126 protein-coding genes, 1 tRNA gene and 1 pseudogene (1 of these 128 only partly in view) are annotated in these 108,570 nt (G+C 60.6%); 84 read left to right on the top strand and 44 right to left on the bottom strand.

Annotated elements, in window-relative coordinates; translation table 11 throughout:
• Both RE432_RS15450 and RE432_RS15445 read left to right on the top strand, forming a co-directional pair.
• Positions 1–379: the 3' portion of a hypothetical protein gene (locus tag RE432_RS15450; RefSeq protein WP_310934400.1), read on the top strand. The gene continues 14 nt to the left of window position 1, outside the view; only the last 379 of its 393 coding nucleotides appear in the window; its start codon lies beyond the left edge, outside the window; it ends in the stop codon at positions 377–379.
• Between the two features lie 109 nt (positions 380–488).
• Positions 489–1,781 carry an aspartate carbamoyltransferase gene (locus RE432_RS15445; protein WP_310934399.1) on the top strand — a complete coding sequence of 431 codons (1,293 nt, stop codon included), beginning with the start codon at positions 489–491 and terminating at the stop codon, positions 1,779–1,781.
• A 70-nt stretch (positions 1,782–1,851) separates the two neighbouring features.
• On the opposite strand, the gene RE432_RS15440 is transcribed toward RE432_RS15445, so the two are convergent.
• From RE432_RS15440 to RE432_RS15425, 4 genes are all read right to left on the bottom strand, one after another.
• Complete coding sequence (locus RE432_RS15440) at positions 1,852–2,751, bottom strand: recombination-associated protein RdgC (RefSeq protein WP_310934398.1); 900 nt, start codon at positions 2,749–2,751, stop codon at positions 1,852–1,854.
• Between the two features lie 315 nt (positions 2,752–3,066).
• Positions 3,067–4,692, bottom strand: coding sequence for an MFS transporter (locus RE432_RS15435; RefSeq protein ID WP_310935194.1), 1,626 nt, complete (start codon positions 4,690–4,692; stop codon positions 3,067–3,069).
• A 204-nt stretch (positions 4,693–4,896) separates the two neighbouring features.
• Entirely contained in the window at positions 4,897–6,414 is a 1,518-nt protein-coding gene (locus RE432_RS15430) for a sensor histidine kinase N-terminal domain-containing protein (RefSeq protein WP_310934397.1), read from the bottom strand.
• 16 nt (positions 6,415–6,430) lie between these two features.
• Positions 6,431–7,120: a response regulator transcription factor gene (locus tag RE432_RS15425; RefSeq protein ID WP_310934396.1), complete on the bottom strand. Its 690-nt coding sequence runs from the start codon at positions 7,118–7,120 to the stop codon at positions 6,431–6,433.
• Positions 7,121–7,388: 268 nt separating this feature from the next.
• Here RE432_RS15425 and recA point away from each other — a divergent pair, with 268 nt between their 5' ends.
• Entirely contained in the window at positions 7,389–8,459 is a 1,071-nt protein-coding gene (gene recA / locus RE432_RS15420) for a recombinase RecA (protein ID WP_310934394.1), read from the top strand.
• 20 nt (positions 8,460–8,479) lie between these two features.
• A complete protein-coding gene (gene recX, locus RE432_RS15415; protein ID WP_310934393.1) occupies positions 8,480–9,001 on the top strand; it encodes a recombination regulator RecX in 522 nt (173 codons plus the stop codon).
• A gap of 126 nt (positions 9,002–9,127) precedes the next feature.
• On the opposite strand, the gene RE432_RS15410 is transcribed toward recX, so the two are convergent.
• On the bottom strand, positions 9,128–10,045 hold the full coding sequence (locus RE432_RS15410; protein WP_310934392.1) for a LysR substrate-binding domain-containing protein: 918 nt from the start codon (positions 10,043–10,045) through the stop codon (positions 9,128–9,130).
• Between the two features lie 133 nt (positions 10,046–10,178).
• Between RE432_RS15410 and metE the strand changes: the two genes are divergently transcribed.
• The 26 genes from metE (at position 10,179) to phnP (ending at position 33,176) form a co-directional block, all read left to right on the top strand.
• Positions 10,179–12,473, top strand: a complete 2,295-nt coding sequence (metE, locus tag RE432_RS15405) for a 5-methyltetrahydropteroyltriglutamate--homocysteine S-methyltransferase (protein ID WP_310934391.1) — start codon at positions 10,179–10,181, stop codon at positions 12,471–12,473.
• A 30-nt stretch (positions 12,474–12,503) separates the two neighbouring features.
• Positions 12,504–13,076 (top strand): DUF2889 domain-containing protein, encoded by a 573-nt coding sequence (locus RE432_RS15400; RefSeq protein ID WP_310934390.1) that lies wholly within the window; start codon positions 12,504–12,506, stop codon positions 13,074–13,076.
• Between the two features lie 83 nt (positions 13,077–13,159).
• Positions 13,160–14,320 carry an ADP-forming succinate--CoA ligase subunit beta gene (sucC, locus tag RE432_RS15395; RefSeq protein ID WP_310934389.1) on the top strand — a complete coding sequence of 387 codons (1,161 nt, stop codon included), beginning with the start codon at positions 13,160–13,162 and terminating at the stop codon, positions 14,318–14,320.
• A 22-nt stretch (positions 14,321–14,342) separates the two neighbouring features.
• Entirely contained in the window at positions 14,343–15,224 is an 882-nt protein-coding gene (sucD, locus tag RE432_RS15390; protein WP_310934388.1) for a succinate--CoA ligase subunit alpha, read from the top strand.
• A 200-nt stretch (positions 15,225–15,424) separates the two neighbouring features.
• Positions 15,425–16,138, top strand: coding sequence for a TerC family protein (locus RE432_RS15385; protein WP_310934387.1), 714 nt, complete (start codon positions 15,425–15,427; stop codon positions 16,136–16,138).
• Positions 16,135–16,260, top strand: a complete 126-nt coding sequence (locus RE432_RS15380) for a hypothetical protein (protein ID WP_310934386.1) — start codon at positions 16,135–16,137, stop codon at positions 16,258–16,260. Before RE432_RS15385 ends, RE432_RS15380 begins: the two co-directional genes overlap by 4 nt.
• A 7-nt stretch (positions 16,261–16,267) precedes the next feature.
• Positions 16,268–17,215 carry a hydroxymethylbilane synthase gene (gene hemC / locus RE432_RS15375; RefSeq protein WP_310934385.1) on the top strand — a complete coding sequence of 316 codons (948 nt, stop codon included), beginning with the start codon at positions 16,268–16,270 and terminating at the stop codon, positions 17,213–17,215.
• Positions 17,216–17,227: 12 nt separating this feature from the next.
• On the top strand, positions 17,228–18,055 hold the full coding sequence (locus tag RE432_RS15370; RefSeq protein ID WP_310934384.1) for a uroporphyrinogen-III synthase: 828 nt from the start codon (positions 17,228–17,230) through the stop codon (positions 18,053–18,055).
• Between the two features lie 15 nt (positions 18,056–18,070).
• Complete coding sequence (locus RE432_RS15365; protein ID WP_310934383.1) at positions 18,071–19,486, top strand: uroporphyrinogen-III C-methyltransferase; 1,416 nt, start codon at positions 18,071–18,073, stop codon at positions 19,484–19,486.
• An 11-nt stretch (positions 19,487–19,497) separates the two neighbouring features.
• Complete coding sequence (locus RE432_RS15360; RefSeq protein WP_310934382.1) at positions 19,498–21,015, top strand: heme biosynthesis HemY N-terminal domain-containing protein; 1,518 nt, start codon at positions 19,498–19,500, stop codon at positions 21,013–21,015.
• Between the two features lie 36 nt (positions 21,016–21,051).
• Positions 21,052–21,588 carry an inorganic diphosphatase gene (ppa, locus tag RE432_RS15355; protein ID WP_310934381.1) on the top strand — a complete coding sequence of 179 codons (537 nt, stop codon included), beginning with the start codon at positions 21,052–21,054 and terminating at the stop codon, positions 21,586–21,588.
• Positions 21,589–22,293, top strand: coding sequence for a fumarylacetoacetate hydrolase family protein (locus RE432_RS15350; protein ID WP_310934380.1), 705 nt, complete (start codon positions 21,589–21,591; stop codon positions 22,291–22,293).
• A gap of 35 nt (positions 22,294–22,328) precedes the next feature.
• Positions 22,329–22,460, top strand: a complete 132-nt coding sequence (locus tag RE432_RS15345; RefSeq protein ID WP_310934379.1) for an entericidin A/B family lipoprotein — start codon at positions 22,329–22,331, stop codon at positions 22,458–22,460.
• Between the two features lie 230 nt (positions 22,461–22,690).
• Positions 22,691–23,524: a phosphonate ABC transporter ATP-binding protein gene (phnC, locus tag RE432_RS15340; protein ID WP_310934377.1), complete on the top strand. Its 834-nt coding sequence runs from the start codon at positions 22,691–22,693 to the stop codon at positions 23,522–23,524.
• A 76-nt stretch (positions 23,525–23,600) separates the two neighbouring features.
• Complete coding sequence (gene phnD, locus RE432_RS15335; protein WP_310934375.1) at positions 23,601–24,605, top strand: phosphonate ABC transporter substrate-binding protein; 1,005 nt, start codon at positions 23,601–23,603, stop codon at positions 24,603–24,605.
• A gap of 3 nt (positions 24,606–24,608) precedes the next feature.
• Positions 24,609–25,403, top strand: a complete 795-nt coding sequence (phnE, locus tag RE432_RS15330; protein WP_310934374.1) for a phosphonate ABC transporter, permease protein PhnE — start codon at positions 24,609–24,611, stop codon at positions 25,401–25,403.
• A gap of 39 nt (positions 25,404–25,442) precedes the next feature.
• Entirely contained in the window at positions 25,443–26,165 is a 723-nt protein-coding gene (gene phnF, locus RE432_RS15325) for a phosphonate metabolism transcriptional regulator PhnF (RefSeq protein WP_310934373.1), read from the top strand.
• Positions 26,155–26,625, top strand: a complete 471-nt coding sequence (phnG, locus tag RE432_RS15320; protein WP_310934371.1) for a phosphonate C-P lyase system protein PhnG — start codon at positions 26,155–26,157, stop codon at positions 26,623–26,625. The genes phnF and phnG overlap by 11 nt, the downstream gene beginning before the upstream one ends.
• Positions 26,622–27,218, top strand: a complete 597-nt coding sequence (phnH, locus tag RE432_RS15315; RefSeq protein ID WP_310934370.1) for a phosphonate C-P lyase system protein PhnH — start codon at positions 26,622–26,624, stop codon at positions 27,216–27,218. Before phnG ends, phnH begins: the two co-directional genes overlap by 4 nt.
• Positions 27,219–28,316 carry a carbon-phosphorus lyase complex subunit PhnI gene (locus RE432_RS15310; RefSeq protein WP_310934369.1) on the top strand — a complete coding sequence of 366 codons (1,098 nt, stop codon included), beginning with the start codon at positions 27,219–27,221 and terminating at the stop codon, positions 28,314–28,316.
• Complete coding sequence (locus tag RE432_RS15305; protein WP_310934368.1) at positions 28,313–29,200, top strand: alpha-D-ribose 1-methylphosphonate 5-phosphate C-P-lyase PhnJ; 888 nt, start codon at positions 28,313–28,315, stop codon at positions 29,198–29,200. Before RE432_RS15310 ends, RE432_RS15305 begins: the two co-directional genes overlap by 4 nt.
• Positions 29,197–29,967, top strand: a complete 771-nt coding sequence (phnK, locus tag RE432_RS15300; protein WP_310934367.1) for a phosphonate C-P lyase system protein PhnK — start codon at positions 29,197–29,199, stop codon at positions 29,965–29,967. Before RE432_RS15305 ends, phnK begins: the two co-directional genes overlap by 4 nt.
• 9 nt (positions 29,968–29,976) lie before the next feature.
• The gene (gene phnL, locus RE432_RS15295) at positions 29,977–30,684 is read left to right on the top strand and encodes a phosphonate C-P lyase system protein PhnL (protein WP_310934365.1); all 708 of its coding nucleotides are present in this window, start codon (positions 29,977–29,979) and stop codon (positions 30,682–30,684) included.
• Positions 30,674–31,819, top strand: coding sequence for an alpha-D-ribose 1-methylphosphonate 5-triphosphate diphosphatase (locus RE432_RS15290; RefSeq protein WP_310934364.1), 1,146 nt, complete (start codon positions 30,674–30,676; stop codon positions 31,817–31,819). Before phnL ends, RE432_RS15290 begins: the two co-directional genes overlap by 11 nt.
• The gene (phnN, locus tag RE432_RS15285; protein WP_310934363.1) at positions 31,819–32,400 is read left to right on the top strand and encodes a phosphonate metabolism protein/1,5-bisphosphokinase (PRPP-forming) PhnN; all 582 of its coding nucleotides are present in this window, start codon (positions 31,819–31,821) and stop codon (positions 32,398–32,400) included. Before RE432_RS15290 ends, phnN begins: the two co-directional genes overlap by 1 nt.
• On the top strand, positions 32,391–33,176 hold the full coding sequence (gene phnP, locus RE432_RS15280) for a phosphonate metabolism protein PhnP (protein ID WP_310934362.1): 786 nt from the start codon (positions 32,391–32,393) through the stop codon (positions 33,174–33,176). Before phnN ends, phnP begins: the two co-directional genes overlap by 10 nt.
• Here the strand turns inward: phnP and RE432_RS15275 are convergent.
• A complete protein-coding gene (locus tag RE432_RS15275) occupies positions 33,168–33,836 on the bottom strand; it encodes an O-methyltransferase (RefSeq protein ID WP_310934361.1) in 669 nt (222 codons plus the stop codon). The two genes, phnP and RE432_RS15275, sit on opposite strands and share 9 nt — an antisense overlap.
• A gap of 147 nt (positions 33,837–33,983) precedes the next feature.
• On the opposite strand from RE432_RS15275, the gene RE432_RS15270 reads away from it, so the two are divergent.
• The 10 genes and pseudogenes from RE432_RS15270 to RE432_RS19635 form a co-directional block, all read left to right on the top strand.
• Positions 33,984–34,214 (top strand): hypothetical protein, encoded by a 231-nt coding sequence (locus RE432_RS15270; protein WP_310935193.1) that lies wholly within the window; start codon positions 33,984–33,986, stop codon positions 34,212–34,214.
• A complete protein-coding gene (locus RE432_RS15265; protein WP_310934360.1) occupies positions 34,211–35,545 on the top strand; it encodes a hypothetical protein in 1,335 nt (444 codons plus the stop codon). The genes RE432_RS15270 and RE432_RS15265 overlap by 4 nt, the downstream gene beginning before the upstream one ends.
• Entirely contained in the window at positions 35,542–36,342 is an 801-nt protein-coding gene (locus tag RE432_RS15260; RefSeq protein ID WP_310934359.1) for a hypothetical protein, read from the top strand. Before RE432_RS15265 ends, RE432_RS15260 begins: the two co-directional genes overlap by 4 nt.
• A gap of 26 nt (positions 36,343–36,368) precedes the next feature.
• A complete protein-coding gene (locus RE432_RS15255) occupies positions 36,369–37,070 on the top strand; it encodes a hypothetical protein (RefSeq protein WP_310934358.1) in 702 nt (233 codons plus the stop codon).
• A gap of 49 nt (positions 37,071–37,119) precedes the next feature.
• Positions 37,120–38,082: a Flp pilus assembly protein CpaB gene (gene cpaB, locus RE432_RS15250; RefSeq protein ID WP_310934357.1), complete on the top strand. Its 963-nt coding sequence runs from the start codon at positions 37,120–37,122 to the stop codon at positions 38,080–38,082.
• A complete protein-coding gene (locus RE432_RS15245) occupies positions 38,079–39,506 on the top strand; it encodes a pilus assembly protein N-terminal domain-containing protein (RefSeq protein WP_310934356.1) in 1,428 nt (475 codons plus the stop codon). The genes cpaB and RE432_RS15245 overlap by 4 nt, the downstream gene beginning before the upstream one ends.
• 4 nt (positions 39,507–39,510) lie before the next feature.
• On the top strand, positions 39,511–41,274 hold the full coding sequence (locus RE432_RS15240) for an ATPase, T2SS/T4P/T4SS family (RefSeq protein WP_310934355.1): 1,764 nt from the start codon (positions 39,511–39,513) through the stop codon (positions 41,272–41,274).
• 34 nt (positions 41,275–41,308) lie between these two features.
• Positions 41,309–42,157 (top strand): type II secretion system F family protein, encoded by an 849-nt coding sequence (locus RE432_RS15235; protein WP_310934354.1) that lies wholly within the window; start codon positions 41,309–41,311, stop codon positions 42,155–42,157.
• Between the two features lie 8 nt (positions 42,158–42,165).
• Entirely contained in the window at positions 42,166–43,041 is an 876-nt protein-coding gene (locus RE432_RS15230; RefSeq protein ID WP_310934353.1) for a type II secretion system F family protein, read from the top strand.
• A gap of 5 nt (positions 43,042–43,046) precedes the next feature.
• Positions 43,047–43,319 (top strand): annotated as a pseudogene (locus tag RE432_RS19635) (DUF192 domain-containing protein); the annotation flags it as partial.
• A 27-nt stretch (positions 43,320–43,346) separates the two neighbouring features.
• On the opposite strand, the gene RE432_RS15225 reads toward RE432_RS19635, so the two are convergent.
• The 4 genes from RE432_RS15225 to RE432_RS15210 all read right to left on the bottom strand — a co-directional run bounded on the left by RE432_RS15225 (position 43,347) and on the right by RE432_RS15210 (position 47,831).
• Positions 43,347–44,120, bottom strand: coding sequence for a BPSS1780 family membrane protein (locus tag RE432_RS15225; protein WP_310934352.1), 774 nt, complete (start codon positions 44,118–44,120; stop codon positions 43,347–43,349).
• A 15-nt stretch (positions 44,121–44,135) separates the two neighbouring features.
• Positions 44,136–45,101 carry a homoserine kinase gene (locus tag RE432_RS15220; RefSeq protein ID WP_310934351.1) on the bottom strand — a complete coding sequence of 322 codons (966 nt, stop codon included), beginning with the start codon at positions 45,099–45,101 and terminating at the stop codon, positions 44,136–44,138.
• A gap of 117 nt (positions 45,102–45,218) precedes the next feature.
• On the bottom strand, positions 45,219–46,427 hold the full coding sequence (locus RE432_RS15215) for an ABC transporter substrate-binding protein (protein ID WP_310934350.1): 1,209 nt from the start codon (positions 46,425–46,427) through the stop codon (positions 45,219–45,221).
• Positions 46,428–46,535: 108 nt separating this feature from the next.
• On the bottom strand, positions 46,536–47,831 hold the full coding sequence (locus tag RE432_RS15210; protein ID WP_310934349.1) for a hydroxymethylglutaryl-CoA reductase, degradative: 1,296 nt from the start codon (positions 47,829–47,831) through the stop codon (positions 46,536–46,538).
• A gap of 124 nt (positions 47,832–47,955) precedes the next feature.
• Between RE432_RS15210 and RE432_RS15205 the strand changes: the two genes are divergently transcribed.
• The gene (locus tag RE432_RS15205; protein WP_310934348.1) at positions 47,956–49,950 is read left to right on the top strand and encodes a GAF domain-containing protein; all 1,995 of its coding nucleotides are present in this window, start codon (positions 47,956–47,958) and stop codon (positions 49,948–49,950) included.
• 62 nt (positions 49,951–50,012) lie between these two features.
• Positions 50,013–51,017, top strand: coding sequence for a tRNA dihydrouridine(20/20a) synthase DusA (dusA, locus tag RE432_RS15200; RefSeq protein ID WP_310934347.1), 1,005 nt, complete (start codon positions 50,013–50,015; stop codon positions 51,015–51,017).
• Here dusA and RE432_RS15195 read toward each other — a convergent pair.
• Together RE432_RS15195 and RE432_RS15190 are read right to left on the bottom strand one after the other, a co-directional pair.
• A complete protein-coding gene (locus RE432_RS15195; RefSeq protein WP_310934345.1) occupies positions 51,011–51,472 on the bottom strand; it encodes a CBS domain-containing protein in 462 nt (153 codons plus the stop codon). The two genes, dusA and RE432_RS15195, sit on opposite strands and share 7 nt — an antisense overlap.
• Entirely contained in the window at positions 51,456–52,730 is a 1,275-nt protein-coding gene (locus RE432_RS15190; protein WP_409079889.1) for a YihY family inner membrane protein, read from the bottom strand. Before RE432_RS15190 ends, RE432_RS15195 begins: the two co-directional genes overlap by 17 nt.
• A 207-nt stretch (positions 52,731–52,937) precedes the next feature.
• On the opposite strand from RE432_RS15190, the gene RE432_RS15185 reads away from it, so the two are divergent.
• From RE432_RS15185 to RE432_RS15120, 14 genes are all read left to right on the top strand, one after another.
• Positions 52,938–53,330, top strand: a complete 393-nt coding sequence (locus RE432_RS15185) for a DUF2069 domain-containing protein (protein ID WP_310934343.1) — start codon at positions 52,938–52,940, stop codon at positions 53,328–53,330.
• The gene (locus RE432_RS15180; RefSeq protein WP_310934340.1) at positions 53,330–54,808 is read left to right on the top strand and encodes a protein adenylyltransferase SelO family protein; all 1,479 of its coding nucleotides are present in this window, start codon (positions 53,330–53,332) and stop codon (positions 54,806–54,808) included. The genes RE432_RS15185 and RE432_RS15180 overlap by 1 nt, the downstream gene beginning before the upstream one ends.
• A gap of 80 nt (positions 54,809–54,888) precedes the next feature.
• A complete protein-coding gene (gene aroC, locus RE432_RS15175; protein WP_310934339.1) occupies positions 54,889–55,947 on the top strand; it encodes a chorismate synthase in 1,059 nt (352 codons plus the stop codon).
• Between the two features lie 52 nt (positions 55,948–55,999).
• Positions 56,000–56,821, top strand: coding sequence for a M48 family metallopeptidase (locus tag RE432_RS15170; RefSeq protein WP_310935192.1), 822 nt, complete (start codon positions 56,000–56,002; stop codon positions 56,819–56,821).
• Positions 56,822–57,005: 184 nt separating this feature from the next.
• Positions 57,006–58,409, top strand: coding sequence for a 3-isopropylmalate dehydratase large subunit (gene leuC / locus RE432_RS15165; protein ID WP_310934338.1), 1,404 nt, complete (start codon positions 57,006–57,008; stop codon positions 58,407–58,409).
• 9 nt (positions 58,410–58,418) lie between these two features.
• Complete coding sequence (gene leuD / locus RE432_RS15160; protein ID WP_310934336.1) at positions 58,419–59,069, top strand: 3-isopropylmalate dehydratase small subunit; 651 nt, start codon at positions 58,419–58,421, stop codon at positions 59,067–59,069.
• Positions 59,070–59,077: 8 nt separating this feature from the next.
• Complete coding sequence (leuB, locus tag RE432_RS15155; protein ID WP_310934335.1) at positions 59,078–60,154, top strand: 3-isopropylmalate dehydrogenase; 1,077 nt, start codon at positions 59,078–59,080, stop codon at positions 60,152–60,154.
• 43 nt (positions 60,155–60,197) lie between these two features.
• Positions 60,198–61,328, top strand: coding sequence for an aspartate-semialdehyde dehydrogenase (asd, locus tag RE432_RS15150; protein WP_310934334.1), 1,131 nt, complete (start codon positions 60,198–60,200; stop codon positions 61,326–61,328).
• A gap of 2 nt (positions 61,329–61,330) precedes the next feature.
• Positions 61,331–63,292, top strand: coding sequence for a FimV/HubP family polar landmark protein (locus RE432_RS15145; protein ID WP_310934333.1), 1,962 nt, complete (start codon positions 61,331–61,333; stop codon positions 63,290–63,292).
• Between the two features lie 5 nt (positions 63,293–63,297).
• Positions 63,298–64,110, top strand: coding sequence for a tRNA pseudouridine(38-40) synthase TruA (gene truA / locus RE432_RS15140; RefSeq protein ID WP_310934332.1), 813 nt, complete (start codon positions 63,298–63,300; stop codon positions 64,108–64,110).
• 161 nt (positions 64,111–64,271) lie between these two features.
• Positions 64,272–64,901 carry a TRAP transporter small permease subunit gene (locus RE432_RS15135; protein ID WP_310934331.1) on the top strand — a complete coding sequence of 210 codons (630 nt, stop codon included), beginning with the start codon at positions 64,272–64,274 and terminating at the stop codon, positions 64,899–64,901.
• A 2-nt stretch (positions 64,902–64,903) separates the two neighbouring features.
• Entirely contained in the window at positions 64,904–66,625 is a 1,722-nt protein-coding gene (locus RE432_RS15130; RefSeq protein WP_310934330.1) for a TRAP transporter large permease subunit, read from the top strand.
• A 6-nt stretch (positions 66,626–66,631) separates the two neighbouring features.
• Entirely contained in the window at positions 66,632–67,303 is a 672-nt protein-coding gene (locus RE432_RS15125) for a phosphoribosylanthranilate isomerase (RefSeq protein WP_310934329.1), read from the top strand.
• A gap of 56 nt (positions 67,304–67,359) precedes the next feature.
• Positions 67,360–67,794 carry a GNAT family N-acetyltransferase gene (locus RE432_RS15120; RefSeq protein ID WP_310934328.1) on the top strand — a complete coding sequence of 145 codons (435 nt, stop codon included), beginning with the start codon at positions 67,360–67,362 and terminating at the stop codon, positions 67,792–67,794.
• Between the two features lie 201 nt (positions 67,795–67,995).
• On the opposite strand, the gene RE432_RS15115 is transcribed toward RE432_RS15120, so the two are convergent.
• From RE432_RS15115 to RE432_RS14980, 28 genes are all read right to left on the bottom strand, one after another.
• A complete protein-coding gene (locus tag RE432_RS15115; RefSeq protein ID WP_310934327.1) occupies positions 67,996–68,232 on the bottom strand; it encodes an AlpA family phage regulatory protein in 237 nt (78 codons plus the stop codon).
• Positions 68,233–68,322: 90 nt separating this feature from the next.
• On the bottom strand, positions 68,323–68,772 hold the full coding sequence (locus RE432_RS15110) for a hypothetical protein (RefSeq protein ID WP_310934326.1): 450 nt from the start codon (positions 68,770–68,772) through the stop codon (positions 68,323–68,325).
• The gene (locus RE432_RS15105) at positions 68,772–69,041 is read right to left on the bottom strand and encodes a hypothetical protein (protein ID WP_310934324.1); all 270 of its coding nucleotides are present in this window, start codon (positions 69,039–69,041) and stop codon (positions 68,772–68,774) included. Before RE432_RS15105 ends, RE432_RS15110 begins: the two co-directional genes overlap by 1 nt.
• On the bottom strand, positions 69,038–69,247 hold the full coding sequence (locus tag RE432_RS15100; RefSeq protein ID WP_310934322.1) for a hypothetical protein: 210 nt from the start codon (positions 69,245–69,247) through the stop codon (positions 69,038–69,040). The genes RE432_RS15105 and RE432_RS15100 overlap by 4 nt, the downstream gene beginning before the upstream one ends.
• Positions 69,248–69,271: 24 nt before the next feature.
• Entirely contained in the window at positions 69,272–69,664 is a 393-nt protein-coding gene (locus RE432_RS15095; RefSeq protein ID WP_310934320.1) for a hypothetical protein, read from the bottom strand.
• The gene (locus RE432_RS15090) at positions 69,665–70,963 is read right to left on the bottom strand and encodes a hypothetical protein (RefSeq protein WP_310934318.1); all 1,299 of its coding nucleotides are present in this window, start codon (positions 70,961–70,963) and stop codon (positions 69,665–69,667) included.
• The gene (locus RE432_RS15085; protein ID WP_310934316.1) at positions 70,926–71,258 is read right to left on the bottom strand and encodes a hypothetical protein; all 333 of its coding nucleotides are present in this window, start codon (positions 71,256–71,258) and stop codon (positions 70,926–70,928) included. Before RE432_RS15085 ends, RE432_RS15090 begins: the two co-directional genes overlap by 38 nt.
• Entirely contained in the window at positions 71,245–71,430 is a 186-nt protein-coding gene (locus tag RE432_RS15080; RefSeq protein WP_310934315.1) for a hypothetical protein, read from the bottom strand. Before RE432_RS15080 ends, RE432_RS15085 begins: the two co-directional genes overlap by 14 nt.
• Positions 71,427–71,663 (bottom strand): hypothetical protein, encoded by a 237-nt coding sequence (locus RE432_RS15075; RefSeq protein WP_310934314.1) that lies wholly within the window; start codon positions 71,661–71,663, stop codon positions 71,427–71,429. Before RE432_RS15075 ends, RE432_RS15080 begins: the two co-directional genes overlap by 4 nt.
• On the bottom strand, positions 71,660–72,247 hold the full coding sequence (locus RE432_RS15070; protein ID WP_310934313.1) for a hypothetical protein: 588 nt from the start codon (positions 72,245–72,247) through the stop codon (positions 71,660–71,662). The genes RE432_RS15075 and RE432_RS15070 overlap by 4 nt, the downstream gene beginning before the upstream one ends.
• A 70-nt stretch (positions 72,248–72,317) precedes the next feature.
• The gene (locus RE432_RS15065) at positions 72,318–72,788 is read right to left on the bottom strand and encodes a hypothetical protein (RefSeq protein ID WP_310934312.1); all 471 of its coding nucleotides are present in this window, start codon (positions 72,786–72,788) and stop codon (positions 72,318–72,320) included.
• Positions 72,789–72,858: 70 nt separating this feature from the next.
• The gene (locus tag RE432_RS15060) at positions 72,859–75,420 is read right to left on the bottom strand and encodes a DNA methyltransferase (protein ID WP_310934311.1); all 2,562 of its coding nucleotides are present in this window, start codon (positions 75,418–75,420) and stop codon (positions 72,859–72,861) included.
• A 35-nt stretch (positions 75,421–75,455) separates the two neighbouring features.
• Positions 75,456–75,938 (bottom strand): hypothetical protein, encoded by a 483-nt coding sequence (locus RE432_RS15055; protein WP_310934310.1) that lies wholly within the window; start codon positions 75,936–75,938, stop codon positions 75,456–75,458.
• Entirely contained in the window at positions 75,935–77,884 is a 1,950-nt protein-coding gene (locus RE432_RS15050; RefSeq protein ID WP_310934309.1) for a DNA cytosine methyltransferase, read from the bottom strand. The genes RE432_RS15055 and RE432_RS15050 overlap by 4 nt, the downstream gene beginning before the upstream one ends.
• The gene (locus RE432_RS15045; RefSeq protein WP_310934307.1) at positions 77,884–78,345 is read right to left on the bottom strand and encodes a zinc-finger-containing protein; all 462 of its coding nucleotides are present in this window, start codon (positions 78,343–78,345) and stop codon (positions 77,884–77,886) included. Before RE432_RS15045 ends, RE432_RS15050 begins: the two co-directional genes overlap by 1 nt.
• The gene (locus RE432_RS15040) at positions 78,338–78,796 is read right to left on the bottom strand and encodes a hypothetical protein (RefSeq protein ID WP_310934306.1); all 459 of its coding nucleotides are present in this window, start codon (positions 78,794–78,796) and stop codon (positions 78,338–78,340) included. Before RE432_RS15040 ends, RE432_RS15045 begins: the two co-directional genes overlap by 8 nt.
• On the bottom strand, positions 78,793–79,419 hold the full coding sequence (locus RE432_RS15035; RefSeq protein WP_310934305.1) for a 3'-5' exonuclease: 627 nt from the start codon (positions 79,417–79,419) through the stop codon (positions 78,793–78,795). Before RE432_RS15035 ends, RE432_RS15040 begins: the two co-directional genes overlap by 4 nt.
• 3 nt (positions 79,420–79,422) lie before the next feature.
• A complete protein-coding gene (locus RE432_RS15030) occupies positions 79,423–79,956 on the bottom strand; it encodes a hypothetical protein (RefSeq protein WP_310934304.1) in 534 nt (177 codons plus the stop codon).
• Positions 79,957–80,055: 99 nt separating this feature from the next.
• On the bottom strand, positions 80,056–80,406 hold the full coding sequence (locus RE432_RS15025; RefSeq protein ID WP_310934303.1) for a hypothetical protein: 351 nt from the start codon (positions 80,404–80,406) through the stop codon (positions 80,056–80,058).
• 8 nt (positions 80,407–80,414) lie between these two features.
• Positions 80,415–80,918: a hypothetical protein gene (locus RE432_RS15020; RefSeq protein WP_310934302.1), complete on the bottom strand. Its 504-nt coding sequence runs from the start codon at positions 80,916–80,918 to the stop codon at positions 80,415–80,417.
• An 11-nt stretch (positions 80,919–80,929) separates the two neighbouring features.
• Positions 80,930–82,702, bottom strand: coding sequence for an AAA family ATPase (locus tag RE432_RS15015; RefSeq protein WP_310934300.1), 1,773 nt, complete (start codon positions 82,700–82,702; stop codon positions 80,930–80,932).
• Positions 82,699–82,980, bottom strand: coding sequence for a hypothetical protein (locus RE432_RS15010; RefSeq protein WP_310934299.1), 282 nt, complete (start codon positions 82,978–82,980; stop codon positions 82,699–82,701). Before RE432_RS15010 ends, RE432_RS15015 begins: the two co-directional genes overlap by 4 nt.
• Before the next feature lie 3 nt (positions 82,981–82,983).
• Positions 82,984–84,273 carry a recombinase RecT gene (locus RE432_RS15005; protein ID WP_310934297.1) on the bottom strand — a complete coding sequence of 430 codons (1,290 nt, stop codon included), beginning with the start codon at positions 84,271–84,273 and terminating at the stop codon, positions 82,984–82,986.
• A 2-nt stretch (positions 84,274–84,275) separates the two neighbouring features.
• Positions 84,276–85,232, bottom strand: a complete 957-nt coding sequence (locus RE432_RS15000) for a YqaJ viral recombinase family protein (RefSeq protein WP_310934296.1) — start codon at positions 85,230–85,232, stop codon at positions 84,276–84,278.
• Entirely contained in the window at positions 85,229–85,561 is a 333-nt protein-coding gene (locus RE432_RS14995) for a hypothetical protein (protein ID WP_310934294.1), read from the bottom strand. The genes RE432_RS15000 and RE432_RS14995 overlap by 4 nt, the downstream gene beginning before the upstream one ends.
• Positions 85,562–85,563: 2 nt before the next feature.
• Complete coding sequence (locus RE432_RS14990) at positions 85,564–85,800, bottom strand: hypothetical protein (protein ID WP_310934293.1); 237 nt, start codon at positions 85,798–85,800, stop codon at positions 85,564–85,566.
• Between the two features lie 102 nt (positions 85,801–85,902).
• Complete coding sequence (locus tag RE432_RS14985; protein WP_310934292.1) at positions 85,903–86,142, bottom strand: hypothetical protein; 240 nt, start codon at positions 86,140–86,142, stop codon at positions 85,903–85,905.
• Between the two features lie 26 nt (positions 86,143–86,168).
• On the bottom strand, positions 86,169–86,561 hold the full coding sequence (locus RE432_RS14980) for a hypothetical protein (protein ID WP_310934291.1): 393 nt from the start codon (positions 86,559–86,561) through the stop codon (positions 86,169–86,171).
• Positions 86,562–87,454: 893 nt separating this feature from the next.
• Here RE432_RS14980 and RE432_RS14975 point away from each other — a divergent pair.
• Positions 87,455–87,802, top strand: coding sequence for a Gp49 family protein (locus RE432_RS14975; protein ID WP_310934289.1), 348 nt, complete (start codon positions 87,455–87,457; stop codon positions 87,800–87,802).
• 100 nt (positions 87,803–87,902) lie between these two features.
• On the opposite strand, the gene RE432_RS14970 is transcribed toward RE432_RS14975, so the two are convergent.
• From RE432_RS14970 to RE432_RS14960, 3 genes are read right to left on the bottom strand one after another with little or no spacing between them, the layout of a single operon-like run.
• A complete protein-coding gene (locus RE432_RS14970; RefSeq protein WP_310934288.1) occupies positions 87,903–88,223 on the bottom strand; it encodes a hypothetical protein in 321 nt (106 codons plus the stop codon).
• Positions 88,224–88,239: 16 nt separating this feature from the next.
• The gene (locus RE432_RS14965; protein ID WP_310934287.1) at positions 88,240–88,539 is read right to left on the bottom strand and encodes a hypothetical protein; all 300 of its coding nucleotides are present in this window, start codon (positions 88,537–88,539) and stop codon (positions 88,240–88,242) included.
• Between the two features lie 58 nt (positions 88,540–88,597).
• Positions 88,598–89,038 (bottom strand): helix-turn-helix transcriptional regulator, encoded by a 441-nt coding sequence (locus tag RE432_RS14960; RefSeq protein WP_310934286.1) that lies wholly within the window; start codon positions 89,036–89,038, stop codon positions 88,598–88,600.
• A 64-nt stretch (positions 89,039–89,102) separates the two neighbouring features.
• Here RE432_RS14960 and RE432_RS14955 point away from each other — a divergent pair, with 64 nt between their 5' ends.
• Positions 89,103–89,363, top strand: a complete 261-nt coding sequence (locus tag RE432_RS14955; RefSeq protein ID WP_310934285.1) for a helix-turn-helix domain-containing protein — start codon at positions 89,103–89,105, stop codon at positions 89,361–89,363.
• Between the two features lie 67 nt (positions 89,364–89,430).
• On the opposite strand, the gene RE432_RS14950 is transcribed toward RE432_RS14955, so the two are convergent.
• The gene (locus tag RE432_RS14950) at positions 89,431–89,559 is read right to left on the bottom strand and encodes a hypothetical protein (RefSeq protein ID WP_310934284.1); all 129 of its coding nucleotides are present in this window, start codon (positions 89,557–89,559) and stop codon (positions 89,431–89,433) included.
• Positions 89,560–89,685: 126 nt separating this feature from the next.
• Here RE432_RS14950 and RE432_RS14945 point away from each other — a divergent pair, with 126 nt between their 5' ends.
• From RE432_RS14945 to RE432_RS14820, 26 genes are all read left to right on the top strand, one after another.
• The gene (locus RE432_RS14945) at positions 89,686–89,904 is read left to right on the top strand and encodes a hypothetical protein (RefSeq protein ID WP_310934283.1); all 219 of its coding nucleotides are present in this window, start codon (positions 89,686–89,688) and stop codon (positions 89,902–89,904) included.
• Positions 89,905–89,906: 2 nt separating this feature from the next.
• A complete protein-coding gene (locus RE432_RS14940) occupies positions 89,907–90,323 on the top strand; it encodes a recombination protein NinB (RefSeq protein WP_310934282.1) in 417 nt (138 codons plus the stop codon).
• Positions 90,320–90,688: a Ref family recombination enhancement nuclease gene (locus RE432_RS14935; protein WP_310934281.1), complete on the top strand. Its 369-nt coding sequence runs from the start codon at positions 90,320–90,322 to the stop codon at positions 90,686–90,688. Before RE432_RS14940 ends, RE432_RS14935 begins: the two co-directional genes overlap by 4 nt.
• Positions 90,685–91,113 (top strand): hypothetical protein, encoded by a 429-nt coding sequence (locus RE432_RS14930; protein ID WP_310934280.1) that lies wholly within the window; start codon positions 90,685–90,687, stop codon positions 91,111–91,113. The genes RE432_RS14935 and RE432_RS14930 overlap by 4 nt, the downstream gene beginning before the upstream one ends.
• Positions 91,110–91,277 (top strand): hypothetical protein, encoded by a 168-nt coding sequence (locus RE432_RS14925; RefSeq protein WP_310934278.1) that lies wholly within the window; start codon positions 91,110–91,112, stop codon positions 91,275–91,277. Before RE432_RS14930 ends, RE432_RS14925 begins: the two co-directional genes overlap by 4 nt.
• A 104-nt stretch (positions 91,278–91,381) precedes the next feature.
• Positions 91,382–92,059 carry a hypothetical protein gene (locus tag RE432_RS14920; RefSeq protein WP_310934277.1) on the top strand — a complete coding sequence of 226 codons (678 nt, stop codon included), beginning with the start codon at positions 91,382–91,384 and terminating at the stop codon, positions 92,057–92,059.
• Positions 92,056–92,397: a hypothetical protein gene (locus RE432_RS14915; protein WP_310934276.1), complete on the top strand. Its 342-nt coding sequence runs from the start codon at positions 92,056–92,058 to the stop codon at positions 92,395–92,397. Before RE432_RS14920 ends, RE432_RS14915 begins: the two co-directional genes overlap by 4 nt.
• Positions 92,394–93,350, top strand: a complete 957-nt coding sequence (locus tag RE432_RS14910; protein WP_310934275.1) for an AAA family ATPase — start codon at positions 92,394–92,396, stop codon at positions 93,348–93,350. Before RE432_RS14915 ends, RE432_RS14910 begins: the two co-directional genes overlap by 4 nt.
• Entirely contained in the window at positions 93,347–94,021 is a 675-nt protein-coding gene (locus RE432_RS14905; protein WP_310934274.1) for a hypothetical protein, read from the top strand. The genes RE432_RS14910 and RE432_RS14905 overlap by 4 nt, the downstream gene beginning before the upstream one ends.
• A 440-nt stretch (positions 94,022–94,461) precedes the next feature.
• A complete protein-coding gene (locus RE432_RS14900; protein WP_310934272.1) occupies positions 94,462–95,058 on the top strand; it encodes a hypothetical protein in 597 nt (198 codons plus the stop codon).
• Between the two features lie 58 nt (positions 95,059–95,116).
• Positions 95,117–95,710: a hypothetical protein gene (locus RE432_RS14895; RefSeq protein ID WP_310934270.1), complete on the top strand. Its 594-nt coding sequence runs from the start codon at positions 95,117–95,119 to the stop codon at positions 95,708–95,710.
• A gap of 364 nt (positions 95,711–96,074) precedes the next feature.
• A tRNA-Met gene (locus tag RE432_RS14890) sits at positions 96,075–96,147 on the top strand.
• A 167-nt stretch (positions 96,148–96,314) separates the two neighbouring features.
• Positions 96,315–96,563, top strand: a complete 249-nt coding sequence (locus tag RE432_RS14885; RefSeq protein WP_310934269.1) for a hypothetical protein — start codon at positions 96,315–96,317, stop codon at positions 96,561–96,563.
• A gap of 14 nt (positions 96,564–96,577) precedes the next feature.
• Positions 96,578–97,204 (top strand): terminase small subunit, encoded by a 627-nt coding sequence (locus RE432_RS14880; protein WP_310934268.1) that lies wholly within the window; start codon positions 96,578–96,580, stop codon positions 97,202–97,204.
• An 11-nt stretch (positions 97,205–97,215) separates the two neighbouring features.
• Positions 97,216–98,637 (top strand): terminase large subunit domain-containing protein, encoded by a 1,422-nt coding sequence (locus RE432_RS14875; RefSeq protein WP_310934267.1) that lies wholly within the window; start codon positions 97,216–97,218, stop codon positions 98,635–98,637.
• Positions 98,638–100,848 carry a hypothetical protein gene (locus RE432_RS14870; protein ID WP_310934266.1) on the top strand — a complete coding sequence of 737 codons (2,211 nt, stop codon included), beginning with the start codon at positions 98,638–98,640 and terminating at the stop codon, positions 100,846–100,848.
• Positions 100,849–100,958: 110 nt separating this feature from the next.
• Positions 100,959–102,008 carry a hypothetical protein gene (locus RE432_RS14865; protein ID WP_310934265.1) on the top strand — a complete coding sequence of 350 codons (1,050 nt, stop codon included), beginning with the start codon at positions 100,959–100,961 and terminating at the stop codon, positions 102,006–102,008.
• A gap of 24 nt (positions 102,009–102,032) precedes the next feature.
• The gene (locus tag RE432_RS14860) at positions 102,033–103,331 is read left to right on the top strand and encodes a N4-gp56 family major capsid protein (protein WP_310934264.1); all 1,299 of its coding nucleotides are present in this window, start codon (positions 102,033–102,035) and stop codon (positions 103,329–103,331) included.
• A 60-nt stretch (positions 103,332–103,391) separates the two neighbouring features.
• The gene (locus RE432_RS14855) at positions 103,392–103,811 is read left to right on the top strand and encodes a hypothetical protein (RefSeq protein WP_310934263.1); all 420 of its coding nucleotides are present in this window, start codon (positions 103,392–103,394) and stop codon (positions 103,809–103,811) included.
• Positions 103,812–103,893: 82 nt separating this feature from the next.
• Positions 103,894–104,346 carry a hypothetical protein gene (locus RE432_RS14850; RefSeq protein ID WP_310934262.1) on the top strand — a complete coding sequence of 151 codons (453 nt, stop codon included), beginning with the start codon at positions 103,894–103,896 and terminating at the stop codon, positions 104,344–104,346.
• Positions 104,347–105,000, top strand: coding sequence for a hypothetical protein (locus RE432_RS14845; RefSeq protein ID WP_310934260.1), 654 nt, complete (start codon positions 104,347–104,349; stop codon positions 104,998–105,000). It begins immediately after the preceding gene.
• A complete protein-coding gene (locus tag RE432_RS14840) occupies positions 104,997–105,632 on the top strand; it encodes a DUF6682 family protein (protein WP_310934259.1) in 636 nt (211 codons plus the stop codon). Before RE432_RS14845 ends, RE432_RS14840 begins: the two co-directional genes overlap by 4 nt.
• A gap of 4 nt (positions 105,633–105,636) precedes the next feature.
• Positions 105,637–106,035: a hypothetical protein gene (locus tag RE432_RS14835; protein ID WP_310934258.1), complete on the top strand. Its 399-nt coding sequence runs from the start codon at positions 105,637–105,639 to the stop codon at positions 106,033–106,035.
• Positions 106,028–106,582: a hypothetical protein gene (locus tag RE432_RS14830; protein ID WP_310934257.1), complete on the top strand. Its 555-nt coding sequence runs from the start codon at positions 106,028–106,030 to the stop codon at positions 106,580–106,582. The genes RE432_RS14835 and RE432_RS14830 overlap by 8 nt, the downstream gene beginning before the upstream one ends.
• A gap of 12 nt (positions 106,583–106,594) precedes the next feature.
• Complete coding sequence (locus RE432_RS14825) at positions 106,595–107,044, top strand: hypothetical protein (protein WP_310934256.1); 450 nt, start codon at positions 106,595–106,597, stop codon at positions 107,042–107,044.
• A gap of 2 nt (positions 107,045–107,046) precedes the next feature.
• On the top strand, positions 107,047–107,721 hold the full coding sequence (locus tag RE432_RS14820; protein ID WP_310934255.1) for a hypothetical protein: 675 nt from the start codon (positions 107,047–107,049) through the stop codon (positions 107,719–107,721).
• Positions 107,722–108,570 lie beyond the last annotated feature (849 nt).

The following is a 108,570-nucleotide window of genomic DNA, read 5'->3' as shown; positions in this document are numbered from 1 at the left end:
TGCGGAATATGGTGCGTTCCTGGCGCTGGCCAGGATGTTTGTGCTGGGATTCAAGTTTCTGGCATGGTTGAATGGCTTGGGCGTGCTCCTGGTCCTGTCCTGCTCCGTCGGTATTATTGAATTCGGCCTTGCGCCCCAGTGGCTGCGTTTGCCGCTGGCGGCCTTTCTGGCCGGCCTGGCTCTTTGCGCCTTGGGCCTGCTGTGGTCCTGTCCGGCTCAAAGCAGTCTGCTTGATCAGGTGTCATCCGGACGGCTGATCCGGCGTATGCATTGGCTGCCGCTGTTTGCCACGATCCTGGCGTATAGCTTGAGCTTGATCGCTTTTGCGCTCGGGTGCTGGTTTACGCAAACGCTGGCCAGCTTTACCTATCTTGAATAGCCAAGCGTGGCGGATGTTGTATTTTGACGGCAATGACAGAAACTGCTCGTCAATTGTATTGAGTGAAAATAAAATATACGCTTTGCGTATATAACAAGGGTTTTTCCTCATGACTGTCTCGCAACAGGTGTTTCTTCGCGATGCCATGCGCCGGCTGAATCTGACGCGTGATGTATTTGCCGGCCGGATCGGCGTCAAGCGCCGTGCGCTGGACACATGGCTCTTGCCGGAAGGGTCGCAGGAATTCAGGGCCATGCCTGAAGTGGTCAATCGCTTCGTGACGGAAATCGTCGAAAACGAGGCTTTGCTGCAAAAATATGCGCAAAGCGCACAGACCGGGCCGCTACGCAACCGTATCGCGGCCGAAGGCAAGCACCAGTTGTTGTCGGTCGATCAGTTCACGCGCGAATCGGTCGAAGAGTTCTTCCGGATCGCCGATCAGATGCAGCCGATTGCAAGGCGCCAGAAAGTATCGCGCGTACTCGAAGGCGCGGTGCTGGGCAACCTGTTTTTCGAAGCCAGTACCCGTACGCGCGTCAGCTTCGGCGCGGCTTTTTGCCGGCTGGGCGGTTCCGTATGCGATACCACGGGCTTTACGTTCTCGTCCATGGCCAAGGGCGAATCCATCTATGACACCAGCCGGGTCATGAGCGGTTATGTCGATGCCATGGTCATTCGCCATCCCGAAAAAGGGTCTGTGGCGGAGTTTGCCCGCGCAACCAATATTCCGGTGGTGAACGGCGGCGACGGCCCCGGCGAGCACCCCAGTCAGGCGCTGCTGGACCTGTACACCATTCTGACCGAATTCTCGCGTCTGGGAAAACTGCTTGATGGCGCGCATATCGCCTTGGTCGGAGACCTGAAATACGGGCGCACCGTGCATTCGCTGATCAAGCTGCTGTCCCTGTACCGCGGCTTGAAGTTCACCCTGATTTCACCGCGCGGGCTGGAAATGCCTGACTATGTGCTGGAGCAGGCCGGCGCGCGGGGCCACGTCATCGAGCAGACCCACTCGCTGGAGCAGGGCTTGCCAGGCGCCGATGTCATCTATGCCACACGTGTCCAGAAAGAGCGTTTCGCCGCCGAAGAACTCGAAGGCTATACGCCGGACTTCCAGGTGAACAAGGCGATTGTCGACCAGTGCTGCGGGCCCGACGTGATTGTCATGCACCCGCTGCCGCGCGACAGCCGCGAGGGCGCCAATGACCTGAGCGTCGATCTGAATCATGATTCGCGCCTGGCGATCTTCCGCCAGACTGACAATGGCATCCCGGTTCGCATGGCCATTTTTGCCGTGCTGCTGGGTGTGGAAGGGCTGGTGCAGCACTCCCTGCGCGATGTCACCTGGAGCCCGCCGTCCCACATCGGCCCCGACGATAGCGTATTCCACGGAATGGATTGATACGCCTTGGGGCATGGGCCCAAGCGCCCGTGCCCCGAGGCCCTGGCGCTTGGGCGGCGGGGCCTTGGGCCTATGACTGCTTTTCGCCGCCCAATGCCTCGACCAGGCCGGCGATCAGGCGCGACAGCTCGCCCGTCATCAGGGTGAAGTCCGAATCGAACTGCTCGGCCTCGTTGTGCGCCGCGCTGTCCTGGCCTTCTTTCAGGACATCCAGCGGATTGACCCGCTTGATGTCCAGCCCTTCGGTCAGCACGAACGAAACCCGGTCATTCCAGGTCATGGCCAGCCGGGTGCACTGCTTGCCGGCCTGCACATGCTTGCGCACATCGTCGATCTCGACGCTTTGGCGCACGTAGCGCACTGCGGCGCCGCTATCGCTGGTGGAACGCAGCTCGGTATCCTGGTCCAGGGTAAAACCGGACGGCGGCTCGTCGCTGACCAACCAGTTCGTCATGGCCGAGGCCGGCGATTGCTCGACATAAAGTGGAGAGACCGGCAAAGCTTCCATGGCTTTGGCCAGCATGCCCAGGACCTCGTCGCTTTTGGCGGCGGCCGCCGCATCGATCACCAGCCAGTGATTTTGGGTGTCGATCCAGACCCGGGTGTCCCGATAAACGCTGAATGCCTTGGGCAGCAGCTCGTCGGTGACCTGCTCTTTGATTTCCTTCATTTGCTTGCGGCCCGGCTTGAAGCCTTGCTGTTCTTCAATGTCCTGCGCCTTGGCCTTGGCAACCTGGTTGATCACCGTGGTGGGTAGGAGCTTTTTGTCGGCGCGCAGAGTGATCAGGTACTGGCCGTTCTGCGTGTAGACCAAGCCGCTGTCCTCGCGCGGGGCGATCCATCCCAGGCTTTGCATGTCCGTGCTGCCGCCGGGCCGGAAGGCCTGTTTCTCGAGCGCGGCTTCCAGTGTGTCGGCGGTACATGACCACGAGGGGGCAAGGCGAAATATCCTGAGATTCTTGAACCACATATGCAGATGTCTTCTTGAGTTGTCGATGCGACCCAGTTTGCCCGGCAGGCCGGACGTGATCGCAAAAAATGAATGAGCGCTGATTGTAAGCCCATTTGCGCAGCGCAAAAAAATGGCCCGAGTGCCGTAGCGCCGGGCCATCAGAGACACACTGCATTGCGCTAAAAAGGCTCGCGGGGGGCGCAATGCAGGTGATAAAAAGAGCAGCCGTACCGCCAAGCCGGGGGATCAGACGCTTGACGACAGGAAACACAAGCTCTTTCTATTCAGGGAGTGTACCGATCCAGCCTGACGTTAGCCTGAAACCGCCGGCGATCAGGCGTTGATGTCATTGTCTTTGCTTTCCTTGACGAACAGGACGCCGACCACCAGCGTAATGGACGCGATGATGATGGGGTACCACAGGCCATCGTAAATATTGCCGGTTGCGGCGACGACGGCAAAGGCCACCGGCGGCAGGAAGCCTCCGAACCAGCCATTGCCGATATGGTAGGGCAGGCTCATGGAGGTGTAGCGGATGCGGGTGGGGAACATTTCGACCAGCATGGCGGCAATCGGGCCATACACCATGGTGACCATGATGACCAGGAAGGTCAGCAGCAGGACGACCATGATGTAGTTGATTTCCGACGGGTCGGCCTTGGCCGGATAGCCATGGCTGCGTATGGCATCCGTCAGGGATTTTTTCAGTTCCTGCGACCGGGCGGCAAAATCGGCCTTGCTCAAGGCCTGGCCCTCGAATGATGCGAATTCGTCGTTGCCGATGCGTGCCTTGGCCAGGCTGCCGGCGGGCGCCGCCTGATTGGTGTAGTTGACGGCATTGCTGGCCATAAAGGCCTTGAGGATGTCGCAGGAGCTTTTGAACGACGATACGCCCACCGGATTGAACTGGAAGGAGCAGGTCGCGGGGTCGGCGATGATGGTGACGGGTGCGGAAGCCTGGGCTCTTTCCAGCGACGGATTGGCAAAATGCGTCAGGCCCTTGAAGACGGGAAAGTAGGCAACAATGGCGATCAGACAGCCGGCCATGATGATGGGCTTGCGTCCGATGCGGTCCGACAGGGCGCCGAACACCACAAAAAACGGGGTGCCCAGCAGCAAGCCCAGCGCCAGCAGGATATTGGCGGTATTGGGCTCTATGGCCAGGGTTTTGGTCAAGAAGAACAAGGCATAGAATTGGCCGGTGTACCAGATGACCGCCTGGCCGGCGGCCAGGCCGAACAGGGCCAGCAGCACGATCTTCAGGTTGCTCCATTTTCCGAAGGAGTCCTTGATGGGCGATTTGGAGCCGGTGCCGTCCGCCTTGATCTTCCGGAAGGCGGGCGACTCGTTCAGCCGCATGCGTATCCATACGGAAATACCCAGCAAAACGGCGGAGATAAGAAAGGGTATGCGCCAGCCCCAGTCCAGAAAGGCCTCTTCGCCCAGCGACTTCCGTATGCCCAGGACGACCAGCAAGGACAGAAACAGCCCCATGGTGGCGGTAGTCTGTATCCAACTGGTGTAGAAGCCGCGCCGGTTCTGGGGCGCGTGTTCGGCCACGTAGGTCGCGGCGCCGCCGTATTCCCCGCCCAGCGCAAGCCCTTGCAGCATGCGCAGGCCGATCAGAATGACCGGCGCGGCCAGGCCGATCGACGCGTAAGAGGGCAGTACGCCGACCAGGAAGGTAGACATCCCCATGATGAGGATGGTGATCAGAAAAGTGTACTTGCGCCCGACCAGATCCCCCAGGCGGCCGAAGACCAGGGCGCCGAACGGACGTACGGCAAAGCCGGCGGCAAAGGCCAGGAGGGCGAAAATGAAACCGGCGGTGGGGTTGACGCCCGAAAAGAAGTGCAGGGCAATGACGGCCGCCAGCGAGCCATACAGATAAAAGTCATACCACTCGAACACGGTCCCCAGCGATGATGCAAAAATGACCCGTCTTTCCTCCGGGGTCATGGGCCGGTTCGTCGACGCCGGGGCGCCAATAGACGCGGCGCCGGGCTCAACGACCGTTGTCGTGCTATGCATAGTGTCTCCGTGTCGGATTTGTTCTGTTTTTTTGGCTGGCTTATGGCGCCGGTTTTTTTGACATTAAGGGATCTGGCTGACACCAAGCTGACAAAAAGCCTGAATGTGTTGCGGAAATTGCCACAGCACGCCCTAAATGGCTGCCGCAGGGGCGGGCTTGATGCGGTTGAACGTCACGCGTATGCAGGTACCGCCCCGGATGCCGTTGCGGTGCCCCGTCGGCATGAAAGCGACGCTGCCGTGGTGATGCTCGGCGATCTCCTTGACAATGGACAGGCCCAGTCCGCTGCCATCCTCCTGGCTGCCCAGCACGCGGAAAAACCGGTCGAAGACGCGATCGCGGTCTTCCGCTGAAATGCCCGGTCCGGAGTCTTCGACCTCAAGATAGGCCGACAGCGGGTCCCCGCCGGCCCTTACAGTCACCCATCCTGACGAAGCGCTGTACAGCACCGCGTTCTCGATCAGATTGTTCAAGAGCTCAGCCAGCATCATGCGATCGCCGGAAATATGGATGGGGCCGGCTGCGGCCTCGAAACCCAGGTCGATGTTTTTCTGCAGGGCGATGTCGACCCATTGCAGGGACTGCTGCTCCGCCAGCGCATTCAAATCGACATCGGCGGCCGGAAACAGATTCGGGACTTCCGTGCTTTCGGCCTTTGCCAGTGTCAGCAGCTGATTGACCAGGCGGGTGGCGCGCTCTGAACCCAGCACCAGCTGTTCCAGGCTGGCATTGAGCTTGTCGGGGCTGCGCTCGCGCAGGGCCAGTTCGGCCTGTGTCCGCATGCCCGCCAGCGGCGTTTTCAACTGATGGGCGGCGTTGGCCACGAAGCGGCGCTGCGTCTCGTTGGTGGCGGCAAGCCGCAGCAGCAGGCTGTTCATGGCGGCGACCAATGGAACGATTTCAGCGGGTGCCAGCTCGGCGCTGATCGGCGACATATCGTTGGCGCGCCGCGCGCGTATCCGTTCTTGCAGCAGGCTGAGCGGTTCCAGGCCTTGCGTCAGCCCCAGGCCGGCCAGCAGGGCGGCCAAGGGCAGCACGATCAGTTGCGGTGTCAGCATCCCGGTCAGGATTTCCTGCTGCAGGGTTGCACGCATCTGATTGGACTGGGATACGACCATCAGAAAGGGCAGGCCGTTCAGGTCTTTTCCGCCCCAGATGTAGGCGACCCGTATGCTGTGGTTGTCGGCGGTTTCATTGCGCAAGCGCAGCTTGTCCTCTTCATAAGTCCAGTTGTCGGGCAACGGTATGCTGGCGTTCCCGCCCAGTGAATTACCGTTGGCATCCCGGATTTCCCAGTGGATCATGTTGGCGGGATCGCCTTGCAAAATGGTGATGGCCGATGTGCTCAGTTGAATGCCTTCTGCGATTTTTTGCTGCTCCACTTCGTGCTTGAGCATGCGCAGGTGGTCGGCCAGCGCGCGGTCATAGGGGGCGTTGGCAATGTTCTGGGCAATGAAATAAGTAATGACCAGGCCGACGGTCCAGAGCAGGAACAAGGGGCCGAACATCCAGATCATGATCTTGTTCAGCAGGGCGCGGTTGTTTTTCTTGCGCTTGAACAAGCCGAAAAAAAACGGTTTTTCAGCCGGCTCGGTGCCGGCGCTGGTGTCTTTCAGGACTTGCGGGTCGATCAGCATCGGATCGGACACCCATCAGCCCCTGGGCTCAGGCGGCCAGGGAGTCATTGCGGTTTTCGGGTTCCAGGCAGTAGCCCAGGCCCCGAACAGTGACAATCTTGGCGCCGCTGGGTTCTATTTTTTTGCGCAGGCGGTGTATATAGACTTCGATGGCATTGGGCGTGACCTCTTCGCCCCATTCGCAGAGCAGGTCGACGAACTGGTTCTTGCTGATCATGCGGCCGCAGCGCGAAAGAAAGATTTCAAGCAGGCTGGTTTCGCGGGCCGAGAGTTCCAGGGGCTGATCGTCGATATGGGCAATGCGCCCATTCAGGTCGAAGCTCAGATGCTTGTAGCGCAGCACGGTTGTGCCGATGCCGGCGCTACGGCGGGTCAGCGCCCGTACGCGGGCCTCGAGCTCGGACAGCGCAAAAGGCTTGGCCATGTAGTCGTCGGCGCCCAGATCCAAGCCCTTGACGCGTTGTTCCACCGTATCGGCGGCTGTTAAAATCAATACCGGCAGGGGGGTCTGGCGCTGGCGCAACTGGCGCAGCACCGCCAGGCCGTGCAACTGGGGCAGGTCAAGGTCAAGAATCAGCAGGTCGAAGCTTTGGAGCTGCAGCGCGGAGTCGGCGCTGGAACCATCATTGACGACGTCGACGGCATAGCCTTCGTAGCGAAGGGAACGGGAAAGTCCATCGGCAAGAATACTGTCGTCCTCGGCGATTAGAATGCGCATGACAGGGTGGTCGACACTTGGTAAGTAGGCAGGAAGAACCATTTTGGCACCATCGTTCGGGGATGAACAGTCAGGGATAACGATGTAGTGCAGTAGATATCTGTGTATTTATACAGTATAATTTGATGCAATAATTCACTTGGCAATCCGTTGGCCGGCTACGCTTGATGTTGCATAGCCCAAAACATTGCCATCCACAAATGGGCAGCCGGCACCTGGGGTGCTTGTCCGTTTTTATCCATTTTCGCTTTTCAGTCAAGGACCCTACATGGACGACAAAAACAGCAAAGCCGCCGGCGAGCGCAACAAGGCCCTGGCCGCCGCCTTATCCCAAATTGAAAAGCAGTTTGGTAAAGGCTCGGTCATGCGTTACGGCGACGACACTGTTGAGCACGATATCCAGGTCGTTTCCACTGGTTCGCTCGGGCTGGATGTCGCGCTGGGCGTCGGCGGGTTGCCGCGCGGCCGGGTCATCGAAGTCTACGGCCCCGAATCTTCAGGTAAAACCACGCTGACCCTGCAAGTCATCGCCGAAATGCAGAAAATCGGCGGCACCTGCGCGTTCATCGATGCCGAACACGCGCTCGACGTCCAATACGCCTCCAAGCTGGGCGTCAATCTGGCCGATCTGCTCATTTCGCAGCCCGACACCGGCGAGCAAGCCCTTGAAATCACCGATGCCCTGGTCCGTTCCGGGTCGGTCGACCTGATTGTCATCGACTCGGTTGCGGCTTTGGTGCCCAAGGCCGAAATCGAAGGCGACATGGGCGACTCCCTTCCGGGCCTGCAGGCGCGCCTCATGAGCCAGGCCCTGCGCAAGCTGACGGCAACCATCAAGCGCGCCAACTGCATGGTGATCTTCATCAACCAGATCCGCATGAAAATCGGCGTCATGTTCGGCAATCCCGAAACCACCACGGGCGGCAACGCGCTCAAGTTCTATTCGTCCGTCCGTCTCGATATCCGCCGCATTGGCGCCATCAAGAAGGGCGACGAGGTCGTCGGCAACGAAACCCGCGTCAAGGTCGTCAAGAACAAGGTTGCGCCGCCATTCAAGCAGGCCGAATTCGACATCATGTACGGGGCGGGCATCTCGCGCGAGGGCGAAATCATCGACCTGGGCGTACAGGCCGGCATCGTCGACAAGGCAGGCGCCTGGTTCAGCTACAGCGGCACGCGCATCGGCCAGGGCAAGGACAATGTCCGCGAATACTTGAAAGAACACCCCGAAATGGCTTTCGAAATCGAAAACCGGGTTCGCGAGCAACTGGGCGTCATACCCCAGGCGGCCGCCACGAATGGCAGCAAGCCCGTGGCCGAGGCCAAAGCCGAAGACTAGTCCTGCGGGAAAAGGGCGCCATGTCATCGAACGACGACGATTTCGAAACGCTGTCGCCCGGCTCCGCCTCGGAAAAGGCCCCCAGGAAAGCGGGGCCTTCCTTGAAAGCGCGCGCCATCGGCTATCTATCGCGGCGCGAGCACTCGCGCTATGAACTGGCGCGCAAGCTAAGCCCTTATGCCGATGACCCCAGCGACATTGAACCCCTGCTGAACGACCTCGAGCGCGAAGGCTGGTTATCCAATGCGCGTTTTGCGCAAAGCCTGCTGAACCGGCGAGCGCCGCGGCAGGGCACCAGCCGCATTTTGAACGAGCTCAGGCAGCATGGCGTGGCGGACGACGCCATTGCCAGCCTGGGTCAGCAACTGCACGGCACCGAACTCGAACGCGCGCGCGCGTTATGGGAAAAAAAATTCGGCCAGCCGCCCGCCCATGCCAAGGACTACGCCCGGCAATACCGTTTTCTGGCTTCCCGCGGTTTTTCCGCCGAAGCGCTACGGCGCATATTGGGCGATATTCCTTATGGAGCGGACCAAGACTGATCACACGCTACGCGCGGGTTCTGTTCCCGGCGGCGCCGCACGTCCGATGCCTCAGCACCGGTTGCTTCAGCGCCCGTCACATCAGCGCCCGTCACATCAGCGCCCGTTACATCAGCCCCCGTTACATCAGCGCACGGCCTTGATGCCTGTCAGCGTCTTGAAACAGGTGTCTCGCGCCTGCTTCATGAACGCCTGCAGATAGTCGGCCTCGAGGTCTTCGGCCCGCACCGCTGCGTACAGCGTGCGCCATACGCCTTGTTCGCCCAGGTGGCATATGCGCAGCCAGCCCTGATTCAAGTATTCGGTCAAGGCCCAATTGGGCAGGGCGGCCACGCCGCGCTGGCTGGCGACCAACTGCGCAATGATGGGCGTGAGCTCGGCCTTGCGCAGCGAGGCGGGTTCGATGCCGGCCGGGTCCAGAAAGGCGGTGAAGACATCCAGGCGCTGCCGTTCCACCGGGTAGGTAATCATGACCTGGTCGGCCAGTTGCTCCGGCTCAATATATTTGTATTGCGACAAGGGGTTGGCGGCAGCCACGGCCAGCACCAGTTCGTATCGGAACAGGGGCAGATACTCGACCGCCTCGATGGCTTGCGGGTCTGAGGTCACGACGACATCCAGGTCGCCGCGCACCAGGGCCGGCAAGGGCGCAAAGGAAAAAGCGGCCGACAGGTCAAGCTCGACATCGGGCCAATCGTGCCGAAACGCGTCCAGGGCCGGCATCAGCCACTGGAAGCATGAATGGCACTCGATGGCCAGATGCAGGCGGCCGGTTCGCCCGGCGGCCAGCCGCTGCAGATCCCGCTCCGTCGCTTTCACTTGCGGCAACACCACATCGGCCAGGGCCAGGATGCGCAGGGCGGCCGTCGTCAGCCTGGCGGGACGCGTGCGGCGGTTCAGCAGCGGCGTTTTCAGCCTGACCTCGAGATCGCGCAATTGATGCGACAGGGCCGACTGCGTGACATGCAGCCTTTCGGCAGCTTCTTGCAGGCTACCGGCATCGCGGATGGCGCACAAGGTTTCCATATGACGTATTTCCAGCATGGCGGCTCGCTCAGTCAATGCTATTTAATGAATTAAATTCATTCTAAACATGGTGTATTTGATTTTGATTCAACTGATTGTATAGGCACAATATCTATCAGAACAAATATTTTTCATTTATTGGCGAATCAAAATGACCGTTACTCATAGTTTAGGCTTCCCCCGCATCGGCGTGCAACGCGAACTCAAACGGGCCCAAGAGGCCTACTGGGCAGGCAATCAAAGCCTGCAAGACTTGGAAGCCACCGGGCGCGAGCTGCGGGCCAGGCACTGGAGCGTGCAGGCCAAATCCGGCCTTCAGTTCGTGCCGGTAGGCGATTTTGCCTGGTACGACCATATCCTGGAATGGTCGACCTTGCTGGGCGCGGTTCCGGCCCGATTCGGCCAGGCGGGCGATGAACCTGTGGGGCTGGACACCCTGTTTCGCATGGCGCGCGGCCGGGCGCCCACTGGTTCGCCTGCAGCGGCATGCGAAATGACCAAATGGTTCGATACCAACTATCACTACATCGTGCCAGAGCTGGTGCCCGGGCAATCCTACCGCATTGCCCGCAGTTATCTATTCGACCAGATTCGTGAAGCGCAGGCCTTGGGCCATCGCGTCAAACCCGTCATTCCAGGCCCCTTGACCTGGCTCTGGCTGGGCAAGGGCGATGCCTTCGGCCAGGGGGCGGGCGACAGCGCCAAGCTGGCATTGCTGGACAATCTGCTGCCGGTGTACACAGAGGTACTGCGCAATATCAAGGCACTGGGCGTGGAGTGGGTGCAAATCGACGAACCCATACTTGCCCTGGATCTCCCCCTGGCCTGGCAGCAGGCTTTCCGGCGCGTCTACGAGGCCTTGTCCGAAGGCGGGGTGCAGCTCTTGCTCGCCACCTACTTTGATGACCTCAAGGAAAACGCCGCTGTGCTCAAAGGCTTGCCTGTGGCCGGCGTACACGTGGATCTTGTGCGTGCCCCCCAGCAACTGGAGCGCATCGTGGCAGTGCTCGATGACAAGCAAGTGCTGTCGGCGGGCTTGATCGATGGGCGCAATATATGGCGTACCGATCTGGACAAGGCCGATGCGCTGATCCGGCCGATTGCGCAAAAGCGCGGTGATCGCCTGTGGCTGGCGCCGTCCTGCTCTTTGCTGCATGTGCCGGTTGACCTGGAAGCCGAACATGAGCTGGATGCCGAACTGCGCAGTTGGCTTTCATTCGCCACCCAGAAGCTGGGCGAATTGAATCTCTTGGCGGGCTCGCTGGCGGACGCGGCCGATCCGGCCGCGCAGCAGGCCCTGCAACAGCAGCGTGAAGCGCTGCTGGCCAGAAAGAATTCTTCCCGCATCCATAACCGCAGCGTCCAGCAGCAGCTCGAGGCATCCGCCGCCATTACGCGCGATCGGGCGCCATTCAAGCAGCGCATTGCGCGCCAGCACGAAAAGCTGGGATTGCCTGCCTATCCGACCACGACCATAGGTTCCTTTCCGCAGACGTCCGAAATCAGGGTGGCGCGCCGCGACTGGAAGAACGGCGCGCTGAGCGACACGGCCTACGAAAAAGCCATGCAGGCTGAAATCGAGCATGTCATCCGTTTCCAGGAGAAAGTAGGGCTGGACGTGCTGGTGCACGGCGAACCCGAGCGCAATGACATGGTCGAGTACTTTGGCGAGCTGCTGGGCGGCTTTGCCTTTACCCAGAACGGCTGGGTGCAGAGTTATGGTTCGCGCTGCGTGAAGCCGCCCATTATTTTCGGAGACGTGGCCCGGCCCACCGCCATGACCGTGGCCTGGTCGTCTTATGCCCAATCGCTGACCGACAAGCCTGTCAAGGGTATGTTGACGGGTCCTGTGACCATCCTGCAGTGGTCTTTTGTGCGGGACGACCAGCCGCGCGAAACAACCTGCCGGCAGTTGGCGCTGGCGCTGCGCGACGAGGTCACCGACCTGGAGGCCGCCGGCATCACCGTGATCCAGATCGACGAACCCGCATTTCGCGAAGGCCTGCCGCTGCGGCGCGCCGACTGGCAGGCCTATCTGGACTGGGCGGTCGATTGCTTCCGCCTGTCCACGGGCGGCGTCCGGGATGACACGCAAATACACACCCATATGTGCTATTCGGAATTCAATGACATCATCGAATCGATTGCGGCCATGGACGCGGATGTGATCACTATAGAGACCTCGCGTTCTAATATGGAGCTGCTGGGTGCATTCGAAGATTTCGACTACCCCAACGATATCGGCCCAGGGGTGTACGACATCCATTCGCCCAATGTCCCGAAATTAGAGTGGATGGTCGAACTGATGAAAAAGGCCGCCACGCGCCTGCCCCCGGAGCGTCTGTGGGTCAATCCGGACTGCGGCCTGAAAACCCGTGGCTGGCCTGAAACCGAGGCGGCGCTGCTTGCGATGGTCAAAGCGGCGCAAACACTGCGCTATACTTAGAGGGTTTATCGCAATTCGTGTTCTCCGTACATGCCCTTGCCGCCTCCCGATATCGCCCGCGAGCCACTGCACACGCGTTCCATACGCGTGAACTCGTTCGCCCGGGCAGACGGTCAGTGGGATATTGAAGCCGAACTCATCGACGTCAAGGCTTACGATTTCCCCAAAAGGGCGGGTGTCGTGCATCGGGCCGGCGAACCCATCCATCACATGCATCTTCGCGTCACGATCGACGATACGTTCACGATCACGTCGGCCGTGGCCCATTACGATGCGGCGCCCTATGACGAAAACTGTGCCGGCATTACGCCCGATTACCGGGCGCTGGTCGGCATGAATCTGCTGCGCAACTTCCGCCAGACGGTTAAAGACCGCTTCGGGCGCGAGGCAGGCTGTACGCACATGACCGAATTGTCATATGTGTTGCCCACTGCTGCGGTCCAGACGATGGCCAACCGGCGGCGCCAAGAGCAAGAAACCAATGCGCAGAAGCGGCCTTTTCAGCTTTCGGGCTGTCATGCCTTAAGGCTGGATGGCCCGGTGGTGCAAGAGTTCTATCCCCAGTGGTACGTTGCGCCCAAGGTGGAAGCAAAATGCGAGTAGGCAACCCTCAACAGCGGGCAATGGCGCTACAGGCGCTGGCGAACGCGTTCTTTTTCTTATCTTTACGTTCTGACAGGTAACAAATGAAAATTCACGAGTATCAAGGCAAGGAACTGCTGAAGAAATTTGGCGTGACTGTGCCACGCGGGATTCCTGCTTTTTCCGTAGACGAAGCCGTTGCAGCCGCGGAAAAGCTGGGCGGGCCGGTCTGGGTTGTCAAGGCGCAGATTCACGCAGGCGGCCGTGGCAAGGGCGGCGGCGTCAAGCTGGGCCGCTCACTCGATGAAGTTCGCCAATTGTCCTCTGAAATCCTGGGCATGCAGCTGGTAACGCACCAAACCGGCCCCGAGGGCCAGAAAGTGGGCCGCCTGTTGATCGAAGAGGGCGCCGACATCAAGAAGGAATACTATGTTGGCATCGTGACCGACCGCGGGACCCAGCGCGTATGCGTCATGGCGTCCAGCGAAGGTGGCATGGATGTCGAGGAAGTCGCTGAAAAAACACCCGAGAAAATCCTGAAAGTGTTCGTCGACCCCAAAACGGGCCTGACGGACCAGGAAGCGGCCGAACTGGCGCGCGGCATCGGCGTGCCCGACGCGTCGGTGGCCAAGGCCGCCGCCGAATTCCAGAAGCTGTACAAGGCTTACTGGGAAACGGATGCATCCCTGGCTGAAATCAATCCGCTGATCCTGACCGGCTCGGGCGACATCATCGCGCTGGATGCGAAGTTCAACTTCGACTCCAATGCACTGTTCCGCCATCCTGACATCGTTGAGTACCGCGATCTGGACGAAGAGGACCCCGCTGAAGTCGAAGCCAGCAAGTTCGATCTGGCATACATCCAGCTCGACGGCAATATCGGCTGCCTGGTCAATGGCGCCGGACTGGCCATGGCTACCATGGACACCATCAAGCTGTTCGGCGGCGAGCCCGCCAACTTCCTGGACGTGGGCGGCGGCGCAACGGCTGAAAAAGTCACCGAAGCCTTCAAGATCATGCTCAAGAACGAAGGCGTCAAAGCCATTCTGGTCAATATCTTCGGCGGCATCATGCGCTGCGACGTGATTGCGGAAGGCGTCATTGCCGCGTGCAAAGCCGTCAATCTCAGCGTGCCGCTGGTCGTACGCATGAAGGGCACCAACGAAGAACTTGGCAAAAAGCTGCTGGCCGAGTCGGGCTTGCCCATTATCAGCGCTGACACCATGGCCGAAGCCGCGACCAAAGTCGTAGCCGCCGCGAAATAAGAATATTGCCGAGGATTTGTAAATGTCGATTCTGATCAACAAAGACACTAAAGTCATTACCCAGGGAATCACCGGGAAAACCGGCCAGTTCCATACTCATATGTGCCGCGAATATGCGAATGGCAAAAATGCCTTCGTCGCTGGCGTACATCCCAAGAAAGCAGGCGAAAACTTCGAAGGCGTGCCTATTTTCGGCAGCGTCAAAGATGCCAAGGCTGAAACCGGCGCAACAGTTTCCGTTATCTACGTTCCGCCCGCGGGCGCTGCGGCCGCCATCTGGGAAGCCGTCGAGGCCGACCTGGACCTGGTCATCTGCATCACGGAAGGGATTCCCGTGCGCGACATGCTGGAAGTCCGCAATCGCATGCGCGACCAGAACAAGAAAACGCTGTTGCTGGGCCCCAACTGCCCCGGCCTGATTACGCCCGATGAAATCAAGATCGGCATCATGCCCGGCCACATCTCGCGCAAGGGCCGCATCGGCGTGGTCAGCCGTTCCGGCACGCTCACCTACGAAGCCGTGGCTCAACTGACCGAACTCGGCCTGGGGCAATCCACCGCGGTGGGTATTGGCGGCGACCCTATCAATGGCCTGAAGCACATCGATGTGCTGCAAATGTTCAACGACGATCCCGATACCGATGCGGTCGTCATGATCGGCGAAATCGGCGGCCCCGATGAAGTCAACGCAGCAGAATGGGCCAAGGACAACATGAAAAAGCCGGTGGTCGGCTTTATCGCAGGCGTCACGGCACCGGCGGGCAAGCGCATGGGCCACGCCGGCGCGTTGATTTCTGGCGGCGCCGATACGGCCGATGCCAAGCTCGAGATCATGGAAGCATGCGGTATCCGCACGACCCGCGACCCATCCGAAATGGGCAAGCTGCTCAAGTCGGTACTGTAAGTACAGGTCGGGCCCGCCACAAGCGGGCCCATTCCTACTGCGCGGTCGGTTTTACGGTTTCGAGATCGACTGTGCTCGCAGGGCCTTGCGGCGAACCTCATCATAAGCTGAATTATAATGGCCCGTTTTTTTGACCCCGACGTACTGGCTGCGGCCGGGTATTTCTTATTACCACGCCTCTAGGTTAAAACGGACTAAAAATGGTTGAATTCTTTCAAACGCTCCATTGGGGCGCCATATTCCAGATCATCCTGATCGATATCCTGCTGGGCGGCGACAATGCCGTCGTGATTGCGCTGGCGTGCCGCAATTTGCAGCCCAAACAACGCATGAAAGGGATTTTGTGGGGCACCGCGGGCGCCATCGTCCTGCGCGTCCTGCTGATCGCCTTTGCGCTGACGCTGCTGGGCATTCCTTTCCTCAAGCTGGTCGGCGGCGCGCTGCTGGTCTGGATCGGCGTGAAGCTGCTTATCCCCGACGAAGACGAGCACGGCAACATCAAGGGCGGCAGCTCCGTCTGGTCGGCGGTCAAGACTATTCTGATTGCCGACTTCGTCATGAGCCTGGATAACGTCATCGCCATTGCCGGCGCGGCCCAGAACACACACCTGGATCATCAGCTGTACTATGTGATCTTCGGCCTGATCGTCAGCGTGCCCATTATCATCTGGGGCAGTACACTGGTCCTGAAGCTGATCGACCGTTTCCCGCTGGTGGTGACGTTCGGCGCGGCCCTGCTGGGCTGGATTGCCGGCGGCATGCTGGTGACCGACGTCTTCATCGTCGAACAGTTCGGCCCCATCTCGACCACCGCCAAGATCACCGCCGAAGTCATCGGCGCCATATCGGTTGTTTTGCTGGGTAAATGGCTGGGTTCCCGCAAGGCATCCAGCGCCAAGGAAGAAAGTGCATGAGTCTGTTCAAATCGTCAGGCCGGAAAAAGCCGAACGAGGCAGGGTTGTCTTTGCTGCAAGGCTTGGGCATCCTGGCCCTGATCGGCATTGTCGCCGCTATTTTGCTTAACTACTTTGCCTAGCGCCGGCATGTCTGCATCACCCGCGAAACTCGTGATTGCAACCCGCGCCAGCCGGCTTGCCCTATGGCAGGCCGAGCATGTGCAGGGTCGCCTGCAAGCACTGTATCCGGCATGCCAGGTCAGTCTGTTGACCATGACGACGCGCGGCGATCAGATTCTTGATCGCAGCCTGTCCAAGGTCGGCGGCAAGGGGCTGTTCGTCAAAGAGCTGGAGACCGCCTTGCTCGATGGCAGGGCCGATCTGGCGGTTCATTCCTTGAAAGACGTGCCGGTGGATATGCAAAGCCCTTTTGCGCTGTCCGTCATTCTCGAGCGCGATGACCCGCGCGACGCCTTTGTGTCGAACGATTACGCATCGCTGGATGCCTTGCCGGACGGCGCTGTGGTGGGTACATCCAGCCTGCGCCGCGAAGCCCAGATACGCGAGCGCTACCCGCGTTTGCGGGTGCAGCCGTTGCGCGGCAATCTGGATACCCGGCTGGGCAAGCTTGATCGCGGCGATTATGCCGCCATCATTCTTGCGGCGGCCGGCTTGCGGCGCCTGGGGCTGGCTGACCGGATACGCGGCTGCCTGAGCACCGGGCAAAGCCTGCCGGCGGCGGGCCAGGGGGCCCTGGGCATCGAGATCATCGCCTCGCGCGGCGATATGCGGGATTGGCTGGCGCCGCTGGCCGATGCGGACGCCACCGCCTGCACGCTGGCGGAAAGGGCAGTATCCCGCGTTCTGGGGGGATCCTGCCAAGTGCCGCTGGCTGCGTTTGCGCAGCGCGACGGCCATACCCTGAACGTCAGCGGCCTGGTTGCCGAGCCCGACGGCTCCCGCATCATCCGGGCTCAAGCATCCGGCCCGGTGGCGCAGGCGGAACAACTGGGCGAGCGCATTGCGCGCGAACTGCTTGAACAGGGCGCCCGCGCGATACTCGACCGGCTTTTATCTTCCGATACGGCTTCCTGACGGGGTCGCACCGTGTCTGCAGCGGCCCTACGAGCCAGCGTCATTCTGACGCGTCCGCAAGGAAAAAATGAATCGCTGGCCCGCCGGCTTGCCGCGGCCGGCGTGCCGGCATTGCTCCTGCCCGCTTTGCAGATCGACCCCATCACGCATGACGCCGGCGCCTTTCCCTTGCCTGCCGATTATGACTTGATCGTATTCGTAAGCGGTCACGCCGCGCAGCGCTATTTCAGCGAGCTGTCGGCGCGCGGCGCCATGCAGGAGTGGCCAGGCCGGACGCTGGCGGCCACGGTCGGCGTGTCCAGCGCACGCCAGCTTTACGACATGGCGCGGATTCCCCGCACGCATATCCTGCATCCCGGTGCGGGCGGCGAGCAGGATTCCGAAAGCCTGTGGTGCTTGCTTGCGCCACGCCTGCCGACGATGCAGCGCGCACTGATTGTGCGGGGCGGCAAAGGGCGCGAATGGCTGGGGAAAAAGCTGGAGGAAGCAGGGCTGCAAGTGCAACGGCTGGCCGTTTATGCACGCCGGCCGGTGCAATGGACCCCGCAGCAGGCGGGGCAGTTTGCGCGTGCCCTGTCCGCGGAGCATCCCTGCGTATGCCTGCTGACCAGCACCGAAAGTGTGAATGCCGTGCATGCCAATGTGGTCCGGCTCGGTCTGTCGGATGCATGGAGCCGTTCTCGCTTCGTGGTCATTCATGAGCGTGTTGCAAGCCGTTTACAATCGATACTCAAGGCATCTGGTAAGGTAGAGGCGCCAGTGGTAAAAATATGCCAACCCAGCGATGACGCTCTATTTCAGACGATCACTCTGATGGCATCGCTTTCAGAAAGCTCCTAGGATTACAATCTCGTCATGACTGATAAAAAAACCGAGATCCCGCAAGCCTCGCCCGCAGCCACGTCCGCGTCATCCGCTCCCTCGGGGCAGGCGGGCGGCGCTGCCGCCTCCAAGACGGCAGGCCCGGCAGGCAGCACCCCGACGCCGAAGTCGCCGGGGCCCGCAACCAGCCCGGCGGCGCCTCCCGCGCCGCCGGCTCGCCGGAAATCGCGTTCCCCATTGTTGCCCGCTTTCCTTGTGGCGCTGCTTATTGTCGCGGCCCTGGCCGCCGTGGTCTGGTACCAGCAAAAGCAGTTCGAACAGAACCAGGCCAACCTGGCCGGCCAGGTTCAGGACAGCACCCTTGCGGTTCGCCAGGCGGCGGATCAGGCCCAGCAGGCCCTGGCCCTGTCGCAGGAACAGTCCCGCCAGATTGCCACACTGGAAAATGCGCTGCGTGAATTCAGGGGCCAGATCGATGGCCTGGACCAGGCCTTCCAGACCCTGACCGACAGCAGCTCGGACCTCGTCCTGATCAATGATGTCGATCATCTGGTCACCATTGCCCAGCAACAGTTGCAACTGGGCGGCAATGTGGCCAATGCCGTGATTTCCCTGGAAACGGCGCAAGCGCAACTGGCCAGGGCCAACCGCCCGGGGCTGGCATCGCTGCAGCAAACGCTCAACGGCGATCTGGACCGCCTGCGCGCGGCCTCGACTATCGATATCGCTCTGTTGTCCACCCAACTGGACGAACTCAGCGGTCTGATCAGCCAGGCCGCCTTGCTGGTGCCTGACGACGCGGCACCCGAACCCACGCCGGCCCCGCAGCCCGAATCCGCCGCAGCGGCGTCCAGCACCCCGGACAGCGCGGCAGACCCCGATGCGCCCTGGTGGAAACAAGGCCTGGCCACCGCCGAATCCTGGTCGCGCACCGCATGGGATTCCGTCCAGCGGGACCTGGGGCAGTTCATCACGGTTCGCCGCGTGGACGACGCCACCGCGCTGCTGATGTCGCCCGATCAGGCCACCCGTTTCCGTGAAACTTTGCGCCTGCGCATCATGACGGCTCAACTCGCCCTGATGATGAGGCAGCCCAAAGTCTGGGAAGCGGAAACGGACTCCCTGGTCAAATCCATAGAAACGCGCTTTGACGAGCGTTCGCCGCAAACTCGCCAGGCGCTCAAGATCGCACGGCACATGGCCGATACCTCTATCGACGTCAAGCTGCCCACCGTTGCCAACACCTTGCAGTCGATCGAAACCCTGCGCGAAGAGCAGGCCAGGCATGCCGGGCAGGGGCAAGATGCCGCGCCAGCGGCTGAAACCGAGCCCGCCGAGGCGCCGCGGGCCGAAGAGCCGGCCTCGGCGCCAGAAGCCGACCCTTCGGCGGATGATGCCGCCCCGGCTGCCTCTGCCGCGGCCGGCAGCACGACGACGGTCGGATCATAAGGGTACAAGCAATGAGAGCCTGGTTTTGGACACTGGTGGTATTTGTAGCGGCGGTGGGGCTGGCATTGGTGCTGCGTGAACATAGCGGCAACGTGCTGATCGTGGCGCAGCCCTGGCGCATCGAGCTTTCCCTGACGCTGGCCGTCTTGCTTGCGCTGGCCTTGTTCGTGATTTTGTATATTGCGTTGCGCGTACTGGCCTGGATAGGCGGCGGACCGGAACGCTTCCGTTCCTGGCGCAGCCTGCGTTCGCAAAAGCGCGACCATGAATTGCTTGAAAGCGGCTGGATCAATGTGCTCGAAGGACGTTACCCGGAAGCCGAGAAAGACCTGGCCAAGCTGCTCGGGCGCACCAAATCCAGCAGCCGCAAGGTACTGGCAGGCCTGGCCTCGGCGCGCGCCTCCCATCACATGGGGGAGTTCAACCGGCGCGATGAAGCGCTGAAGCTGGCCCAGGACAGCGCCTCCGACGACCCGCGCCTGCGCGAGGCCGCGGCCACCGTGGCGGCCGAAATGTATCTGGACCAGAATCGTCCCCAGGACGCGCTGGTGCTGTTGCAACCTTTGCAGGATGCCAGTTCCCGTTATTTCCACGCGACACGGCTATTGCTGCGCGCCTATCGGCAATTGCGCAACCACGACCGCGTCTACGAGCTGACGCGCTTGTTGTCCCGGCGCGGCGTGCTCGAAAAAACCGAAGCCATCCAGTTGATCGAAACCGCTACCGCCGCCCGCCTGCACACGGGGGGGGCCGAGGGCTTCAAGGCCATCTGGAGCGATCTGAAGGCCGACGAACGCGTGTTGCCCGATATTGCGCTGGCCGCCGCGGAGATCCAGACGCAGCAAGGCAACATCGACGAAGCCTCGAAAATCCTGGAAGCGGCCATTGCCGTCCGGCTCGAGGCCCGTTTGCTCAATGCCTATTCGCAATGCCCGCCCGAGCATGTGGCGCGCCGGCTCAGCAAGGCCGAGGTATGGCTCAAGACGCATCCCGACGACTCCGCCCTGTTGGCGGCGCTGGGCAACCTGTGCCTGACCGGCCAGTTGTGGGGGCAGGGCGAGCACTACCTGTTGCGCAGCATGAAACTTCGCAGCGATATGCGCATCCATGCCCTGCTGGGTAATTTATACGACCGCCTGGGCCGTCCGGACGACGCCATGAAACACTGGCGCCTGGCATCGGGCGTGGCGGGCGTGCTGCCTGTGCTGCCCGCAAGCCGCGCTCTGCCGGCCGCCGACACCCGGGGCGACCCCACCCTGATCGATGTTGAACGCCTTCCCGCACAGGCTCACGTCCTGCGCGACCTGCATGCGCCCCTGGCGGCCAGCGCCGCCGATTTCGTCAGCGACGACACCCCCGCATCCGCGTCATCGCCCGCACGCCCTGCCGCGCCGGCGTCCGCCGCGGACGCATCCTCGCCGAGCGGCGGCGCCAGCGAACTGGACGAGTATTTCGACAGCGCGCCTATCCCGGGGGTGGATCTGTCTCAAACTTCCGACCGTCCGCAACGCGGTTCCGGCCATCATTGATTTTTTCTCATTCATATCCTTAAGGTTAGATTAAGCATGAGCTTAGACCGCGTACTCGCCGGGAATAAACTGCCCGATGAATTCAATGTTGTTATCGAAATCCCCATGAACGCTGATCCCGTCAAGTACGAAGTCGACAAAGACTCCGGCGCTGTGTTTGTCGATCGCTTCATGCTGACGGCCATGCATTACCCCTGCAACTACGGCTATATCCCCCAAACGATTTCCGACGACGGCGACCCCGTCGACGTGCTTGTGCTGGCGCCGTTCCCCGTTCAGGTGGGCGCCGTGATCCGCTCGCGCGCCATCGGCGTGCTGCATATGGACGACGAAGCGGGCGGCGATGCCAAGCTGTTGGCGGTTCCCGTCGACAAACTTTACCCCCCGTACCGCCACATCAAGAGCCCGGCGGACTTGCCCGAAGAGGATCTGGCGCGCATCCAGCACTTCTTCGAGCACTACAAAGACCTGGAAAAAGGCAAGTGGGTCAAGGTCAAAGGTTGGGAAGGTCCAGAGGCGGCGTTGAAAGAAATCCGCGACAGCGCCGAACGCTACACAAAGGGAGAGAAGTAAATGGATACCGTTATTCCTGTCTTGCCGGTTGCCGCATTGCCGGTCGCTGGTTCAACCGCTGTATTTCCGGTAAGGCGCGTGTATTGCGTCGGGCGCAATTACGCCGAGCACGCCAAGGAAATGGGCTTTACCGGCAGGGAAGATCCTTTCTTCTTTTGCAAACCTGCGGATGCCTTGCTGAATGTGGCTGATGGCCAGGTGGGCAATATGCCTTACCCGCCCAAGACCTCCAACCTGCACTACGAAATCGAACTGGTCGTGGCGCTGAACAAAGGCGGGCGCGACCTGACGGTCGAGCAGGCGGCCGAATGCGTCTGGGGCTATGCGATCGGGCTGGACATGACCCGCCGCGACTTGCAGGGCGAAGCCAAGAAACAAGGCCGTCCCTGGGAAGTGGGCAAGGCATTCGATCAGTCCGCGCCGATAGGGCCTTTGCATCCCCGCGACAAGGTGGGCACCCTGGATTCCGGCGCCATTTCACTCAGCGTGAACGGCACATCCAAGCAGTCCAGCGACCTGTCGCAAATGATCTGGAACATAGCTGAATCCATTGCTTATCTGTCGGGCTTGTTTGAACTGAAGGCAGGCGATATTATCTTTACCGGCACACCCGAAGGGGTAGGGCCAGTGGTCGTGGGGGACACCATGGTGGGCGCTGTTGCCGGCCTGGGCGAACTGCAGGTAAAAGTGGTCGACCCATCGTAAAAATCGCAAAATCATCTTGTTCAACAGGAGCAGCTATGAAGAATAAAATATTGGCTATGTTTGCTTTATTGGGTTGCCTGGCCATGGCCGGCTGCGCCAATACCGTCGATGGCGCCGGACAAGACATCAGCAAAGCGGGCGACGCTATTTCCAGGTCTGTGAAGTAGCGCGGTAGCTGGGCATGCCGCCGGGCATGCCGAAAACACCCTGAAAGCGGGATTTCCATTCCAGTTTTCAGGGTGTTTTTTTATGCGCCGGCGGATTCTTCCCCGGCAGGGCGCTTGTTTTCAAACAGGTCATAAAAACGTCATGATGAATTAACTTGCCGGTCATACGCGTTCTCTAAGATGCCAGCATCGAAAGCGATCCGTCGCTTGGTTTCTTGAGGAACATGCGTATGCATTCCGCTATTCACGTCGAAGGCTTGAATAAAAGCTTTGGCGGCAAGCAAGTGTTGTTTGACCTGGGCCTGGCGGTGGAGCCCGGCGAGATGGTCGCGCTGATAGGCGCATCGGGTTCGGGCAAATCGACGCTATTGCGGCACCTGTCGGGCCTGGCCTGCGGCGACCGGCACGGCGATTGTTCCATACAGGTCCTGGGCCGGTCTGTGCAGTCGGCGGGCCGCTTGAATGGACACGTACGCCGCCTGCGCGCGGATATTGGCTATATCTTTCAGCAGTTCAATCTGGTGGGCCGCTTGAGCGTGCTCGGCAACGTCCTGCTGGGCCGCCTGGGCCGCATGCCGCGCTGGCGCGGCTCGATGGGCCTGTTCAGCCACGAGGAAAAAAAGGGCGCCATGGCGGCCCTGGAGCGAGTCGGGCTGGCGCAGTACGCACATCGGCGCGCCTCGACGCTTTCCGGCGGGCAGCAGCAACGCGTGGCCATCGCCCGTGCGCTTGCCCAGGAAGCCGAAATCATCCTGGCCGATGAACCCATCGCCTCGCTCGACCCCGAGTCGGCGCGCAAAGTGATGGACATCCTGGCCGATATCAACAAGACCGACGGAAAGACGGTCGTGGTCACCCTGCATCAAGTGGACTACGCCGTGCGCTACTGCGAACGCGTGGTGGCGCTGAAAGCCGGCCGCATTCATTTCGATGGCTCTGTCCGGGCGCTTAGCGGCCCCTTTCTGAATGAACTGTACGACGGTGATCTTGATACCTCTTTGCTGTTTCCGGAGCAGGCGCATCCGCGTCATCCCGTGCGCTCTGTTTCTTTGATTGCGGCCTGATTTGCCTTGTGCAAAAGGGCTTCTCTTTACCAACTTGTCTAGACAGGTTCGTGGGGCACTTCCCAGGAGTATTGATATGTTCAAAAGCATGCGTAAAGTTTTTCTAGGCGCTACGGTCATGAGTGCGGCGCTGTTCGGCGCCGCCCATGCCGCCGAATCCAAGGCGCTCAATTTCGGCATTATTTCCACTGAATCGTCCCAGAACCTGAGATCGATGTGGGATCCCTTCCTGGCAGCCATGAGCGAGCAGACCGGCATGGAAATCAAGGCCTTTTTCGCCCCTGACTATGCCGGCATCATCCAGGGCATGCGTTTCGACAAAGTGGACGTGGCCTGGTATGGCAATAAGTCGGCCATGGAAGCGGTAGACCGCGCGGGCGGCGAGATCTTCATGCAAACAGTGGCCGCCGATGGCAGCCCGGGCTACTGGAGCCTGCTGATCGCGCACAAGGACAGCCCCATCAATTCCGTTGACGACTTGCTCAAGCATGCCAAAGACCTGACCTTCGGCAATGGCGACCCCAACTCGACATCGGGCTTCCTGGTCCCGGGCTACTACGTTTTTGCCAAGAACCATGTCGACCCCAAGCAGATTTTCAAGCGTACCTTGAATGCCAGCCACGAGGTCAATGCCTTGAGTGTGGCCAACAAGCAGGTCGACGTGGCCACGTTCAACACCGAAGGCATGGAGCGGCTGACGCAGACCCATCCGGACAAGGCCGCCCAACTGAAGGTGGTGTGGAAATCGCCCTTGATTCCCGCCGACCCTATCGTATGGCGCAAGAACCTGCCCGACGCCACCAAGAAGAAGATCAATGACTTCTTCACCCTCTATGGCGCCAATGCACAAGAGATGGCGGTGCTGAACGGCCTGCAATGGGGCAAGTTCCGTGTGTCGGACAACGACCAGCTGTTGCCGATACGCCAGCTTGAACTGTTCAAGGCGCGCGGCCAGGTCGCCTCCGACAGCAGCCTGAGCGACAGCGACAAGAAGGACAAGCTTGCCGCCATCGATGCCGACCTGGAAAAGCTGGCCGCGCGCATGGCCGCGCTTGACAAGAAAGTGGCCAGCGCCCAGTAAGCCATGACGACACTCGCTTCCGGCTCTCCCGCCCTCCAGCCACCCCAGCGCTCATGGACGCAATGGCTGGGGTGGGCCGTCCTGGCATTGATCCTGGCGTGGTCATGGGACGGCGCCGAAATGAACCCCGCCATGCTCTGGCGCGACGCCGGCAACATGCGGGTGTTCATCGCCGATTTCTTCCCGCCCGACTTTCGTCATGTCGATCTGTACTTGAGCGAAATGCTGGTGACGATCCAGATTGCCGTGTGGGGCACCGCTTTGGCCATCGTGTGTTCGATTCCATTAGGCATCCTGTGCTCCGAGAACATCGCCCCCTGGTGGATATGCCAGCCTGTGCGCCGCGTGATGGATGCATTCCGGTCCATCAACGAAATGGTGTTCGCCATGCTTTTCGTGGTGGCGGTGGGCCTGGGGCCGTTCGCAGGTGTCATGGCCCTGTTTGTCGGGACGACCGGCGTGCTGGCCAAGCTGTTTGCCGAGGCGGTCGAAGCGATCGACCCCGGGCCGGTCGAGGGCGTGCGCGCCACCGGTTCCAGCAGCCTGCAGGAAGTCATCTACGGCGTCATTCCCCAGGTACTGCCCTTGTGGATCTCGTATTCCCTGTACCGCTTCGAGTCCAACGTGCGCTCGGCCACCGTGGTCGGCATGGTGGGCGCGGGCGGAATAGGCGTCACGCTGTGGGAAGCCATACGCGGTTTTCAGTTGGCGCAGACGTGCGCAATCCTGATCATCATCATTGTTGCCGTCAGCCTGATCGACATCGTGTCGCAACGCTTGCGCAAGCATTTTATTTAAGGAGCGAAGGGCGGCCGCCACACGCCTTTTTCAGTGCACATGGACTTGTCTAGACAACAACTGCCCCGATATCTGGAACTGGCCCGGACCCTGCGCGATCAATTGGGCGATTACAAGGCGGGGGAGTACCTGCCCGGCGAAATGGAGCTGGCCGAACGCTTCGGTGTGAATCGCCACACCCTGCGCCGCGCGGTGGATGAACTGATCGCGGAAGGCCGGGTCCTGCGCCGCAAGGGGCGGGGCACCTGCATATTGCCCCAGCCCGTCATCTACCCGGTGCATCCGGGCAGCGCCTACAGCAAGACGCTTGAAAACCTGGGCTTTCAATCCGAGGCGGTATTGCTGGGCAAACGCGAGCGCCCGGCCATTCCAGGCGAACAGGCAGACCTGCAACTGAGCGGCAGCGAGCTCGTGCTTGAGCTGCAGACATTGCGCTTGCTGGATCAGCAGCCCATCAGCTTGATTACCCATTGCTTTGCCACAAGGCATCGAACATTGATGCAGTCGTACAAGGGGGGCTCAATGCGCGGGCATCTGGCCCGCCAGGGTGTTGCGCTCAAGCGGGTATCGACACTGATTGGGGCGCGGATGCCTTCCGCCCGCGACGCCCTGCACCTGATGATGCCCAGGCACACGCCCGTGCTGACTATACGCACGCTTTCTGGCGATCCGGAGGGCAATGTTTTTGAGTTGTCCCATTCCCTGACGCGTGCCGACCGTTTCAAGTATCACGTTATTTCTGGAGAACAAGATGGTGAATAAACCGAGAGCCGAAGCCCAGCGCGGCGGGACGGCCCAGCGCCAGCAATGGATGCGCGTGCTGGCATGCGCCGGCCAGCAGCTTGCGGCCTACAGCGATGCCCTGCGCCAGGATGAACATCGCTTCATTCGTCCCGCCGAGATCGGCATGGTGATGGTGCGCGGCCGCATGGGCGCCAGCGGAGGGCCCTTCAACCTGGGTGAGATGACGGTTACGCGCTGCGTCGTGCAACTGGCCGACGGGCGCCACGGCCACAGCTATGTGGCAGGCCGCAGCAAGCAGCATGCGGAGCTGGCGGCATTGGCCGACGCACATTTGCAGGGCGAACGGCAAGCCCACTGGCTGGCGCATCTGATCGGGCCGCTGCAGCGCGAGCAGGCCACCCGGCGCGCCGCCAAGGAAGCTGAAAGCGCGGCCACCAAAGTCGATTTCGTCACACTGGTTCGAGGAGAAGACGCATGACGGACGCACAGCTTCTACCCGCATTTTCCGATCCGGTCCATGCCACGCAACGGGTCTTCCGCAACGCGCTGAACGCCTTGTCCGAGCCCGGACTGATTCAGACCATCAGCGACGCTCCCGGGCTTGACCGCCTGGCGCCCGCCACATATGCACTATGCCTTTGCCTGCTGGATGGCGATACGCCGCTCTGGCTGAGTCCATCGCTGGACACGCCGGGATTGCGGGCCAACCTGGCCTTCCATTGCGGCTGTCCGATTGTCGAGGCGCCGGCGCAGGCGGCGTTCGCCATCCTGGACGGCGGCTCGCCCGGCGCGCTGTCCGTATTCAGTCCCGGCACGGATCGCGACCCCCATTTGTCGTGCACGGTGTTTATCCAACTGCCGTCCTTGCAGGGCGGTTCGCCCATGTCGTGGCAAGGGCCGGGCATATTGGGCAAGCGCACAACGCAGTTGCCCATGCCCGGGCAGATCTGGCCGCAGCGCGCCGCACAGGCCTTTCCGAAGGGATATGACCTGTTCATCACAGCGGGCTGCGAGCTGGTTGGCTTGCCTCGCAGCACGCGTGTTTCACCCATGATCCAAGAGGTGGTCTAAATGTATGTTGCAGTCAAAGGGGGCGAACAGGCCATTGATAATGCCCATGCCTTGCTGGCCAGGAAACGGCGCGGCGACGCGTCGGTGCCCGAACTGAGCGTGGCGCAGATACGCCAGCAGATGCCCCTGGCCGTGGCCAGGGTCATGGGCGAGGGCGCATTGTTCGACGAGGAGCTTGCGGCGCTGGCGGTGAAACAGGCCGCCGGCGATCTGCTTGAAGCCATTTTCCTGTTGCGGGCCTATCGCACGACGCTGCCGCGCTTCATGTCCAGCCAGCCGCTGCGCACGGAAGACATGGTGGTAGAGCGGCGCATCTCCGCCACCTTCAAGGATTTGCCCGGCGGGCAGCGGCTGGGCCCGACATTCGACTATACCCATCGTCTGCTGGATTTTTCTTTGCTGGCCGAAGCGTCCACGCAAGCGGCACAGGCCGTTGCGGGTGCAACCCAGCCCGAACCGTGCCCGCGGGTGGTGGATATGCTGGCGCGGGAAGGGTTGGTGAGTGTGGAAACGGACCCGGGAGGAAACGTGCCGGACATCACGCGCGAGCCGCTGGACTTTCCGTCCAGCCGGGCCCAGCGGCTGCAGGCCCTGGCGCGCGGCGATGAAGGCTTCCTGCTGGCGCTCGGGTATTCAACGCAGCGCGGCTATGGGCGCAACCATCCTTTTGCCGGGGAGATACGCATCGGGCAGGTCGAGGTCTGGGTGGAGCCGGAAGAGCTTGGCTTTGCCGTGCCGCTGGGCGATATCGAGATCACGGAATGCGAAATGATCAACCAGTTCGTTGGCAGCAAAACCCAGCCTCCCCAGTTCACGCGCGGCTACGGGCTGGCTTTCGGTTACGCCGAGCGCAAAGCCATGGGGATGGCATTGGTCGACCGGGCATTGCGCGCGGCCGAATATCAAGAGGACATCGAGTCGCCCGCCCAGCAGGAAGAGTTTGTGCTGATGCACTGCGACAACGTTGAAGCGGCGGGATTTGTCTCGCACCTGAAATTGCCGCATTACGTGGACTTCCAGTCCGAACTGGACCTGATCCGGACACTGCGCCGCGTTCCGGCGGACGATGCGGCGGCACATGAGGAGAAGCGGGCATGACGGCAGAAACGCGGCAGGAAAATATCGAGACCGGCATTATCGAGGCCGGCTACAACTACGCCTACCTGGATGAGCAGAGCAAGCGCAGCCTGCGCCGGGGCTTGTTGAAAGCCGTGGCGATTCCCGGCTATCAAGTCCCCTTCGGCGGGCGGGAAATGCCCTTGCCTTACGGATGGGGCACCGGCGGCATGCAAGTGACCGCCGCCATCCTGGGGCGGGACGATGTCCTGAAAGTCATCGATCAAGGGGCGGACGATACGACCAATGCGGTGTCCATACGCCGTTTTTTCACCCGTACCGCAGGGGTGCGGACCACAGCGCGCACGGACGAGGCCACTTTGATCCAGACCCGCCACCGCATTCCTGAAACCCGGCTGCGCCCAGGCCAGATCATGGTTTACCAAGTGCCTATTCCCGAGCCCTTGCGCTTCATCGAACCATCCGACTCGGAGACGCGCGCCATGCATGCGCTGAACGACTATGGCGTCATGCACGTGAAGTTGTACGAGGACATTGCCGCTTATGGCCATATCGCCACCACTTATGCCTATCCGGTCATGGTGGATGGGCGCTACGTCATGGACCCATCGCCCATCCCCAAGTTCGACAATCCCAAATTGCATATGAGCCCGGCCTTGATGTTGTTCGGCGCAGGCCGGGAAAAGCGCCTGTACGCGGTACCGCCTTACACCCATGTCGACAGCCTGGATTTCGAGGATTATCCATTTGAATTGCCGACCTGGGATCACAGCTGCGCGTTCTGCGGCAGCACCGAATCCTATCTGGATGAATTGATCGTGGACGACGAAGGCACCCGGCAATTCGTCTGTTCCGACACCGATTATTGCCGGCAGCGCAGCGCTGGAACGGAGGCCGCATCATGAATCCGCTTTTATCAGTACAGGACTTGACCCTGCTTTATGGGCCGGACAAGGGCTGCCAGGGTGTGTCGTTCAATCTGTATCCCGGCGAGGTCCTGGGGATTGTCGGTGAATCGGGTTCAGGCAAATCGACCCTGCTCAGCGTCTTGTCGGGCCGGTCCCTGCCTGATCGCGGGACGGTGTCGTATCGCGGCCCGCAAGACGGATGGGTGGATTTGTATCAGGCCAGCGAGGCGCATCGGCGCACGCTGCTACGCACCGAATGGGGCTTCGTCGAGCAGAACCCGCGTGATGGACTGCGCATGAATGTGTCGGCCGGCGCCAATATCGGCGAGCGCCTAATGGCGCAGGGCATACGCCATTATGGGCAACTGCGCCAAGCCGGCCTGCAGTGGCTGAAGCAGGTCGAGATCGACCCCGCGCGCATCGACGACTTGCCGCGCACGTTCTCTGGCGGCATGCAGCAAAGACTGCAGATTGCCCGCAATCTGGTGTCCAGGCCGCGGCTGATTTTCATGGACGAACCCACCGGCGGCCTGGATGTTTCGGTACAGGCCCACCTGCTCGATCTGTTGCGCGGGCTGGTCCGCGAACTGCAACTGGCCGTGGTGATCGTGACGCACGATCTGGCCGTGGCGCGTCTGCTGGCGGACCGGCTGATGGTCATGCGCCGTTCGCATGTGGTTGAAGCGGGGCTGACCGATCAGGTATTGGACGATCCGCAGCATCCCTACAGCCAGTTGCTGGTGTCGTCGGTGCTGCAGCCTTGAGGTGAAAAAATGAAACCTGTCATGGAAGTCAATGGGCTTGCCAAAGCCTTTACGCTACATCAGCAGCATGGTGTCGTGCTCAACGTCCTGCAAGGGCTGAGCTTTTCAGTGCTTGCAGGCGAATGCCTGATTCTGCATGGCCGTTCGGGCGCGGGCAAATCGACATTGCTGCGTACCCTGTACGGCAATTATCTGCCGGCCGCGGGCAGCAGCATACGCGTGCTTCACGAGGGCCAACTGGTTGAAATGGCCGGCGCCGAACCGCGCCTGACACTGGCTGTGCGCCGTGGCACCATGGGCTACGTCAGCCAGTTCTTGCGGGTGATTCCGCGCGTCAGTTGCCTGAATGTGGTGATGGAGCCCGCGCTGGCGCGCGGTATCGATCACGGCCTGGCGCAGCAACGCGCCCAGGCTCTGCTGCAGCGCCTGGGCATACCCGACAGCCTGTGGACACTGGCGCCCGGCACCTTTTCGGGCGGTGAACAACAGCGCGTGAATATTGCACGCAGCTTCATGGTGCATTGGCCGGTGCTGTTGCTGGATGAGCCTACCGCCGCGCTGGATGAAGCCAATCGCCATGTGGTGATCGAACTGATCGCCGAAGCCAGGGCAGCCGGCTCGGCGCTGATCGCCATTTCACACGACGCCGCCACACGCGATGCCATCGCGGATCGTTATCTGGATATGACCTCCAAGGAGCTGGCCCATGCCTGCTGAACACATATTGACCAATGCCCGCGTGGTCACCGCCACCGAGGTTTTCCTGGGAACCGTTGCCGTGCGCGACGGCCTGATCCACGATGTCAGCCAGGGCGGCAGCCAGTTGGCGCAGGCCCAGGACATGGAGGGCGACTACTTGTTGCCCGGTCTGGTTGAACTGCATACCGACAATCTGGAAAAGTACATGAATCCGCGCCCCGGCGTGGACTGGCCACCCGAATCGGCGGTGCTGGCGCATGATGCACAGCTTGTGGCCGCCGGCATCACCACCGTCTTCGACGCCTTGTCCATCGGCGACGTCAACCCGAAAGGCGATCGCTTGCGTCAACTGCCGATCATGCAGCAAGCCATTACCCATGCCGAGCAGCGGGGCCACACCCGTGCGGAGCACCGGCTGCACTTACGCTGCGAGCTCAGCCACGAAAAAACACTGGATATCTTCAACGAGCTGGTGGAAAGCCCCTTGGTGCAACTGGTGTCGGTCATGGACCATTCGCCCGGCCAGCGGCAATTCGTACGCATCGAAAAGTACCGCGAATACTACCAGGGCAAGTATCACTTGAGCGATACAGAGATGGAAGATTTCATCGAGCGGCAGATCGAGAATTCCCGCCGCTACAGCGATCGCTATCGGCGCTCGATTGCGCACGAGTGCCGGCAAAGGTCCCTGTCCCTGGCCAGCCACGACGACGCCACGCTCGAGCATGTGCAAGAGTCGGCCGGCTACGGTATGAGCATTGCCGAATTTCCCACCACCGTCGAGGCCGCCGCGGTCAGCCATCGTCTTGGCCTGAGCGTCCTGATGGGGGCGCCCAATATCGTGCGGGGGGGCTCGCATTCGGGCAATGTCGCCGCGGCCGAGCTGGCGGGAAAAGGCGTCCTGGACATTCTTTCCAGCGACTACTACCCGGCCAGTTTGCTGCAGGCAGCGCGCCGGCTGGCGGACGACACTGAAGGATACGACTTGCCCAAGGCGGTCAGGGCCATCAGCCTGGCGCCGGCGCGCGCCGCTGGCCTGAATGATCGCGGCGAGCTGCGGCATGGCCTGCGCGCAGACATGGTGCGTGTGCGCCCGCACGAGCGGCAGTTCGTTGTCGATCGGGTGTGGCGCGGCGGGCAGCGGGTGTTCTGATGGCGGGCCGCCTTATATACGTAATGGGGCCATCGGGTTCAGGCAAAGATACGGTGCTGCAAGGCCTGCATGGCCTGATGGGCGGCGACGGCTACATGGCGCCGCGCCTGGTGACGCGGCCAGCCCATGGCAAGGAGCCGTGGGCTGTCCCGGTGTCGATGGCGGAGTTTGTCCGGCTGGAGCGCGACGGCCGGATGGCCATGGCCTGGCGCGCCCATGGCCTGGCCTACGGCGTGCTGCGCGACATCGACGACAAGCTGGCCGAGGGATGCGACGTACTGGTGAACGGTTCGCGTGAATACCTGCCCGAGGCGGGCAGGCGTTATCCTGATCTGGTGCCCGTGCTATTGACGGTCGACAATACACTGTTACGCCGGCGCTTGACCGACCGCGGCCGTGAGAGCGATGCGAGGATTGGCGAGCGGCTGGCTCGCAACAGGCGGTTCACCTCGATGACTTGCCATGCGGCCGGGGTACCCATTTTCGTGCTGGATAATTCAGGCGCGGCCAATGATGCCGTCCACACGCTTTACAGGTATTTGATGCGTGGCCAACCTGGACGGCTTCCATCATGCAACTGACCTTACTGGGTACAGGCAATGCCGCCCAGGTGCCGGTCTACAATTGCTCGTGCGCAGCCTGCGTGCGTGCGCGGGCGCAGACACGCTATCGGCGCGGCCCCTGTTCAGCATTGCTTGAATGCGGCGATGTGCGCTGGCTGGTGGATGCGGGGCTGACCGATCTTGCCGAACGCTTTCCGCCGGGCAGCTTGAACGGCATACTGCAAACGCATTACCACGCCGACCATGCCCAAGGGCTGCTGCATTTGCGCTGGGGCCGCGGCCTGCGCCTGCCTGTACTGGGTCCGCCTGATCCGGAAGGCCTGGCCGACCTGTACAAGCACCCCGGCATCCTGGACTTTTCCAGAACGCTGACGCCTTTTACCCCGATAGCGCTGGGCGATTGCACCGTCACCCCGGTCCCCCTGGCGCATTCACGGCTTACTTACGGCTATGTATTCGATGGCGACGGGCAGCGGTTTGCCTATCTGACGGATACCGTGGGGCTGCCGCCTGATACCGAGGCCTATCTGAAAGGCCAGGCGCTGGACCTGCTGGTGCTGGACTGTTCCTTTCCGCCGGCGGCCCAGGCGCCCCGCAATCACAATGACCTGACCCGGGCGCTGGACACCGTGCATGCGCTGCAAGCAAGGCAGAGTGTGCTGACCCATATTGGCCACGCATTGGATGCGTGGCTGATGGACGAGGCCCATGTGTTGCCGGACACCGTCTTGACAGGTTATGACGGCGCGGTGCTGGGCGGCCCGTGCCAGGTTGCCTGGACAGGATCAGTCTGATACCACCGTGATGGCAAAGCCATCCCAGCCCTTGGCGCCCACCGTCTGAATGGCCGTGCTGCTCAAGCGTGGGTTGGCGCCGGCCATGGCGAACAGGCTGCGCACGCCTTCGACGTCGGGGTCGTGGTTGTCCGGGTCGGCAACGCCGCCCTTGCGCACCACGTTGTCGGTCACGATGACGGTGCCGGCCTTGGCCAGCTTGAGCGACCATTCAAGATACAGCGGATTGTTCTGCTTGTCGGCATCGATAAAAACGAAATCGAAAGGCTCGACCTGTTCGCGCACCAGGTTTTCAAGCGTGTCCACCGCATTGCCCACCATCACCGACACCTTGTCGCTGAAACCCGCATGCTGGATGTTCTGGCGCGCAACCTGGGCGTGCGCCGGTTCCAGCTCCAGCGTGACCAGGGCGCCGCCGGCGGGCAGCGCCCGCGCCAGCCATATGGTGCTGTAGCCCCCCAGCGTGCCGATTTCCAGAATGCGCCGCGCACCGCTGATGCGCGCCAGCAAATGCAGGAACTTGCCCTGATTGGGCGCTACGTTGATGGCCGGCAGCCCGGCCTGCTGGCTGCTGTCCAGCGCGGCGTCCAGCACCGGGTCGGATGGCGCCAGCGTGGCTGAAAAATAATCATCGACGATGTTCCATTGTGCCTGATTCAAGATGTGCTCCTGGTGGATGGCTGATGGCTTTGCCCAGTTCGGATTCCCCGAATTGTTGGGCTGCCGGCAAGGATGCACACTGCAGTCCTGATTGTTCGCCAGGAGAGCCCCGTGCAGAAAGAACGCTATGCCCAAAGCGGGCAAGGCATGACCGAATACATCATCATCGTCGCACTGGTTGCCGTGGCCGCCATTGCAGTGTATCAATTGTTTGGGCAGGTAGTGCGTTCGCAAACCGCCGCCATGGCCAAGGAACTGGCTGGCGAAGACGGGTCAGAGCAATCGCGTATCGCGCAGACGGCGGCCGAGGCCGCTGCGGCGCAGGCGGCCGCCAAAACACTTAAATCGTTTACCGCCAATGCCGGAGCAGGCCAATGACTGCGCGGGTCCGGGCCTGCGCGCCCGCGGCGCAGCAAGGCCAGGCGCTGGTGCTGGGCATGTTGCTGGCGGGCGCGGCCATGGTCGTCCTGATCCGCTACTTTGCGGTGGGTCAGGTGATCGGGGCCAAGGCCAGGCAATTGCACGCTCTGGATGCCGCCGCGTACAGCGGCGCCCTGATTCAGGCGCGGGCCCTGAACATGCTTGCGTATATCAATCGGGCGCACGTCGGACATCAGCTTGCCATGGCGCACCTGGTTACCCTGGGGTCATGGGCCTCGCTGGGCGGTGCGCAGGCCGGTCAATGGGCGGCGGGCAATCCGCCGGCACACCTGATTGCCATGCTGTTCGGGCCTGAGCATGGGGCCGCTTACCGGGCGGCCGGCAAGGCGTCGGGCTTCGGCGGCCTGTCCATGCCGCAGGCAGAGCTGGCACGGGCCTACGGCGGGCATGATGATGTTGTGCGAAATGTGCTCAACACTGTGCAAGATGTCATTGTGTCGGGTTTGCCCGAAGCGCGCCGGCAGGCCATGCAGGCGGTACTGGCCCGCAACTATCCCAAGCATGCGGCTGGCCCCGGCGGCTTCGACCTGCAGGTGGATGACGACAACTGGCCTGGCTACGTACAGCGTCATTCCGGCCAGGGCGAGTTGCGCAGCCTGGTGCAGGCCGTGACGCGGCATTATGGTTTTCTGGGGCCACGCAACACAACGGCATCGAACAATTGGGTGGTCGACGGGCGCTGCCCGGGCCTACGGCATCAACTGCGGCGCCGCGGCACCACCGAACTGGATGCGCAGGGCCGTTGGCAATCGATCGATACGCAATCGTTTCATGCTCTGCGCTCCAATCGCTGGATTGGTTGCTACTACCGCGAATATGCCATGGGGTGGGGCTGGATTCCCAGCGCCCTGACGCAAACGATCGGCCAACCTCATGTGGATGATCCGCCTGCCGATTTTGCCGCCCAGGATTTCTGGCGCTGGGTCAAAGAAGCCACCGACTGGGACATCACATCCGACAGCGCCAATCCACTTGCCAACTCGCGGGCCGTGTCGTCGCGCCGGCGCTGGCAAGGGGGTGGGCTGCCTACTTATTTCGATGTGCCTGCGGGGCAATACGGCCGGCCTCTTGGGTTTGCGGTAAGGCTACGCCAACCCGGCCCGGACGGCCTGACTGTCACCGCCCGCAGTGCCGCTGAAACCTTTTTCAGCCGGCCAGAAGCCCGTAGCGATGGGCGCCGGGAACAAGACAATCTATTTCATCCCTATTGGCAGGCGCGGCTGGCCGATCCTGCCCGTGCAGCTCAGCCCGCCGGGGGGCAGCCGTGAAGCCGCTGCGTTTAGCTAACGATCGTATTCCTTGCTATCGTGCTGCGGGTACGCTGCTGCTGGGGCAGGGCGGCCAGGCGGTGCTCGAAGGCCTGCTGGTGCTGGTGGTACTGGCGTCTCTATGGGTGGCGGGCGCGTGGCTGGGGCACCTGCAAGATATGGCATTGTCGGCCCAGCATGCCAGCCGCCAGGCCGCCTTTTCGCTGACCCGGAATCCGGCGGACGATCCGGCTGAACGCATTCGCCAGCAGTACTTTTCCGGACCGTCGCATCAGTGGTCTGATCGCCGCGGCGCGCGGATGCTGGGGGAAAGCCCGGACAGCATACAGCTGCGTCTAGACCGGCACGCAATGCTTCAACAAAGTGCCCAGCCGGGTGGCGATGATGCCAGCGCGGAATCGTTGCGGCGCAGTTGGCGTGTGCAGGATGGCGGTATCGTCACGGCCAGGCTGCGGGTAGCACCGCAGCCGCAGGGTTCCCGGCCTGCCGGCGCCGCCTTCGCTTCGGGCTTGAACGACTTCGATATTTATCCCGTCCTGCACAGACATACGGCCATCCTCGCCGGAGCGGGGCATGCCGCGGAGGATGCGCAGGTTCAACACATCCTGGCCCAGTCGCCGCTGGCCTGGCATGACAGCGCCAACACTGCTTATGCGCTGGGGCGGAAAATAGACAACGTGATGGGGCTGGTCGATGCACCCTGGCGCCGTGATCGCCCCGTGCTGGACTGGCTGGGTCCTTGGGCGGGTGATATCCCCGCCAGCCGGCTCGATGCCGTGCAAAAGGGGGCACAATGAGGAAGCACGCGCCATACATAGCCGCAATGCATAGACCAAGCCATGCAAGGAAGCAGGCCAGTCTGGCCAGACGGTGGGCCGCGGCGTTGCTGGTCTGCGTCAGTCCGGCTGTTCAGGCTGCGCTCTCTGTGCCGGACCGGCTCGCCGCGCTGAGCGTTCCCGGGTTTACCTGGCAGCCTCAGCGGGCAATCAATATGTCGGGCGTGCCCGTTTATATAAAAGGCTTTGATTCTCCCGATCCGCTGCTGCAGGCGGCGCAAGCGCTGGCTGAGCATTCCGGCCTGTTCCAGCGCGTGCTCAACATCAACGACAAAGTGGTGCTCTCCGGCCTGCAGGCAGACTGGCACTGGCTGGCGGAAATCGACGCCGCCCAGCCGGGGGCCACGGGGTATGTGTCGGCCTTGTATGTCGCCGGGCCTGATGCCGCCGGCACGCTCGGGCATGAACCGTCATTTTCCTGGCTGCCGCATCAGGCCCAGCGGCAGTTCGACTACCGAAGCGGCGAAGGGGGCAAGCAAGTCGTGCAGCAGATTTACAGCGTGCCGATGACGGTGCAAGCGCTCGCCGCTCATATGCACGAGCAGTTGTTAAGCATGGGGTGGGCGGCCGAGCCCGGTCCGGCCGGCGTTCGCGGCAGCAGTACTTGGCGCCTGGGGCAAGCACGACTGATCGTGTATCCCCTGCAAGGGGCCGCCGGAACATCGCTGTATCTTCATTACACAGAATGACAGACAAGGGGGGCGTATGCGTTTGCCTGCATTGAGTCGATCAGCAGCCATGTTGCTGCTTGCCGGCCTGGCCGGGCTGGGGGCGGCATGGTCGGCCAGACAACATATCAACAATCGTGTCCAGCTGCTGGAAGATCAGGCACGTGTTCCCACTGTAGAAAGAATTGTTGCCGCATACGACTTGCCGGCAGGTACCCGTCTGGGGCCCGAGCACCTTGCCTTGCGCCAGTTCCCCGCCGCCATGGTGTCGAGCGACAGCCTGCCTGCGGGACGCTTGTCGGAACTTGCCGGCACGGTATTGCGCGCCCCGCTGCGCGGCGGCGATGCGGTGCTGCAAGTTCACGCAACGGCGCAGGACCATACGGCATTTTCCAGCCATCTTTCACTGGGCAGGCGTGCCATTACCATGCCCGTGGATGCCATCAACTCAGTATCGGGCCTTCTGCAGCCGGGCGACCTGATCGATCTGTATGTATCGTTTGAATATCAGCGGCGCCATATCACAGCGCCCTTGTTGCAAGGTGTGCTGGTGCTGGCCACCGATGCCAGCACGCAGTTTGTCCACGATCAGGGTCAGGCGCGCAAGGGCGCCTATGCCACGGTCACGCTGGACGCATCTCCGGAAGACGCGGTCAAGCTGGTGGCCGCCAGGCAAGGAGGAGCCATTACGGCGGTACTGAGGCCGTCGCATGACAGTGCCCCGACGCAGAAGGCCGTCCGGGGTGATCTTGCCAGTCTGCTTGGCGTGAACAAGGCGCCGCCAGCCCCAAGCAGGAAAGCCCAGGTGATCTATGGGAACCAGTCGGTGCGCGGTGTGTCCCGCTTGAGATCCGCGCCCGCAGGGCCGCCCCAGTCCAGCGGGCTCTTCAATCTGCCGCAGGCGCAGGAGCTGGTCAGTGCCTGGATACAGTCATCCATGCAGCATCAGCCGCGCCAGGCATTATCCGGCCACGATGCACCAGACACGATGGGCGCCGACACACCACTGGATCAGGACGGCGATGGATCATGAGCCGCAATGCTTTCCTCTTCGCTCTGATGATGGCCTGGCTGGCGCTTCCGCCAAACGCAGCCGCGGCCAGGGAAACCCTGCTCAAGCTGCAGGTCGGCGAGGTCAAGGTCCTGGCGGTACCTGATGTGGCGCGTGTCGCGGTGGGCGATGGCCACGTGGTCAACGCCGTAACGACCGACGAAAAAGAGGTCATTGTGTTCGCCCGCCACGAAGGCTCTACGGCGCTGCAGGTCTGGTCCGCCGACGGCCAGCGCCGGCGATATCTGATCGATGTGGCGCCAGAGGGCCTGCGCCAGACGCAGCAGGAACTGCGCAGCGTCCTTGAGCGCATTCCTCATGCCAGGTTGTCGACGGTGGGCGACAAGCTGGTGGTCGAAGGGGATGACCTGTCGGATAGCGACCGCGAAAGAGTGGCCGAACTGGCCAAGCGTTATCCCCAGTTGCTGGACTTCACCGGTCAGGTCGGCTGGGACCGCATGGTCCTGCTGGATGTCCAGGTCGTCGAGGTGCCGCGCGTAAAACTGCAAGAGTTCGGCTTGCGCTGGGGCACGGTATCAGAAGGGGGGCTCCATGCCGGCCTGGCCTGGGAGGCCGGCAGCAAAAGGCTGGCGGGGCGACCGGGCGATACCGTGATGCCGGTGGATTTTCCGGCAACCGCCGCAGCGGGATACTTCGGCGTGAATGCGCTGCTGTCTGCGCGGATCAATGCCATGGCGCAGGCCGGATCGGCGGTGGTATTGGCTCAGCCCCAGCTGTTGGCCCGCAGCGGGGCGACCGCTGAGTTTCTGGCGGGGGGTGAAGTCCCTTATTCAACGGTCGATGCCAATGGCAACACGAATACCGTCTTCAAGCCCTATGGGGTGTCGCTGCGGATTACCCCTCAAATCGAGCGTAATGGCGCGGTGCGATCCCGTATCGAGGTCGAGGTCAGTTCGGTGGATAGCGCTTTCTCGGCGCCTAATGGTCCTTCTTTAAAAACCCGCCGGGCCGCAACGGAATTCAATGTGCGCTCGGGGCAGACACTGGTCCTGGCCGGCTTCCTGTCGCGTGAGGCATCGCAGCATGTCGACAAGGTGCCGGGCCTGGGCGAAATCCCCGTCCTGGGGCAGCTTTTCAGGTCCAGCCGCTTTCAGCGTCAGGACACTGAGCTTGCCATCTTTGTGACCCCGGTTCTCGTGACGGCGGATCATCCGGATTTGGCACGGCGCGTCCAGCGGGGCGCAGAAATCGTCGATACCGCTTTTTCACAAGCGCCTTTGATCAATACCCCCGTGGGTTCTTTGCCCGAGGCGTTGCCGGCCAACGCCCATCCGGCCTGGGATCCATGGAGCGGGGCGGGTTCCCAATGGCAGGATGGCGCGCTGTCGGATCCCCCGTCGGATAGGGGCCGATCACGGGCCAATCAACATCAGTTTACGGAGTAGGGCAATGCTGTATGTGGACTTGCGTTTTGAAGACGGCACGGTACAGTCGGGCAGTTACCGCCTGCCGCTGGAGATCGGCCGCGGTCAGGATTGCGGTCTGCGCTTGAAGGCCTGGCGGGTGGCCAAGCGCCATGCACGTATTGAAAGACGCCCGGCAGGCCTGTTTCTTGACGATTTCGGCGCGCTCAGCGGCACGTTGGTCAACGGCCAACGTGTCGCCCAGTATGGTCCCTTACTGGCGGGCGACGAACTGGTGATCGGGCCTTGCCTGATCCATCTGCGCAAAATAGACGATAAGACAGTTCCAGAAGGCGGGGCGATTTTGGAAGGTAAGGCGGTTTCAGAGGAAGAGGACGGCGGCCGCCATGCCGCCCCGCTGGACAAGGTCGTGGCGGCTGCAGCGCTCCGGCAGGCCTTCCCGCCCACGGAAACGGTGCCGGCCAAGCAAAATACCCAGGACATTATCTTAGTGCCAACGGATACTGTTTTCGATGCCATGCTGCCGCAGCGCCGCCGCCTGCACGCCGCCTTGCTTGACGCCCTTGATCTGCGCCGCCGCGATGTCGCCAGCATGAGCGATGACGCTTTGCGCAGCGAAGCGGCTGCCGCGCTGGGTGAAATCATCGCTCTCGATACTGAATTGCCTGCCTCGGTCGACCGGCAGGCATTGCTGCTGGACGTCGTGAACGAAGCTGTCGGGCTGGGGCCGCTGGAGCCTTTGCTGGCCGATCAGTCGGTGACTGAAATCATGGTCAACCGCCACGATGAAATATTTGTCGAAGTGGAAGGGAAAATCAGGCAGCACCCCACGGCGTTCAGCAGCGAGCAGGCGGTGCTGGGTGTCATTGACCGCATTGTTTCGCCGCTGGGGCGGCGCATCGATGAAAGTTCACCCATGGTCGATGCGCGCCTGCGCGATGGTTCGCGCGTCAATGCCGTGCTGGCGCCGGTGGCTCTGCGCGGTGCCAGTCTGACCATACGCAAGTTCCCGCAGCGCCGGCCGGACATGGATGACCTGCTGCGGGTCGGCGCTCTGGATGCGTCCATGCACGGCTTCCTGGCGGAATGTGTGCGCAGCAAGAAAAACATCATTGTGTCCGGTGGCACCGGCTCGGGCAAGACGACGCTGCTGAACGTCTTGTCCAATTGCATTCCGCAGGGCGAGCGTATCGTGACGATAGAGGATGCCGCAGAGCTCAGGCTGGACCATCCGCATCTGGTCGCCCTGGAATCGCGGCCCGCCAATCTCGAGGGGCGCGGCCAGATCGCCATACGCGATCTTGTCCGCAATGCACTGCGTATGCGGCCCGACCGCATTGTCGTGGGCGAGTGCCGCGGAAGCGAAGCGTTCGACATGCTGGCGGCCATGAATACCGGGCACGAGGGCTCATTGACCACCTTGCACGCCAATAGCCCGCGCGATGCCTTGTCGCGGTTGGAAACCATGATCTTGATGGCGGGCATGGACTTGCCTTTGGCCGCTGTGCGCGAGCATATCGCCGCCAGCATCCATTTTGTCGTGCAGCAGGCACGCCTGAACGATGGCCGCCGCCTGATGACCTCTATTGTCGAGGTGACCGGCATGGAGAGCGGCCGGATACAAACCCAGGAACTCTTCCGGTATGTGCGCGCGCCAACGCCGGCTTTTCAGGGTTGCGGGGTGATGCCCGAATGCTTCATTGACGAGGAAGGGGCCGCCTTGCTGCCGCTTGCGCTGTTTGATCAAAGGACTGAATTGACCGCCACGGCGGCTTGGCGCCGCTTCTGACCCACGCGCCGTGTTCAACCGCTTGCCGGAGGCCATGATGGTGATTCTTTTTTTATTGTGTATCGCTGTGATTGCCGGCGTGGGCAGTTGGTTCTTTCAACGCATGGCGGGCAAGGCTTACAAGCGTTACCAGCTGGCTTTCAAGAAGGAAGCCAGCGAACGCTTGAATGAATTTTTCCTGTTTCTGGACCCGGCGCAACTCTGGGTCGCCAACCTGACCCTATGCGCCGCGGCGATGGCGCTGGTTTATGTCCTGACGGGGCTGGGCCTTGTTGCCGCGCTGTCCGGCGCCATGGCATTGTTCGCGCCGCAATATGGTTTAAAAAAGCTCAGGCAAAAGCGCCTGCAGCGCTTCGACGAGCAGTTGCCCGATCTGCTGCAAGCCTTGTCCGGCGCCTTGCGGGCGGGCGCCGGCATACAGGCCGCGTTGCGGCAGATCGTGTCGCAATCGCCGGCACCGCTGGCGCAGGAGTTCGGACTGCTCTTGCGCGAGCAACGCATGGGGGTGCCGTTCGATCAGGCCCTGGCGAACCTTTACCGCCGCATGCCTGCGGAGGGCACCAGCCTGGTGGTTTCATCGTTGAGCATTGCTGCGCAGACGGGCGGCAGCCTGGCCGAAACCCTGGAAAAGATCGCTGTTACCCTGCGCGCCCGTCTGCATCTGTTGGGACGCGTGCAGGCCCTGACCTCTCAGGGACGGCTGCAAGCCTGGATCATGGCCTGCCTGCCCCTGGCGCTGGCTGTGGTGCTGCATCGTCTGGATCCCGAATCCATGAAGGCGTTGTGGGAAACGCCCGCAGGCTGGTCGGTGCTGGCGATCATCATCATGATGGAAGCCGCCGGCATCATGCTCATACGCCGCATTGTCAACATTCAGGTATAGGGCCGCTTATGTTCTTCTGGATCAGTTGCATGGCCACGGGGCTGTCGCTGTACTTGCTGGTCAGGGTATTCACCCGCCCCGTCGTACAACAGAAAAATCTTGCCGGACATGGTCCCGGGCGATTGCTTTTGCGTCTGGCCTGGCCTTGGGTGCTTGCTTTGACCCCGGTCTGCCAGCCTTTCATCCCCTGGCGCATGCGGCATATCGTGAGCCAGCGCCTGCAACGGGCCGGGATCAGCCGCCAGTGCGCGCCTGAGCACATCGTGGCCATGCAGGCCTTGTGCTGCTTGGTCCTGGCGGTTGCAACCGTGTTTGCCCTAAGCGTGCTTGATGCATCGGGCGCCATTCCATTGATGTGGCTTGCCGCGGCGACGGGCCTGGCTGGCATGTGGTGGCCGCAGCACTGGCTGCGCGATCTGGGCCGCGAGCGTCAGGCTCGCATGCTGCGCGAGCTTCCGTTTCTGCTTGATATGACCACCTTGTGCGTCGAGGCCGGCCTGAATTTGCAGGGCGCCTTGCAGCAGGCCGCAAGGCATGGTCCTGAAGGCCCTTTACGGACCGAGATCGAGCATGCCTTGGCGGATATGCGCACAGGCATGTCGCGTCTGCAAGCCTTGAACGCACTGGCTGATCGCACTGGCCTGGCGGTTGTGCACAGTCTCGTCGCGGCGATGGGGCAGGCTGATCAACTGGGCATGAGCCTAGGCCCGTTGCTGCGTTCGCAATCGGAGCAGCGGCGGGCTGAACGTTTCTTGCGAGCCGAGAAACTGGCGCTCGAGGCGCCAGTGAAAATGCTGTTTCCCATGGTGTTCTGCATCTTTCCCTGCACCTTTCTGATCATCGGTTTTCCAATCGTGGTCAAGCTGCTGGCGGCCGATTTGTAAACAGCATGAAGCCGTTTGACTGTGACGCAAGCCGTTTAAGGCTGTACAGGGCCACTGGCTTCTGGGCACGTTTGCGCGGCCTGCATGCCTACGCCGGCTTGCCCTGGCATACCGGCCTGTACATAGCGCCCTGCAATGCCATCCATACTGTCGGCCTGTCTTACGCCATCGATGTGGTGTTTCTTGACGCGGGCCATCGGGTCATCGGGCTACGGCATAGTCTGCGGCCCTGGCGGGTGGCATATTGCCGCAAGGCAGTGGCGGTGATAGAGCTGCCCGCCGGTTATTGCCTGGCCCGCCCTGATTTAGTTTTCCGCCGCGTAGTTGACCCCGAAAACACTGTAGTAGGCCGGGTAGAAGCTGCAATACAGCACGGCGGCCACGATAATATTGACGGGTGTCAGCAGCACTTGCACCGCGCCGGGGGAAATGCCCAGGGCGACGACGAATGAGCCGGCCATCTGGATGGCGAAGAAGATGGCCGCCCAACTGGCGCCGTAGGCCAGGAAGGGCAGTTTGTTGCGCCAGCAGGCCACCATGGAAAAGAACAGTGCCTGCGACATTTTGATCCGGTGCCAGCCTATCAGCGCCGGCGCATGCCAGAACAAGGCGGAAATTAGCACGTACAGCAGGCCGAAGGTAATGAAGGGGCCGCGCATGGCGGTGACCAGCGCCACCTCGTCGATGGCGCCGTTGACGTTGATGGCGCTCATCAGGCTGTCCAGAAAGGGCAGCGTTGCAATAAACCCGCCCACCAGGCAGAAAACCAGGTAGGCCAGGCCCAGCGCCAGCAGCCGCCGGCGGGTTTCCCTATCGCGCAGCGGCTCCAGCCACATGGGTAGCAGCATAGGTTTTCCGGATGCGATATTGCGGCAGGCCGACAGCGTCACAAAGGTCAGCATGGGTGTGCAGGCGATCAGCAGCATCTGCCCGAACAGCGGGATCAGGTAGCTGACCGTGATCAGGAAGCCCGTCATCAGGCTCCAGAAAAACATCGCCATGGGCTGACGTTTGAAAAGCCGGAAGCCATCTTGTATCCAGAGCCAGCCGGACGTGATGGGAAGAGTGGCAGCTTGCATGGTGAGTCTTGCTTCCTAAAGGGGGAGTGCGGGGGTGTTGCGGCGCTCCCGCAGAATGCGTTCGAAATGGCGCGGGTCGTGCGGCTTGAGCGTCTGGGCCGGCCTGGGCAGGTAAAAGTCGTACAGCCGCGAAATCCAGAAACGCAGGGCCGCCGCCTGCAGCAGCATGGGCCAGGCGCGCTTTTCTTCTTCGGTGAAGGGCCGGACGCCGGCGTAGGCGTTCAGCCAGGCCTGCAGCTTGTCGTCCTGGAAGGCGCCGGTATGGCGTTCTATGCACCAGTCGTTGACGCTCACGGCCACGTCAAACAGCCATGTGTCGCAGCCGGCGAAATAGTAGTCGATGAAACCGCCCATGCGCGGCATCTCGAAAGTACCGTCAAACAGCACGTTGTCGCGGAACAGGTCGCAATGGGCCGGACCCGAGGGCAGCGCCCCGTAGGTGTCGGTGGCGGCAAAACGGGACTGCTCCTGAAGTACAGCGGTGATCAGCGCGGATTGCGAGGCGGACAGGAAGGGCAGCACTTTAGGCATGGTTTCCTGCCACCATGGCAGCCCGCGCAGATTGGGCTGGACGATGGCGAAGTCGCGGGCGGCCAGATGCGCCCTGGCCAGGGTCTGTCCCGCCAGGGCGCAGTGGGCGGCGCCGGGATCGGGTTCGTAGCCGCCCGACAGGCGGGTGACGATGGCGCAGGGCTTGCCGTGCAGCGTGGTCAGGCGGGTGCCGTCGCGCAAGGTCTGGGGCTTGGGCACCGGAATCTCGCGCGTGGCCAGGTGATGCATCAGCTCGATATAGAACGGCAGCTGTTCATGGGTCAGTACCTCGAACAGGGTCAGGACGAATTCGCCGTGCGTCGTGCTTAGAAAATAATTGGTGTTTTCAATGCCGGCGGTAATGCCGCGCAGCGACACGAGTTCGCCCAGGGTGTAGCGGGTCAGGAGCTCTTGCGCGTCGCTTTCGCTGACGGGGGTAAAAACGGCCATAGGCTGCAAACTCTGCTTGTATAAAGCGTGGATAAATAAAAAGCCCGTAAGTCGGGCGATTGATTTTAGTCCATCGGCCCGGACGCTGCTCGTGTCCGGGCCTGTTTGCAGCGAGGTCTATGGCTTGAGCAGGCTGCACTTGGAGTCCTGCACGCTGGTGAAGGCTTCTTCGCCCGGGATGGTGGCCACTGTTTTCATATAGTCCCAGGGCTTGGTGGATTCTTCCGGCGTCTTGACCTGCATCAGGTACATGTCGTGGATATAGCGTCCGTCGGCGCGTATGTATCCCTTGGTGTAGACATCGTCGATTTTCATGTTCTTGAGCTCGGCCATGACTTTGTCCGAGTCGGTGGTGCCGACGGCCTGGACCGCTTTCAAGTAGGTCGTGGCGGCGGAGTAGGCGGCCACCTGGTGGGTGCTGGGCATCTTGCCCATCTTCTTGTAGAAGCGCGCCGAGAATTCGCGGGAGGCGTCGTCCTTGTCCCAGTACCAGCTGTCGGTCATCAGCAGCTTTTGCGCGACGGGCAGGCCCAGCCCGTGTATATCGTTGATCGTCATCAACAGGCCGACCAGCTTCATCTTGTCGACCAGCCCGAAGTCATTGGCCGCCTTGATGGCGTTGATGGTGTCCGAGCCCGCATTGGCCAGGCCCAGGACCTGGGCGTTGGACGCTGCCGCCTGCAGGATGTACGAGGACATGTCGGGCGAGGTCGGCGGATGCCTGACCGAGCCGGTGATGGTGCCGCCATTGGCCTTGACGACCGCGCCGGTGTCGGCTTCGAGCGAATGGCCGAAAGCATAGTCGGCCACCAGGAAGTACCACGATTTCCCGCCTTGTTTCACTACGGCCGAGCCTGTGCCTTTGGCCAGGGCGACGGTGTCGTATTCATAGTGGATGGTATAGGGCGTGCAGTCTTCGTTGGTCAGGCGCGCCGTTGCGGCGCCGATATTGATGTAGGGAATCCGCTTCTCGGCGACGATGGTGTTCATGGCCAGGCCGGCTGCCGAGTTCACGCCGCCGATCAGCAGCGTCATGCCTTGCTGGTCTATCCATTCCCGCGCGCGGGCAGCGGCAATCTCGGGCTTGTTCTGGTGGTCGGCCGACAGGATGTCGATCTTCTTGCCCAGCACGGCGCCGCCGGCATCCTGCACGGCCATGCGGATGGCCTCCAGGCCGCCCGAGCCGTCCGTGTCGGCGTAGGGCCCCGACATGTCGGTGATGAAGCCGATGCGCACGGTATCGGCGCTGCCTTGCGCCTGCGCGCCGGCGGCCAGTCCCGCCAGCATCAGTGCCAGCAGGGGGGTGTGCTTGAATAGCGTTTTCATTGCGTGTCTCCTGTTATGTGGGCGTATGCATCGTCGCGAGTGAACGTAGCGGCCGCCTGTTTCGAGTAAGGGGTGGTCGGGCGGCCCGCTTGCCGCCCGGTTCTTTGCTTATTGCGCCTTGCCGTCCGCGCGTTCCTGCAAGAACTGCGCGGCCAGATCGGCCCGCACGTCCTTGGCGTCGACCAGCTTTTGGGCCAGCCAGGCAATGTCGTCGCCCTTTGCGCCGGCGACCAGGGCAATATTGCGGGCGTGCAAAGCCATGTGCCCGCGCTGTATGCCTTCGGTGGACAGCGCGCGCAGGGCGGCCAGGTTCTGTGCCAGGCCCACGGCCACGGCGATTTCGGCCAGTTCCTGGGCGCTGGCGACATCCAGGATTTTCAGGGAAAGCTGCGCCAGGGGATGGGTCTTGGTTGCGCCGCCCACCAGGCCGACCGGCATGGGCATTTCCAGCGTTCCGACCAGGTCGCCGTTGCCGGCCACTTCCCAGGTGCTCAGCGAGGTGTAGCGGCCGTGGCGGCAGGCGAAGGCATGGGCGCCGGCTTCGACGGCCCGCCAGTCATTGCCCGTGGCGACGATGATGGGGTCGATTCCGTTCATGATGCCTTTGTTGTGCGTGGCGGCCCGGTAAGGGTCCACCGCTGCGAATTCATAGGCATCCACAATGCCGTCGATGACGTCCTGGCCGTCGTATTCGCTGGTTTGCAGGGTGGCGGGCGTCAGGCGCAGATGCGCGCGGGCCAGGCGCAGGTCGGCCAGGTTGGACAGGATGCGCAGCCGCACCCGGCCCCCCGTGATCTGCTCCATGCGGCCGGCCACGGCTTCGGCCATGGTGTTGACCGTGTTGGCGCCCATGGCGTCGCGCACGTCCACGATCAGGTGGGCCACGACCATGGCGCCGCGCGCCGTATCGGGAAACACATGCACTTCGATGTCTTTGCATCCGCCGCCGAGCCGGGCCAGCACCTGGTCGCGGCTGTTGGCGATGTCGATGATTTCCTGGCGTTGCTGCAAAATGGCATGCCGGGCGCCGTAGGGGTCGCTGACGTTCACGATCTGCACCTGGGCGCGCATGATGGGCCCCGAGCTGGAGGTGCGGAACCCGCCGTTATCGCGTACTAGCTTGGCCATGAAGGACGCGGCCGCCACCACCGACGGCTCTTCAACCGCCATGGGAATCAGCACATCCTTGCCGTTGATCTGGAAATAACCGGCGATGGCGTAGGGCAGTTCGAATTTTCCCACCACGTTCTCTATCATGCCGTCGGCGGTTTCCAGGGGCAGGGCCCCGGGCTGGGCCAGCAGGCGCAGTTCGTCGGGTGTCAATGCCCGTTTCTGGGCAAGGTGTTGCAGCCGTTCGGCCGGGGCCAGGGATCGGAATTTCGGTAGGCGCGAATCTGTGGTCATGGTGGTGTGCATCAAGTAGGTGGAAAGAGAGTCCGGGGAAGTATAGGGAGTGTCAGTGTTAATTCCTATGTGAAAAACACACATAAAAAACGACAATAAATGTTTATTTGATTAGGTTGCGTCCATGGAAGATCTCAGCACCGGCCATCAGGCGGATGCGCTCTGCGCCGAGACCCTGGAGGCGGTCCTGCGCCTGTTGAGCCAGGATGCAGAGCGCCAGGCCTTGGCGGGCCTGCTCGACCAGGTCCGGGCGATGCCGTCCGCAGCCGCGCGGGCGCGCCTGGTGGGCAGCCTGGAAATGGGGATCGCCCTGAAAGAACGGTTCGAGCAGCATCAACTGCGCGAACGCGGCCTGCTTGCCCTGATCGAAACTGCCCAGGACCTGACGGCCATTACCGATCTGGACCAGGTTTTGCAGGCCATCGTGCAGCGCGCCCGCAAGCTCGTGGGGTGCGACGTCGGTTATCTGTCGATCTACGACGAGCAGCGGGGCGATTTCTACGTGCGGGCTACCGCCGGCGCTTTCTCGGAAAAATTCCGGCAGATCCGTATTGGGCGAGAGGTCGGTATTTGCGGGTTTGTGGCGCGCAATCGTACGCCTTACGCTTCGTCCGACTATGGCCTGGATGAACGTTTCCTGCACACCGGGTCGGTGGATTCGGCCGTGCTCGACGAGAACATCAAGTCGATACTGGGTGTGCCGCTGCTGGCCGGCGGGCAAGTCATTGGCGTGCTGTTCGTGGGGGACCGCTATGTCCGTTCCTACATCGCCTGGGAAATGTCCATCCTGTCGACGCTGGCGGCCCATGCCTCGGTGGCGATCGGCAATGCCCGTTTGTTTGAACAGGCCGAGCTTGCCTTGCAGCAGGCCAGTGCGGCCAACGCCTTGTTGACGCGCCAGACCCACGACACCCGCGCCGCGGCCGAGGCGCACGAACAACTGACGACCCTGGTCGCCCGGGGCGGGGAGCTGCGCGATATCTGCCTGATGGTATCCGACCGCCTGGGCGGTTATGTGGCCGTGTGCGATGAAACCGAAAGGACGATCTGCCACTCTGGGGGCGGGGCGCAGGCCTTTCCTTTGCTGGCGGACAGATCGGCCGCCACGGTCGACTGGCTCGACGACACCTTGCATGTGACCCTGGATGAAAGCCGCCGGCAAGGGCGCTCCGTCGTCGCGTTTTCACTGCCTTCGCATGTATGCCGTGTTTGTGCGGTGGTGGGCGGCAATGGCCTGCTCGGCGGCCTGATCATCCACACCCGGACCGAACTGAATGACGTGGCCGTGCGCATTGTCGAGCGCAGCGCCACGGTGACCGGCGTTGTCTTGCTGCTCAAGGAAAGAAGGGAGTCCTCTATGCTTTCCGATATCCCCATTGTTGTACGCGGGCTGGTTCACCGGCCGCAAGGCATGCTGGCAAAGCTGGCGCTGCAGGCATCGGCATTGGGGCTTGACCTGGCGCAGCCCGTCTATCTGACTCAACTGCGTCATCGGGACCTGGGGGCCGGCCATCTGGTCAAGCAACTGCGCCTCAGGCTGAAGGCGCCGGGCGTCCTGATCGACGAGGTCGGCGAGTCCTTGCTGGTCCTGTCCAGTCAGGACCCGGCCGCCGGCCTGCAGTCGACGCTGCTGCGCTTCTTCAGCGAGTTCAACGGGCATTTCTGGGGCGTGGTGTCCGAGCCGGTGGGCGACCCTGCCAGCCTGCCAGAGGCCTTTCAGGCCGGCACGCGGTGCCTGGACCTGATGGCTGCGCTGGGCCGGGACAGGGCGATGCTTCATGTGCGCGATCTGCTGCTGTACTCGCCGCTGCTGGCGGGCGCGCCGGGGCCGCATCTGGACGGCTTTCTGCGCACCAGCCTGGAAGGGCTTTTTGATCCCCGGGATGCTCGCAGGGTCGAACTGGCCAGGACGCTGCTGGCCTACCTGGACAACAGCTATAACGCCCGCCTTGCCGCCAGCGCGATGGCGATCCATATCAATACTTTTCGGCAGCGCCTGGAGTCGATCGACGCCATGCTGGGCCCGTGGCGCAAGGCGGGTCGCGCCCTGGACATCCATATGGCTTTGCGTTTGTGGTGCTTGCGCGACGGCTGGACGCCGGATGCCGGGTCCGGCTAAGTTCAGCTACACCTAAGTTCAGCTACACTTTAGCCGCGATGACGAAAGCAGATTCACACCCCATGCAGAACAGCCCGGAAAGCCGCGGCGATTGGCGCCTGTGCGTCGCGCCCATGATCGATGTGACCGACAGGCATTGCCGGTATTTTCATCGTTTGCTGGCGCCCCAGGCTCGCCTGTATACCGAAATGATCACCACGGGCGCGCTGCTGCACGGCAATGTGGCCAGGCACCTGGATTTCGACCCGGCCGAAGAGCCGGTCGCCCTGCAACTGGGCGGCAGCGAGCCCGAAGCGCTGGCTGAATCGGCGCGCCTGGGCCAGCAATGGGGCTATAACGAAATCAATCTTAACTGCGGATGTCCGTCGGAGCGGGTGCAGCGCGGGGCGTTTGGCGCCTGCCTGATGGCCGAGCCCGATCTGGTGGCCGATTGCATCAAGGCCATGCAGGACGCGGTATCCATACCCGTCACGGTCAAGCACAGGCTGGGCCTGGACTATGACGATACTTACGGTTTCGTGCGCGATTTCGTGGGCAAGCTTCACGACACAGGCTGCCGCGTGTTCATTGTGCATGCGCGCAATGCCGTCCTGAAAGGGCTGTCGCCCAAGGACAATCGCGAAATACCGCCCTTGCGCTACGAAGCGGCGGCCCGGCTCAAGGCGGATTTCCCCGACAGCGTATTTGTGCTGAACGGCGGCATTGCCGAAACCGGCCAGGCGCTGGGCCTGATGCAGCAGTTCGATGGCGTGATGCTGGGCAGGGCTGCCTGGCATCACCCCGGCATATTGTCGGAGATCAGCCGGGCGCTGGCGCCCGACGCCCCGCAGCCCGAACCCGCGCAGGTGGTCCAGGCCATGCAGGCCTATGCCGGCCGGGAGGTGGAAAAAGGGGTGCCTTTGCGCATCGCCGTGCGCAGCATGCTGGGGTGGATGAGCGGACGGGCGGGTGCGCGCCATTGGCGGCGCACCTTGTCGGACCCGGCCTTATTGAATCAGAACGATGCCCGTTTGCTGGAAAAGGCCTGGTCGGACCTGGTGCTGCGCACCAGCGATGGCGCCTACTGAGCGCTGGCGACTTCGGAATCGCCCGGCCAGTCGCGGATATAGGCCTTGAGCATATTGTTTTCGAACTGCTGCGCCGCCACGATGGCCTGCGCCATATCGTAGAAGGAAATCACGCCCATCAGCGTCGGGCCGTCCATGACGGGCATGTAGCGGGCGTGCTTTTCGAGCATCAGGCGCTGCACTTCTTCGAAACTGGTGTTGGGCGATACGCTGACGGGCGCATCGTCCATGACGCTGCGCACGGTGTTGGCCCCGGTGTTGCCCTGGTTGTCGTGCAGGTGGCGGATGATCTCGCGAAAGGTCAGCATGCCGGCCAGTTCGCCATGATCCATGATGACCAGCGAACCGATGTCCTGCTCGCTCATGGTTTCAAGGGCCTGCAGAATCGACGTGTCAGGTGTGGCGGTATATAGCGTGTGCCCTTTCACGCGTAGAATTTCACTGACTTTGAGCATCGTTGTTCTCCTGTGTGTCCCCGTGCGACACGGTAAGCTTATTTTGCACCATCCGGGGGCTTTCGGGTAGTGCCCCTTCTTGTTCGAAAAGCGTTGCCAGCCGTATGTCTGGCTGTGTCAAAGACACAGAAATGGCTTCAAGAAGTAAATGTTCGTCGTCCAGGCCCGGCTGACCGCGGTCCAGCAGCAGGGCATCGATCAGCGGGCCCAGGGTGGCTTCGCGCTGATCGAAGGACAGCACCCATTGGTCGGCGTCGTCCCCTTCGGTGTCCACCACATAACCCAGGTCTTTCAATGCAGACAGTACGTTGGCCACGTCATCCTGGTGCAGTTGCAGGTGGGCGCACAGAAAGCGCATGCTGCGCCCGCGCGGCAGGCTGTCCTGGGCCTGCCACAGTGTGTGCAGAATGCGTATGGCATGGACGAGTTTTCCGCCCGGATAGCGCTGCATGGCCCAGCGCCGCAGCCGCAGGTCGGGCAGGGTGGCGGCCACCGTGGCGCCCAGTAGTATGACCAGCCACGACAGGTAGATCCAGAGCAGGAAGATGGGCAGCGTGGCGAAAGCGCCGTAGATGACGGTGTAGGACGGGAAGCGGGTCAGGTAATACGCGAAGCCCACGCGCATGATTTCCAGCACGATGGCGGTGCCGAAGCCGCCCGCCAGCGCGTCTTTCCACAAAACGCGGCGGTTGGGAACGAATACGAACAGCGCGGTGAACCCCAGCCCGGTGGCCAGTAGCGGAATAAGGGACAGCGCAAAGCCGATGATGGTGGGCAGTTCGTCGACATGGCCGAGCGATTCGCGCGCGAGCATGGATGTGGCCCACAGGCTGGCGCCGGTCAGTATCGGCCCCAGCGAGATGATCGCCCAATAGACCAGCATGCGTTGCTGTAGCGGCCGTTGCCGTTCGACCTGCCAGATGTTGTTGAAGGCCTCGTCGATGGTCATAATCAGCATGACCGACGTCACAATAAGAAACAAACTGCCCACCGCGGTCAAGCCCGAGGCTTTTGCGGCGAACTGGTTCAGGTAAAGCATGACGTTGTCGGAGACCGACGGCGGCATCAGGCTGGTGGTCAGGAAGTTTTCCAGCGCAACCCGGAACTCGGCGAACAGGGGAAAGGCGGTGAACAAGGCCAGCACCACGGCCAGCAGCGGCACAATGCTCAGTACCGTGGTGAAGGTCAGGCTGGAAGCGACCTGCGTCAGTTTCTTTTCGGCGGCCCGCCGCAGCGCGAAGCGCGTGATCTTGCGCATGTTGGATGCGCTGCGCAGCGGACCGTCGGATGCTTTGGAACGCGGCAAGGCGCGGGGCGTTTTCTTGCTGGACGCCTGTGATGGCGCGGCGTCAGGCGATGTGGATGCGGGGCTGTCGTTCTCGGGATGCATGGCGACGATAAAAAACCTTTTCGTTCCGGGGCAATGTTCAGGCAGCGCAGGCCTCTTTCGAGTCATAATACCAGCATGACTACGCAATTGAACCCTGTGTTGCGCCATGGCGCCTCGATATCGCTGATCGCATTGATTGTTTTATGCCTGCTCTGGGAGCTGAAAATAGCGCCTTTGCGGCCAGGCGGATCCCTGCTTGCATTGAAGGCACTGCCTTTGCTGCTGCCCTTGCGCGGTGTGCTGAAAGGGCAGCTTTACACCTTGCAATGGGCTGCCATGCTGATTCTGCTTTACTTCATGGAAGGGGTGGTCAGGGCGTGGTCCGACCCTTCGCCCCTGTCCGCGTGGATGGGGGGGCTGGAAATCCTCTTTTCACTGGTGTTCTACCTGTGCGCCATTTTTTATCTGAAGCCAGCCAAACGCGCCGCCAAGCAGCGTGCGGCCCAGCGCGAGGGCAAGGTGTCCTGATGATTGATGCTATCCGGGATCTGAAGGTAGCGAACTCATTTGCCGGCCTGCCGCCGGCGTTCTATACCCGCCTGGCGCCGCAGCCCCTGAATCAGCCCAGGCTGCTGCACGCCAATCCGGAGGTGGCCGCCTTGCTGGGCTTGTCGCCCCAGGCATTGCAGGACCCCGATTTTCTGGATGTGTTTTCGGGCGCTGCCGCCTTGCCCGGCGGCGAAACACTGGCCGCCGTCTATAGCGGCCATCAGTTCGGTGTCTGGGCCGGGCAGTTGGGGGATGGCAGGGCGCATTTGCTGGGCGAGGTCGCCGGGCCCGCGGGGCCTTGGGAACTGCAATTGAAGGGCTCGGGGCGGACGCCTTATTCGCGCATGGGCGACGGGCGGGCGGTGCTGCGCTCGTCGGTGCGCGAATACCTGGCCGGCGAGGCCATGGCGGGGCTGGGCATACCGACGACACGGGCGTTGGCGCTGGTGGTGTCCGACGATCCGGTGTATCGGGAAACGGTCGAGACCGCCGCCATCGTCACCCGGGTGTCGCCCAGCTTTGTACGCTTTGGCTCTTTTGAGCACTGGTCGGGTTCACCCGAGCATCTGCGTGCCTTGCTCAATTATGTGGTGGACCGCTTTTATCCGGAATGCCGCGATGCCGCCGGCGGTGAAGCCGCCGCCGAACAAGATGTCGTCTTGCGTTTCCTTAGGGCGGTGGTCGGCCGGACCGCCAGGCTGGTGGCCGATTGGCAGACAGCGGGGTTTTGCCATGGGGTCATGAATACCGACAATATGTCGATTCTGGGCCTGACCATAGACTATGGTCCTTACGGCTTTATGGACGCCTTCCAGGTCAATCATATTTGCAATCACAGCGATACGCAGGGGCGCTACGCCTGGAATGCGCAGCCGTCCGTTGCCAACTGGAACCTGTACCGCCTGGCCAGCGCCTTGCTGGGCCTGGGCATCGCGGCCGATGCATTGAAAAGCGAGCTGGAGCAGTTTGAATCGGTCTTTCTGCAGGCCTATCGCGGCAATCTGCGCAACAAGCTGGGCCTGATGCGCTGGGAAGACGGCGACGACAATCTGCTGGACGACTGGTGGCGACTGCTGCATACGCAGCGCGCGGATTTCACCTTGAGTTTTCGTGCGCTGGCGACGGCGCCGCAGCAACGCACGCCGTTTCTGGCTCATTTCACAGCGGATCAAGAAGCCGCCAATGCCTGGCTGGACCGCTACATTGAACGACTGGCGCAAGACGGGCGCGCCGATGGCGAGCGCATTGCGCAAATGAATGGCGCGAATCCGGTCTATGTATTGCGCAACCATTTGGCGGAAGGGGCGATCCGGGCGGCCGCCCAGGGCGATGCCGGCGAAATCGGTACCTTGCTTCGGCTGCTGCGCGACCCCTATACGGCGCAGCCCGGCTTCGAGGCCTATGCCTCGGCGCCGCCCGACTGGGCAAGCCGCTTGGAAGTCAGTTGCTCGTCGTAAGCGGCCGTCATCCGTCCGCGCAGCTTGTTCACAATAATTTAATAGAATCGATGTTTCGCTTAAGGTAAAAAAGCATCACTATGTCAGGCAATACGCTAGGTAAAATCTTCTGTGTCACGAATTTCGGGGAATCGCATGGCCCGGCCATCGGGGCTGTGGTCGACGGCTGCCCGCCGGGTCTTGCGCTGAGCCAGGCCGATATCCAGCTGGAACTCGACCGGCGCCGCCCCGGCACCTCGCGGCACGTGACGCAGCGCCAGGAGCCGGATCAGGTTGAAATTCTGTCGGGGGTGTATGAAGGCGTGACCACGGGTACGCCCATCGGCTTGCTGATACGCAATGCCGATGCACGCAGCAAGGATTACAGCAATATTGCCGACACGTTTCGCCCCGGGCATGCCGACTACACGTATTGGCGCAAGTTCGGTGAACGCGACCCCCGCGGCGGGGGCCGTTCATCGGCGCGCCTGACGGCGCCGACGGTGGCAGCGGGGGCGATTGCCAAAAAATGGCTTGCCCAGGCGCACGGGATCACGGTGCGCGGCTACATGAGCCAGTTGGGGCCGATTTCCATTCCCTTTCTGTCGTGGGACGAGGTCTCGGGCAATCCCTTCTATGCGCCCAATGCGCAGGCCGTGCCCGAGCTTGAAGCCTATATGGATCAATTGCGGCGCGATGGCGATTCCATCGGCGCGCGCATCGAAGTGGTGGCCGAGGGGATGCCGGCAGGCTGGGGCGAGCCCCTGTACGATCGCCTGGACGCCGATATTGCGCATGCGATGATGGGTTTGAATGCCGTGAAGGGCGTGTCCATAGGCGCCGGTTTCGACTGCATTGCCCAGCGCGGCTCAGAGCATGGCGACGAAATCACGCCCGAGGGCTTCCTGACGAATCACGCGGGCGGGGTGCTGGGCGGCATTTCGTCCGGGCAAGCCATTACCGTATCCCTGGCCATCAAGCCGACGTCCAGCATACGCATCGAGCGCAAGTCGATCAATCGGGCCGGCGAACCGGTGCAAGTTCAGACGCTGGGGCGGCACGATCCCTGCGTGGGCATACGTGCCACGCCTATTGTCGAGGCCTTGCTTGCCATTGTGCTGATGGACCACGCGCTGCGCCATCGGGCCCAGTGCGGATAAGACATCAACCTGCCAGAAAAGGAGCATCAGTACTGTGAAAAAAAATCAATCAATGACCCGCAGGGTGTTTGCCGCCGGCCTGATCGCGGCGGCTGTGACACTGGGCGGTTGCGCAGCCGTGCAGACCACGGATTCAGGCACTGTTGGCGTCGATCGCAAGCAATATATGTCCGGGATGGTGTCCGAAGCGGCCTTGCAGCAAGAGGCCAACCAGCAATACACTACCCTGCTTGCGCAGGCCAAGGCCCAGGGCGCGCTCGACAGGAATGCCGCGCAGACCAAGCGCGTCCAGGCTATTTCCCAGCGGCTGATCAAGCAGGTCGGCGCCTTCCGTCCCGATGCCGCCAATTGGAACTGGGATGTGCATGTGCTCAGTTCGGACGAGGTCAACGCATGGTGCATGCCGGGCGGGAAGATCGCCGTCTATACCGGCCTGATCGACAAGATCAAGCCCACGGATGCCGAACTGGCGGCCGTCATCGGCCACGAGATGGCGCATGCCCTGCGCGAACACGCACGCGAGCAGGTATCGCAGCAGATGGTCACCGATATGGGCTTGTCGGTCTTGTCGGCGGTGACCGGCATTGGCGCCACGGCCGATCTGGGCGGGGCCTTGAGCAAGGTGATGTTTACGCTGCCCAATAGCCGGACACACGAGACCGAGGCCGACCGCATTGGCGTCGAGCTGGCCGCGCGGGCCGGCTACGATCCGCGCGCGGCGGTCACGCTGTGGCAAAAAATGGGGGCGCTCAGCGCCGGCAGCGCGCCGCCTGAATTCCTGTCGACCCACCCGTCCGCCGCCAGCCGGTCTTCCGACCTGACCGAGGCGGCGAACAAGGTCATGCCCTTGTACCAGAAGGCGGGCGGCAAATAAAAAAGCGGTGTTGGCAGACCGCTGATATCGGGCTGAATCGCTGATCCTGGCGATTCAGCCCGCGCTGTTTGTGGGCGCTGGCTGTCACTATTGATACCAGTATAAAAACTTGTCTTGTACCAGGTTTGAGCACTGGCATAATAAGCGCATAGTTTTCCTGTTCAATTTCTCAAAGAGCACTGTCATGGCACAAACCTTGTACGACAAACTTTGGAACGCGCACGTTGTGCACCAAGAGACGGACGGCACCTGTCTGCTGTATATCGACCGCCACCTGGTGCATGAAGTCACCAGTCCGCAGGCCTTCGAAGGCTTGCGGCTGGCCGATCGCAAGCCGTGGCGCATCAGCGCCAACCTGGCCGTTGCCGATCACAACGTACCCACCACGGCCCGCAACGAGGGCATCCATGATCCTATTTCACGGCTGCAGGTCGACACCCTGGACGACAACTGCGAAAAATACGGCATTACCGAATTCCGCATGAATGACCGGCGCCAAGGGATCGTGCACATCATCGGGCCCGAGCAGGGCGCCACGTTGCCGGGGATGACGGTGGTTTGCGGCGATTCCCACACCAGTACGCACGGCGCGGTCGGCACGCTGGCATTCGGTATCGGCACCTCCGAGGTCGAGCACGTCCTGGCCACACAGACGCTGCTGATGAAGAAAAACAAGAACATGCTCATCAAGATCGAGGGCGAGCTGCCTTTTGGCTGCACCGCCAAGGATCTGGTCTTGTACGTCATCGGCAAGATCGGCACCGCGGGCGGTACGGGCTATGCCATCGAATTCGGCGGCAGCACCATGCGGTCGCTGTCGGTCGAAGGCCGGATGACGGTCTGTAATATGGCCATCGAAGCCGGCGCCCGTTCCGGCATGGTGGCGGTCGACCAGAAAACCATCGACTATTTCCGCGGCCGTCCTTATGCGCCCACCGGCGCCTTGTGGGATCAGGCGGTGCAATACTGGCGTACGCTGCATTCCGACGAAGGCGCCGTGTTCGACCGCGTCATCGAGCTGGACGCGCGCGAGATCACCCCGCAGGTTTCGTGGGGCACGTCGCCGGAAATGGTGCTGCCCGTGGATGCGCGCGTACCCGACCCCGACAAGGAAAAAGACGATGTGCGGCGCAACGGCATGGAGCGCGCGCTTGAATACATGGGCCTGAAGCCCAACACGCCGCTGACCGACATCAAGGTGGACCGCATATTCATCGGCTCCTGTACCAATGCGCGGATTGAAGACTTGCGTGCCGCGGCGGCCGTCGCCCGGGGCAAACGGGTGGCCTCGTCGGTCAAGCAGGCCATGATCGTGCCGGGCTCCGGCCTGGTCAAAGAGCAGGCCGAGCAAGAAGGCCTGGACAAGATCTTTCTGGCTGCCGGCTTCGAGTGGCGCGAGCCGGGTTGTTCCATGTGCCTGGCCATGAATGCCGATCGCCTTGAACCGGGCGAACGCTGCGCGTCGACCTCGAACCGCAACTTCGAAGGCCGCCAGGGCCAGGGCGGGCGCACGCATCTGGTCAGCCCGGCCATGGCCGCCGCCGCCGCCATTGCCGGCCACTTTGTTGATATACGAAATTTTCGATAGGAAGCCATCATGCAAGCCTTTACCACCCATCATGGCCTGGTCGCACCGCTGGACCGTGAAAATGTCGATACCGACCTGATCATTCCGAAGCAGTTCCTCAAATCCATCAAGCGCACGGGTTTCGGCCCCAATCTGTTCGACGAGTTGCGCTATCTGGACCACGGCGAGCCGGGCATGGACAATAGCAAGCGTCCGCTCAACCCTGATTTTGTGCTGAATCAGCCCCGTTACGAAGGGGCCTCGATTTTGCTGGCGCGCAAGAACTTCGGCTGCGGCTCCAGCCGCGAGCATGCGCCCTGGGCGCTGACGCAATACGGCTTCCGGGCCATTATCGCGCCGTCCTACGCCGATATTTTCTTCAACAACAGCTTCAAGAATGGTCTGTTGCCCATCGTCCTGCCCGAATTGCAGGTGGCGCGCCTGTTCGACGAGGTCAAGGCGTTCGCGGGCTACAAGCTGCGCATCGATCTGGCCAGGCAGGTTGTCATTACCCAGGATGATCGCGAGCTGGCTTTCGATATCGAGCCCTTTCGCAAGCACTGCTTGCTGAATGGCCTGGACGATATCGGCCTGACCTTGCAGAAAGCCGACTTGATCCGCTCTTTCGAGGCTGAACGCCTGGCCCGCCATCCGTGGCTCGAATCGCGTCCCATCGCATAGGAAAAACAATGACTCACAAGATTGCCGTATTGCCAGGTGATGGCATTGGCCCTGAAATCACCGAGCAGGCAGTACGCGTATTGACTGCGCTTGGCCTTGACCTGGATCTGCAAACCGCCGCGGTAGGCGGTGCCGCCTATGAAGCCCAGGAGCATCCTTTGCCCGCCAGCACGCTGGATCTGGCCAGGCAGTCGGCCGCCATCCTGTTTGGCGCCGTCGGCGATTGGAAGTACGACAGCCTGCCGCGCGAACTGCGCCCGGAGCAGGCGATTCTGGGCCTGCGCAAGGCCCTGGGCCTGTTTGCCAACCTGCGCCCGGCCATTTTGTATCCGCAACTGGCCAATGCCTCTTCGCTGAAGCCCGAAGTGGTGTCGGGCCTGGATATCCTGATCGTGCGCGAGCTGACGGGGGACATCTATTTCGGCCAGCCGCGCGGCGTGCGCGAGGTGGCCGACGGGCCGTTCAAGGGCGAACGCCAAGGCTTCGACACGATGCATTACGCCGAATCGGAAATCAGGCGTATTGCGCATGTGGCCTTCCAGGCGGCGCAAAAACGCAACAAACGGCTATGCAGCGTCGACAAGGCCAATGTGCTTGAAACGTCGCAGTTCTGGCGCGACATCATGATTTCAGTGTCCGGTGAATATCCTGATGTCGAACTGTCCCACATGTATGTCGACAACGCGGCCATGCAGCTTGTCAGGGCGCCGAAAGCGTTCGACGTGATCGTGACGGGCAATCTTTTCGGCGATATCCTGTCCGACGAGGCGGCCATGCTGACCGGTTCGATCGGCATGCTGCCCTCGGCATCGTTGAATGCATCGAACCAGGGCCTGTACGAGCCCAGCCATGGCTCGGCCCCCGACATTGCAGGCAAGAATCAGGCCAACCCGCTGGCGACGATACTGTCGGCCGCGATGTTGTTGCGCTACTCCTTGAACGAGGCCGGGCAGGCGGACCGCATTGAGGCAGCGGTGCAGGCCGTTCTGGAGCAAGGTTTGCGTACCGCCGATCTTTATGAAGCCGGAACTACCCGGGTTTCCACCACTGAAATGGGCGATGCCGTGCTGAAAGCATTAAAATAATGTGTCAGACTAGCACTTTTACCTTTTTTTAAGCGACAGCAACATGAACCAAGCAGTAGGTTTAGTCGGTTGGCGCGGCATGGTGGGTTCCGTCCTCATGCAGCGCATGCGCGACGAAAACGATTTTTCCCTGTTTCAGCCGGTGTTTTTTTCCACCAGCAATGCTGGGGGCGCTGCCCCTTCGTGGGCGGACGGAGCCGGTCCCCTGCAAGATGCCTACGATATCGATGCGCTTAAAAAACTGCCTGTCATCCTGACCGCCCAGGGCGGCGATTACACTTCCGCGGTGTATCCCAAGCTGCGCGCCGCAGGCTGGCAAGGCGTCTGGATCGACGCGGCCAGCACGCTGCGCATGGACGATGACGCCATCATTGTGCTGGACCCCGTCAATCGTCCGGTCATCGACAAGGCGCTCAAGCAGGGCGTCAAGAATTTCATCGGCGGCAATTGCACGGTCAGTTGCATGCTGATGGGGCTGGCTGGCTTGTTCAACCAGGACCTGATCAAGTGGATGACCAGCATGACCTATCAGGCCGCTTCCGGCGGCGGAGCGCAGCACATGCGCGAACTGCTTACGCAGTTTGGCCTGCTGAACAGCCAGGTCAAGCCGCTGCTGGACGACCCCGCTTCCGCCATTCTCGAGATTGACCGCGGCGTCCTGACCGCGCAGCAAGACCCCAATCTGCCTCAGCAGCACTTTGGCGTGCCGCTGGGGGGCAACCTGATTCCCTGGATAGACAAAGACCTGGGCAACGGCGTGTCGCGCGAAGAATGGAAGGCCGAAGCCGAGACCAACAAGATTCTTGGGCGCGGCAAAGCTTTCGGCAAGCCCGTCACGCCTATCGATGGCTTGTGCGTGCGCATCGGCGCCATGCGCTGCCATAGCCAGGCGCTGACGATCAAGCTGAAGAAAGAGGTGCCTATGGATGAAATCGCCGACATCATCAGCAAAGGGTCCAGGTGGGCCAAAGTCATTCCCAATGAACGCGAGGCCAGCATGCACGAGCTGACTCCTGTTGCGGTCACCGGCACGCTCGATATTCCGGTGGGGCGTCTGCGCAAGATGTCCACCGGCACGAATCAGATCAGTGCGTTCACCGTGGGTGATCAGCTACTATGGGGGGCGGCTGAACCGCTGCGTCGCATGTTGCGAATAACTTTGGGTGAACTGTAAAAATGCAAATGTCCCGTGGCGTGCCTTCATCGATTGTCTTGGTGTCGAATACTAAACCTTTGATAGGGGCGCTCGCAGCGGCATTGCTGGCGTGCTCGACCTCTTATGCGGCGAGCTTCGGGCATTCGCGTCTCGTCTCCGGGCTGGGCCAGCCCCTGCACATCAATGTGCCGGTCACCCAGCTAAGCGCCGACGACCTACGCAGTTTTTCCGCCGTTCCGGCGCCCGCCGCCGCCTGGGATCAGGCAGGGCTGACGCCACCGGTCGACCTGGCCAGCCTGCACCTGCATCTGGTGGACGGCTACGCCCCGGGCAGCAAGCTGATACAGGTGCGCTCCGACCAGGCGTTCAACAAGCCCGTGGCCGATCTGCTGCTCGACATCAGCACGGCAACGGGCCACCAGCGTTATCAGGTCAGCCTGCTGACGCACGCCCAGTCCGACGCCGCGGCTATGCCACAGCCGGGCAGCGGGTCCATGGCCGGCACGACGCCGTCAGACGTCCCGCAGACCGCGATCCATGTCAGGCGGGGCGACACCATGTTCGCCATCGCCGGGCGCCACGCCGTATCCGGTGTGACCGTCTATCAAATGATGATTGCGCTGCAGCGCGCCAATCCGCAGGCGTTCATTCACGACAATCTTAATCTGGTCAAGGCGGGCGCCACCTTGACGATGCCGGACAGAGCCGCTTTGACGGCTATTTCCGACCGCGAGGCCCGCCGCCTTTTCCAGCAGCAGGCCCAGGCTTTTGCCCAGTACCGTCAGCGTGCGGCGGCAAGCACCGCCCCGGTCGAGCACGGTAGCGCCGCCGCGGGTGTAGTCACCAGCGCGGGCCAGGCTGCAGAGCCGGAGTCCGCGGCGGGGCCGCAAGATCAGCTTCGCCTGTCCGGGGCGCAAGCGGCGCCGGCTGGCAACCGGGGCGGCAGCGCCGCCGGAACGGCCGGCTCGGGTGATGCCAGTGCGGCCGCCGACGATGCCGCCGCCACACGTAAAGGCATTGCCGATTCCGAGCAGCGTGTTTCGCAGCTCGAGGAAAATGTCAGAACCCTGAATGAAGCCTTGCGTTCCCAAGGCGGAGCGGCATCCGATCTGGTCATCGACAGTGCGAAAGGCCTGAGCCAATCCATCGCCGAGGCGACGGCGGCGGTCACGGCCACAGACAACGACCGTGGCGACGCAAACGGCGCCTCGGCGCAAACCGGCGCTGAAGCGGCGGGGCAGCAAGGCGCCGCCGACCGCCATGGCGCGGCAGGGCAGGGTGCTGCGTCCGGCGGCAATGCCGCCAGCGGCGATAGCGCGACGACCGGCGGCAGCGGCAGCGCGGAGGGTTCCACTGCTGCCGGCGCTTCAGGCCGCCCGGGCAGTTCGGCAGCAGGCGGCGCTGCGGCAGCCAATGGCGCAACAAGCGGAAACGAAGCAGGCAGTGCTGCGGCAGGCAACGGCGCAACAAGCGGGAGTGCAACAAGCGGCGCTGCAGCAGGCGGCCAGGCCGGGGGCCAAGCAGCCGGCGCCGGGTCGTCGCCTTCCCAGGCAGGCACGCCCGCAGCGCCAGGACAGGCTTCGGGGGCAACGTCGTTGCAGGGTGCCGAGGGCGCAAACGGCGGCCATGCATCGGCCGGCGCGCCGGCAGGCAGCGCGGCCCAAGGGGGCGGCACCGGCCATCAGGATGCGGCAGCCTCCGATGCCGACCGGGCCGCCGAGACAGCAGAATCCATTTCAACAAAGGCGGAACAATCCGTGTCGTGGTTCCAAGAGCACATGCTGGGCGTCATTACCGGCTTGCTGGCATTCATCGTACTGATCATTGCATGGCTGCTGCGCCGGGCCAATGCGGCCCGCGACGAAGGACGCGACGGCAACACAGGGCCGATTACCGAAGCCATGGTCAAGGAAAAGCTCGAGCAGATCAACCTTGACCTTGAACAGCAGCCGCCCACCCGTTCGCGCTCCGATACGCGTTAATCGCCATGCCACGGATGGCGCTGGGCGTTGCCTATGACGGCTCTCGCTGGCAAGGCTGGCAGACCCAGCCGGGCGGGCTGACCGTACAGGACACGCTGGAAGCCGCCCTGGCCGATTTCCTGGATCAGCCGGCCGGTACGATTTGCGCCGGCCGCACCGATACGGGCGTCCATGCGCTGGGGCAGGTCGTACACCTGGATACCCTGGCCAACCGGCGGCTTGAGTCGTGGGTGCGCGGCTTGAACGCGCTATTGCCCGACAGCATTGCCATACAGTGGGCGCAGCCGGTTCCCGACAGCTTTCATGCGCGCTTTTCGGCGGTGTCGCGCACCTATGTCTATATTGTCCGCAACACACGGGTCCGTTCGCCCCTGATGCATGGGCGGGTGGGCTGGGTGTATCATCCCCTTGATCTGGACCGCATGCGGCTGGCGCTGCGGCGTTTGGTCGGCGAGCATGATTTCAGCAGTTTCCGCTCGTCGCAGTGCCAGGCGGCCAGCCCCGTCCGTACGCTGCAGGAAGCCAGCATCGAGCGTGTGGGTGATTTTTTCCTGTTCAGGTTCCAGGCCAATGCATTCCTGCATCACATGATCCGCAACTTGATGGGGGCGCTGCTGTATGTGGGGCAAGGCAGGCACGAACCCGCCTGGATCGATGAGCTGCTGGCGCAGCGCGACCGCCGCAGGGCGGCGCCTACCTTTGCGGCATCCGGCCTGTACTTGTCGGGGGTGGCGTATCCCGTCGAGTACAAGTTGCCCCTGGCCGATGCCGGCGACGCCTTGCTGTCGCACGTGGGCCTGGCCTGGCCCGGGGCCTGATTGCGGGCATGTACCAAGAGCCGGGCCTGTGGGGATCAGCTAGAATACATTCCGTTTCGGGCTGACATACATCGTTTATACTTTTTCGCTTTTGCGTGTTCAAGGCGTGTTTGCCACCCTGCCGTTTGCGCGCTTTTTGCCACCCTTGCTCAATGGGACCCATGAAATTCCTTCTTTCTATATCCAGCGTCATCGACAGTATCAATACCCGGGTCGGAAAAGCCGTCATCTGGCTGACCCTGGTCGTTGTCGTGGTCAGTGCCAGCAATGCAGTCGTGCGCAAGCTGTTCAGCATCAGCTCGAACGCCTGGCTTGAATTGCAGTGGTATTTGTTTGGCGCCATCTTTTTGCTGGCGGCTGGCTACACCTTCTTGCTTAATGAGCATGTCAGGGTCGATGTCGTGGCGCAGAGGTTTTCGCGGCGCATACAGATTTACATAGAAATTTTCGGGATCGTGTTTTTCCTGTTCCCCGCCTGCATGCTGATTTTCTGGCTGTCCCTGCCTTTCTTCTATGAATCGTTCGTCCTGCACGAATTGTCGTCCAATACGGGCGGGCTTATTCGCTGGCCGGTCAAGCTGCTTATCCCGATAGGGTTTCTGCTGCTCATTCTTGCGGGTGTCTCGCAGTTGATCAAGTGCATAGGCTATCTGCGGGGGGCCTGCCCCGATCCTTTGGCACGGCCCACTGGCAAGACAGCGGAAGAAGAGCTGGCCGAGGAAATCCGCCGGCAGGCCGAACTGGACACCCATCATTCAAGCAACCATATCGCAACAGGCAAGGGTCGTTAATCATGGAGTTTTTTGTCGACAACCTTGCGCCGATCATGTTCTTCAACTTGATCGTGTTTTTGCTGCTTGGGTTTCCGGTTGCCTTTTCGTTGGCCGCCGCCGGTATTTTGTACGGCCTGGTGGCCATTGAGCTGGGTCTGATGCAGCCGGCGCTGTTTCAGGCATTGCCGCAACGTGTGTTTGGCATTGTTGCAAACGACACGCTGCTGGCGGTGCCGTTCTTCACGCTCATGGGCCTTATCCTGGAACGGTCAGGCATGGCCGAAGACCTGCTTGAAACGGTAGGGCAGCTGTTCGGGCCGATACGGGGCGGGCTGGCCATCGCCGTCGTTCTGGTGGGCGCCATGCTGGCGGCCACCACCGGCGTGGTCTCGGCTTCGGTCATTTCCATGGGGCTGATTTCACTGCCCATCATGCTGCGCTACGGGTATGACCGGCGGCTGGCCACGGGGGTGATTGCGGCATCCGGTACTTTGTCGCAGATCATTCCGCCGTCCCTGGTCCTGATCATCCTGGCGGACCAGCTTGGCCGCTCTATTGGCGACATGTACCGGGGCGCCATGCTGCCGGGCCTGCTGTTGGCAGGCGCCTACATTGCCTATGTTGTGATTGTGTCGCTGATCAAGCCGGACAATGCGCCTGCGCTGCCGCCCGAGGCGCGCATCTACGACAGGCCGGACGGCAGCCGCGGCCTGCGCTCGCTGGCGGTGCTGGCCATTGTGGCGTCAACGGTGTCTTACTTCGCCACGCAATACTACTTCAGCGAGCATACCCAAGTGCCTGTCGACGAACGGGTGGTCATCAGCATGATGGCATGGGGCATTACCGCACTGGTGATCGCGCTGATCAACAAAGGCTTGCGTCTGGGGCTGTTGTCGCCGATTGCCGAGCGCGTCACCTTTGTCATGATCCCGCCGCTGTTCCTGATTTTTCTGGTCCTGGGCACCATCTTCATCGGTGTGGCCACGCCGACCGAAGGCGGCGCCATGGGGGCCGTCGGGGCGCTGGTCATGGCTGTTTCGCGCGGCCGGTTCTCCTTCAGCCTGCTCAAGCAGGCCATGGATACCACCACCAAGCTGTCGTGCTTTGTCGTGTTCATCCTGGTGGGCTCCACCGTGTTCAGCCTGAGCTTCCGGGGCATCAACGGCGATATCTGGGTCGAGCATTTGCTGATCGGCCTGCCCGGCGGCGAATGGGGTTTCCTGATCGTCGTCAGCCTGCTGACTTTCTTTCTGGCCTTTTTCCTCGACTTCTTCGAATTGGCCTTCATCATCGTTCCACTGCTTGGCCCGGTGGCCGACAAAATGGGCATCGACCTGATCTGGTTCGGTGTGCTGCTGGCGGTCAATATGCAGACTTCGTTTGTGCATCCTCCTTTCGGGTTCGCCTTGTTCTACCTGCGTTCGGTCGCGCCTAAGGACGATTACCGCGACCGCGTCACGGGCCAGATCATCCCCAAAGTGACCACGGGTCAAATTTACTGGGGCTCTATCCCCTTCATCGGCATACAAATCGCGATGGTCGTGGCGGTCATGGTGTTTCCGGGCCTGGTCATGCATTACAAACATGACGCGGTCATGCTGGACCCCGACTCCATCTCTTTCGGCACCGAAAATGTCTACGGGTCCGATTCCTATGGTTCGGATAATTTCGGCTTCGGCGGAGGGGCTGATGCAGATGCTGGCGCAGCCCCGGAAGATGACCCCGGCGCGGCGTTCAGGTAGGAAGACATGACCGACGCATTTTCTGCTCCCCGGCGTATTCGCGTCAAGATTTGCGGCCTGACCCGGCCGCAAGATGTGGATGCGGCCGTGAATGCCGGCGCCGACGCCGTTGGCCTGGTTTTCTACGGTCCCAGCAAACGTGCCGTCAGCCTTGAGCAGGCCATTGCGCTGCGCAAGGCCGTGCCGGCATTTGTCGACGTCGTCGCGCTGTTTGTGAATGCCGCCGAAGATCAGGTGCAAGAGGTCATCGATCAGGTGCAGCCGGATCTCTTGCAGTTTCATGGCGATGAAACCCCGGCGTATTGCGAAAGCTTCAACCGCCGTTACTTCCGGGCATTTCGCGTGGGCGGCCCGGGGCTGGATACGCCGGAACAGGTGTTGGCGGCTTGCCGGAAGTACGCATCGGCCAGTGCATGGCTGTTCGACAGTTACAGCACGGGCTATGGCGGCAGCGGCCTGCCGTTCGATCCCGCTTTGCTGCGGGATGTCAGGCAGGCGGCCGACAGCCGGCCCCTGGTGCTGGCGGGCGGGCTCAAGGCCGATACCGTGGCCCAGTCGGTCCGGGCGCTGCAGCCCTATGCCGTGGACGTCAGCAGCGGGGTGGAAGAAGCCCCCGGCATCAAATCGGCGCAGAAAATCGCCGCCTTCATGAAGGCAGTGGCGTCCGCGCAAGGCTAGGGCGGCGGCGTAGCGTTGTGCCGCGTCCTGGCCGCATCCGTCAAGGAAGGCAGAGCATGTTCATGATTCGTCCGATGCTGATCGAAGACTACGACGCGGTGATCGAACTTCTGAGGCAGACGCCGGGCGTTTCGCTTCGGGATGCCGACTCGCGCGCAGCCGTGCATCGCTATCTGGAGCGTAATCCAGGGCTGAGTTTCGTTGCGGAAATGGCCGGTCAGTTGGTCGGGTGCGTCATGTCTGGCCATGATGGCCGCCGCGGTTACCTGCAACACCTTGCGGTGCTGCCCGAGCATCGGCGCAAGGGCATCGCCAGCGCATTGGTTGAAAGCTGCCTGGCAAAGCTAGAGGCGCTTGGCATCATCAAAACCCACATCGATGTGCTGAAAACGAATGGGCCGGCGCATGCATACTGGGAAAGCCGGGGATGGGCGCCCAGAACGGATATCGACCGATACTCGTTTATTCGGGGCAAGGCCCAGAACGCTTAATGTTGTATTCGATCAGCGTCGTTGGTTGATGGTTGGTCAAACAGGCAACAAAAAACCCGCAAAGCGTTGAACAGTGCGGGTCATTGGGGCTTCTGCAGCTTATGGGGTGCCAAAAAAAGCAAGATAATGGTAGGCAGTACTGAAACGGTAAGATCGCTGCAAAGCCTTATAAGCTAAGGGTGGCGATATTTTTTTATCGATTCATGCCCCGATTCGTGCCCCTATATCTGGTGGGATGTAGCCGTCGGGTTGTTTAAGCCACGCCAAAATCTCACCGCCACGCCACAGAGTGCATTTTGGCGTCAGCTTTATGGGCTGCGGCGCCGCCTTAGCGGCCACCAGCCGGCGCCAGGACGATTCGCTGATCGGCAGAACGGGCATTATCTCGGCCAGGCGGTAAAGGCCTTTTGGGTCTATTTGGTTGATCGTCAGTGACATGGCAGTGTTTCCTTGATGCTTTGCCCTCCCTATGTTCCGGCACCCCCCAGTGCCGCTCGGTCGTTTTCAATACTTCGGTGATTCTTTCCTTCAATCTTCCTCCTTCGGTGCTGGCAGCAGGTTGTTCAGTTCCGCGTGTTCCAGAACGGTCTTGCCGCTGGGTAACAATATCTGGCCGAGGAACGCACCCTCAAAGGAAAGGATGCCGGTTTCTATAGCCATGACCTGGCCTTTGATCCAGTCGCGCAGGATTGAGTAAACCGCCACACTGGCGATATCCAGCGCCTTGCGCTCGTAGGCCTGCTTCGTGCCGGCCCGGCGGTGGGTCCATGGATTTTCCTTCAGCCAAGCGGCTGCATAGCCCTTGGTTGACGCTTTAACGCTGACCATCTTGCCGCGGTATTCGAACTGGACGATCAGTTCGCCGGCACCGTCGTCGACCATGCTGCCGAACTTGTTGCAGCCGAAGGCGCGCAGGACCTTCTGTATGTCGCCGAGGGCTTTGTCGCCACTTGTGGCGGTGCTGTAAGGCAGGGCCATTATTTCTTCTCCAGTAGGCTAGCTGCGCGGCGCAGATCACCAAACGTAATTCCAGCATTTTCGCCAGGGGCATGCGAATACATATCCTCTACGGTCATATCGTCCCAGCAGCCAACACCGGTCCAGTCCATGAACTCTGTGGCGAACGGCTGCAGGGCCGATTCAAGCGCGGATACTCGCTGTCGAAGCAGTGATATCTCGTCTGCCGCATCACGCATGGCCGGGATGCTTGGGGCAGGGCCGCGAAGGCGGGCGATGATGTCAGTCATTTAACCTCCAGCTTGATGGTTTCGGAATGGTGGCGCTGGGCCAGGACCCGGATACCGGTGGACCACTGGACGGGTTGGCCGTCGCTTTGATTGAGCAATCCGGTAACCGTGGACAGGCCCAGTTCTCTCAGCAGGCCGATCACATCAGTCGCAGTGGACAATGTAAGGTGGTCGTGATTGATCTCGATGATTGTGCGGGTACTCACTGTCGTTTCTCCAATCGATGCCGTTTACCGTCCATTTTGACCTCCATCGGTGTATTCGAACTCGATGCGGGTGACGATCGTGTAAGGCCGACAACCTTTGTGCGATGCGCAGAACATGTGCACCCACTCAGACGGCCAGTGATAGATCGGGTGATCTTCAAAGCCCTCCCTGCGTACTTCGTCCCGGCCGTAGTCCAGATCGTCCGTCATCATCTGCAACGGCTCCCGGCGCACGCTGACGATGCGAATCGGCGCCCGCAGCGGTTCGATCTTCTCTCCCGGGCGTAGGCCCATGCACTTGCGCACAGGGCGGATCAAGTCGCCCGGCTTGAGGAACGTCCACCCAAGGCGGCGGGTCACGTCCTTGGTGCCGGACTGAATCTGCTCTGTGGTCAGGGAAAAGCTCATGTTGCGCATCTACTTTCCCTCCTGCTTGGCGCGGGCGGCCAGTGCGGAAATACGCTCTGGAATGGTAAGCAAGCGCCCTTTATCGTCGCGGGCTGGTGAGCCAGCCTCATTCAACGCATCCTCTATGGCAAGCAGTACCGCCTCGTCACCGCCATCGAGCCACGACGGAGGCGCGGCAGGTGGCGCCGCCATCATTGCCTCGTAGCATTCCAAGTGGCTTGGCAACATCTCGCCCTTGGCAAGGTGCTGTTGCCCATATTGCGCGAGCTTAATGCGCTCTGCTTCGCGTTGTGGGTCGGTCATGTACTTATGGTGTCGCTGCGCGGCGGCAATTACAGATGACCACTTGACGCCTTTACCAAAGCGGGCATTACCCACCTGAGCCGGTGCATCCAGTTTCATGTCCTGCTGCGCTTGCCTGTCTGCCGGTGAGGCGGCAAGAACTGCACGCATCAAGTCAGCGCCATCCTTCGCCTGAACATTGCCGATAACTCGGGCGCCGGATTCCCATGCGTTGAAGGAATCCAGCAGTTCAGCAGCTACAGCGCGCAGGCCCAGCGGCAACCATCCGGTATTTCCGGAGGGTTGGGGCTGTGCGACAACGGGGGCGGTGATAGGCTGGTCTTTATTCCAAAGGAACATGCAGAAGTTCGCCACGTCGCGCGGGTCGCCTTTATCGACATGATTTCGCAGCATCGCGGACAATTCGGCGGGATCGCAAGCCTGCCATCCGCTACGGCCCTTTGTGCGAGCCAGCGCAAGCTTTTCCTTCATCGCGCAGGCGAAACTGTCCACCGCCAGATCGTCAGGGTGGAGAGGCTCGACCTTGATAACTGGCTCCGCGCTCGCGGCAGGCTGTGTCTTGGTGCGGTGAACGGCCTGCACCTCACCGCGCATCACGGCGGCTTCGTATTCAGCCTCCGTTCCGGCCCACTCCAGTGGGATAACCAGCTTGGTAGCCGATAGCGGCGGGGTGGCGGCTGGTTGTGGGGCGGCATACAGCGGCATCATCTGCCAAATTTCGGGTGTATTCCTATTTAGGCTGGTCACTGCTTGCCCATGACTCAGGGTGGCGGGTGACCATTCTGACCAGGCAGAAAAATATTCTGTTCCATCGTGGCTTTTCCCGAAGTAACGACGTTCCCGAAGCATGCAGGCTACCGGCCCCTGACACTGCTGTCGGTTTTCAATCTCAGCACGGATTTGAGCAATATCATCCATGTTGTACCTGCGTCCCTTGCTGTCAAAAATTTCCAACATCGGATTCTCCTTAAAACTGATCGTGAATATCAGGGTGGTTTGCGTCAACGCCGTGTTTTATGCACAGCGCTTTGAGCCGCTCGATGCGACGCTCCAGCATGAAGATTTCCTGATGCAAGCGATGGCGATAATCTTTCGGGCCGTTGGCTGGGTCGAATATGTTGATCCACATCTTTGCCCGGGCCCGATACGTAGCCTGCGATCCCGGGTCTGGGAGCCAATCAGCAGCGTGGGCAAGGTCATACGCGCAGCGCCTCCCGGCCTTGACGATCAGTTCCATGAGTTCGCGCTGGGCGCCTTCTGGCGTGTATTCGGTTGTCGAATTGGTGTTATTGGTTGTCATGGTTGCTCCCTCCCTGTTCCTGTACGGATATCGGGCAGTCCAGGCGCTTTATCAGTTTGTCATGCAGGTTCGGCTCGCCTGCGAACAGGACCATCAGTACGACAATGAAAATCCAGAATCCAAAATCGCCCATGTCGCCTTTGTTTGTGTCCTCGGTTTCTGCTTTCTTCATCGTTTTCCGTGTTCCAGTGGGGCGAGCGCTGCGCGGACAAGGTCATTGCCCAAGCCTTCGGCGCGAATCGCTCTGTGGCGCCAGGATTCAACCTCGCCTCGTAGGAAGTCGAGTTGCACCTGATGATCTGTGAACCGCACGTAGGCGCCGTCCGGCTTCTCGACCATGGCCGACCCGCCGACACCGTGTTGATACTTGCGGCCAAGATCGAATCGTTTGATGGGGTCCATCATTCTGTCCTGGTCACCGTTCCGTCCTGATTGATGCGGTAATGCATCGTTTGGGGCAGGGCAGGCGCGGCCAGGATGACGGGTATCGGTGCGGGGATGGCGTACTGTTGGGCGAAATCCGAACACAGACCCTGGTAGGTCAGCGCTTGCTTCACCTCGGGGGACACCTGGCACAGCATGTCGATACCGGATTGGCGAAGGCGGGAAGCTGTCATCCTGTCGCCGATCGCTTCAAAGTTGGCCGAGGCCTGCATCGTTCGCTCGAACCCGCGCAGCGCGATACAACTCTTCATGTCCACGGGTGCCGTGATGTTGATGGCCGCCAACCATCCAGAAGCACCGCCGCCGGCGGACACTGCGCAGCTATCGGGTGAGAAGCTGCCGTAAAAGCCCTGGCCGCCCAGCGCGGGAGTGCTGTATACCCTCTGGGTGCCCGGAGAGTCGTTCTGGAATGTGATGCCTTGGTGAACCCCGGCGTTCTGGGCCAGGCCCGTAGCCGCGGCATGCGTGGAGCTTTCCGCCGAGATTTGCGCGTGAGCAGTGCCGGCCAGTAATATGGCAGCGGCGGCAGCGATAAGGTGTTTCATGGTCGTTACTCCGTATTGTTGTCGCAAGGGCCGGTAGTGAGATACCGGCCCGCCTTTGCGCTTGTGGGGGTTAGAGCCCGCCGACGGCTACCAAGCCGCCGATGCCGATGATGCCGCCGATGGCTGCGGTTTCGAACGACGCTGTGCCCTTGGCCTTGTTAACGCTTTGGCCGCTGGCGATAGCACCGTTCTGGATGAGGCCTTCATTGTTGTAGACCGCCTGATTGGTGACACCAGCCGTCACGACATTGGCGTATTGGCTGGTGGCCGTTTGAATGGCTGCGCCGTGGTGATTGACTGCACCACCGACAACGGCAGTGCCGCCCGAGTTGGAAACCGCCGTTTGCAGGCTGTAGCCGGTGCCGGCGACGGTGCCGACGGCAACTGCTGCACCATCAGACTTGGAAGTGGCTGTGCCGCCGGCATGGCCAGCAAAGCCGGACGCGCCGCCACCGATGATGATGGCGCCGGTGCCGCCAGACGCTTGGGCCAGGCCCAGGCTGGCCGCAAAGATTACTATTGCTAAGATAGTGCGCTTCATGTTGATGCTCCTTGTGGTTGTTGCCGTGAGAAATAGCCGCCACGGCGCGGCATAAAAATGAATAGGGTGATCAGGTGACCTCATCCAGGTCGAACAGGGTCGGCATGCCGGCTTCACGCTCGGCAGCTGCGCAATAGACGGCACCGTCGAGAAAGTACGGGTGGCTGAGTTCTGCTGCTCGCCCTTTGCGGCCCAAACGGATGCTGCGATAGGCTGTTGTCATCAAGCCGCCGAAGGGGTCATAAATCCATTCGCCAGGCATAGACCACTGTGCGATCGCTCGATCAGCGATATCGAACTGCATGGGGCACAGGTGCATTTCCTTGCCCTTGGCCGACTGGGCGCCGTTCAGGGTGAGCATGCGGGTGATATCGGTCCAGACGTCGGGGTGCCAAGACTGCGGCTGCAACAGCATGAAGTCGGAGGGCAGCTTGCCATCGACCTCCAAGCTCTCGCCGATCTTGACATGGTGTTCAAAGTCGTACACTTGCTCCAGGCTGAATCGCTTGAACAGCTGGAAGATATCGGCGTGAGTGAGCCCATGAAGCTCTTCAGGGGTGATCTGACGATTGCCAGAGGAACGGGTAAAGCCGTGCGCGTCCAGTTGCCAGCGCGCCCTCGAATATCCCGTGCCCGGTACCATCGGCGCGTATCGCTCAAAAGGAATCTGGTTCCCTTCAGCATCCAGGCTCAGAGGCTTGTCCTTGACCACAGGCGTATCTGCGTAGCTTTTCTCTGAGCTGGTGGGGGGCTTGCGGAACAGCAGCAGGTATTCCGGAATACCAAAGCTCATTTTGCTGGCGTCCTTGCATTGCTCGGACCATCCCAGGCGGTATGTCTGGTTGTTTTCGCGTACCACGTCCGTGACGATGGTTTTCATGCCCATATAGGCAAAGCCATGGCGCTGGAAGTGCCGGATAACGTCAGCATGGAATGGATACACGGTCTGGAAGCCCATGCCGTTCAGCCCGCCCGGTACGATCCGGTCTTTTACATGGATGGCGGCCAGCCGGCCGGGTTGCAGCACGCGCAGCAGCTCGGGCGTTAAATAGTCCATTTGCTCGAAGAAATGGTCGTTTCCATCGGTGTGCCCAAAGTCGGAATAGTTCGGGCTGTATTCGTACTGGGTGGAGAACGGTATCGACGTCAGGATCAGGCCCACGCTATCGGTGTCCATGCGGCGCGTCTCGTCCACGCAATCGTTGTTCGCGATCAGATAGTTCTCGCCCTTGATTTCTACGCGCTCGACGCCCATCTTGCGGGCCAGCACATCGGCCATCGCCGCGGCGGATAGGCCGTACTTCCTGATGATCTCGGTCATTTTCTGGGTCATTTCGTCGTGCTGTTTCCACTTGCGTTCGAATTCGCGCCGTACGCTGCGCTCGGCAGTGGTGTGGATAAAGTCAATGCGTACTGCGTGGGTCTGCAAGAACCGTTGCAGCCTGTGAATAGCCTGAATTACATCGGCAAACTTGAAGCCGATACCCATGAAGATGGCCCAGTGGCAATGGCGCTGTAGGTTGCACCCGGAACCAAGCAACACTGGCTTGCTGGCAAGCTCTTGGATCGCTCCGTCGTTGAAAGCCAGGACTGCGGCCTCACGGTCATCCAGACCTTGGGCGCCGTAGACTGTGGTCAGGCCCGGGATGGCATGCTCCAGCGCCCGGCGTTCGTCCTCAAGGTCGTGCCACAGAAGGCGGTGGGCGGTAGGGTCTTCGGCGCGCAGGTCCATCAGCTTGGCCAGGCGGGAGGGCAGGCTCCGGCGTTTTTCGCGTGCGGCATCGACGATACCGATAGCTTCCTGAGCAAACATTTGTCCCTGGCCCAGGCTGTCGAAGTGCTGGCCCTGGTCGGACTCGACCTCGTGCCAACGCACGTCCAGCGGCGGCAGCACGTAGCCCTCGTCGCTGCACCCAAGATCCGAAGGCTTCTGCACGAATAGCGCCCATGACGACATCCAAAGCCAGAATTCGGCCTCTTTGTGTGGGTGTATGGTGAGCTCGTCGGCTTTGACGCTGTTGCGCTTGAAGAATCGGGTCTTGGCCTGCGACACGTCCATGATGCCCAGGAAAGCGCAATAGGCTAGCAGCTCTATATACTCATTCGGGCTGGGCGTTGCCGTAGCGACGAACCGGTACCGCACTTCCTGGCCACGGATGCGCTGAGACATATCCCGGCGGTCATCGCCAGCGAACAGGGCCATGAATTCACGAAACGTTTTGGTTCCGCCAAAGCCACGAAGGCATGCAGCCTCATCCAGACTGGCTACGCTGAACAGTCGGGGGTCGAGTTTGCCGTCGCGCACCGTTTCATAGTTGGTCAGGTAGATCCCTTCCGGATCGTCGCATTCCTCAATCCGGCGCACGAATTTGACCTTGATGCCCAACATCTGAGCATCCCGAATGAACTCTTGTCGAACACCTAGGGGTATCGTTATCAGGCCCATGCCTCCAGTATGATCACGGCAAATCCTCAGGACCTCCAACTGGATGACGGTCTTACCCAGCCCGAACGCGCAGAAGATCGCGCGTCGGCCGCCAGCAATCGCCCACTGCACGATCATCTTCTGGTGCTGCTTGAGTAGCGGATTGATGTCCGCCAGGTCGACATGGAAGCCAAGCGGCTCGGCCATGGCAACCTTATCGCGCAAGAAGTCCTCATAAGGCTTCACTGTGCACCTCGAATCTCGGCGCCCTTGGGTGCGGTTTCCCACCAGCATTCATCTACAGATGGACGATGCAGGAAATAATAGAATTCGTCCGACGACGAAGTTGCGCGCATAAACCCCCAGCGTTTCACCCGCTTGGCCCGGTGCGCAAAGAGCGTCCACACCGGCAAGGTGCGTCCATAGCGTTCCTTCAATACGACACGGTGGAACGAATCGCCCACAAGCGTGTTGAACCAACGGACCTCCTTTTTGCCACTGCGGGTTTCTTCCAAGTAGCTGCCAGCCAGGATGATCGAGAAGGCCCAAGGCCATGGGTGATCATGCAAGCCACGGTCTGGGTCCGAGCCAACGAACTGATGTAGGTAGAAGCGCACGCCCAGGAAGGTGCCAACGTAATAGCGTTCCAGATAGGGCGTGTCGCCGTCGCTGATGATGCGTGCTGGTAGGCGGTTTGTGAGGCGATGGAGTAGGAAGCGGATCATTCGTTACCTCGCACAGAAATAGCAATTGCAAAGGGCCGGACCCATATCGGCGTGCTGGATAGTTGGAAGGTCTCGCCAGCCCACGACAGCAGGATGGCCCGGCCGATCTCTTCGGCCATGGCTAGGGCGGCCGCTGGCGGTACCATGTTGCCGATATGCTCACGCCAGACTTGGTCGGATGTACCTTCCATGATCAGGGGGCCGTGTTCGGCGAAATCGTCCGGGTCGTAGTAGGACTGGATCGCGGCCAGCTCCAGGGTGGTGAAAGGGCGGTGCCAGGTTCCATCCATGGATTGGATGCGACACACGAGCTTGTCGTTCGGGGCCGGCATTGCTGGAACATTTTCTGGAACGTCCGAGGCGCTGTATGTTCCAGTGCGCCGGTCGGCTACGCTCCACCAGCCATTGTCATGGCACGCCGAAGCTGACACGGCCATGCTCGAATCGTTCCAGTGCTTAACGCCGTAGTGCCCGCCGGTCAGGTAGTTGTCACCCTTGGTACGCTGGATATTGGGCCGGGGATCTGCGACTGCATATGCACCCTGACCACTTGTGCTACCGCTGATAACTGCATTGGCCGTCGCGCTGTATGCCGTCACACCATACTTGGCGAACCCATGGCCGCCACGAGGGTCAGCAACGCATTGACCGGTTCCATGGGCGCTGGTGACCGCGTTGGCAGCGTCGGTGTATGGAACAATCCGGAACTCGTTGTTGTGTTTCGCCGCACCCAGGTGACGTGGATCAGCTACGCACTGACCGCCGGAACTCGGGCCATGACCGCCGCTTACAACGCCAGCGGAGCCATCCCAAGGAACGACTTTGTAGACGTTTTTATGTGTGTTTTCACCATAGGCGCGCGGGTCGGCTACTGCGAATCGGCCATTGCTTGGTAGGGATTCCCCCGCCACAGCGCCGGTTGACTCGTTCCAGCCGTTGACGCCATACCCCCCTGAGAAAACTTTGGCCCGAGGATCGGCAATGGAGAATGCGCCGTTCAGCGGAAGGCTTCTTCCCCGCACAGTTCCGACGGTTTCATCCCAGCCGTTCACTCCCATATAGCCGTTGTGGAAACTGCCTGGGACAATCAGGTAGTCGCGCAGGCATCCGTCCTCGACAGCCAGCCGGTTCAAGCTGCGCCAGTCCTTGCCAGCTTCAACAAAGGCCAGCCGGACCCACGTCTTCCACGCGAGGCGCGGTACTCGGTGCATGGGGCCTGCCGCTGGATCACCGGGCAGGTGCATGCGGTCCAGAATCTCGCCTACAGAGCGCAGCGGCCGTACTGGCGGTTCGTAGACCGCCGAGGGCATTTTCTCGGCGTGCCGGGCGACCAGAAGGAAGCGCCGGCGGCTTTGGGCCAGGCCCCCAATTTCGCCACAGTCGTGGACGGTTTCACGCACTATGTATCCATAGTGGCGGAACAGAGCAATGATCTGGTCAAGGAACTTGCGGCCGCGCGTCATGATGAGCGGCACGTTCTCGAAGATAAAGAACTCGGGCAGATCGTCCTTCCAGGCTTCCAGGCACAGCCAGACAGCGCGGAGAGTTAGGCCGTTCATCGCCTGGTACTTGATCGAAGCGGAGTGGGATTTCGCCAGCAGTCCAGAGAAACCCTTGCATGGAGCCGACAGGAACACGACGTTCGGCCGGTGTCCGTGAGCCGCTGCGCGCACGTCATCAGGCGTGACTTCCATCCAGCCGGCCGGTGGCTCGTGGCCGTTGATCGCTATGAACTGTTCGCGGCTGGACAGGTCGCGCACCGTGGTGGGGTAGCCGCCGAGCTTGTCGCAGTCGCGCACGGCAACAGCGTCAATGTCCATGCCGCCCACATAGACGAACTTTCCTTCCATGCCCGGGATACGAGGCTGGGCACGTTTGAATCCCTTCTTGCCGCCGCCCGAGCCGGGAAATAGGCCGAAGTGGTAAATGTTGCGAGTGTCGATCATCACGCCACCTTCCGCAGGTAGGGCGTGCACACATCCACCACACGCTGACACTGATCGATATCGAACCAGCCGATATGGCATTGGTCGACGTGAATCCCAAGCCGCCCGGCCAGCCATGTGTATCCAAGCTTGCGGGCCTTGTGCGGCCGGCAGCCTTCTATGGCGATCTTGCCGCGCCAGAGCGGGTCAAAGGCTTCATGCGCCGCCTTCTTGGCTTCGCGCAGCTCCTTATTGGCCGTGCGGCCCAGCGGCAAGACAGTGTTCGGGTGGCATCCCACAAAGGTGTCTGGGCAGCGTGGGCATACCCACAGCAGGCCGAAGTCTTTCCTATAGGGGTAGCGCTCGCCGCCGAAGTCGGTCAGCTTGGCCGGCGCGCGGCAGTATGCGCAGATAGCTGTGGTGCCGTTCCAGAACTGGTTGGGCGGCGGCACGGCCTGGCTGTTCGTTTGTAACTTACTCATGGATGATTCCTTGCTGCTCCAGTTGTTCTTTGATCCTGGCCTGCCGCAGAATGCTGACTTGATCGTCTGGGTCGCCCAGCGCCATGGCCCGTTGCAGCACCGGAAGGGCAGCTTGCAGTTCCGCCAGCAGCGTTTCTGTGATGGGGATCATGTATTTCAGGCATGCGTGTAGCTGGCGTAGTGGCTGCAGCGGTAGCGCACGGTCATGCCGAGCGCAAAACATCTCCAAGTGCCATACGACACCCTCCAAGGCCGCCGCGGTGTCGTGCCATCCACCGTCCCCGTCTTGGAACACCGGCGTACCCCTGTCGCTGACATCGACCGTGCCATCGTTGGCAATCTGATCGACGATTCGCTCCAAGGGACCAAGTACCAGCTGCGCGCCGACAATGAGCGGCGTACGCACCTGGCGGGGCGTGTATCGCTTGTTGCGGCGCTTAGCGGGCTTCATGGCTCAACCGATTCCTGATTGCTCAGGTCCTGGATGGCGAAGTAGACGGCTTTGCATGCATCGACGTCGGCCATAGCGCTGTGCGCACCGTCGAACGCCTGTCCAAAGAAGTGCGTATAGGCTTCGGTCAGGTTGGCGGTTTTGTAGTGATTGCGGCCGGCACGGATCATCTTCGCCGTGGGGGGGCACTTCACGATGGGCGTGGCCAGCTTGGCGGTGCATTGCGTGGCGCCAGCCTTCCACTTGTCGCCCAGAGATTCGGAAAAGATCGCCGGAAAGCGCTTGAGGGCAATCCGCAGGATGCGTGCGTCGAAGGTTTCGTTATGCGCAATCCGCGTACGGCCGTTCCAAAGCCCTAGGAACATGGCGACGGCTGATTCCTCAGCGATGCCCAGGTCATGAGCCTTTTCGGTCGTGATTCCATGAATGGCCGCTACTTCGTCCGGTATGGTCCAGCCGTTGGGCTTGATGATCACGTCAATGCTGCTGACAGTCTTGCGGGTATCCAGGTCGACCAGCGCCGCGGCCAGTTGAACAATATGGGGCTGGCGTGGGTCCTCAGAGGGCTCCGCGAACAAGGGAAGACCAGTGGTTTCAGTGTCATAGAAGAGGCCGTAGTTCATTGTCTATTCCTCGTCACCTATTAACTGCCCTTGTGAATCCTGAGGCGGCGAAATCGATATCGTCACTTCCTGGTCTTGAAGTGAATGTAGATAACCGGCCTGCTCGGGAGATGGGCTGCAATCTACGTTCAAGGTCACAATGACTGTGCCACCGTCCTGCGGGTCGAACTTAAAGCCGTGAACCTTGCAATCGTCCAGAACGATGTCGCTTTTTCCCCTCAACCCGTAATGCACCGTTACCGCTGCACCGGCTATGACTTTGTTGATCTGTATGACATTGGTCATGTTTGGGAACTTCAGGCGCGGAAGGTAATTCGGGTCGTCCAGCCTTGTATCTGCACTGTCCGCCATGTCGCTCTCACCCTCATGCGGCCGGCGATATAGCGAAGCCTTCAGGTCGGGGCTGAACTCCGACAAGACATCGTTAGGTGAGTGATACTTGAGCGTAAGTGTGGCGGCTGGTACGCGCTCGGGACCATGCTTCTCTGACCGCGATAGATAGTGCATGTTGGCGGACTGTTCGGTAGTTGAATACATTCAGGTTTTCCTTTCGATGGCGATAAAAGGGTGGGCAGCGCGGCGGCGGGATGGGGGGGGAGGGAGGTAACCGCCGCGCCTTGGGTGCCCGTAAACTGGTTAGACAGGGGTCTTGAGGCCAAACAGCGTGGGCTTAGCTGCGAATGGGCTGTTCTTTGAAAACAGCAGGGAATACATAAGCACGTCGGCGAGGTCATCAGCAGGCCCGCGCTTTGGTTCCAGGCTTGGTTCGCCCATACCAAGCTCTTTGGCCAGCCTGGTGAGCATGTCCTTGACGTTGATCAGGTCGTTGCCTTTGATGCCGGCTTGGCTTTTATGCGGCGTTCCGCTGAGCTGCCTGACCTGAGAAGACTGCAAACGCTCGATAGCAAGGCCGATGATCTGCTTTAAGGTCTCGACCTCGGCGTTGTCTACGCGCAGCGTGAATTGGTTGTTGGCGTAAGCTTCCATGGTTTTCCTTATGATTGGGAGGTGGGTTGCCAGAGGGCGCCGCGCTTGGCACTGCCCGCCGGTTGGAGAATGAAGACGTCGGCGCGCGGGGCACCATTGCGCACGGCTGCCAGGGCCGCAGCGCTCGCCCGGTGCAAACCGGTTACGACGCGCGGCTTGCGCTTGGGCACCCGGACAATGCAAAGCTGCTCGGTTTGCTCAGTGGTCAGGACGGGAAACGGGCCATCGTTGGGCGGTTCAGGCACAACCTGGGTAGCCTCGGTTTTGTCTTCCACATGGATATGCACGGCATCCATGTTCAATGTGGCACTTGGGGTCTGCAGCCATGAATAGCGATTGCCGTTTCGCCCGCCCGGTATGAGCTCGATCTGGCCGGCCTGGGCAAGTTGGCGTAGTGCCTTGCTGGTGTCGCCTTCGTCGATGTCGGCCATGCCGGCAATGACTTTCAGGCTCAAAGCTTGAGATGCGCTGCGCAGTACCTGCTCGACCGCTGATAAAGGTGTGATGGACATGGTTATGGTTCCTATGCAACTTCAGCCAGCGCTGCGGCAATCTGGCCCTCGTGAATCCAGTGGGCGGTGATGCTGTCGGGCAGGCCCGAGGGCTGTTGTTTGAGAGTGATGCCCACAAGGGCGGTATCGATTTGGCCTTCGGCGGCCAGGGCGTCGAGCCATTCCAGCAGCGCGGGCCGAGCGGTCGGCTCAAGCAAGTCGGCACGGTCCAGGACCAGCATCTTCAAACCGGATAGATGCGAGACCGCTTCCGCGAGCATTGCGTCGGTGCGCCACTGCTCGGACTCGGACAGCAGGGGGTGCGGGCGACCATCGGCGGTGATCGCCATGTCCGCAGCAATAGAAACCTGCATCCAGCCGGTTGTGTCGGCGCTGTGGCGCAGGCGGTCATTGACTGGCTTCAGTGCCGTACCCAGGATCTCGCCAGGTATGCCGTCGGGCGCAAGGGCCTCGGCCAATTCCAGCCATTGGCCGACATCCTCGTTGTATGCGTCGGCCTTCTCGGTATTGCTCTTTGCTACGCGGTTGGCTTCGGCGGCGCGGTCCAGCGCAATACGTTGCTGGTCCAGGCTTGTGCGTTGTGCGCGCAGCTGCTCAACCTGACTGCGTGCCGTATTCAGTTCCTCGGTCGTGACCGCTGGCACGTCCAGCGTGTCGGCTTGGCTGGCGGCATGCTCTGCGGCAGCAATATCACGACGAGCATTGTCGACAGCACGCTGCATGAGGTCGCGGGCCTTGACGGCTTCCGGTAGCTTGGCGGCGGCTTCGGCGTCTCCTTCGGAATCCAGGGTGCCGTGCTGGTTGCCGTATGCCTTCATGGCCTGCACGCTGGAGTTCCATACCTGCGAGTCAGTCGTTTCAGGCACGACGGTTCCCATGAAACCGTCCAACGCTCGGGCCAGATCGTGCACAAGGCCCACACGCGGCCCGGCGCCGGCACGCTGCTCCAAGTTCTTGACCTCGTCGACCCAGCGCTGCAGTTCCTTTTCGTCATGCTCGAGCTTTGTGCGCAGTGAAGGCAGCTTCTCGATCTGTTCCTTGCGGGCCGCATCGCCCTGGGCCCAGTTCTGATACTGCCGGTATTGCTCCTGCAGTCGACCAAGGTTCTGCGCATCCTCGCTGAGTCGTTCGTCAAGCCGTTCGATCTGGCTGGAAACATGCTTGAGTTCGGCAGCATCGAAGGGTGGAACATCCGCTTCCCAGTCCTTGGCCTTGTTGGCGCCCCACGTTTCGCCCGTGATCGCTTTCCAGTCAGCCTTGCTCTGTTTGGCCTGGTCTTTGGCGTACTCGACGGCAGCAGGGAAGCCAGCGCCCAGCAGCTTTATTACGGCCTTTTCGATCTTGACGGGGTCGCAGCCGCGGGCAATCAGCAGTTCAACTACCTTATTGCCGGTGATCTGGCAGCCAGTCAGGGCAAACAGCATGGTGCGCCGACCATCAGGCGTCAGTTTCGCAAATAGGGAAGGGTCGAGCACATACGGCAAGTACATGGACTCATTCACCGGGCCGTAGCGCTTGCCGTCGGGAAAGGATATGCCATGGGTTTCGCCCTGGACGATCACGTTTGCCCGGCCGTTCTTGGTGCCCTCGGTCACCAGCGCCGCATACTCCTTCTTTAAGGAAACGCGCAAGGGGTCTTCGCCCAGTGCCATACGCACGGCTTCCAGTGTGCTGGATTTGCCGGAGCCATTGCCGCCGGCAAAGATCGTGATGGGCGTTTCCAGGGGCACTTCGACGGCGCGCGCGCCCATGACGTTGCGGATATCGATGGAATCCAACTTCATGACAGTACCCCCTTTAAAGCGGCATTGGCCATATCGATCACGGGCTGTATCTGGGTAATTTCGGCCCTGTAGGCGTCCCTGGTCGCTATCAGCATCTGGACGCACTGTTCGCGAGTCTGCAATACAGGGATGGTGCCAACGTCTTCTACAAACACTTTGACATCGAGCCTGATTGGCCGGCCGTATCCGGTAAATGGCTCACGGGCAATCGCCTTATCAAGGGTTTCTATCCTCCCCTTGAGGTCCGCCACGTGTTCTATTGCTTGCCTGATGTTCATGCTTTACTCCATGCTCATGTTGGACGAGCGGCGGCGAGACGCTTTGCTGGGCTCGGAGTCCAGTTCGTCCAGGCGCTTTCGATAAGCTTCACCCAAGGCGTTGCCCTGATTCGGGTCGCAGTCCTGAATGGCATTTCCGGCCAGTTCCAGGGCTTCGTGGTCTTTGGCGTTTCGAATCGATGCCATCACACTGTTGTGATCGACATACCCTTGGTCCTCAGATGCAGGAGCCGACGATTCGGACTCCCGCGCCGGCTTACCGGCCTCGGCTTTCGCCTTCGCGGGAGTGGTGTTGGTAGTGCGGACCTCAACGGTTTCCGCATCGCGGGTGCGTGGCGTGAAGTTGGCCGTTTCGGACGGATCGTCTTCCAGTGCGGGCGGCTCGTAGCCGTTTTCAACTACCTCACGGGCAACATCAGGGTCGGCCATGGCTGCCAAGTCGATCACGTTGGCGTCTGCGCCGGAATCCAGCGCGGCGGCGGCATTGATGGGATCGCCCGATGTCAACGGCAACTGTTTGGCATGCTTCTTGATCGCGGACTTCGCAGCCATATCATCGAACCACATGACCCATGGCGTTTCTTCCAGATTGCGTTCGGCCTTCTGCTTTTCTTTCTGCTTGTCGGCTTCCTCGACTTTCCGCGCCAAGGAGTTGTAGGTTTCGGACTTGGAGCGAATCTTCAGGATTTCGTCAAGCGGCAGCACAACGGCCATTTCATCGCCACCGTCCAGACGCACATATGAGAATGCGCCGATCAGATCGCCGCGATCCTTCAGCGCCTTCCTGTATTTCAGGAATGCTTCGGTGCCGACCATATGTTCAAATAGGTCGCCTGCATGGATGGCTTCGGCCTGGATGCTGCGAATTACGGGGCTTCGGTGCGCCAGCGTGATGAATCCTCGATAGCCCACCTGGAACTGACATTCGTAAATCTCATCCCAAACCCATTTGCCATCGGGGCCGGTGACATTGCGCCCGTTTTGGTCTTTGCGAGGTGCGGATTTCTTGTAGGGAATCAGAAAAGCTTGTTGCTGCACTGTGTTAGGCTCCAGACCCAGCGCGGCCGATGCCATGAACGCACCCAGCACGCTTTGTGGTTCGCACATGGCAAGCTTTGGCGTTTTCTTGACGGCATTGACCGCCAAACTTAGGAACTTTTCAGCGGTGAAGTACTTGCCGGCAACCGCAGCAATACCTTTCTCAATGCGTGGGTCATCACGCAAATAACCGAGGATGGTTCGTTGGGGCTGGGCTTCGCCCGTAGTGACGGTACGCAGCTGTGATGCACTCATGATTATTTCCTTTTCTTCAAGCGCATGACGCGCGTAGTGGATGCAACTTTGAATTTGGCGGCCAGGTCTGGATGCTCCCGGGCCAGCGCCTCTTGATCGAGCCGGCGCGACTCTTGGGCCTTCCACGTCAACAGTGGCTCGCCCTGGAATGTCAGGATGGAATGTGGGGAAATGAACTCGGCGATATCGAGCTGCAGGCTTTCGGCCTCGTTCTCCCAGGACTTGATTTGCTCTTTCAGGGCCCGGTAGCGGTCAACCTTGTTGGCGATCGCTTCGTCGGCCTCGACGCTTTTGCCGTTGTCGATGGGGTAGATGGCCTTCACGTCCTCAAAGCGCATGATGTCGGGCACCTTGCCGCCGATGATGCAGTCGTTCCAGAACTCGACAGCCTTGGCGCGCATGGCGGCGATAACCTCGTCGTCGCGCTCGGTCCAGTAAGTGCCCACGCTATCCAGGCTCATCATTGGTGAAACGATGCAGCGGCGCCGGCCGGTAATGCCCAGGCCGTGCATAAACTGGATGTGATAGTGCAGCGGAATCTCGTCGGTTTCCTCTTCGCCCCAATGGGTTTTTGCGAAACCCCGAACGGTCTTGGCGTCACCGTTCACATGCTCGCCGTCCAGCATCAGCTCGAAGTCGATTTCGCAGGACAGGAACGGATATTCAGCGTCGAAATAGCGCTTGTTGGTTGCGATCAGTTCGACGTCATGACCCTCGTCACGCAGCTTCTCGACCGTCATGTCGACGATGATCGGCTCCAGGCGCTTGCCGCCGTCGAGTATCCGCTGTTCGGCCTTGCTGCGCTTCGGTGCCCGGCGCTGGCCGGTTTTCTGCAGCCAAAGCTCAACGGCGGTGGTGAAGGGACTGACACCGTAGATAGCCGCCATGTCGCTGCCGCCAATGTAGGAGCGGCGTTCGAGCTCGAATCGCTCTTCAGGGGATAGGGCTATAGTGTTCATGCCTGCAGCCCCTTAGCTTTGGCGATGGCGGCACGCATTGCATCAAGGAGCTTGTCCTCCCGTTCCTGCGTTGCGGCGTGCGGGCTGCCCATGTAGGACACCCATGATTCGCACACCGCCAGAAAATCCGGCGCAGCGGCAATCAGGCGGGCGTTGGCCTCGTTCTGCTGGGCTTGACGCAATAATTGCTCGCGTGACCTCGGCTGCCCCTGCACCCATGTTGCGGCGACTCGGCGGCCAGTGGCGCTATCTTGTGCGCGAACTTCTGTAAAGAACGCTCCGTAGAGAGCAGCCACCCAGGGGCCAGGCGTATGAGTGATTTCATCCATGGTCAAAACACCCCCGCACCGATGCAGAGCATCGCGCCCAGCAGCGCGACAACCACCACAGCGCAAGGGATGGCGCCCAGGGGAATCTTGCCGCTGTTGGGCTCAAAGCCGCCCTGGCCGTCGAATCGGTATTCTTTCGTGATGGGGCAACGATAGGGTGGGCGCATCGGCATGCGGGTCATTTCACGCTTGAAGCGGACAGGCTCAGTCGTGGCGCTGGATGTGGTGCCATAGGTCATGTCAGTCCTCACGAAACTTGGTGATGAACAGGTCGCCGAAGTAGCCGATGAAGAGCGCTGCGACGACGTAGGAAGCAATAAACAGGGCGAAGAAGGGCACATTCATGCGGACACCCCGTTCTCAATGCAGAGCAGCTGGGCCTTCTTGTCGCTCAGGTCCTGCAGCTTGGCGGTGAACTCGCCTCGGACAGCCTCGATTTGCTTGTCCAGGGCGGCCACTTCAGCGGCAACCCGGTTGAAGTCGGCGGGAATCTCGTATTCAATTTCGATGGGTTCGACGACAACGCAGCCGTACAGGCTCATGTCGATGGGGTATATCTCGCATTTGCCAGTGGTACTCATGTGCACGAAGCCTTTGATGGTCGTTTTCACTGGCGTACCCCCATTTCGGCATTAGCCATGAAATCGGCAACCTGCTCGACGTATGCGTCAACCAACAACTTGCGCACGCCCTCGGCGTCAGCGGTCAGCAGCTTGGCCAGCACGGCGCCGCCGGTATCCTCTGTGATGGCGTCCCAAAGATCGCTTGCGTCCAGGCCCACCACCTGCTCAAACCTCACGCCTGGGCAGGATGGAATCGACCCGGATAACGTCTTGGTGACCAGTACCTGTATGCGGTTCTTGTGGAATGTCTTGGCTTCAAGCCATGCGATGTCGAAGCTCTTTTGTTCTTGTATTGAGCGTTCCTGTGGACCCCCGACCCGCGCCGGGTCATCGTTCACATGTGCCGGATTGATATCCAGCGCCGTCATCTTTCCCATTTCTCTCTCCCAAGATGCCTTTAACAACCAGGTGGACATAAGGAAGGGTGGGTAATGGGTGCCTACTCGCTGCACTGGCGTCATGCTCAGCATCCGCTTTCGGCGTTGATGGTGGATTTGGGCATCGGCGGGAGGCCCGCAGGCACATCATCCCGTTGATCCGCGGCTCGCCCGATTACAAGTCAGGTGCCTGATGCTGCTGCCCACCATCACATGGCGGCTCTTGTCAGGCCTTGCCCTACAAGAATCCAGACCGTAGTCCATTGCCGCCATGTGATGGCCCTGCCGTAGCAGGGCCAGATGGCTTACAGTTTCGGCTTCTCTGTCGACCCTTGGGTGGCATCCCGAAGTACTCCTTCCGGGGTCGATTTCATGTTTCAGGTGCCTCATGGGCTGCTGCCATCATAGAAGCGGGCCGGCGCTGATCTCGGCTTCTGGCTCGCTCACGCTTGTTGCCACGACTTCTCAATCCCTGGCCTTTTGGCTTCTTCGAGACTGCGCATCAGCCTGCGCATTCCGCTTCGATGATGGCTCCGGGTTACCCTCGTCCCGGTGTTGCGTCATGCCTCCACGGTGAGGCCTTCTTGCAACGGGTGCGATGCTGCGGAGCATCGGCCAGACAAACACTGCATGCGCTCAGTGCCCGTCATTCTCATGCGGCCTACCGATCATCGCCGACGCATCGACGACGTACAGATTGCAGCGACAAGCGCCGCGCGGCCTCTCGGGGTGTATCTGTTCCCCTTCCTTATGTCCCTGGTTGTTAAAGAGCGAATTCAATGCCGTTGTGAGCGGCTTGGGATGAATTCTACAATCGTAGATATTTATCTGTCAACAAGTGTAGAATTAAATTTGTAGAAAATTGATCAGCTACGATCCACAAGGGAGTCGAAATGGAAGGAAGAACACAAGGGGCTGTGCCGCGCGTGACGATAGCGGACATCGAGGCGAACATTGCCAGCGAGCACTATTTCACAGCGGCTGAGGGGGTGATTGGGGCGGGCCCCATGCTCGATATGGCGGACTGCATCGATAATCCTCTGCCGGGAAGCCTGCGCTTGCTGACCTTCTGCGTGCTGGTGCTGCGCAATGGCTTCACCGTGACAGGTGAGAGCTATTGCGTGTCACCAGATAACTTCGATGCTGAAAGGGGGAGGGAGGTTGCCCGCGAAAATGCGGCAGAGAAGATATGGACGTTGCTGGGCTTTGAGCTCAAGCAGCGGTTGGCCGAAAAAGCATAGCGGTTAGCGTGGGTCCTGCAGCGATCCTGAGTGCCAGGACCATATCAGATATGGATTAGAGCCTGAAAATCACGCTGCCTGTGGCTTGGGTTTGATTTCTTCATTCTGATTTATGACGCGGGGGTGACTTTTTCTCAGCCTTCTCTATTCCCAGGAGCGTGCCCAATGTGAAAACTAATCCGAATACAAGCCAGATAAGCATGAATATGGCAAGCCTCCCGCCTATGTCTATGGCCGATGAAAAGTTTATAACTCCCCCCATTGCGACCACCGCCGCGACTGCGGCAGATACCCATGTGCAGAATCGAGTGACGTTGTTGTACGACAGCAGTTTCAGCTTTGCAAGCAAGTATCCCGCGACAAAACCAAAGAATACAAGGCCAATCCATCCCAGCCCGGACCCTTCGTCAGGTGGAGTCATGGTTACTTACTCCTGCTTATTTTGCACCTACTGAACGTTCAACGCATCGAAAACTAAACATAAATTCGCGTTTATTGAAGCCTTTGTGCGATAGCAGCCCCTCGGTCTGCAGCATATCCATTCCCTTGCTATCGCAGAATTCATCTGCCTTTTTTGCTGAAGCGATCATCAGCTCTTGGTTGTCGATGCTATTGCCACCTGCCGACGACGACACGATGTAATTGTCCCGATCGACACGCTGAACTTCGCTGGTAGACATGCATCCGCCCAGCATGGCAGCGAGCGACAAAACAATAAACTTAGATGCATTTGTCATCTGACGTTACCTATTATTCAAAAAAAAGCCGTTCGACCAAACCAGTCGTAAGTGTCGTTCACGCTGATTTTCTCCGGCTTCCAGTACTTTTATTTCCCGGGGACCGCCCCGTGTAATGTGTAATTTGGCCATCTACCCACTCTTCGATAGCGTCTTTCTGCTTCTCGGATAGGAGATCGTACCTTTCACGACTGATGGATCTAAAAGGCCAATTGTTTTCCATTGACCTTTCCTGAATGCTTTTATGCTGGCTCTCCGAAGCTATTTCAGGCTGCACCACCCACTCTTCTGAATCGTCTAGCAGCTGTTCCAGCGTAAGTCCTAAAGCTTTTGCCAATGCAGACGCATACTTGGACCGTGAGCTGTCGCGCACCTCCAGCGCACTAATCGTACCAACAGCCACACCGGACCTGTCCTCAAGCTCTTCAAGAGTGAGGCCGAGGCGTTCGCGGTAGTACTTGACTTGTTTCCCTAGTGACATGCATCGGACTTTAAACACTTGTAGATATCCGATCAAACACATTTGTTGAACTAAAAAATCTACAAGTGTAGAATTCAGCGTTATGAATCCAATTCAACTTGCTATCCAAGAGCTTGGGAGCGCCTCGGCGCTTGCCCGCGCCATCAACGTAACTCCCCAGGCTGTCTGCTTCTGGAGGGATGGGCGTCGAAAGACTCCGGCCGAGCAATGCGCAGCAATTGAGCGTGCTACAGGCGGAGCGGTAACTCGCAAAGACCTTCGTCCTGACGACTGGCATCGCATATGGCCAGAGCTGGTGACCCACGAACCTGTGAAGGATGCTGCCCATGGCGAACCAGCCTGATCCACGCAACCCCTGGAAGCCGGACCCGAATGACGACCGCACCCCGGTGGGGCCCGGCGACACGGTGTCAGTGCAGCTTTCTGCGCGCGGCGCGCACCAACTGAGCAAACAGCTCAATGATTTCCTCTTCAGCCGGCGGGTCCCGGCGCTGGGTGGCCAGGTAAACGGCGTAAGCAAACAGATTTTCATAGTTCATCACTCGATTCTCGGCGGGGCGGGGTGTCTTGCCTATACGCGGTAACCGAGTGGGTAGTTTTACGTAAATGCATTGTGTCGCGCTATCAGCAAACGGTGAAGCGGACATTTATCGGAGGAATCAACGATGGAAACGGTCAATGAGTCGCGCAATAACGGTTCGATCTATGGGAAGTGCACGGAGCGCTGCGATATACCGCTGGCCGAAGACACCAATGAGCGCCTGATTACCCTGGCCAGGATGGCGGGTATGAGCAAGGCTGAGTATGGGCGCCTGGTGATCGAGCGTCACATCTATGGTGCCGGCGCCCAGATTGCGCATCGTGACCCTTTGCTGGGACTGTAGCCATGGCACGCCCTCGCATTTGCCTGACGCCGCACACACGGCCAGGCGCTATTGAATCGGTGCGCCACGCCCCGGATGGCTTTTATTTTCTGCCGCCCCTTGAGCCTACGGCCACGCTGGACCAACGGGCCAAGATGTGGGCCATGTTGCGGGACATATCCCGCCAAGTGCGCTGGGAGGTCAACGGCCACCTGGATTACATGTCCGACGAGGACTGGAAAGACACATTGACGGCCGGCATGCAGAACGAGTTGCGCATCGCTAAGGGCCTTCGTGGCGGCTTTGTGTCGCTGGGCGTGCGTACCAGTGAGCAGAGCAAGCGCTGGCTGTCGAACTTCATCGAATTTTTATACAGTTTCGGCGCCGAGAATGATGTGGTGTGGTCTGAGCCGGTGGACGTTCCAGGGTGGGTCAAATGAAAGGGCGCCCGACAACCAAAGAGCAAAGGCTGTTCCATGGCCAACTGTGCCGGTTTGTGGGCTGCGTCGCCTGCTTGATGGACGGCCAGCTCAATACCCATTGTTCCATCCATCACATTGATGGCCGCACAAAGCCCTGGGCCCACTGGTATGTCCTGTCATTGTGCGCTGGGCACCACCAAGAGGGCACCGGCGCGCCTGGTCTGATTGCCGTTCATCCCTGGAAAAACCGATTCGAGAACCAGTACGGGCCGCAGCCTTTCCTATTGCGCTACAGCCTGGACATTCTGGAGCGGGATCATCTGATTTTCGTCCCCAACGCGCGCGCCGCGGCAAATGGCGAGTGGGGGAGGATGGTGGCATGACGCACACTTTAGCAACGCTGGAACTGTCCCAGGCAGCCTACGATGAAATTGCCTGGAAGCTGAAGAAGGCTGGGTACGATCACGTCTTTCTCGAAGACGGCCTGATAGACATGCAGGGCATCGGCGTGTTGCCAATTGGACGGTTTGCATCGAAGGCAAAAGGCGGGCCCCGAGAATTAAACGGGCTGAAATATGTAGCCGTTCCGGTCAACGAGATCACGACGCCACAGCGGGGCACAACGGTCTACACAGACATGTGGTGGGCCGTTACGGACGATGGCTGCGTGCTTTTCTATACGGGCAGACACCCAAGGCAGCGGTCGCCGCAGTGCAATGTTGATCGGCGGATAGTCGAACACATTCTGCCAGGTATGGCCACAGTGTTCTTGCCGGTCGCGTTTGTGCCTCCACGGGAGGGTGCATGACGAAATCACTCGAAAGCCCGGCGAGGGAAGCAATGCGTCACGCACGCAGGTTGGCCAAGATCAAGAGCCGGCACGACATGTTGCCGATTGTGCGGTTCTGGGCCGCCGCCATGAAGCGTGGCATTGCTGTCGCATATTTCAACGGGCCGAGGTGGAGCAAATGAAGCGACCATCCTTTCAGTTCTATCCGGGCGACTGGACCGGAAACAGCAACCTAAGGCGGTGCACGCACGCTGAAAAAGGTGTTTGGCTCGAGGTTATGTGCCTTATGCACGACCAAGAAGAATACGGCGTGTTGCGCTGGCCCTTAAAGGAAATTGCTCAAGCTGTTGGATGCAGTGTAGCCAGCCTGAAGGCATTATCGTTGAAAGGCGTACTTAAAGGTGATGACAAGCACTTAGCAGAGGCCTATGTCTACACGCCGCGAAGCGGTAGAAAGGTGGGTGATCCAGTCGTTTTACTAGACACCCAAGACGGACCAATCTGGTACTCGAGTCGCATGGTGAAGGACGAGTATGTACGCACCATTCGCGGAGAATCATCGCGCTTTGGTGAGGGTGATGACAACCCCAAAGGTAAGAAAAAAACCGCCCCAAAGGATGCACCAAAGCCCCCCTTAGGTGACGGCTCTTCTTCTTCTTCTTCTACTTCATTAAAAGATACCCCCCTACCCCCCGATGACGGGGGGGCTGGTTGGGCCCGACCGGATTGGATTCCGGCTGACCTGTGGGCCGGTTTCGAGGAAGTGCGAAAAAAGCGCAAGAAGCCAATGACGGACAAGGCCCGACAGATGGCCGTGAACAAGCTCGCAGCCTTGCGTGCAGGGGGAAACGATCCGAAGGCTGTCATGGAACAGACCATTCTGCATGCGTGGGACACGTTCTATCCGCTGAAGACTGACGCATCAAATGTCCCGTCGGACGACTTCCTTCAGGGGGCGATATGAGAGGCCAAAACGCCATCCTGCAGATGCGCATGGGCGGGTATCGTCCCGCGCTGGTTTGGCTGCTGGTCCTGGACAGTGAGTGTCCGCGGCGCCGGCACTTGGATGCCGAAACCACGCTGCAGGAAAGTCCAATGCCCGAGATTCACGTTGGCATGGAGGATAACCCAGCTGAGCTGGACCTGCGTGTGCTGGTGGACCTGACCGTCCTGTTGCAAGGCATGGATCGCAACCGGGTACGTGCTGTGTTCACCAGGCTGAAATCCTTTGATCCGGCCCGTGTGGTTGTGTCCGGGGCGGACTTCTTTCACGACTATTCACCACAGAAGGACTCTGCATGAGCAACGTTTTACCCATCATCACGCCTGAAAGCTTCGACATGGCTGCCTACATGCGCGAAAGCGAACCGAAAGTGAAGGTGCTTTCGCCTCTGGCATGGCGCGATGCGTTGGTGCAATCGACCAGAGCCGGCGAGAGCTCAGAACTGACCGGTGCCCGTTTACCATGGGCAAAAACCCACGACATGATCCGTTTCCGTGGTGGCGAAATGTCGCTTTGGCAGGGCATGAACGGTCACGGTAAGAGCCAACTGGTCGGCCAAGTGATGACTGGATTCTCCGCGCAGGATGAACCGTCATGCATTGCCAGCTTCGAAATGAAGCCGCTGGCCAACCTGAAACGCATGTTGCGCCAGGTCGCGATGACGGCCACGCCCAGCGAGTCTGCGGCCGATCGTTTTGTGAAGTGGCTGGACAAGCGCATGTGGTTCTACGACCAGATGGGCAGCGTTCGGCCGGAAATGGTGTATGCGGTCATTCGGTACTGCGCCGAGCAGCTGCGCGTCAAGCATTTCATGGTCGACAGCCTGATGAAGTGTGTCCAGGGGGAAGACGATTACAACGGACAAAAGGCCTTCGTCGACCAGCTGACCAGCCTGGCGCGCGACTACAACATCCATATCCATCTGGTGCACCACGTACGCAAGTCTGAAAACGAGGATAGGCCGCCCGGAAAGTACGACGCCAAGGGCACCGGGGCCATAGCCGATCTGGTGGACAACTTTCTGACCGTCTGGCGCAACAAGCCCAAAGAGCGTGCCGTCGAGATCGAGCTGCGCAAGAACAATTGCGTCAGCGAGGACACTGCCGCCAAGCCTGACTCAATGATCATCTGCGACAAGCAGCGCCACGGCGACTGGGAAGGGCGCATCAACCTCTGGTTTAACCGTCCCAGCCTGCAATACACCGGAGACCGTTCCGGCCGACCTCTGGAAATGATCGGAGACCTGCTATGACTCTTGAAAATCTTGTATTTGACTCCATCGAACGCCTGGACCCGGTAGCCATTGCGCGAAAGGACGCCTCAAAAACGGTCGAAAAACCGGAAGTCAATGTGAATATCCTCGCCCTTGACCTGGCCAACAAATGTGGATGGGCCGTCCGCTGTCGTGACGGCAGGGTTCTTCACGGTACCGTGAACTTCACGCCGAAAGACGGCTGGAGCCCTGGTCAGCGCTGGCAGCGATTCCGGTCTTGGTTGGCATCGATCATTGTCGAACACCAAGTGGGTGCAATCGTGTATGAGCAGGTACTGCAGGGCGGGTGGAAAGGCGGCAATGCCGGACATCGCAGCGGTGCTGCTGGCGATCTTTACGGTGGTTTCAAGGCGCTGGTGGAGCTGGCAGCCGATTCGCACAACACGACACTCGACACGGCGAACGTGGCAACCGTGAAGAAGCTATGGACGGGCAACGGCCGCGCGGACAAAGCGGAAATGGTCGCAGAAGCCAGTAGGCGCGGCTTCCGCGTTCGTGACGACAACGAGGCCGACGCGCTGGGTATCCTGCACTGGGCCATCGCAAAGGAAACAGGCGCATGGAAGCCGGCGCCCAAGAAGCCAAAACCCAAGCACCCGGCTCCTGGGCGCCGGGTTGCGCCGGCCGCTCCTGGCCTTTTCACCGAGTAGAGGATAAGGAGGCAGCTATGAAGATGCGCGACCTTCGACGGCTCTGTTTCCAGCGTCCGTTTGTCTATGGCGTCCAACTCTCCGACTTTGACCGGCAAGTTGAAATGGTGGTGATCGTCCCTCTCAACCGGAAGCGATTGTTTCAGAGTCGATTTTTGTCCGATGTTGCCTCGCGATCGATAGACGAAATCAAACGCGGGAATCTTGTCCGGACATTTGGCTACTTGAGGGAGCGACGGTTGGGGTGAAAGAGCTTCGCCGGTACGAGATGATGGACCCAGCCAAGGTGCTGGAGCAAAAACAGGAGCGCCAGCGCCGATCATGCGCTGGCTGCAAGGAAATCCGGGTGGTACCCGATCCGTTCGACGGTCGAGGCCTGCTGCGGTGCAAATTGGGAAATGAGGTAGGGCAGCGATGCAACTTTTATCAGGAGCGAACCAGTGAGTGAGCCACTATTCAAAACCGCGCACCAGGCGCTGACGTTCGCGTATAACTTTTCCGATTCGAGTCTGGATCGGCCGCTGATGAACCGGCTGGCCGACAAATTCAAGCCTACCGGCAAGGGCTTGGCCGGGCTGGACGGTGCGGCGCAGGCCGGCATGATCCTACGAAACCTGAAAGCGCTGCCCAGGCTCTACCAGATGATCCTGGTTGCCCGATTCGCTCCCCAGGGAAGTGAGTGCCATTGTTGCGGCGGCCCGGTGCCCAGCCTTATCTGGCTGGGCGCCATCCGCGAGATATCGGACGCGGCCGTAACGCAGGCGTTGTCCGGGCACGTCACCATGCGGGCGTTGCGCGATGGCCTGGTCGCCCGATACTTCGGTCAGAAGCTCCACTTGCAGGCCCTGGCCAAGAAAGCCAACGTCAACCGCGATACGGCCAGCAAGCAGAACGGACAGATTGTCATCTGGCTGCACGGCACCCGGATAACGAAGAAGGGCGAGCTGCGCGAAAACGGAATTAAGGGGCAAGAGCAGTTGGCCCTGGACGCCGCGGAGGCCGCCTTGCTTGTAGCAGGCATTGTGGATAGCGCATAGCTGGTTTTCTTGGTAGGTGGCATACTTGCCGCGAATACAACTTTTGGGGGAACTCGATATGGAAGCTGGGCTATGGTTATTGACGTCCATCGTGAGCGGCGCGGCGGTATTGTTTTTCAGGTCTTTCATCGAGCAGCGCGGCAAGAACACCGCCGACCTGCTCGATCGAATCAATCTTACTCAGGCTGAGGCTATCGCGAAGCAACCGTATGAACAGGAGAACGCCAGGCTTGCAGCAGAACTCGCAGCCTCGAACCAACTGCGGTTTGCGGGTATGGACCGGCGGCTGCAGGCTCACCAAGAAGCCTTTAAGTTGTTCAAGCAGCTATGGCGGGCTCACTACTACCACAAGCACGACGTTGCCGAGCAGGAGCTTTTTCTGAATACAACTGTTTTGGCCTGCCAAAACTGGTGGGACGCAAATTGCCTGTATCTTGAGCCCACGCCTAGAGAGGCATTCAGGATCGCTTTTTCGTCCGTCGGCTCCCCAGAAGAGTTCAGGAACAGTGATCACGGTCAGGAAAAGATTTACGCGGCTTTGGTCGATCTGAACAATTCGATCCAATTGGCTGTGCAATTACCACCGATCAACCCGCCGAGCACGAAACAAGATGAATCGGAAGAGTCATCGACGACGCCTGAAAATGCTTGACTTTCCGCACTGATTTGCGGAAAATACCACATATTCACTTACTGTCTATAAGTGTCTCTACAGAAAACCCGCCCCAAAACTGGCGGGTTTTTTTGTGCCCACACGCATGCGCCCAGCAATCCCAAGCCGGCCCCCGTCAGCGACTCTCCTCCCGCTTTACCGGCGCTGGACGCATACTTGTGGGTAACAGCCGCAGTAATCGACCGGATATTTCGTCCTGGCATCCAATTCCACAATGTGAACAGGGTAGTGGCGACAGCCGCCGTATTCCGGCACATTCCGGCTCCGATCTGCGCCGCCGTGATCATAAAGCCGCTCCAGCTTTAGGCCAGTATGCGCTGGCTTTACGGCCCCACTTCATCGACGCGGGATAGCGTAACGGTAGCGCGCTGGTCTCATAAGCCAGAGGACGAGGTTCAATTCCTCACTCGCAACCAAAATGCCGAAAACTTGCGAAATTGCGCAATCTGGCAAGATTTCACGAAAACCGAGGCATCAGAACGGCCCACACGGCGATAAAAACGACCGGCCTTGATGGTAGTACCCCCTAATTTTCCCTTTCCCGGCCCGCATCTCGCGGGCCTTTTGCATTGGGTTATCCGTTATGAAAACCACAGCATCCAACCTGTTAACTGCCGCAGCTCTCGCCATCCTGGGCGCCGGCGCGCCTGGCGTTAATGTCGCAATGGCGGACCAGCCCAAGACTCAGATCACAAAGCGGGTCAGTAAGCGTCAGATGCTGCGCCAGGCCTGGGGCCCGATGCTCTACGCCACGCGCATGACCAGCCACCGCACCGTCGCCCAGAACAAGCGCGCCGCCCTGAAGCGCCGCAGCCGGGCCCGTGCCAAGTAATCATCCATTCCCCTATGTCCAAACAAAAGCTCACCATCAAGCAGGAGAAGTTCTGTCTTGCTTGGCTGGAGACTGGTAACGCCAGCGAGGCGTACCGGCGTAGCCATAACACCAGCCGCATGAAACCAGCCAGCGTCACGCGCTGCGCCACCCAGCTGACCCAAAACCCCAAGATCATTGCCCGCATGGCTGAATTGCGCGGGGCCGTCGCGGAAGAGGCAGTTATTGACCAGGCCAAGGTGCTGTCCGAGCTGGCAGCCCTGGCCTTCTACGATCCGGCTGACCTCGTCCTGGTCGACGAAAAAGCCGAATGCGGCTACCGAGCCATTTCCCGCCCAGAGGATCTGAAACTGCTTCCCAAGAAGGTTCGCCTTGCGATATCGGGCTGGTCCTGGGACCGCGGCGGTAACTTCTGCGTGCGGCTGGCGAACAAAACCGTCAACATCGAGCTGATCGGCAAGTACCTGGGCATGTTCATCGACCGCAAGGAAGTGCGGATTGGCGACCTGGAGAAGGCGAGCGATGCCGACCTGCAGGCCAAGATGGTGGCAGCCGCCCGCGAAGTGGCCGAGATCGAGGGCATTTCTGTCGAGGCTGTGTTGGGTAAGATGCTCGAGGCGCCCGAAGCCACCGTGCACTGACACGGATAGAGATGATTGCGCCGCAGCAGGAGAATCCGCGCTTGGTCCTGGCCAAGACGATCATGGAGCGCGCCCGAAGGGCGAGGACCAATCGTCTGGCGTATTACCGTCCGTATGAGAAGCAGCTGGAGTTCCATGCCGCTGGTGCCAAACACAGGGAGCGCCTATTCTCTGCGGGTAACCAGCTGGGCAAAACCTTTTCAGGTGGCGCAGAGACCGCACTGCATTTGACCGGCCGGTACCCGGACTGGTGGGAAGGCAAGGTATTCAATCGGCCAACGGTAGGCTGGGCCGCTTCAGTATCAGGCGCTTCCACCCGTGACGGTGTGCAGCGAATCCTGTTTGGCCGCCCTGGTGTGGATTCGGAACTCGGTACTGCCGCCATCCCCAAGGACGCCATCAAAGAGATCGTGCGCCTGCCGGGCATGCCCAATGCCTATTCCTCGGCAGTGATACGCCATGGTGGTGGTGGTGACGTCCAGGCTGGTGAGTCAGTCCTCGGCTTTCGTAACTATGAGCAAGGGCGTGAGAAGTTCCAAGTAGAGACCCTGGATTTCGTCTGGTTGGATGAAGAGCCGCCCATCGATATCTACATGGAGGCGCTGACCAGGACCAATACCACGATGGGTCCGGTATACCTCACGTTTACCCCACTTCAGGGTATGTCCCTGACCGTCATGCGGTTCCTGATCGAGCAGCACGATGGAACGACGGTCATCTTCATGGGCATCTACGATGCCAAGCATTACTCGAAAGAGCATGCCGATGCCATCGTGGCGAGCTATCCCGAGCATGAACGTGAGGCTCGGGCCTTTGGCAAGCCGGTGCTGGGTTCCGGTGCCGTATTCCCGATTGCAGAGTCGGAAATCACTTGTGTTCCGTTCTCTATCCCTGATGATTGGCCCCGCCTGTGCGCAATGGACCTTGGTTGGGACCACCCGACCGCTGGTGTCTGGCTTGCGCACAACCTGGAAGCCGACATCGTCTATCTGTACGACGTGTACAAGCGAAGCAAGCAGGTTCCGGCCGTCCATGCGAGCGCTATTAAAGCTCGGGGCGCCTGGATTCCGGTTGCGTGGCCTCACGATGCTTTGCAGAAGCAAAAAGATACCGGCGTGCCGATGCGCGATACCTACCGAGCTGAAGGCCTGAACATGCTGCCCGAGCGCATGCAGTTCGAGGACGGTTCCATCGGGGTGGAGCCGGGCGTGCAAATCATGCTTAACCGCATGCAAACCGGCCGCTTCAAGGTTTTTGCGAACTGCGAGGACTGGCTCAAGGAATACCGGATCTACCACCGCAAGGATGGCGTCATCGTCAAGCAGATGGACGATGCCATCGACGCGAGCCGCGGCGGCATCATGTCCCTGCGCTATGCGAAAACAAACGTCGTATCCACCTTCAAACGTCACAGAGAAAACTGGCGCGCATAAATGAATACTGCTGTCAAAGGCTTCGACCTGCTCGATCATGAGTACGCCGACGGCCAGATCACGCACGCCCATGACCAGGCGCCGGCCGACCGCGATGCATTGAATGTGTCGCAGCTCGAGCGCTGGCTGCAGGAGATACGCAACCAGCCTGAATGGCGCCGGGAAGCGGACAAATGCGTCGATTACTACGACGGCAACCAACTGGACGCAGACACGCTGCAGCGGCTGGAAGATAAAGGCCTCGGGCCCCTGATCACGAACCTGATCGCTCCGACCGTCAACGCGGTGCTGGGCATGGAAGCCAAGACGCGCACGGATTGGCAGGTAGGTGCTGACGACGACCAGCACGCTGATGTTGCCGAGGCAATGAGCGCCAAGCTGCATGAGGCTGAGCGCGAATCGCAGGCTGACCGGGCCAACTCCGACGCTTATGCCGCGCTGATAAAGGCGGGTTTCGGCGCGGTGGAGGTCTCGCGCGAGAGCAATCCCTTCCGATATCCGTACCGGGTCAGCTATATCCATCGCTCAGAACTCTTCTGGGACTGGCATTGCCGCAAGCCCGACTGGTCCGATGCCCGGTATGTGGTGCGCAAGAAGCAATTCGACGCTGATCACATTGCCGCCTTCTTCCCGAAGCACAAGGAAATCATCCGCGCGGCCGGAAACTGGCCTGACTGGACGAACCACCTGACATTCGATGCGCGTATGTCCGCAGACCTGATGCATTCCATCGATCAGGGCCTGCGCACCAGTTGGGACGATCTGGACTGGCGCGACACGACGCGCAACCGGGTTGTCTGCTACGAGGTCTGGTACCGAGTTTGGGTTCGTGGCCTTGTGCTGCGCCTGCCTGGTGGCCGCGTGATCGAGTTCAATCCCAAGAACAACTACCACCGTGCTGTCGTGGCGGCCGGCGCCGTCCAGCCCCAAGTGGCCATCTTCGACCGTATTCGCTGTGCGTTCTACATCGGCCCGATCAGGGTGCAAGACATTGCCACCAGCAAGCGTCGGTTCCCCTACGTACCATTCTTTGGCTACCGTGAAGACCTGACCGGCGTGCCGTACGGCTTGATCCGTACCATGCTGTCGCCCCAGGATGAGGTGAATGCCCGCTCAGCCCGCATGATGTGGCTGCTTAATGGGCGCCGGGTGTTCATTGATGGCGACGCGCTGGACGACAAATACAACACAATGAGCGATGTAACGCGGGAAGTCGCGCGCGCTGACGCTTTCATTGTTATGGACCAGAACCGCGTCAATAAGCAGAACGCCATCAAGGTTGACGACAACATGGGCCTGTCGCAGCAGCAGTTCAGCATCATGCAGGAGCGCAAACAGGCCATTCAAGAGGCCGCCGGCGTCTACAACGCCATGATGGGGCAGCAATCCAATGCCACGTCCGGCCTGGCCATCCAGTCTTTGGTCGAGCAGGGCGTCACGACCCTGGCCGAGATCAATGACAACTATCGGATGGCGCGCCGCGGTGTTGGTGAAGCGCTGCTGGACCTGATCAAAGAAGACATGATCGACCAGACCGAAGTGATGGTCGACAACGGCATGGCCAAGCGCCGCGTCGTCGTCAATATCCCCCGTGTCGATCCAGAAACCGGCCAGCGCTACAAGGAGAACGATGTCCAGACCGCCCCGGTCAAGGTCGCGCTGTCCGACGTACCAAGCACTCCGACGTACCGGGCCCAGCAGTTTGGCCAGTTCGCCGAGATATTGAAATCCATGCCACCTGATTACCAGGCCTTGCTCGTGCCGTTCGCCCTGGAAATGTCCGACTTCAGCCGCCGCAAGGAAATGGCCGAGTTCCTGCGCAAGCAGATGGGCATCGTTGCCGACCCCAATAGTCCAGAAGCGCAGCAGGCCGAACAGGCCGCCAAGGCGGCCCAAGGCCAAGCGCTGCAGCTGGAGCAGGGCAAGGCAGAGGCGGAGATCGCCGAGAAGACTGCCCGGGCCGAGAAACTGAAAGCTGAAACCGCCAAGCTTCTGCAGCCCGAACCGGCTGCACAACCAGCGCAGCAGCAGGACACCAGCGCCGTCGAGATCGATAAGGCCCTGATCCAGAAGGATACGGAGCTTGAGAAAGCCCGTATCCGTGAGGCTGGCGAAACCGAACGAGCCCAGATGGTTGCAGGCAAGGCCGGGCAGATTGAATCGCTGGCCGCCGAAGTGGCCCAGCTGATCGAGGAAATCAACCAGGCCTGAGCCACCCCGAGTTTACCCAGCACAGGGATACGTGCAACCCCATCGCCCCACCGGGATACCGGCTGGGGCTTTTTTGTATTCGCACCTATGCGAGAACTAGGAGTGTGTAGATGAGTACGGTAGACGAAGCGCAAATTGAGCAGTATCTGAAAGACCCCATGAGCATGCCTGAAGGTGAGGAATTGACCGCGCTCCTTGCGGGCGACGAAGCCACCGACGGCAAACCCAATGCTCAGCCATCCAATGAGCAACCCGAGCTGGACAAGGGCGAAACAGCAGCAGGCGCAGCGCCCGGCGCCACGGACACGCCCACGGATGAGCCGAAACAACCAGATCCTGCCAGCACGGCCACGCCGGCCCAGCCGGAAGACCCGAACACCGCTGTCGTCAAGAGCAAGGATGGCAAGCACGAGATTCCCTACACGGTGCTGCAAAGCGAACGTGAACGGGCTATTCGTGCCGAACGCGCCGCACAGGAGCTGACCGAGAAGCTGACGCTGCTGCAACAAGCGGCGGAATCCGGCGCATCGGTCAAGACGTCCAGCCTGGACGACATTGTCGACCCGGAGCTGCTGTCGACCCTGCGCGAAGAGTCGCCTGGTGTTGCTGACGTATTGGACAAGCTGATTGGCAAGATCAATACGCTGGAAGACAGTCAGGCCAAAGCCGCCACCTTTGTAGAGCAAGGCACCCGGGAAGCCGCAATCCAGAGTCAGATGACTGTGGAAGAGGCCATCGCCGCGTTACCCAAGCTCTCGCACATCCGTACCGCCGACCCCGCTGCGTACAACGAAATTGCCGAATTCGATTCCGCATTGCGCGCCCAGTCCAAGTGGCAGGGCAAGCCCATGCAAGAGCGATTCGAGGCTGCAGTTCGCATGTACGAAGCCGCTAATGGCCAGATCGAGCTGCCCGGTGCAAAGACGCCACCGGCAGCTAAGCCAGACGAGAAGGACACAGAAGCGAAGGTTGCCGCCGCTGTCGCGAAAGCGCAGGGCGAAGACAAGGGTCCGAACACACTATCCGATATCCCTGGCGGTGCTGTCGCCGCAAGCAACGACCAAGATGCCCTGGGCGAATTGTCCTCTGTCGCGCTCACCGAGCGCTTCCTGAACATGGACCCAGAGCAAATCCAGGCGGAGCTGGCACGCCTCTCGTAATTCAATTCGATGAGGTAATTCAAAATGGCCGGTACTTCCATTCCAGTCGGTTCGCCCCTTGCCCGCAAGGTATTCGGGGCTGCACTTTTCGCAACCACCCAGCGTCAGCCTTCGCTGATGAACAACCTGACAGGCCCGGCGCCCAAGCAAGCAGGCGCCGAAGCCAAACTCAAGGGCCAGACCAGCCCTGACTTTCCCTTGGTGCGTGTCACCGACCTGAGCAAATCGCAGGGCGATACCGTCTCTGTGGACTTGTTCAACCAGATGGGTGGTAAGCCCATCATGGGTGACCGCATGGCTGAAGGCAAGGGCCAGAAGCTCTCGTCCTCGTCCATGGACATTCGCATCGATCTGACCACGCAGGTGGCTGATTGCGGCGGCAAAATGTCCAACCAGCGTACCGTGCACAACCTGCGCAGCGTGGCCATGGCCAATCTGCAGAACTGGTTCAAGCGGTACAACGACCAGACCAGCGTGGTCCACCTGGCCGGCGCCCGCGGCGCTCAGGTCGGTACGGACTGGGTGGTGCCCACCGCAGACGATCCCGATTTCGCTGAAATCATGATCAATACGGTCAAGGCACCCACCTACAACCGCCACTTCGTTGCCGATGGTACGTCTCTGGTGGCTGGCGGCCAGGCATTGGCCTCGATCGACACCACCGACGTCCTGAAGCTGGAACACTTGGACAACCTCGGTGCCCTGATCGACGACATGGAGTACAAGCTGCAGCCCATCAAGCTGCCGGGTGACCCCGCCGCCGACGACGAGCCGCTGTACTTGCTGCTGGTATCCAACCGTCAATGGCAGTCGGTTCTGACCAACACCACGGCAAACAGCCTTCAATGGCGCACCTTCCTGCAAAACGCATGGAACCGTGCATCCAGCTTCATTGGCGGCAAGAAGCATCCGCTGTTCACCGGTGAATGCGGCCTGTGGCACAACATCCTGATGAAGAAGACTGACCGCGCTATCCGGTTCAACCCGGGCAACTCGGTCAGGTACTGCACATCGGCTGGTATCGCCACGGCTGCCGAGGCTGATGTGACGGTCAATTCGCTGGGGGCCGGCTATCACGTGGATCGTGCACTGCTGCTCGGGGCCCAGGCCTTGGCGCACGTGTACGGCAAGAGCTCGGAATCCGAAACGTACGGTTCTTGGATGGAGAACAAGTACAACTTCGAGCGCAACACCGAAGTCGCGGGCGACATCATGAACGGCAAGGCCAAACTGCGGTTCAAGGTGCCCAACCAGCACGGCGAGAAGATCCCTGTGGATCACGGCGTCATGGTGCTGGACACGGCCGTCCAAGTCCCGAACTGATCGGTATGCGGCCCTTCGGGGTCGCTTCCGGCATCCGACACACACATACAGGAGCTTCAAATGGCAAATATTCATGCCCCCGACTTCAACAACAAGCCGCTGCATATGTCGGCCTATGGCAATGCCTGGGCTGACGACTATGCCGTTACGGCCGCACCCGCCATTGCGGACAAGGTCTACTTCGGCATCATTCCGGCCGGCGTTCGCATCTACAGCGTGGTGCTGAAACACCATGCTGCTGGCGCGGATGCCACCGCCAAGCTGGGATTCGAGCCGATGGAAGATGACACGCCAGCCGCCGATGATAGCTATTGGCTGCCCGGTTCCACGGCAACAGCAACGGCAGGCGTCAAGACGTCCACCGCGGCGCCCATCACGTTTGACCGACCCGTCAAGCTTGTCCTGACCGCGGCTGGCGCGAACTACGCCTCTGGCACCTTGAGCGTAGTCGTCAACGGCAAGGTCATCGGTATCGCCTGATACCAAGTTGTCTCCGGACTGCTCACGCGGTCCTTTCGGCCCGGCACTAACCCTGCCGGGCCATTTTTTTTGGATAACGAACATGAACCCAGAAACTGATAATCGCGCCTTGGTGCCGGTGGAGTATGTCGGCAAGAAGGCGGAGAAGACCGATAACGTTGCTGGCACGGGCTTGGTGTGGACTCCCGGCCAAATTCATTACGTGCCGCCGCTCATGGCCCAGAAGCTGGCGAAGCACCCGGATGTCTGGCGCATCGCCGAGGATGCAGCCGTCGATGATGATCCCGCCCGTATCGGCCTGGTGGTGACTCAAACGGACGCCGGGCTGCAATCGACCGTGGTCGACGAAAAAAAGCCCGAAGTGACGCCCCAGACATTCGATCTGCCGAACCTGCAAGGCATGACTCGTAGCGACATTGCAGCCTATGCGGCCGCCAACTTCAACACCAACATTCCCGCCAACGGCAAGAAGGAAGACATGATCACGCAGATCGTGAGCTTGGCCAACTCCCGCGCCGCTGGGGAAATCCAGTAAATGGCCCAGGTCGCTGACTTTCAGCGGTACGTGCTGCCGTTCATCGCCAATGCGCCGCTGCCGGCCGTCGATGATGCTGTCGTGGACGCCTGCGTGGATTTCTGCACGCGCACGCGCGTTCTGCGCACCATCATGGCACCGGTGGCGCTTGTGCCAGGTCCAGGCGAGTACGAACTGGATGCCCCTGATGGCGACAACGTCATCGTGAGCGTCACTTCATGCTGGCTGCCACAAGGGAAGGTGTTCTCCAAGACGCGCCGGGAGCTGGATGACCAGTTCCCGAACGGTTGGGCCAACTTGGAGACCAGCGATACACGGTCAGTCTGGGGCTTCCACTGTCGGTTGCCGGGATTTCTACGCCTGGTGCCGAAGCTTTCCGTCAAAGTGTCTCGGGCCATGACGCTGGAAGTGGCCTATGCCCCGTCCCGCACGGCGACCGAGGTTGACGATGTGCTGTTCCAGCTCTATGCCGAGGTGATCGCCGCCGGCGCGCTAAGCCGCCTGCACAAGCATCCGGACGCGATCTATGCCGATCCGTCCCGGGTTGCTGCCTATACCGAAGAGTTCGAACAAGCCATTGCGAGTTGCGGGGATGATTCGGCCCATGGCTTCGCTTACCAGCCCATGCGCACCGGCCGGGATGAATTCCAATGAAAGCCAGCGACGTGATCACCAGGGCGCGCGACATCCTGCAGGACGCGGGCGCTGATTATTGGACTGCCGACGAGCTGCTGCGCTGGCTGAATGATTCCCGCCTGGATGCGTATAAGCTGCGGCCCGATCTCTATGAGGCCACCGAGGACGTAACGCTTGTCGAGGGCGGGCGTCAGCAGCTGCCCAGCGATTCTAAGTTTCTGTTTGCGGTGCGCCGTAACGTGTCGGCCTCCAAGCAGCGCGCCATTACCCTGGTATCGGGACCGGTCCTTGACCGTATCCGCCCCAACTGGCGCAGCCAAGCGCCGGCGCGAGAGATTCAACACTACCTTTACGACCAGCGCGACCCTGGGCACTTCGACGTGTTTCCGCCCGCCCGCGCCGACGTCACGGTACAGATCAGCTACGCGAAGCCACCCGAGCCTATTTCGGAACCCGATACCACGGACCTTGTGCAGGAAGGCGTCTACGCCACTGCGTGCGTGGACTATGTGCTGTACAGGGCATTCCTCAAGGAAGCGGATACCGTCCCGGCGTTCCACGGTCGCGCCCTACAGCATCTGACCATGGCACAAGCCACGCTCACCGGGGACATCCCGACCAAGGCGTCGGCTGGCCCAAACCAAGGATAGTTTGATGGCTACGTCCAAGATACAGCTCGTGCAGGGCGACACCCGGCCGCAGGTCATCTTTGCCCTGACCGATGAAACCACTGGCGCCGCAATTGACCTTTCCGGCGTGGGGACCACCATCCGAATGCTGTTTCGGGAGGTTGCTGCCGATAGCGTCAAGGCAATCATGGTCTGCTACCCCATCCCAGGCTACCGCGACCCGGAAACGGGCGATATCGACTTCTCGGCTCCTTACGACGTGTCGGGCCGGGGAGGGCGGTGCGTCATGAACTGGTCCGCCGACGCCCTGGATACAGCCGGGGAGTTCGAGAGCGAGGTTGAAGTGACGTTCGGCGACGGCAGCATACAGACCGGCTTCAAGCTGCAGAAATACACAGTTCGCGAGCAGATCAACGATGACTAAAGGCATTCGGCTGGAGGTCGAAGCTACCCAGATATCGGTTAGCACGTCCGCCGAACTGATCGACGTCGCCACGCAATGGATCGCTATCCGGGTGTTCGCTTCCGTAGATGCGAAGGGTAGCAACGTCTTTCTGGAGGACGTGGCGGCCGCGGTGGACGCCCTGGCCATGGCGTTTGCACTCGAAGATCGAGCCGCATCCATGGACACGGTCATTGCCCACATCGAAAGCAGCCTGCTTGACGCAACAGCCTCCGATGACCTCGTTACTTCGGACCTGGACAAATCCCTGTTTGACCGTTCCTCGTCGTCTGATGCGCTGGCCTATCAGGTGGCCTGGGGCGACTTCGTGCAATCCATGGACCTGATCACGGCCAACCTCACTAAGGCATTGGCCGATGTTGCGGCGAGCAGTGATTCGCTGGACATCCAGCGCGCCAGCGTGCTGTCGGACGAAAGCGCCGCAGCGGACTCCGGTGTCGCCTACATCCAAAACTACATCGCTGATTACTTCGAACCTGAATACATCGGTGACAAGTTCACCTTCTGAGGGAAACCAACCATGCTTATTTTGAACCGCACCGTTAGCCGCGGGTATATCGAGCTGCTTATCCAGCGCGCATCTGGCCGTATTGACCGCTTCGTATTCGCCAACATCTATACAGATGCTGGCCTGAGCCTGCTCTCGGCACTGGAAGCAGGGGAGGCTGCAACGCCTGTATCGCATATGGGCCTTGGTATCGGCACTACGGCGCCAGAAGGTGAGGACGAAACGCTTGAGTCCGAGATCGCAGGCGCCAGGGTCCCTGTTACCAAGTCCGGCACGGGCTCCTCCCGAATCTACTCGGCCGTGTTTGGCGACGGGGTTGGTAACGGCGCCGTGACAGAAGCCGCTCTGTTCAACGCCGCAAGCGGCGGGACGATGAGCAACCGGACGGTGTTTGGTGTGAAGACCAAGCAGGACGGTGAAGTGTTCACCTTCAACTGGACGCTGTCGCATCAGCGGGCATAATCATGGCTGACATTGTCCTTCGCAGCAATCTGTCCCGGCTGTTGACGCCCGCCGAGGGTGACAGCAACTTTAAGCTGGCAGCTTCAGATTCGTATGGTCCGGATGAGCCGACAGTCACTTGGCCAGGGAAGCGGTGGGCTGACCAGGCGAACGGGGTACGCAAAATCCGTAACGATGCGGACGACGACTGGATCACCCTTGGTCCGATTTTCGACCCATTCGGCACGGCGGCCTTTCTCGATGCCATCGGCTCGGGGCCCCTGTATGGCCGTGACAGTATTGTTGGCACGGTATCTGAATTTGAAGGAATCCCGACCGGTGCGCTGGTCGAGTATGGCTCCAATGAAGGTGGTGAGTTCTGGCGGTATGCTGGTGGGATGCAGGTTTGTAAGAAGTACCTTTCCGAATACATGGCCGTTTCAGGAGCATCCGGCAGCCTATTCATAGGGGTGCTTCAGCTAACTACGACTGGAGCTCTTCCTGCTGCCTTCGCCACAACTCCATCCATCCATGTAACTCCCGTCGGGCTTGGAACCTCCAACGTCCTGTGGTGCGCTTCGCTTATTGAGCAAACCCCTTCCATCAATCGGTGGGGTGGGTGGTACGTTCTATCCAACGGTAGCCGGGCTGCCGCATCAATCCTATTCAGCATGACGGCAATCGGTAGTTGGATTTAGTCATGCCAAGAACCGAAAGCCGTGTATGGAACAGTCAAACTGTTCGTACGAACCACTATGGATGAGGAACTTTGTTGCGTTGGCTTGGCCGTAAAGCTTGCTGCAGTAACTTCGGAAATCAATACAACGATGTTCGCTACTGTTGACGGTAACCCACCATCGACGAGTCGAAACATTACATTGGGAGACGATAAAAACTCGGCTGGAAAAGCATGAGACTCGACGCCTTCAAACGTGACAACTGCCGACGCAACCTGCATCCCGCCGGCGTATCGCCAGAATTTCCCATTGGAATTGGACCCATACTCGATCAGGGCCCCGGTCGGAATACCCCCCGATTCAGATACCGTGCCAACAATACTGTTTAGTCATGCCATCGCCCAACGGCCAGTCCAGTTTGTGAGTATGTGGAGGTTAGGGCTGCTGCTGCATATATTCGATATGCCCCCTGTGTAGGACTATTTGACGCGCCTCCAACCCAGAGACCGGTGGATACATCATTCCAGCTCACCACGGGAGAGCTACTAAAACTCGCAGGGTATACCCAGATATTTGTATTGCTCCTAAAGATTGAGCCGTACGGAATGTTGGTAGGTCCTGCTGTTAATACGGCACTAACACAAACCTGCATTCCGCCCGCATACCGCCAGAATTCTCCATCGGGGTTACTTCCGTATTGAACCAAGGCGCCCGTCGGAACACCATCTGTTTGGGACACCGTCCCAACAATACTGTTTAGTCATGCCATCGACCGACTGCTATTACTCCCACTTGCATGCCTGCAATTCCCGAAATCTGGGTCAACGCGCTGAGCGTAAACCAGCTGGAGTTGGGAGAGCTAGTACGGAA

The sequence above is a fragment of the Pusillimonas sp. SM2304 genome, from assembly GCF_031628915.1.
Taxonomy (GTDB): Bacteria; Pseudomonadota; Gammaproteobacteria; order Burkholderiales; family Burkholderiaceae_B; genus Pusillimonas_C.
This window is presented reverse-complemented; position numbering and strand designations above follow the sequence as displayed.

What these genes read in the sequence shown, in the direction of transcription:
- RE432_RS15055 (WP_310934310.1), bottom strand. Translation starts at nt 75,938, where the DNA reads ATGATCCGCTTCCTACTCCATCGCCTCACAAACCGCCTACCAGCACGC.
- RE432_RS15060 (WP_310934311.1), bottom strand. Translation starts at nt 75,420, where the DNA reads ATGGCCGAGCCGCTTGGCTTCCATGTCGACCTGGCGGACATCAATCCG.
- RE432_RS15130 (WP_310934330.1), top strand. Translation starts at nt 64,904, where the DNA reads ATGGAGTTTTTTGTCGACAACCTTGCGCCGATCATGTTCTTCAACTTG.
- phnC (WP_310934377.1), top strand. Translation starts at nt 22,691, where the DNA reads ATGCATTCCGCTATTCACGTCGAAGGCTTGAATAAAAGCTTTGGCGGC.
- metE (WP_310934391.1), top strand. Translation starts at nt 10,179, where the DNA reads ATGACCGTTACTCATAGTTTAGGCTTCCCCCGCATCGGCGTGCAACGC.
- RE432_RS14945 (WP_310934283.1), top strand. Translation starts at nt 89,686, where the DNA reads ATGGAAACGGTCAATGAGTCGCGCAATAACGGTTCGATCTATGGGAAG.
- RE432_RS15095 (WP_310934320.1), bottom strand. Translation starts at nt 69,664, where the DNA reads ATGCGCAACATGAGCTTTTCCCTGACCACAGAGCAGATTCAGTCCGGC.
- RE432_RS15190 (WP_409079889.1), bottom strand. Translation starts at nt 52,730, where the DNA reads ATGCGCAAGATCACGCGCTTCGCGCTGCGGCGGGCCGCCGAAAAGAAA.
- RE432_RS15305 (WP_310934368.1), top strand. Translation starts at nt 28,313, where the DNA reads ATGACGGCAGAAACGCGGCAGGAAAATATCGAGACCGGCATTATCGAG.
- asd (WP_310934334.1), top strand. Translation starts at nt 60,198, where the DNA reads ATGAACCAAGCAGTAGGTTTAGTCGGTTGGCGCGGCATGGTGGGTTCC.
- phnN (WP_310934363.1), top strand. Translation starts at nt 31,819, where the DNA reads ATGGCGGGCCGCCTTATATACGTAATGGGGCCATCGGGTTCAGGCAAA.
- RE432_RS15065 (WP_310934312.1), bottom strand. Translation starts at nt 72,788, where the DNA reads ATGAAGCGCACTATCTTAGCAATAGTAATCTTTGCGGCCAGCCTGGGC.
- RE432_RS15310 (WP_310934369.1), top strand. Translation starts at nt 27,219, where the DNA reads ATGTATGTTGCAGTCAAAGGGGGCGAACAGGCCATTGATAATGCCCAT.
- RE432_RS15235 (WP_310934354.1), top strand. Translation starts at nt 41,309, where the DNA reads ATGATGGTGATTCTTTTTTTATTGTGTATCGCTGTGATTGCCGGCGTG.
- RE432_RS14980 (WP_310934291.1), bottom strand. Translation starts at nt 86,561, where the DNA reads ATGGGAAAGATGACGGCGCTGGATATCAATCCGGCACATGTGAACGAT.
- RE432_RS15365 (WP_310934383.1), top strand. Translation starts at nt 18,071, where the DNA reads ATGACTGATAAAAAAACCGAGATCCCGCAAGCCTCGCCCGCAGCCACG.
- RE432_RS15270 (WP_310935193.1), top strand. Translation starts at nt 33,984, where the DNA reads ATGACCGAATACATCATCATCGTCGCACTGGTTGCCGTGGCCGCCATT.
- phnG (WP_310934371.1), top strand. Translation starts at nt 26,155, where the DNA reads ATGGTGAATAAACCGAGAGCCGAAGCCCAGCGCGGCGGGACGGCCCAG.
- RE432_RS15410 (WP_310934392.1), bottom strand. Translation starts at nt 10,045, where the DNA reads ATGCTGGAAATACGTCATATGGAAACCTTGTGCGCCATCCGCGATGCC.
- RE432_RS15290 (WP_310934364.1), top strand. Translation starts at nt 30,674, where the DNA reads ATGCCTGCTGAACACATATTGACCAATGCCCGCGTGGTCACCGCCACC.
- aroC (WP_310934339.1), top strand. Translation starts at nt 54,889, where the DNA reads ATGTCAGGCAATACGCTAGGTAAAATCTTCTGTGTCACGAATTTCGGG.
- RE432_RS14915 (WP_310934276.1), top strand. Translation starts at nt 92,056, where the DNA reads ATGAGAGGCCAAAACGCCATCCTGCAGATGCGCATGGGCGGGTATCGT.
- RE432_RS15220 (WP_310934351.1), bottom strand. Translation starts at nt 45,101, where the DNA reads ATGGCCGTTTTTACCCCCGTCAGCGAAAGCGACGCGCAAGAGCTCCTG.
- phnD (WP_310934375.1), top strand. Translation starts at nt 23,601, where the DNA reads ATGTTCAAAAGCATGCGTAAAGTTTTTCTAGGCGCTACGGTCATGAGT.
- RE432_RS15045 (WP_310934307.1), bottom strand. Translation starts at nt 78,345, where the DNA reads ATGAGTAAGTTACAAACGAACAGCCAGGCCGTGCCGCCGCCCAACCAG.
- RE432_RS14895 (WP_310934270.1), top strand. Translation starts at nt 95,117, where the DNA reads ATGGAAGCTGGGCTATGGTTATTGACGTCCATCGTGAGCGGCGCGGCG.
- cpaB (WP_310934357.1), top strand. Translation starts at nt 37,120, where the DNA reads ATGTTGCTGCTTGCCGGCCTGGCCGGGCTGGGGGCGGCATGGTCGGCC.
- RE432_RS15345 (WP_310934379.1), top strand. Translation starts at nt 22,329, where the DNA reads ATGAAGAATAAAATATTGGCTATGTTTGCTTTATTGGGTTGCCTGGCC.
- RE432_RS14865 (WP_310934265.1), top strand. Translation starts at nt 100,959, where the DNA reads ATGAGTACGGTAGACGAAGCGCAAATTGAGCAGTATCTGAAAGACCCC.
- RE432_RS15105 (WP_310934324.1), bottom strand. Translation starts at nt 69,041, where the DNA reads ATGACTGACATCATCGCCCGCCTTCGCGGCCCTGCCCCAAGCATCCCG.
- RE432_RS14920 (WP_310934277.1), top strand. Translation starts at nt 91,382, where the DNA reads ATGCACGACCAAGAAGAATACGGCGTGTTGCGCTGGCCCTTAAAGGAA.
- recX (WP_310934393.1), top strand. Translation starts at nt 8,480, where the DNA reads ATGTCATCGAACGACGACGATTTCGAAACGCTGTCGCCCGGCTCCGCC.
- RE432_RS14855 (WP_310934263.1), top strand. Translation starts at nt 103,392, where the DNA reads ATGGCAAATATTCATGCCCCCGACTTCAACAACAAGCCGCTGCATATG.
- RE432_RS15440 (WP_310934398.1), bottom strand. Translation starts at nt 2,751, where the DNA reads ATGTGGTTCAAGAATCTCAGGATATTTCGCCTTGCCCCCTCGTGGTCA.
- RE432_RS15030 (WP_310934304.1), bottom strand. Translation starts at nt 79,956, where the DNA reads ATGTATTCAACTACCGAACAGTCCGCCAACATGCACTATCTATCGCGG.
- RE432_RS14880 (WP_310934268.1), top strand. Translation starts at nt 96,578, where the DNA reads ATGTCCAAACAAAAGCTCACCATCAAGCAGGAGAAGTTCTGTCTTGCT.
- RE432_RS15080 (WP_310934315.1), bottom strand. Translation starts at nt 71,430, where the DNA reads ATGAAGAAAGCAGAAACCGAGGACACAAACAAAGGCGACATGGGCGAT.
- RE432_RS14860 (WP_310934264.1), top strand. Translation starts at nt 102,033, where the DNA reads ATGGCCGGTACTTCCATTCCAGTCGGTTCGCCCCTTGCCCGCAAGGTA.
- leuD (WP_310934336.1), top strand. Translation starts at nt 58,419, where the DNA reads ATGCAAGCCTTTACCACCCATCATGGCCTGGTCGCACCGCTGGACCGT.
- RE432_RS15230 (WP_310934353.1), top strand. Translation starts at nt 42,166, where the DNA reads ATGTTCTTCTGGATCAGTTGCATGGCCACGGGGCTGTCGCTGTACTTG.
- recA (WP_310934394.1), top strand. Translation starts at nt 7,389, where the DNA reads ATGGACGACAAAAACAGCAAAGCCGCCGGCGAGCGCAACAAGGCCCTG.
- RE432_RS14940 (WP_310934282.1), top strand. Translation starts at nt 89,907, where the DNA reads ATGGCACGCCCTCGCATTTGCCTGACGCCGCACACACGGCCAGGCGCT.
- RE432_RS14990 (WP_310934293.1), bottom strand. Translation starts at nt 85,800, where the DNA reads ATGACCTATGGCACCACATCCAGCGCCACGACTGAGCCTGTCCGCTTC.
- RE432_RS15025 (WP_310934303.1), bottom strand. Translation starts at nt 80,406, where the DNA reads ATGGAAGCTTACGCCAACAACCAATTCACGCTGCGCGTAGACAACGCC.
- RE432_RS15000 (WP_310934296.1), bottom strand. Translation starts at nt 85,232, where the DNA reads ATGAACACTATAGCCCTATCCCCTGAAGAGCGATTCGAGCTCGAACGC.
- RE432_RS14950 (WP_310934284.1), bottom strand. Translation starts at nt 89,559, where the DNA reads ATGAACTATGAAAATCTGTTTGCTTACGCCGTTTACCTGGCCACCCAG.
- RE432_RS14970 (WP_310934288.1), bottom strand. Translation starts at nt 88,223, where the DNA reads ATGACTCCACCTGACGAAGGGTCCGGGCTGGGATGGATTGGCCTTGTA.
- RE432_RS15435 (WP_310935194.1), bottom strand. Translation starts at nt 4,692, where the DNA reads ATGACCCCGGAGGAAAGACGGGTCATTTTTGCATCATCGCTGGGGACC.
- RE432_RS15115 (WP_310934327.1), bottom strand. Translation starts at nt 68,232, where the DNA reads ATGTCACTGACGATCAACCAAATAGACCCAAAAGGCCTTTACCGCCTG.
- RE432_RS15350 (WP_310934380.1), top strand. Translation starts at nt 21,589, where the DNA reads ATGGATACCGTTATTCCTGTCTTGCCGGTTGCCGCATTGCCGGTCGCT.
- hemC (WP_310934385.1), top strand. Translation starts at nt 16,268, where the DNA reads ATGTCTGCATCACCCGCGAAACTCGTGATTGCAACCCGCGCCAGCCGG.
- RE432_RS14845 (WP_310934260.1), top strand. Translation starts at nt 104,347, where the DNA reads ATGGCCCAGGTCGCTGACTTTCAGCGGTACGTGCTGCCGTTCATCGCC.
- RE432_RS15005 (WP_310934297.1), bottom strand. Translation starts at nt 84,273, where the DNA reads ATGAGTGCATCACAGCTGCGTACCGTCACTACGGGCGAAGCCCAGCCC.
- RE432_RS14870 (WP_310934266.1), top strand. Translation starts at nt 98,638, where the DNA reads ATGAATACTGCTGTCAAAGGCTTCGACCTGCTCGATCATGAGTACGCC.
- RE432_RS14995 (WP_310934294.1), bottom strand. Translation starts at nt 85,561, where the DNA reads ATGGATGAAATCACTCATACGCCTGGCCCCTGGGTGGCTGCTCTCTAC.
- RE432_RS15385 (WP_310934387.1), top strand. Translation starts at nt 15,425, where the DNA reads ATGGTTGAATTCTTTCAAACGCTCCATTGGGGCGCCATATTCCAGATC.
- RE432_RS15400 (WP_310934390.1), top strand. Translation starts at nt 12,504, where the DNA reads ATGCCCTTGCCGCCTCCCGATATCGCCCGCGAGCCACTGCACACGCGT.
- RE432_RS14850 (WP_310934262.1), top strand. Translation starts at nt 103,894, where the DNA reads ATGAACCCAGAAACTGATAATCGCGCCTTGGTGCCGGTGGAGTATGTC.
- RE432_RS15360 (WP_310934382.1), top strand. Translation starts at nt 19,498, where the DNA reads ATGAGAGCCTGGTTTTGGACACTGGTGGTATTTGTAGCGGCGGTGGGG.
- RE432_RS15050 (WP_310934309.1), bottom strand. Translation starts at nt 77,884, where the DNA reads ATGATCGACACTCGCAACATTTACCACTTCGGCCTATTTCCCGGCTCG.
- RE432_RS15040 (WP_310934306.1), bottom strand. Translation starts at nt 78,796, where the DNA reads ATGAAGCCCGCTAAGCGCCGCAACAAGCGATACACGCCCCGCCAGGTG.
- RE432_RS15035 (WP_310934305.1), bottom strand. Translation starts at nt 79,419, where the DNA reads ATGAACTACGGCCTCTTCTATGACACTGAAACCACTGGTCTTCCCTTG.
- RE432_RS14975 (WP_310934289.1), top strand. Translation starts at nt 87,455, where the DNA reads ATGGAAGGAAGAACACAAGGGGCTGTGCCGCGCGTGACGATAGCGGAC.
- RE432_RS15245 (WP_310934356.1), top strand. Translation starts at nt 38,079, where the DNA reads ATGAGCCGCAATGCTTTCCTCTTCGCTCTGATGATGGCCTGGCTGGCG.
- RE432_RS15020 (WP_310934302.1), bottom strand. Translation starts at nt 80,918, where the DNA reads ATGTCCATCACACCTTTATCAGCGGTCGAGCAGGTACTGCGCAGCGCA.
- phnL (WP_310934365.1), top strand. Translation starts at nt 29,977, where the DNA reads ATGAAACCTGTCATGGAAGTCAATGGGCTTGCCAAAGCCTTTACGCTA.
- RE432_RS15015 (WP_310934300.1), bottom strand. Translation starts at nt 82,702, where the DNA reads ATGAAGTTGGATTCCATCGATATCCGCAACGTCATGGGCGCGCGCGCC.
- RE432_RS15205 (WP_310934348.1), top strand. Translation starts at nt 47,956, where the DNA reads ATGGAAGATCTCAGCACCGGCCATCAGGCGGATGCGCTCTGCGCCGAG.
- RE432_RS15210 (WP_310934349.1), bottom strand. Translation starts at nt 47,831, where the DNA reads ATGACCACAGATTCGCGCCTACCGAAATTCCGATCCCTGGCCCCGGCC.
- leuC (WP_310934338.1), top strand. Translation starts at nt 57,006, where the DNA reads ATGGCACAAACCTTGTACGACAAACTTTGGAACGCGCACGTTGTGCAC.
- phnK (WP_310934367.1), top strand. Translation starts at nt 29,197, where the DNA reads ATGAATCCGCTTTTATCAGTACAGGACTTGACCCTGCTTTATGGGCCG.
- RE432_RS15085 (WP_310934316.1), bottom strand. Translation starts at nt 71,258, where the DNA reads ATGACAACCAATAACACCAATTCGACAACCGAATACACGCCAGAAGGC.
- RE432_RS15215 (WP_310934350.1), bottom strand. Translation starts at nt 46,427, where the DNA reads ATGAAAACGCTATTCAAGCACACCCCCCTGCTGGCACTGATGCTGGCG.
- RE432_RS14925 (WP_310934278.1), top strand. Translation starts at nt 91,110, where the DNA reads ATGACGAAATCACTCGAAAGCCCGGCGAGGGAAGCAATGCGTCACGCA.
- ppa (WP_310934381.1), top strand. Translation starts at nt 21,052, where the DNA reads ATGAGCTTAGACCGCGTACTCGCCGGGAATAAACTGCCCGATGAATTC.
- RE432_RS15170 (WP_310935192.1), top strand. Translation starts at nt 56,000, where the DNA reads ATGACCCGCAGGGTGTTTGCCGCCGGCCTGATCGCGGCGGCTGTGACA.
- phnF (WP_310934373.1), top strand. Translation starts at nt 25,443, where the DNA reads ATGGACTTGTCTAGACAACAACTGCCCCGATATCTGGAACTGGCCCGG.
- RE432_RS14885 (WP_310934269.1), top strand. Translation starts at nt 96,315, where the DNA reads ATGAAAACCACAGCATCCAACCTGTTAACTGCCGCAGCTCTCGCCATC.
- RE432_RS15145 (WP_310934333.1), top strand. Translation starts at nt 61,331, where the DNA reads ATGCAAATGTCCCGTGGCGTGCCTTCATCGATTGTCTTGGTGTCGAAT.
- RE432_RS15225 (WP_310934352.1), bottom strand. Translation starts at nt 44,120, where the DNA reads ATGCAAGCTGCCACTCTTCCCATCACGTCCGGCTGGCTCTGGATACAA.
- phnP (WP_310934362.1), top strand. Translation starts at nt 32,391, where the DNA reads ATGCAACTGACCTTACTGGGTACAGGCAATGCCGCCCAGGTGCCGGTC.
- RE432_RS15125 (WP_310934329.1), top strand. Translation starts at nt 66,632, where the DNA reads ATGACCGACGCATTTTCTGCTCCCCGGCGTATTCGCGTCAAGATTTGC.
- RE432_RS14830 (WP_310934257.1), top strand. Translation starts at nt 106,028, where the DNA reads ATGACTAAAGGCATTCGGCTGGAGGTCGAAGCTACCCAGATATCGGTT.
- RE432_RS15195 (WP_310934345.1), bottom strand. Translation starts at nt 51,472, where the DNA reads ATGCTCAAAGTCAGTGAAATTCTACGCGTGAAAGGGCACACGCTATAT.
- RE432_RS15240 (WP_310934355.1), top strand. Translation starts at nt 39,511, where the DNA reads ATGCTGTATGTGGACTTGCGTTTTGAAGACGGCACGGTACAGTCGGGC.
- RE432_RS15380 (WP_310934386.1), top strand. Translation starts at nt 16,135, where the DNA reads ATGAGTCTGTTCAAATCGTCAGGCCGGAAAAAGCCGAACGAGGCAGGG.
- truA (WP_310934332.1), top strand. Translation starts at nt 63,298, where the DNA reads ATGCCACGGATGGCGCTGGGCGTTGCCTATGACGGCTCTCGCTGGCAA.
- dusA (WP_310934347.1), top strand. Translation starts at nt 50,013, where the DNA reads ATGCAGAACAGCCCGGAAAGCCGCGGCGATTGGCGCCTGTGCGTCGCG.
- RE432_RS15180 (WP_310934340.1), top strand. Translation starts at nt 53,330, where the DNA reads ATGATTGATGCTATCCGGGATCTGAAGGTAGCGAACTCATTTGCCGGC.
- RE432_RS14965 (WP_310934287.1), bottom strand. Translation starts at nt 88,539, where the DNA reads ATGACAAATGCATCTAAGTTTATTGTTTTGTCGCTCGCTGCCATGCTG.
- RE432_RS15110 (WP_310934326.1), bottom strand. Translation starts at nt 68,772, where the DNA reads ATGGCCCTGCCTTACAGCACCGCCACAAGTGGCGACAAAGCCCTCGGC.
- RE432_RS14985 (WP_310934292.1), bottom strand. Translation starts at nt 86,142, where the DNA reads ATGAGTACCACTGGCAAATGCGAGATATACCCCATCGACATGAGCCTG.
- RE432_RS15070 (WP_310934313.1), bottom strand. Translation starts at nt 72,247, where the DNA reads ATGAAACACCTTATCGCTGCCGCCGCTGCCATATTACTGGCCGGCACT.
- RE432_RS14905 (WP_310934274.1), top strand. Translation starts at nt 93,347, where the DNA reads ATGACTCTTGAAAATCTTGTATTTGACTCCATCGAACGCCTGGACCCG.
- RE432_RS15425 (WP_310934396.1), bottom strand. Translation starts at nt 7,120, where the DNA reads ATGCGCATTCTAATCGCCGAGGACGACAGTATTCTTGCCGATGGACTT.
- RE432_RS15075 (WP_310934314.1), bottom strand. Translation starts at nt 71,663, where the DNA reads ATGATGGACCCCATCAAACGATTCGATCTTGGCCGCAAGTATCAACAC.
- RE432_RS15255 (WP_310934358.1), top strand. Translation starts at nt 36,369, where the DNA reads ATGCATAGACCAAGCCATGCAAGGAAGCAGGCCAGTCTGGCCAGACGG.
- RE432_RS15445 (WP_310934399.1), top strand. Translation starts at nt 489, where the DNA reads ATGACTGTCTCGCAACAGGTGTTTCTTCGCGATGCCATGCGCCGGCTG.
- RE432_RS15185 (WP_310934343.1), top strand. Translation starts at nt 52,938, where the DNA reads ATGACTACGCAATTGAACCCTGTGTTGCGCCATGGCGCCTCGATATCG.
- RE432_RS15135 (WP_310934331.1), top strand. Translation starts at nt 64,272, where the DNA reads ATGAAATTCCTTCTTTCTATATCCAGCGTCATCGACAGTATCAATACC.
- sucD (WP_310934388.1), top strand. Translation starts at nt 14,343, where the DNA reads ATGTCGATTCTGATCAACAAAGACACTAAAGTCATTACCCAGGGAATC.
- RE432_RS14935 (WP_310934281.1), top strand. Translation starts at nt 90,320, where the DNA reads ATGAAAGGGCGCCCGACAACCAAAGAGCAAAGGCTGTTCCATGGCCAA.
- leuB (WP_310934335.1), top strand. Translation starts at nt 59,078, where the DNA reads ATGACTCACAAGATTGCCGTATTGCCAGGTGATGGCATTGGCCCTGAA.
- RE432_RS14825 (WP_310934256.1), top strand. Translation starts at nt 106,595, where the DNA reads ATGCTTATTTTGAACCGCACCGTTAGCCGCGGGTATATCGAGCTGCTT.
- RE432_RS14835 (WP_310934258.1), top strand. Translation starts at nt 105,637, where the DNA reads ATGGCTACGTCCAAGATACAGCTCGTGCAGGGCGACACCCGGCCGCAG.
- phnH (WP_310934370.1), top strand. Translation starts at nt 26,622, where the DNA reads ATGACGGACGCACAGCTTCTACCCGCATTTTCCGATCCGGTCCATGCC.
- RE432_RS14910 (WP_310934275.1), top strand. Translation starts at nt 92,394, where the DNA reads ATGAGCAACGTTTTACCCATCATCACGCCTGAAAGCTTCGACATGGCT.
- RE432_RS14875 (WP_310934267.1), top strand. Translation starts at nt 97,216, where the DNA reads ATGATTGCGCCGCAGCAGGAGAATCCGCGCTTGGTCCTGGCCAAGACG.
- RE432_RS14840 (WP_310934259.1), top strand. Translation starts at nt 104,997, where the DNA reads ATGAAAGCCAGCGACGTGATCACCAGGGCGCGCGACATCCTGCAGGAC.
- RE432_RS14820 (WP_310934255.1), top strand. Translation starts at nt 107,047, where the DNA reads ATGGCTGACATTGTCCTTCGCAGCAATCTGTCCCGGCTGTTGACGCCC.
- RE432_RS14930 (WP_310934280.1), top strand. Translation starts at nt 90,685, where the DNA reads ATGACGCACACTTTAGCAACGCTGGAACTGTCCCAGGCAGCCTACGAT.
- RE432_RS15265 (WP_310934360.1), top strand. Translation starts at nt 34,211, where the DNA reads ATGACTGCGCGGGTCCGGGCCTGCGCGCCCGCGGCGCAGCAAGGCCAG.
- RE432_RS14955 (WP_310934285.1), top strand. Translation starts at nt 89,103, where the DNA reads ATGAATCCAATTCAACTTGCTATCCAAGAGCTTGGGAGCGCCTCGGCG.
- sucC (WP_310934389.1), top strand. Translation starts at nt 13,160, where the DNA reads ATGAAAATTCACGAGTATCAAGGCAAGGAACTGCTGAAGAAATTTGGC.
- phnE (WP_310934374.1), top strand. Translation starts at nt 24,609, where the DNA reads ATGACGACACTCGCTTCCGGCTCTCCCGCCCTCCAGCCACCCCAGCGC.
- RE432_RS15010 (WP_310934299.1), bottom strand. Translation starts at nt 82,980, where the DNA reads ATGAACATCAGGCAAGCAATAGAACACGTGGCGGACCTCAAGGGGAGG.
- RE432_RS15120 (WP_310934328.1), top strand. Translation starts at nt 67,360, where the DNA reads ATGTTCATGATTCGTCCGATGCTGATCGAAGACTACGACGCGGTGATC.